The organism is Sutcliffiella sp. NPDC057660, from assembly GCF_042800035.1.
Lineage (GTDB): Bacteria > Bacillota > Bacilli > Bacillales > Bacillaceae_I > Sutcliffiella_A.
Window position 1 is genome coordinate 101,023 of record NZ_JBHVHV010000001.1, and the last position, 115,343, is coordinate 216,365.

The window sequence follows — 115,343 nt, forward strand, 5'->3', positions numbered from 1 at the left end:
TTCCCGCCTATCGTGGTCTCATCCACGCCTTTTGAAACCACCATTCCTCTTTTTCCCGCCTATCGTGGTCTCATCCACGCCTTTTGAAACCACCATTTCTCGTTTTCTAACCTATCGTGGTCTCATCCATGCCTTTTGAAACCACCATTTCTCGTTTTCTAACCTATCGTGGTCTCATCCATGCCTTTTGAAGCCACCATTCCTCTTTTCCCCGCCTATCGTGGTCTCATCCACGGCTTTTGAAACCACCATTCCTCTTTTTCCCGCCTATCGTGGTCTCTTCCACGCCTTTTGTAACCACCATTTCTCGTTTTCTAACCTATCGTGGTCTCATCCACGCCTTTTGAAACCACCATTCCTCTTTTCCCCGCCTATCATGGTCTCATCCACGCCTTTTGAAACCACCATTCCTCTTTTTCCCGCCTATCGTGGTCTCATCCACGCCTTTTGAAACCACCATTCCTCTTTTTCCCGCCTATCGTGGTCTCATCCACGCCTTTTGAAACCACCATTCCTCTTTTCCCCACCTATCGTGGTCTCATCCACTGCTTTTGTAACCACCATTCCTCTTTTCCCCGCATATCGTGGTCTCATCCACGCCTTTTGAAACCACCATTCCTCTTTTCCACACCTATCGTGGTCTCATCCACGCCTTTTGAAACCACCATTCCTCTTTTTCCCGCCTATCGTGGTCTCATCCACTGCTTTTGAAACCACCATTCCTCTTTTTCCCACCTATCGTGGTCTCATCCACGGCTTTTGAGACCACCATTCCTCTTTTCCACGCCTATCGTGGTCCCATCCACGGCTTTTGAAACCACCATTCTTTCCCTTTCCCACTATCATGTTCTCATTCTTATTTTTCGCCCAGCCTCACTAACTCCATATCAACCACCGCTACCCGACTCCGTGGAAATTTACCTTCCCACAATAAGTACAACCTCGATGACAAATCCCCCACCAACCTAAATAATTCCATCCCAACCAACACATACTAACAACAACTCAAATTGAACTACAGGAGGACCCAAAATGAGCACAAAAGAAACTGCTCTTTCCATATTCGCTCTTGGCGGAATCAATGAAATCGGTAAGAACATGTATGTTGTTCAATACGAGGACGACATGATCGTCATCGACTGCGGAGGAAAATTCCCGGACGAGACCCTGCTCGGCATTGATCTGATCATCCCCGACATTACATATCTGGAAGAGAACAGGGACAAAATCAGGGGAATGATCGTCACCCATGGCCATGAAGATCATATCGGCGGCATCCCCCACATTCTAAATAAACTCAATATGCCCATCTACGCTACTCATTTCACCCTGGGATTGATTGAGCTGAAGCTGGAGGAGCATCGGCTTCTGCGGGATACGGAGCTGACAAAGATCGACGCCGGCACTACGCTCGAATTGGGGAGCATCCAGGCTTCCTTTTTCAGGGTGAGCCATAGCATCCCGGACTGCCTTGGCATCGTTTTCAAGACTCCTGAAGGGAATGTCGTTCATACAGGGGATTTCAAATTTGACCTTACACCGCACAATAACGAATATGCGGATATTCACCGAATGGCCGAGATTGGGAAGGAGGGTGTCCTTGTACTTATTTCAGAAAGCACCAATGCGGAGCGAAAAGGCTTATCCCCTTCTGAAAAAATGGTGGCCAGCCATATGGATGAGGCCTTCCTAAGAGCACCAGGTAAAATAATCGTTTCCACCTTTGCTTCCAATGTCAGCCGTGTGCAGCAAGTCGTGGACGCTGCAAAAAAAACAAACAGGAGGCTCGCCTTGCTCGGACGTAGTATGGTCAATGTCGTGTCAGTTGCGATGGAGCGTGGATATTTAAATATTCCTGACTGGATGCTCGTGGAGGCACGGGACGTCGAACAGCTTCCACCGGAAAAGGTTGCGATCCTATGTACAGGAAGTCAGGGTGAGCCCAATGCGGCACTTGCCCGCCTATCCACCGGCAACTATCGCGATGTCAGCCTCTACCCGGATGATACCGTCATTTTCGCCGCATCTCCCATTCCCGGAAACGAGAGGGATGTCTCCAAAATCATAGACAACCTGTATCAATTGGGCACCCAGGTCATCTATGGTTCAGGCAGTTCGACCGGCATGCACGTTTCCGGACATGGCTATCAGGAAGATCTGAAGTTCATGCTGACCCTGATGAAGCCAACGTACTTCATCCCGATACATGGAGAATACAGAATGCTCCATCATCACGGATTATTGGCAGAGTCTGTCGGCGTAAAAAGAGATAATATTTTCATCATCAAAAATGGTCATGTGGTAGATGTGAATGACTCCATTGCCCGTCAGACCCGTTCCATTCCTTCGGGTGATATATTCGTGGACGGGATGGGAACTGGCGATGTCGGCTCCGTCATGCTACGGGACCGGAAGCTGCTTTCCGAGGAAGGGATGCTCGTGATTGTCGTTACCTTAAGCAAGTCTGAGCGTGGAATCATTTCAGGTCCTGATACTATCACTCGAGGATTTACTTTCGACCAGAATTCCGATCAGCTTATCAGACAGGTAAACAAGCTTGTATCGAAAACGGTCACTGAGCTTCAGGACGAAAATGTCCGCAAATGGAATGTCATGAAACAGAATATCAAAAGATCAGTCGGCCAATATATCTTCTCACAGACAAGAAGAAAACCGATGATTTTGCCGATAATCATTGAAATCTAAAAAAGGAGGCTGGTACATGTGGGTACCGGCCTCCTTCATATATTTATTCCGCTTCCGTACGCTTCCACTTCTTCCCGTACTGAACAAAAAGCAGTCCTAATTCATGATGATCGCCTTCATAAATCGCACATTGTGCAAAGCGGTCCTCTCCATTCGTGTCCACGACCTGCAGCTTGCAGAATGCTCTGTTTTGCTGAAGCGCTTCGTAAAAGCCCTCTACCGTAGAAACGGGGATTCCGTTTACTTTTACAATGATTTCCCCGATTTGAAGATTCATTTTTTCCGCAGGACTTTGAGGAATCACACCCAAAATGATCAGCCCCTTATCTCGTTGAACAAAGATCGGCTGGCTTTCCTCATCATGGGCTCGCACTCTGTAGTGGATAAATTCCCTTCCGAACACCGCCAGGACAGCTGCAAGGATTGCTGCCGTCTTCCACCAGACTGCTGCAATGGCTAGAGCGAAGATCAATGCTCCCAGTGCCGACATCTGCCGCCCTGTAATAGGGACGGTTTCTTTTGGAAGGCTTGCCTTCAATCGTTGATAAAAGCCCATCGCAAATGGGACGAGCCAGATGGAAAACGACTGCTCTCCTATTTGAAGAACTGGCCACCATTCAAAACTGGTTTGAAGGGCATCCCCGGGAACCAACAGGAACAAAGGCAGTACCCATACACGTTGGGAAACATGGGATCCGACCGGAAGTCCACGCTTACTTTTCTCCAATTGAGGCGACGTTTGCATGGATGCCTGCCTAATGACCAGCATTCCCTCTGCAATCATGAGAATACCCATCAGGACTGCCATGCTTGGCAAATGCGTCTCCGCTATAGAAGAAAATAAACGATCCACACTTGCTATACCGGTTGTCCATTTCGGAAGCAGGACAACCAGCAAAAGGGAGAAACCGAATATGTAGCCTGTTGAAAGAAGGCGAGGCTTAATAAACAGGGTAAAAACCACTGTGACAATACTGATTAAAAAGATGGTTCCAAATGGAAGGATGATTCCTGCTCCAAGTGTAAGTATGGATAAAGCCAGTCCCAAAACAAGCGTCTTCAACGCTTTTTGCAACTCAGTGAGACCATATTCCACCCGGATGTGAAAATCATGACGCTCCCGCTTGACGCGAAAATAACCTAATACCACTGCAACGGCCATGGTTACATAAAAAACAGGATGGATGAACAAACGACCTACACCCTTCAGTAACTCCAATAACCATGATTCTATCATCGAATCACCGCCTAACATCATCTGAAATATCTGTTGTTCCTATTATTTTAACACAAAAAAGCCGACCCTCACCATAGGAGAAGCCGGCGTTGAAAATTTATTTGAATAGGTTTTTCATTGCTTCCTGAAGCTGTACATCATTCTTTTCGGAACGGACCGCTTCAAGGAGCTTGGACTGGATTAGCTCTGCAGTATTGCTATCAACCTTCCCTGTTGCGGAAAGTTCATTTTCCGATTGGAAGCTCTTGACGGCAGTTTCTGTTTCCTTGCTGAAATAACCATCCTCGCGTCCTGGATCAAAGCCCAGACCTTTTAGCATAAGCTGAACATTTTTCACCTTTTCACTATTTGTATCATAGCTGAGCTGTTCATCTTTTTCCAGGTTGATCGGATTCGCATAGAAGAAATCCGGCTGCTTCACAGGAATCGTCGGCTCTACGCCTTTTTCATGAATCCAGTTTCCATCTGGAGTCAGCCACTTGTAAAGCGTCAGCTTCAGGTTGCTGCCATCGCCCATCGGTACTGCCTGCTGGACGGTTCCTTTACCAAATGAAGCATCTCCGACGATTTCATAATTCCCAGCCTCTTTTAAGGCACCTGCCAATATTTCAGAGGCGGAAGCACTTCCTTTATCAATCAATGTGATAATCGGATATGGCTTTTGTTCTGTAATCGAGGAGAAGAAGCGCTGCTTTTCTCCATTACGCTGTTCAATCTGTACGTAAGGCTTATCCTTGGTCACCAATTCGGAAGCGATGACCTGTACCTGCTCGAGCAGGCCTCCAGGGTTTCCACGAACATCGACCACAAGACCCTGGATGTTTTTTTCCTCCAATGCGGCAAGCTGCTTTTTGAAGTCCTCGCCCGTATTTTGGGAGAAGGATGTAATCTGAATGTATCCGACCTTTTTGCCTTCATGGTCATAGGTCTCCGAGTAGACGGTTTCAATTGGAATCGTATCACGTATCACTTCGACCACGAACGGATCCTGTACTCCTGGACGCTGAACCTGAAGCTTTACCACGCTTCCCTTCTCACCGCGGATTTTAAGTACCGCCTGATAAAGGTCAAGCCCCTCGATATCCTCTTCGTCCACTTTCAGTATCTGGTCATTAGGCTGTAGCCCTGCCTTCTCTGCTGGGGAGCCCTTGAACGGAGAAACGATGGTCACCTTTCCATTCTGCATGCCAACCTCTGCTCCGATTCCCTCAAAAGAAGATTCAAGGGACTGGTTGAATTGATCGGCCGTTTCTTTATCCATATAGACGGAATAAGGGTCCTCCAATGTATCGACCATACCTTGGATTGCACCTTGAATGAGCTTTTCGGATTCCACTTCCTCCACATATCTCGAGGAAATCAATTCATATGCCTGTTGGATCTTCGCCATCTGGGAATCAAGATCCTTGGCTGTTTCCTTGGATGGTTCTTCAAGAGTGATGTCAAAATCCTTAGACTGCTGAGAAGGAACAGCGGAAGCCGGGTTCGACCCTAGCCATGTAAGAGCGGCATATGTGCCTCCTGCCCCAACTAAAACGGATAGTACCATTAATAATGTGACGATTTTGCGATTCATGAAAGCTCCTCCTCATCCCTATACCCAATACCGAACGACATATATGAGCAATTGTATCACAGCCCTGCATGGTTGGAAATTATAAACGCTTATGTAAACGGCCTGCTGTATCGTTTTAAAAATCACTCGCTAATAGGTAGGCTTCTGTTGCAGTAAAAGGCATTACACGTTGAAAGTGTAATGCCTTTTGTCAGAACTAGTATATGTGGTGCTTGTACATAATATGTGTATTTTTTAGAAATTAATGTAGCTTGCCGGATTTACTGCATTGGACTTCGAACCGTTCCAACCACCTTTGTGCAGTTCAAAGTGTAAATGCGCCCCGAATGAATAGCCAGTGTTGCCCATTACACCGATTTGCTGTCCTTTGGAAACCGATGTCCCAGCTGGCACACCTGGACGCTCAAGGTGGGCATAAACACTAGTAAATGTTTGTCCATCAATGTAGTGCGTGATGAATACTACATTCCCATATGAACTCGAATAGTAGGATTGGAATACGGTACCGCTGGCTGCTGCCACGACTGGTACGTCACCAGATCTACCATTTTTCCCGATATCTACACCAAAGTGATTTCCGCCCCAACGTCCGCCATAACCGGACGTTACAGAACCTGTAGCTGGACGTGTCCAGCTTCCTGAAGAAACTGGCGGTGGGGAAGATACATGTGTAGGTGGTGCTGGTTTACCGGCAGCTGCAGCAGCTTCTGCAGCCTTTCTTGCCTCTTCCGCTTTTCTTGCATTTTCAGCTTCTATTCTTGCGCGCTCTTCTGCTTCTTTTCTAGCGCGTTCTTCTGCAGCTTGAATTTCTGCTCGAATCGCTTTTTCTTGTGCCGCTAAGATCTGTGCTTCATTTTCAAGCTCGTGAATCTCATGCATCGTTTCTTCTTCTTTTTTCTTAAGCTGCGCCATTAGTGCATCTTTTTCTTTAATTTGGTTCTTCAGCTGAACTTCCATCGCTTCCAATTCTGTCAGCTGCTGCTCTAGGGAAGCCAGTTTTTCACGTAGTTCCAGCTCTTTATCCTCTAAAAGCTGTAAGTCCTCTTGATGAGCTTTTAAAATATCACGGTCTGCTTGTACAATCGTAGCCACCGCACCAACGCGGTCTAAGAAATCTCCAAAGCTTTGTGCTCCCAGTAATACATCCAGGTAGTTCACGGCTCCTCCACCCTGTTGGAAAGAGCGAGCGCGATCTTTTAGAAGCTCATTTCTTTTTTCAATACGTTCTTTTAAAACAACAATCTCTTCTTGAAGCTTTGTAATATCTTTTCTTGTTCCATCAATTTCTTCTTTTTTCGCACTGATTTTTGCTTTTGTTTCGCCTACTGCTATATCTAATTGCTTTACTTCTTCCGCTAAAGTCTTTTGTTCGGACTGAAGCTGATTCACTTCATCCTGCTTACCGGACCTTGTTGATTCATTATTGGATTGTTCACTTTGAACGTCATTCAGCTTTTCTTTTAAATTTGCAGAAGCCTTATCTGAATAGCCTGTAGAGAAAAATCCTGAAAATCCAATAACGGCAGCAATAGCGACTGTACCAATCTTTCTTCTCATTCCTTGTTTCCCCCTAAAATCTTATGTACTGATAGGGAAAAATTAGCAATCCCTATCAGGTTTTTGTTTTTTTATTATGGGTAGACCATTAATATGGAATCTTTTAAACTCGCAAAAACTTTCGGACGGACATCATGCTTCCCCAAACACCGATGAATGCACCAATTGCAATCAGGATTCCAATGACTTGGAAGGCGAAAGGGTAGAACGGAAGCAATTGAATGAATGTGCCTTGGATTCTCGGTTCCACCAAATCTATCAGATAATAGTAGGATGTGAGAATGATTCCGATAGGCACGATGGAACCTAACACTCCGAGCCAAAGTCCTTCAAGGAAGAATGGCCAGCGGATAAAGCCGTTGGTTGCACCAACCAGCTTCATGATTTCGATTTCTTTTCTTCTTGCAAAAATGGTGATTTTGATTGTATTGGAGATGAGGAACATTGCAGTAAAGACAAGACCCAGTATTAAGGCAATCCCCACGTTTCTAGCAATCTCGAATACTTTAAATAATCTTTCCACCGTTTCTGCCCCGTAAATTACTTTATGTGTAAAATTCAGTTCATCAATTTTTTTAGCTGCCGCAATTGTTTCCTGCGGATTTGCTGTTTTTACAATGAATACATCGTAAAGCGGATTGTTCTGTTCGAATAGTTCGAATGCACCGCCATCGTCACCAAAGCTGTCCACTAACCCTTTTAGTTCCTCTTCCTTTGATGAATAATCGACCGTTTCGACTTCCGGTATATTCTGTATCTGGTCACGAAGCGCGTTCTGATCTTCCTCTGTTGCTGTAAGTTCTACGTGCACTCGGATCTCTACGTCTTTTTCAATTTCATTTGCAACGTTGTTCAGGTTCATCATGAGTACAAGGAATACTCCGACCAGAAGCAGCGTTACCGTTACGGCACTGACAGAGGCAAATGTCATCCAGCCGTTTCTTGCCAAGCTTTTGAGGCTTTCCCTGAAATGTCGCAGAAGAGTTCTAGGCTTCATATCCATAGTCCCCCTCTGCTTGGTCACGCGCGATTCTTCCGTTCTCAATTGCAATAACACGCTTCTTGATCGTGTTTACAATTTCGCGGTTGTGCGTCGCCATAACTATTGTAGTGCCCTTTTCGTTGATTTCTTCAAAGATGTTCATGATTTCCCATGAAGTATCAGGATCAAGGTTTCCTGTCGGTTCATCGGCAATCATTACCTTAGGGCTGTTTACAATCGATCGTGCAATGGAAATACGCTGCTGCTCTCCACCGGAAAGTTCATTCGGCAAATGTCTAGCTTTGTGCTTCAGCTTTACGAGATCTAAAACTTCCATCACACGCTTCTTTATATTCTTCGGACTTTCTTCAATAACTTCAAGCGCAAAAGCTACATTTTCATATACAGTTAATTGCGGGAGGAGTTTAAAATCCTGGAAAACCACCCCGATATTTCTTCTTAAGAGTGGAACCTTACTTTCCTTCAACTTGGATAGGTTCACACCGTCGATGATGATGGAACCGCTTGTCGGTTTTTCCTCGCGGTACATCATCTTGATGAAGGTGGACTTCCCTGCACCACTTGGACCTACTACATAGACAAACTCTCCAGCTTTTATATTTACATTTATTCCATCAACAGCTTGAACGCCGTTAGGATATTTTTTAAAGACGTCTTGCATTTGTATCATTTAATCACCTATTGGGTTAGAATATTTGAATTGATTACTTGATGAATTTTTAATAAATACTGTATGGCTACTTCTGCGGGTCAGTAACTCCACAAATGGATATGTATATTTATCGCAAATTTCAGCATAAATTCACTTCTTCATTATAACATCTATTTCGACAAAATCAGAGTTTTAATTATTACAGTTTCTTTTCAAATCAGAGTCAAGGCTGGAAATATGGGGTATTTTCCCCAAAATGAGGTAATTTCGTGGATTTTGTCGATGAATAAAGATAGAAATCTATCTTTTCCTGGGGAAATTTGTAGATTGAGAAAAAACAAAGCCGGAGTTCACAGAACCCCGGCTTTGTTTGTTAGTTGCTAAATCTATTCAATATTCAATACATCTGCGCCAAGGATAGCTCGATCAAGTTCACCCTTCTTTGCATATACCGCTACTCGATATTGTCCGGTTGGCAGCACTGTACCATCTACTAGAGTTCCGTTCCAGTCATGATAGTTGTAGCCTTTGCCAAGATCCCCTGCATATAGAGCATCCCCCACATAGGATCCAAGTCCCCCTGTAGCAGTTGCCGTGTAAACCCAAACCTGCAATTCTTCCGCTCCGCCAGGCAGGTAGGAGTAGAATTCAAAGTTGTTATCTCCCATTGGAGTGAATCCAAAGTGAGTTACACGAGGGTAGTCAGGCTCTCCAACAAATAGGATAGTAGGAACCTCGATTACTGTGTCTCCCTCGGAAACTATTAAATGTCCTTCATAGTAACCAGCCGCTAATTTAGAAGCGTCTACTTGTACATTCACATTGACCTTTTGAGTTTTGCCAGGATTTACTTTCAGATTTTTACTTGTAGTCACTTTCACATGCTTGCCTACTTCATTTTTGAAAGTAAACTCCATGGAGTATTTTTTAGCTTTGCTTGATAGGTTTTGAATCTCAAACTGTTGTCTTTCCACTTGCTTTCCTTTCGGCTTTTCAAATGTACCAAAAGAATAGCTTCCAGGGTTGACAAGTGTTTCGGCTTTAAGAGCATCTACAATGCGAATGCTTCCTGCCCCTTGAGTATTGTGAGGGTATTCTTCCCCAGTTGCTGGATTCACCATTTTCTCCGCTGTATTCATCAATGCGGACTTGACTTCATATACTCCCCACGAAGGGTTTGCTTCGAGAATAACTGCCGCCGCACCAGCTACATGTGGAGATGCCATACTAGTACCCTGTTTGGCACCATAGCCATGAGGGGCATCCGGATTGAATGTCGGTACAGTACTCACGATATTAACACCAGGAGCAGAAACATCTGGCTTGATCATCCACGTATCGATTACAGGACCGCGGGAAGAGAAATCTGCCATCGTTTCTCCGACTGCTTTATCAAATACTACATTAAAACTGACCGTTACTGTTGCTGCTTTTGCTTTTAGAGCTTCTCCATCAGCTTGGTTTAACATAATGGTAGGAACTGCCATTCCAGGAATCAAAGGCATTGTACCGGCTACGTTGTTGTAAAGTACCGCTCCTTCAGCCCCCGCTTTAGCTGCTTCTGTTGCTTTATCAACGAATGCAATTCCTGCACCTCGGCTGATTAGAGCTATTTTACCTGTCAGATCTTTGCCTGCAAAATCAGCAGGTGCTCCGAATCCCACATCAACAAGTTCAAATGCTTGTCCATTCAGTGATAAAAGCTCTTCTTCTGATGGGAAACCTTGAACAGCAGATGATGCATAAGAAACCCCGTCAGATGAAATAGTTTCTGCTGTAAAAACATTATAAGGCAATTGAGTTGCTCCTACTGAAATCGCCTCACGGGAAGTACCTGGAGAACCTACTGTCCAGTTATTCGGACCGGAGTTTCCATTGGACGTCACCGCTACTACTCCTTCTGCCATTGCTTGGTCAAGCGCAATGGAGGTTGCCCAGTCAGGAGCATTCAAGGAATTACCTAAAGAAAGGTTCATGACGTCTGCACCGTCTTGTACTGCACGTTCAATTGCCGCTACTACGTTTTCCGTAGATCCCGATCCGCCAGGACCAAGTACTCGGTAAGCGAGTAAAGTAGCATCAGGAGCTACCCCCTTGATTTGACCATTTGCTGCAATGGTACCCGCAACGTGGGATCCATGAGTAGTTTCTGCGCCACGCGGATCTCCACGAGGTGTTTCTTGCGGGTCATTGTCATTGTCAACAAAGTCCCATCCAAGGTATTCGCCAAAGTTTGGAGCCAAATCAGGGTGTGTATAATCAACTCCTGTATCAATTACTGCTACTTTTACGCCTTTACCTGTAAAGCCTAAATCCCACGCTTCGTTTGCTCCAATAAATGGAGCTGAATCAAACATAGCTGGGCTATATTCTTCTTTTGATACAAGCTCCTCGGTAGTTGTATATTCCACGTTTGGATATACCGCTTTAACACCAGGAGTCGCTAGTAGACTAGGAATCTCATTTGCTGGAATCTCAAGAGAGAAACCGGAGAATACATAGTCATACTCACGTTCCACTTTACTTTTTGAAGTGCGCTTTGCCACTTCCTTTTTCACTTTATCTCGAGCACTTTTCAGATTCTGCTTGGACTGCTTCTTCCCATTGTGCTTCGCTTCAACAATAGATTGCTCTTGTAATTCGACAATTACCTTAACTGCTTTGGAGGATGATAAATCAAAATCCCCTTGTAATGTAGCCAACTCAAGGTTTTCTTTACCTGTGTTAGCTGATACACCATTTGCTGCAAAAGTACTGAAAACAAGCACTAAAACCAGCAAAGGCATGAATGCTGCGATTAATTTCCGCTTCAAATCATCCCACTCCCCTTTTGTTGTATCTTACGACTTATGTAAAAAATTCTAGACATATACTTAAGTACCAATTACTTACGTTTGTCCAAAATCCTTACAATCCACATTATATTTTTAAGAGTCTTAATTTTCAATATACTTTAGTATGTTGGATATACAATTTAGACAATTCAGTTAATTAGAGCTATTTTTCTACAATATTCTTCCAAATAATAACCCACCCAAACTCCTAGGAGTTGGGTGAGTGGTGATTCTAACGGCTTATTATCTTATTTGTACAATTTCTTCAGCTAAATAAGCAGCTGTTCTTCCATTTTTGCTAGCGTAAATTGCTACTCGGTAATAACCAGGAGCAAGTTTTTGTCCAGTAGTTATATTCGTTCCATCCCAATTACGATAAACTACACCCTTCTCAGTAACATTGTTTTCTAAAATACCATCTCCAACGTATGCTCCAACTTCACCTGCAGGACTTGACTTGAACAACCACATTTGAAATTCATCTGCACCGCCTGGAAGATATGCATAAACTTCAAATTCATTTGGACCTAGTTCAGTAACTCCTAAGTCTGAAAGAGGTGGATAATCCGGCTCATCTACAAACAAGATAGTAGGGACATTTGTAACTTCTCCGCTATCAGAGGTGATGACTAAGTTTCCTTCATAATAACCAGCAGCCATATTGTTTGTATTGATAGACACACTTACATTGACTGCTTGAGTAGATCCAGGATTTACTTTTACACTAGAACTTGTTACTACTCGAAGATCACTTGATACCTCTTTATTCAACTCAAATTTCACGGAGTATTTCTGAGCTTTTTTTGTAATATTCTTGATAGAAAACTGTTGGCGCTCTACTTGCATTCCAGCTTTCTTTTCAAAATAGCCAAATGAATAGCTACCAGGTGTTACAAGGGATTTGGCTTCCAACGCATCTACCACTCTGATGCTTCCTGCACCCTGTGTATTATGCGGATACACTTTACCTGTTGCAGGGTCGATAAGTTTCTCGGAAGTGTTCATCAATGCTGCTTTCACGTCATATACATCCCAACCAGGGTTAGCCTGCAACAATACCGCTGCCGCTCCAGCCACGTGTGGAGATGCCATACTTGTTCCTTGGTATGCTCCATACCCATGAGGGTCCTCTGGGTTATGTGTAGGAATTGTACTCGTAATGTTCACACCTGGCGCAGACACATCAGGCTTGATCATCCAAGTATCGACAACTGGACCGCGTGAAGAGAAGTCAGCAATCGTTTCTCCTACTACTCCCGCAAACTCAATGTTAAAACTCACTGTCACATCTTCCGCTTTTGCTAAAAGCGCTTGACCATCCGCTTGCGTTAGCATGATAGTCGGAACAGCCATTCCAGGAATTAAAGGCATAACCCCAGCTACGTTGTTGTAGAGAATAGCTCCTTCCGCGCCAGCTTTAGCAGCTTCTGTCGCTTTGTCAACGAAAGGTATCCCTGCTCCACGGCTGATTAATGCAATCTTACCAGTCAAATCTTTACCTGCAAAATCAGCTGGAGCACCAAAACCAACGTCAACTAGTTCATAGTCATTTCCGTTTAAAGCCAATAAAGTTTCATCGGAAGGGAAACCTTGAACTTGTGAAGAGCTGTAAGAAACACCGTCGGAAGACGTAGTTTCCGCTGTGTATACATTGTAAGGCAGCATAGTAGCCCCTACGGAAATCGCTTCACGGGAAGTTCCCGGTGAACCTACCGTCCAGTTGTCTGGACCCGCATTTCCGTTAGAAGTAACTGCAACCACGCCATCGGCCATTGCATGATCCAATGCGATGGAAGTAGCCCAATCCGCATTATTTAAAGAGTTTCCTAGTGATAGATTCATTACATCTGCTCCATCTAGAACAGCGCGCTCAATTGCAGCAACTACGTTCTCTGTCGAACCGCTTCCACCAGGACCTAATACACGATAAGCAAGTAGTGTCGCATCAGGTGCAACACCCTTAATTAAACCGTTCGCTGCAACCGTTCCAGCTACGTGCGTACCATGGGCCGTGGACTCACCACGCGGGTCACCTTCAGGAGTTTCTTGTGGATCATTGTCGTTATCGACAAAGTCCCATCCTTTGTAGTCTCCAAATGCATGCGTAAGATCCGGGTGAGTATAGTCTACACCAGTATCAATAATTGCAACTGTTACACCTTCACCAGTGTAACCCATCTCCCATGCAGTATCAGAACCGATAAACGGTGCAGAGTGCATCATCTGTGGAGAATATGCATCTTTTTCAATAATGATTTCTTCTAATGTCGTAGCAGTATATTCCACATTTGGATATATAGCTTTAATTCCCGGGATCGTCAATAGGTTAGGAATCTCTGAACCTTTGACATCCAAGGAGAAACCAGAAAAGACATGATCATATTCTTGGTTTACCTTACCAGATTTCGCTTTTTTCCCTACTTCTGCTTTAACAGCATTTCGAGCTTTCTTTAATTTGTTTTTTGTTTGCATTTTCCCTTTTTCTTTCGCTTCAATCATGGAAGGCTCATCAAGCTCAACGATGACTGTCGTAACCTTATTCGATTTAATTTCTTGAATATCTCCAAAATATTTAGCAAATGCTTGTACTTCATTAGAAGGCTGATTTCCATTCGCCTGAGCACTAAAAGAAAAAGTACTCAGAATTAATATTACTGCTGCGAAAAACATACTTAACGAACGCCATTTTCTAATCAAAATAAAATCTCTCCCCTAAGTTTTATTTTAAGAAATTTCAGTTATTTTTACTTATCCCCCTCCCCACAGCTTGACCCTTTACACACTACACATTTTTATTATAGGGCTTTATTTTCAGTGTTTCAATATAAAGAACAATTTTTTTCTTAATAAGAAACGAATGTGCAAAAAAAGAAACCTCCCATTTAGCGGAAAGTTTCCTCTTTTACTTTTATTATTTCTGCTCCGCCAACCAGGCTGCAACCGTAGTCGCTTCTTCACCTTTGACGATGCCACCCTTCATTTGGCCTTGGCCGTTTGCAATGATCTCTTCAATTTCTGCCTGGCTGTACTTGCTTCCTACTTTTTGCAGGTTTGGACCGAAGCCGCCCTCAAGGTTACCGCCATGACAGCTTGAACAGCTTTGCTGGAAGATTTTTTCCGCTTCCGCAGTATCAACGGAACCGCCGCCCTCTTCTGCAGGTGCATCAGTGGCTGTATTGTTCTCTTCTCCGCCACCACACGCAGCCAACGTGAGCAGTGACGTTCCAAATACGAATGCTAAAAAGTACTTTTTCATCAGGTTGTCCTCCTAAGGTTAGAAGTAAAATATACCAACATGACATTATTATATCCTATCCATTCCCTTCTATTCCCTTTTAAAACCTTCCCCAAGTACCTCGGACGCATTCATAACGACCACAAACGCAGATGCATCAATGCTCCGCACCACTTGTTTCAATTTTGTGAATTCAGTCTGATCGACCACACACATTAGGACAGGACGCTCATCCTCCGTATAGCCGCCAGTTGCTGAAAGCTTCGTCACACCACGATCTATCTTCGTCAGAATCGCCTGCTTTACCTCTTCTTCCTTCTGCGTAATGACAATCGCCATCTTCGAGTACCCGAGTCCGACCTGAACAAAATCAATTGTTTTGCTTGTTACGAAAAGACCGATGAGTGCATACATTCCTAGCTCCAGATCGAATACGATCGCTGCTGAAATTACGATAAGTCCATCAATGGCTGCCACGCATGTACCTAATGAGAGGCCAGTGTATTTATGGATGATTTGTGCCGCAAGATCGGTACCTCCTGTCGAAGCACGCCCACGGAAAACAAGGCCTAGACCTAGACCTACCCCAATCCCGCCGAAAAGACTTCCAAGCAGCGGATCTGTTGTCGCAGGCTCAAGCCCAGCTGTCCAAAGAACAATCAACGGCAGGGTAATCGTCCCTACCAATGTCTTTAAACCAAATTGTTTCCCCAGGAGCACTACTCCCGAGAGGAACAACGGAATATTGAAGCAAAGCTGCACAATTCCCGGCTCCCATCCCAATGTGGAATCGAGAATCGTACTAATCCCGCTTACGCCTCCAGACGCCACCCGATTCGGAAGCAAAAACAAGTTAAAGGCAAGCGCCACAATGGCCGAACCCAAAATAACATATGTATATTCTTTTACCCGTTGAATGACAGGATTCACTTGATAACCATTTCTATTGCGATGTTTCAATTTGCTGTCCCTCCAAAGTTGTCCTATTAAAAAAATTCACACAACGAGCAAGAGTATAGCACGCGGATGTAGCGGTGTAAATGGCATTGGTATAACGTGGTAAAGCGTTAAATAGATGGATGTTTGGTGGTAGTGTTTGTTAGTTTGGTGGGTTTTATGAGGTGGGGTGGTGGATGGGGCGTGCGCGGAAATGCGGGGGACGCCTCACGGCAGCGGCGAAATTTGTCTGCGAATGTCGAAAGGAGCGAAAATTGTATTTATCGGGCGAAAAAATCAAAAAGCGGGCGGAAAAACCCCCTTATCGGGCGCAATTTTAAAATAGCGGGCGAAACAAACCTGTTATCGGGCGAATCCGAACATGATACCCGTACCCCTATAAGTATTATCCGGGTCTTCTGCCAAATAATAAAGAAACCTCCAGCCAACCGGCCGGAGGGTACCTACATTTTATAGCTTCGATCTCAAGTAAGCATCAATAAACGGATCCAAATCGCCATCCATCACGGCCTGAGTGTTCCCCACTTCCGTATTGGTACGGTGATCCTTCACCATGGAGTATGGGTGGAACACGTAGGAACGAATTTGGCTTCCCCATCCGATGTCCTTTTGCTCGCCGCGGATTTCATCCAATTCTGCCTGCTGTTCATCCAGCTTCTTTTGATAAAGCTTGGCTTGCAGCATCTTCATTGCGCGCTCACGGTTCTTGATCTGGGAACGCTCTGTCTGACACGTTACCACGACATTGGTCGGGATATGGGTGATACGGACAGCGGAATCGGTGGTATTGATATGCTGACCACCGGCGCCACTTGCACGGTACGTATCAACTTTCAGATCTTCCGTACGGATGTCGATTTCAATGTTGTCGTCGAACTCCGGCATTACTTCACACGATACGAACGATGTGTGACGGCGCCCCGAGGAGTCGAACGGTGAAATACGCACAAGACGGTGTACGCCCTTTTCCGCTTTCAAATATCCATAGGCATTGTGGCCTTTAATCAAAAGTGTAACACTCTTGATTCCCGCTTCATCGCCAGGAAGATAATCCAAGGTTTCCACTTTGAAGCCTTTGCGCTCGGCCCAGCGAGTATACATTCGAAGTAGAAGGGAACCCCAGTCCTGTGATTCCGTTCCGCCTGCACCAGGATGCAATTCAAGAATGGCGTTGTTTTTGTCATGCTCCCCGCTTAGTAAAAGCTGAAGCTCAAATTTATTGAAGTCTTCAGTGACAGTTTTCACCTCAGAGGAAAGCTCCGCTTGCAGCTCCTCATCCGGCTCCTCTTTTAGAAGATCGTAAGTCAGTTGAAGGTTTTCGTAGTTTTCACTAAGTTCATTAAATTGGCTGACCGGCTCTTTCAGTGCGTTCGCTTCGTTGATGACAACCTGCGCTGCGTTCTGGTCATTCCAGAATTCCGGGTTTGACATTTCATTGTCCAGTTCGGCAATGCGTCGTTCTTTGACCTCTAAGTCAAAGAGACCCCCTAAACTCGACTAATCGCTTAGCCATTTTTTCTAACTCATGTCTGATTTCTACCAATTCCATATCATTCACCTCATATTTATTTCGCACAGATAGTTTATTGCTCACTAATAGTCTATTCTAACGTATTTTATGAAAATAAAAAAGCGGGGGAAGCTAGTTCCTTACAATCGCACGAAAAAAGCGGGGCCGATATGCAGCCCCACCTTTTCAAAAATCACTGTCCGCAGCAATTTTTATATTTCTTGCCGCTTCCGCAAATGCATGCGTCATTTCGGCCGATTTCCATCACTTTTTTCACTGGCTTTTTCTTAGGGGGCTCGCCGCCGCTCTCTTTCGGAACAACCGCCTGGCCTTTTGCCACCTCTTGACGCTGAAGATTGTTGCGGATCTGTGCCTTCATGACATACTTCGCAACGTCATCCTCGATAGCCGCAATCATGTTCTCAAACATGGAGAAGCCTTCAAACTGGTATTCACGAAGCGGATCGATCTGGCCATATGCACGTAAGTGGATACCCTGGCGCAGCTGATCCATTGCATCGATGTGATCCATCCATTTGCTGTCCACTGCACGAAGCACGACAACCTTTTCGAACTCACGCATCTGTTCAGCGGATAGCTCCTGCTCTTTTTCATCATAACGGGCCTTCACTTTTTCAAGGATAACCTCTGAGATTTCCTCCGGCTCTTTTCCACGGAAGTCGTTGACCGTCACAGCACCCTCTTCAAGAAGGTTCGCTTCCACATAATCCACGATGCCTTGAAGGTTCCACTCCTCAGGAAGGTCCTCTTTAGGGGTGTATAGCCCAACATTCCGCTCCACAGAGGAAGTGATCATTCTCTCTACCACTGCACGCAGATTCTCGGAATCGAGCACTTCAAAACGCTGCGTGTAGATAACTTCACGTTGTTGACGAAGAACATCATCATATTGAAGAAGCTGCTTACGCGCATCAAAGTTGTTCCCCTCGACACGTTTCTGCGCAGATTCCACTGCACGGGAAACCATCTTGCTTTGGATAGGCTGGCTGTCATCCATGCCCAGACGCTCCATCATCGCTTTCATATTGTCGGAGCCGAAGCGGCGCATCAATTCATCTTCCATGGATAGGTAGAATTGCGTTACCCCCGGGTCTCCCTGACGTCCGGAACGACCACGAAGCTGATTATCGATACGACGGGATTCATGGCGCTCTGTACCGATAACCGCAAGTCCGCCAACCTCTTTCACACCTTCGCCAAGCTTGATGTCCGTACCACGACCGGCCATGTTCGTCGCGATCGTTACCGCACCCATCTGCCCTGCATCAAGGATGATCTGCGCTTCACGTCCATGGTTTTTCGCATTCAGGACATTATGCTTAATGCCGCGCTTTGTTAAAAGACGGGAAATCACTTCAGACGTTTCAATCGCAACCGTACCTACCAGCACAGGCTGGCCATTTTTATGGCGCTCTGCAATATCATCCGCCACAGCGTTAAACTTGCCTTCAATACTTTTATAAATAAGATCCGCACGGTCATCACGCACGATATCTTGATTCGTCGGAATCGCAATAACGCTCATGTTATAGATGTTGCGGAATTCCTCTTCCTCCGTTTTCGCCGTACCAGTCATCCCGGCAAGCTTTTCATACATACGGAAGTAGTTCTGGAATGTAATCGTCGCAAGCGTCATGCTCTCATTCTGGATATCCAGGCCTTCCTTCGCTTCAATCGCTTGGTGAAGTCCATCGGAATAGCGTCGGCCTTTCATCAGACGGCCGGTAAATTGGTCAACGATGACCACTTCGCCTTCCTGTACCACATAATCCACGTCATTGTGCATCGTTACATGCGCTTTTAACGCCTGGTTGATATGGTGGTTCAGGGCAACATGGGAGATATCGAACAGGTTCTCGATGCCAAAAGCCTTCTCCGCTTTCGTAATCCCATCCTCCGTCAATTGAACACCCTTCGTTTTCACATCATACGTGTAGTCCGTGTCACGGATCAATGTACGTGCAAATGCATTCGCCTGGATGTAAAGTGCCGCTGACTTTTGCGCACTTCCGGAAATGATCAGCGGTGTACGCGCTTCATCAATCAAAATGGAGTCAACTTCATCGATTACGGCATAGTGAAGAGGACGCTGAGTCATCTGTTCCTTGTACAGCACCATGTTGTCACGCAGGTAATCAAAGCCGAATTCATTATTTGTTCCATATGTAATGTCCGCTTTGTACGCTTCAATTTTTTCCTCACGGGAAAGTCCGTTCAGATTCAATCCGACTGTCAGGCCAAGGAATTGATATAGCTCACCCATTTCCGTCGCGTCACGGCTTGCCAAATATTCATTGACAGTAACAACGTGAACACCCTTACCGGTAATCGCATTCAAATAAACAGGCATGGTCGCAGTAAGCGTTTTACCTTCCCCTGTTTTCATCTCGGAAATATTCCCTTCATGCAAGGAAATACCACCCATCAGCTGAACCTTGTAAGGATAAAGACCCAATACACGCTTTGCCGCTTCACGGACAACCGCAAAAGCTTCAACCAGCATGTCCTCCAAGCTTTCACCCTTCTGGTAACGCGCCTGGAACTCAGCCGTCTTCTCACGCAGCTGCTCGTCCGTCAGCTTTGCAACATCCGCGCTAAGTGAATCTATCTGATCCGCCATTTTGTCCAGACGTTTTAATTGACGCTTATTCATATCAAACACTTTATTCAATAAACCAAGCATATATGAACGCTCCTCTGTACCTATAGTCTAATAGCCTACAATAATATTTAAATTTTAACACTTCTTGGATGAAGGTACAACTCAAAGCGGTGAGGCTTGGGGTAAGTAAAACCCATCCCTCCAGCGAAAATTGTCGAACCGTCCTCTTCACAAACCTAAAAAAGGGACCCGATTTGGGCCCCTTTATAATTAATAGGATTCAATCAAGCCGTATTTCCCATCGTTACGCTTATACACGACATTCGTTTCGTTTGTCGCTGCGTTCAGGAATACGAAGAAATTGTGTCCGAGCAAATTCATTTGTAAAATTGCCTCTTCACTGTCCATCGGCTTCAGATTGTAGCGCTTCGTTCTCACCAAGTCCGCTTCATCCTCCTCATCTTCCACTGCTACATGGGATGGGGCCCCGTTATCGATCACTTCATTGAATAAGTATTTAGGTGAACCAGTATCGCGAAGCTTACGGTTCACTTTCGTTTTATGTTTTCGGATTTGACGTTCCAATTTATCCACGACCAGATCAATCGCAGCATATAGGTCATCATGACTTTCCTCTGCACGCAACACCAATCCTGTCATAGGAATCGTCACTTCAATTTTTTGTTGGTTGTTGTAGACTTTCAGGTTGACTTTGCTTTCTGCATTATCAGTTGAGTCGAAATAGCGCTCAATCTTTCCGATCTTATTCTCTACATAATCTCGGATTGCTGGAGTTACCTCAATGTTTTCACCGCGAACGTTGTACTTCATAAACGAACTCCTCCTTTTGTTACTGCTTGGAATACTTACCTCCAAACAATGCGTCTACACCTTTCCAATTTCAGGAAAGTTAAGCTTTTATTAAAGCTATGTAAACATATTTCTACAATACCCAACAGCTTTCCTGCCTAAACGTAAAATTAATGTGAAGAATTTGTGAATCTCTTTATTCCAATGGCTCTGGCGGGTGAAACAAGTATATGCAGGACAAAGGTAAAACTTGCCTTAAAATAAGAAAAACTCTCCGGGATTTCTCCAGAGAGTCAATGTGTAAGAAAAGGAAGAAGCTGTTTCTGCATATCCACCTTCCATTCCTCAAAAGCTGGAATGAGATACGTGGAAAAAACCTCTTTTTCTTTTATAGGATGTGCACTGAAATGACCTAAAGACTCCAGTTCATCAATGAACCCTTCGAACTCAGTTATTACCTTCAAGGCGTCTTCCTGTTCAGAAAACCAATCCACCATAAAAACATGTGTCTCCACGATCTTGGTGATGGCCAAGTAGCTATCCTCTTTCACCTGTTTGGTTGTATTTGATGCAGGCTGATCTGCATTATCACAAAGATAAAGAAAAGCCTCTTCCAATGACTCCAACAGCCCATTATACTGCTGCAGCACCAAAAACACCTCTTCGTTCAAACGCATCATCCGTGCCACCTAATTCCGCTTGTCATAATACATCCCATCAATCGAAATACCCGCATAGGCCTGACCATACGCCTTTGCCGTTTTCTTTGATTGCTGGATTTGACCCCACTCCTGCTTTAGCTGCTTTTGGAAAGCTTCAAGTTTTGGAGTAATCTGCTGGCTCTTATCGGCCACCATCCGTCCGAGTGCAAGTTCACTTTCGGAAAAAGGGGGAGACAGCTTCTGCAGTAGAGCATCGCGTATCTCAAGAGCCTTGTCGATTTCTGCAATATACGTGTCACGCTGTTCCTCTGCAGGAAGGTCGTTTTCCAATAAAGCAAGGAGGTGTGTGGTCACCTTATCCAGGTTCTCTATTACCTTCATTACGCCTGTCCACCCTGTGCGAAAGCCTGCTGGCGGTTGGTCTGGATGACCTGCTTCCAGGTATCACGGAATTCGGTCATGAGTGTTTCGACTTCTTCGATGATCTCGGTGTCGTTTTTGATATTTGCCTCGATCAGGCGGCGGTTCATGTAGTCGTACATGGATAACATGGACTTGGATACTTCAAGATCCGTGTTTAGCGTTACCATGAGCTCCTGAACGATTTTCTGTGCTTTTATTAAGTTAGTATTTTTGAGTTCGAGGTTCTTCTCTTCTATCCCTTTTTTCGCAAGTCTCATAAACTTTAAGCACCCGTTATAAAGCATGAGGGTAAGTTCACCCGGGGAGGCAGTCGAGACTGAATTTTGTTGATATGCCTGGTATGGGTTATTGATTGCCATTATTGAACACTCCTTTTACGGTCACCCATTGTTGTAGAATTGACTCATTAGTTGCATGGATTGTTGGTTGGAAACGTTGATTGCTTTTTCCATGGCGGTGAATTGGCGCCAGTAGCGATCTTCTTTTTGCTGGAGGCGCATTTCGAATATGGAGATTCGCTGGTCGACGTTTGTTAGTTCACGTCCAATAGTGAATTGTTGATTTGTTCGAGCAGTATTTCCTGCTCGTGCTTCGATTTGTTGAATAGTAGTACCAACAGATTCTCGAAGTCTTCTTGCCAACCCTTGTGAAGAATTATCGGAACCAGTAGCAGTGAATAGTTCCATAACTGAGGACGGGTCCTTTTCAATAGCTTGACGGAGCTTTTCTTCATTAATGTTTAACTTCCCACCATCTTTATAATTTACACTTGTTGTAATGCCAATCTGTGCCAGCTGATTAAATACTCCGCTTGCACCAGCTAATGGTTCATAGAAGTTAGACCGCATTTGCCCTAGACCTGATGTCAGGATGGAATCATTTTTCAATAGTCCGCTTTTAGCCTTCTCTTCCCACTGCTCTATTTGCTTTTCTGATAGTGATTCCCGCTCTTCGTCTGTTAAAGGTTTGAAATCACGATAGACGGCTTGGGAAGTCTTTTCACTTATTTTCGTAATTAGCTCATTATATTTTTCTATATAGTTTTTAATTGCACCGAACGTTTTGTCGGTATCGTTGTTGACTGTAATGGTTGCCGTCTCTGACATATCTTCTTTTAAAGTAATCGTTACTCCGTTAATTGAGAATGTATTGGACTTCCTCGTTGTACTTATTCCATTAATGTCTAATGTTGCACTCTGACCGGTCTGCTCGGTATCATCCAACTTGAGGTAGTCTTTAAAAAATCCGTCAGAAATAGCAAAAGATTTACCATCCACTCCCACTAGTGCTCCTGCGTCTTTTCGGGTCAATTTCAATTCCCCTGAATAATTATCATAAAAAGCTGTTACACCAATAGGTGAAGAGCTTATCTCCGACATTAGCTGATTCATTGTTTTACTACCTGTCAGGATAAATTCTCCCTTCAATTCCTTTCCAGTTTCATCATAGGTTGTTATAGAAAGGGATGATTGATAATTCTCGTATGTAAACCCTTGAATAGTGCTACCAGCTTCTAATGGTTCTTTAAAGACAAGTCTTCCTGATTTCTCATCTAAGGTTACGTCTTCACCAAGATTATAGGTAAAACTTGTAAGACTGCCGTCAACCATACGCTGTCCAGTGATAGTGTTGGGCATTTTATTAGCAGCCACTAACCCATCCAGTTGGATAAAACCGGTTTTACTTTCCAATTCTCCACCTGCATAAGTTGAGGAAGTATTGGTGGTCCAATTATCTAACAGATCCCTTTGTTCCCAAATGCTTTTATCTGAATCAAAGGACGCCTGGTCAGTTATTATCCCGGAGGAAGACTTTGAACTTTCAGTCGCCAATTTCACATTAGAAATAGTGTAACTACCATTTCCAGCTGTGGAGGAAGCCACTGCAGAAACCTTTGTATTACTGGTAGAAACCTGTTTCTGTGAATAAGTTCTCTGTAGCGTCATATCAAAAGAAAGATTGCGAAAATCGGTCAAAAGCTTATTCAGGTCCCGATAATCATCTCGTTTCCATTCGAGCAGTTGCTTTTGTTGTGTCAATTTATTCATAGGCATACGCTCTGCCTTCATTAAATCCTTCACAATTGTATCGATGTCCATTCCACTTGCAAAACCGCTAATTCGCATTTGAGTCACCACCTATATTTTTTTATCAACAAATAATCCCATATATTCCGTCATTGCTGCATACATGTCCAAAAATTTCTTTGAGGGAATTTCTCTGAGTACCTCATCTGTTGCAGTATCAACAACTTTTACATAATACTCCTTTAACTTATCATGGAGTTCAAAACGGATGGAAACGTTGACAGGGGTTATGAACTCATTCATTCCCTCGACAATCTTTTCCATCTGCATCCTACTCAGTTCAGGATGCTTCTTCTTTGTTTCTTGAATTGAATTTCCTACCTTATTTGAAATCGTATTTTGACCTTGTATTCTTGATGTGTTGTCTATGATGGGCCCTGTTTTAATAACATTCATGGGTGTTCCCTCCGACAAATTATATACTCTATAATAGTTATCGGTTATTATTCAGGTAATTAAAGAAAAAGATTAAAAGAAAAAGAGACCCAAATAGAGTCCCTTTCAATAAATGTTAATTTGTAATTACCTTTATACTTATTCGAATATTTTTCCCTTTATAAAAAACATCAATATTACTCGTACCTATGGTGTTCGCTTTTAATAGTCCCGTCTCCGTAATGTAGATTCGGTCCATTCTGCTACTAAAATAAGTTATATCACTACTATTAATAATCGTTTGTGAGCTATCAGACCATTTTGCTATTATTCTCCCTAAAGGTAACTCTTCTCCCAATTTCATGGTAGCTGGAGGTGTATCCTCAAGTGCAATGCTCAGTAAGCTTGGACCTGCAACACCTTTTACGCTTACACCAAATAATTTTCCTTGATAATTAATATCTATATAAGCAGCCCCGCTAGATAATGAAGTTAACTTCCCATCGACACTTACAGAAATACGATCGGGTCTTGTACTTGAAAATACTAAATCAGTAGTATTTAATAGAGTAGTTTCACCATTTGTCAATACTGCATAAACATTTCCTATATCAAAACTTTCACCTATTTTTAGTTCACTTGGTATAGTGCCTTCTAGGTAGATACTTGAAACAGTAGGACCAGCTTCAACCTTCACTGAGAAGCTGAGAATCTTCGTACCATATTTTATGTCTATAGTACTACTACCACTTGAAATAGCTTTTAGCACACCACTTTCTAAAATTGCAATCCGATCTGGTCTTGAACTACTAATCGTTACATCATTATAATCTATCTTAGAAATTGTACCGTTTGACCACTCTGCATAAATATTTGGAATTGGGCACTCTTCGCCAATTTTCATAGTTTGAGAAATTGTTTCTTCTAAAAATATCCTCGAAACAGTTGGCGGAGGTAAAACCTTTACTGAAGTGTAAAATGTCTTTCCCTCAAAAAGAACAAATATGTTGGAAGAACCAGAACTATGTGCTTCTAATAATCCATCTTTTGAGATAGTAACTCTATCTTCACGTGAACTTTTAATCTGAACTTCTGTTAAATCCACTTCTCTGATACTGCCATCTGACCACTCTGAAGTTAAAGTAATCATTTTACTTTCATTGATATCCAGTTCACTTGGAATTGAATCTAGGTTTAGTCCCACTAAATCTGGATTTCCTGTTACATTTAATACTGATTCAACGACTATACCTTTATGATTCACGGCGATTTTTACTGTACCAGACTTAGCATTTTCAGGAATAGTCACTAATCCATCTGGAGTAACTTGAGCAATGTTAGTATTTGATGAGGAATAGATGGTCCCATCTATTCCTAAAGTAACATCTCTTGATGTACCATCGGTCATTAAACCTTTTACTACTATTTGAACACTATTATTTACTAATGATAAATTTTCTTCCGTGGGTGAAATTAATAATGTTTTTACGGTTGGTTCCGTAATCTTAACTGATACCTCTTTAGATATCCCTTGATAATCGATTAAGATCTTTAAATTACCACTTTTTATTCCTTCTGCTATTTTTATTAAACCATTATTTGATACAGAGCCTAAAGTTGGATCACTTATAGAGTATGTTATTCCACTATTTGAATCTGTTACATCTATTGTCCTGCTACCATCTACTTTTAAAACTTTTATTTGCTCGCTCTGTCCCGCAGATAAGGAGGTAGTTTGCGGACTAATCTTTAAATAAGTTTCATCGTTTCCTCCGTTTACTTTTACAGTAATGTTTTTTGTTATATTTCCGTAGGACACTTCAACAACTGCATAACCAGATTTTGCATTTTCAGGAACAGTAATAAAGCCTTTATTGTTTGCCAAAACTAATTGAGGATTGGAACTTGTGTAAACAGTTAATGGATTTCCAGTGATGTCTTCCTTTGTTTTATCCGTATAATTCAAATGAGAAACTAATTGAAAACTTTCTCCGGAATTTAATGCAAGTGTATTGGTATTGGTATCTATCCCAATACTATAAGGAATTCCTGGAGAAATAGTAATCTTCTTATTTACGTTAATATCAAAAACATCAAAAATCCTTTCGGTATTGTTATCATATACCGTTTTTGAATTATCCATTTTATCAATCAAAGAGATTTGTTTAAGTTCCCATTTTCCTAATTCATCGTATTTATCTATTAGCAAGTTTGCTACGAATACATCATTTGATTTAGTGAAGTAAATGCTGGCTGTTCTACCACTTGGCTTTCTATAACTACCACTAAAATGATGAATACCTGAAAGCTCATCACTAACTTTGGCAGTTAAAATAATTTCTGCTGAATTATTTGATAACTGTTGCACTTCAATTGCTAGATCATCCAATTCAGGGGGTTGCAAATCTGGGGTGGTACCAGAAACAAGCACAGTACAATGATCAAAATTTATTGTTTTTCCACTTTCATTTAAATAATTATAGATATTACTGTTGTTTGATACATGATCAGTTAAAGAAATACGTGTGATTTTCCATTCTCCAATTTCTTCAAATTGACTTATAGTTATCTTCCCTTCAAATAAACCAGTGGTACTATTCTTCGATAAATAAACGTAAACACTCTTCCCACTTGGCTTCTGATAAGTAACAGATACACTTTTCACTCCAGATTCATTATCAGTTACTTCTGCATTAATTTTTATATCTTCATTTAATCCAACTGCATTGGATACTACGTTAATACTCCTAAGTACTGGAGCTTCCTTATCTGATGATTCCATTACACCACTTACATCCAATTCCATTTTGGAAAAATCAAAGTTATTCTTTTGATAAGAACGGCTATTTTCCTTTTTATCGTATAAATAAACTGCATTTACCTGCCACACGCCTGGTTCATCAACTTCATTTATAGTTACTGTTGTCTCAAATAATTGATTTTGAGAATTATACGTAAAGTAATAGGAGCTTAATTTACCACTGGGTTTGATGTAGTAAATAACAGCATAACTTACCCCAGATAAATCATCTGTAATATCGGCTGTTATTTTAACAGGCGTGGTAGGTGATAAACTTTCACTGGAAACATTGATATTTTTTAAAATGGGAGCAGTTAAATCAGGAGTAGGATCTTCTATTTCTACATCTACTGCATACACAACCGATTGTGAAAATACTAAGAAGAGGATAAATAAAAATATTGCGAATTTCTTGTAATGCTTGAAGTACATTTTGACACCCCTTTTATAAAAATAGACTCCGGGAAATCCCGGAGTCTAAAAATCCCCAAATTAGGGAGTTCGTTTTTATTAACGTAGTAACTGAAGTACTCCCTGAGGTTGCTGATTAGCTTGAGCTAGCATAGCTTGAGCTGCTTGAGAAAGGATGGAGTTCTTTGTTTGAGTCATCATCTCTTTTGCCATATCAACGTCTCTTACACGTGACTCAGCAGCAGTTAAGTTTTCAGAAGCGTTGTTAAGGTTGTTGATTGTATGCTCTAAACGGTTTTGAAGAGCTCCAAGGTATGAACGACCAGAAGAAATAGTTTCAATTTCAGTTTGAACTGCCGTTATAGCAGCATCGGCTCCAGCTTGTGTAGAAATATCTAATGCTGCAACTGCAGTGTGAGTTGCAGTAACATCAACACCAGCAGTAGTGAAATCAATAACAATCGTTTGACCAGCATCCGCACCTACATGGATATTACCATCTGCATCTGAGCCATCTAATAATTGCTTAGTATTAAAAGTCGTATTGTCTTTAATACGCTCTATTTCAGAAGATAGTTGATCAAATTCATCTTTTAATGCTGTACGATCTTCAGCAACGTTTGTATCATTAGAAGCCTGTACAGCTAACTCACGTTGACGTTGAAGGATTGAATGCACTTCATTAAGTCCGCCCTCAGCAGTCTGGATTAATGATATTCCATCTTGAGCATTACGAGAAGCTTGATCTAATCCACGAACTTGTCCACGCATTTTTTCAGAGATTGCTAGACCAGCAGCGTCGTCCCCAGCACGGTTAATACGAAGACCTGAAGATAATTTTTCCATAGATTTAGCTTGTGCATTTGTAGCGCTTGCCAATTGACGGTGCGTATTCAACGCCGCAATATTGTGATTAATTCTCATTATTATTTTCCTCCTTGAGTTGTCGCCGATTTCACGTCCTTGTGTAATCGGTACTATATTTGCAGATAGGTCAAAAGTCGGCCGCCTTTTGATTCTATTTGCTTACATGTTTTATATCGACCTGTCTCGACAACGTTTAATAGGGTTTGGAGAAAAATTTACATTATTTTTTTATTTGTTGTGACAGGGCCTGAAGCAGGTCAAACGAGGAGTGAGACGCTGCGTTGTTTTCTTCCTGGATCGATAGATAGATTTCTTTACGGTGTATTTCCACATGCTTTGGCGCTTCAATTCCGATTTTAACTTGATCGCCACTAATGCCGATCACTTTAATTTCTATATCATCGCCAATTTTGATTGCTTCATCTTTTTTACGTGTTAGTACTAACATATCGTCTCCTCCTTTCTATTTCACTTCAGCTTCTTGGAATACTTTGTGTTTTGTTAAATAGGATGAACCGGTCAGGATGACTTGCTTTCCTATCTTTTTCTTTCTATTAATGACAACCGGTGCCTGCAGATTTGCCGTTGTTCTTGTAAATGGTTCTTGAACAGTTAGCACGGTAAACACATCGACATCCTCAGGGGCATTAAGTTCAAGTGCCTCGACAGTTTGTTCCTCCAACTTAAAATCATAATCCGGGAAGAAAGCAAATGGATTAGCTATGACAAAGCCTAACTCCGGAGTGCTTACACTCTGTAAGATTTGAAACACCCCATCCTCAGAGAAAGGGATTACCGTAAACTGCTTTTCTTCATTGAACCCTGGTATCCCGTTAGGAAAAGTCACGACATCCTGCTCTGATACTTCTATAACTCCATGATATTTCGTTTCTATTTTCATCTTTTCACAACCTTATATTTTTTGTTCGTAGCCGCCTGTACCGACATGGCGCAGGTTCTCGAAATCTATTTTTAAAGACTGGTATTTTGCAAGATTCACTTCAGTTGAACCTGGAGTGTATTCATGAACCGGTTTATTGGTCTGCACTTGGATATTCGGCTTGTTTTCCTTGAAGCTGATTTCCACTTTCCCTGGATCATAGTCAATCTTCACACTAAAGTGGGAAGGAATCCAGCCGATATTGAACTGATCTTGTGGGCCTTCACTGTTGCGTTTCGCCTGACGTGCAATGGCACCTCCGCCATGCTCTATCCGCATCATCTCATTTCCGTCCTGAGCCACACGAGCCAGCCCCTCCAGCCAATCCTGATAGCCTTGCTGGGCCGCTTCTTCAATCCGCCTTCCTACACTTTTTAAGTCCATATCTTCCCGTGCCTTGGTCTGGTCGATACTTAAGCGGGAAGGGGTCCGGTCAATCATCAATTCCGCTTTTGGCTGCTCTATTGTCATTTCGGCCATTGGCTGCTGGATTTCCTGAACCGGCTTTCTTATAGCCAATTCGGTCTGCGCAAATGTTGACTCCAATCTAATTTGAGGAAAAAGCATGGTTTAACTCCTCCTATTCGTAAAAAAACTGCCTTAAAGCTCTGTCAGATAGACAGCCCTAAGACAGTTTCTTTTAACGTAAAAAGTCCAATAATGATGGCTGAAGGATACGTGCCCCGACTCCAAGTGAAGCTCGATGGACACTTTCCTGACTCGTCAGATCCATGATCACGCGTTCGATGTCTGCATCTTCATTGTCGGAAAGGATGCGCGTTGCAACAACCTCCTGGTAGCCGATGCGATTGTCGACCATTTCCAGTCGGTTATAGCGTGCCCCGAGCTCGGAACGTTCGGCTGAAATCAGATCGGTCTGCTGGTCAAAGCGACCCATAAAACCCTTTAGGCTATCCATATCGCTTGTTTCAAGGGCTGTTTGAATCCCATTCCAAACTTCCATCATCTCTTTATTGAATACATTATCCACATTGATATTGGCCTGAAGCTTGATACCTCTGGAAACTTCAATCGTGAAAGGTGAATTTTCTGTACTGACAGAGGAAGGATCATTTGCATCCGTGATTCTTGGTTTATCGATTGCCGTACCATTAAAGATATATCTTCCTGCGACCTGTGTATTCGAAACCTGGACAAAATCCTCTTTCAACTGCTCAATCTCAACTGCGATTGCTTTGCGGTCTTCAGGAGAAAGTGTATCCGTACCGCCCTGCACCATCAACTCCCGAGCACGATGCATCACACTCTGCACATGATCAAGCGCCGCTTCAGAGTTCTCCATCCACGCATACGATTCACTAAGGTTGCGCTTATACTGCTCAAGCTCTGTCAGGTTTGTACGGTAGTACATCCCTTTCATCGCTACAACCGGATCATCCGATGGTCTTGAGATTTTTTTTCCTGTGGAAAGCTGTTCTTGCAATTTACCCAGCTTGCCATAACTTGTACTTAATTGTCGCAATGAGTTTTGACTTAACATGCTTTGTGTTACTCGCATTTAACTCTCCTACCTTCCGCCGATGCCCATGCCATTGATGATTTTGTCCAACAGCTCGTCGGTCAGAGTGATCATCCGGGCTGAGGCATTATAGGCATGCTGGAATTGGATCATATTTGACATTTCTTCATCCAGGGATACACCGCTGACTGATTGTCTGCGCTGGTCCACAGATAATTTTAATGTTTCACTGTTATAGGAAAGGCGATTGGCTTCCTGCGCATCTACTGCCAATCCACCGATGACACTTTCATAGTAATCCTGAAAAGTTGTGGACACCCCGTTAATTTTCAACGAACGTGATTTCACTTCCGCAAGTGCAATAGCGTTGCTTCCGTCCCCTATTCGTCCAGCCACTTCGCCTTTTTGAGGGATATCAATGGTGATGAAATTGCCGTTCGACACATCTTCCAGACGAACAAGCTCCATATCGAAGGCAACGGATGGATCGCCGTTTTCATCCACGAACTCCTCAGACAGGCTTGCCGCAAGCTCAGTAAGACTTGCAAAACTGCCGGACGTCTGCATCTCCTGCTTAGGAGATTTAGTCATATCATAGATTGTATAAGTAAACTGCTGTACTCCGGCTGCATCCACCGTCGACTGCAGAGTGATGGATACGGCGTCCTTCCCGTTATATCCATGAAAGCTTCCCGTAGGAATGACACCCTGGTTATATCCGGAAGCTGCGATATTATCAAGTGAACGCATGATATCCTGCGAAACGGTAAACAATTTAGCTGCATTCTTTTTGTTATCGGATGTAACATCGGTATTCGTGAAGGAGAAAAATTCGTACGCAGTATGTTTTCCTTCATTCATACTGCTGATACTCCATCCTGATTCGTGTACTCTATTAATCTCCTGGGCAAAATCATAAGCGATTGTGTCCAAGTGGTTGAGCATATCTGGATAGAGTCCCATTTCCTTCTGTCCGTTCATAAAGCCGAAGGAGTCGATCAGCCCTCTTAATTTACCGGATGCCTGCATGGAGTCAATTCCAAAGCTGTGATCCCCTACCTTAAATCCGTCGACAAGACCGGTGCTTTGGTGATATTCCAGGGCCATATCATTGGATCTCAAGCTCGTTGCATCCACCAGTGACCCAAGCTTTCTCCCGGTGTGATCCACAAGATCGATATTCACTTTTCCATCCGCGATCGACAGTGCATTCCCGCCGCTTCCGACAGGTGTTGTTTTGATATTGACGATCTGGGACAATTCATCTATCAGTCTATCACGCTCGTCATACAAGTCATTTGGAAGATAGCCATGGGGCTCGATTTCCCCGATCTGTTTGTTCAGGTTGTTGATCTGCTGTGCTAATGAATTGACCTGCTTTACCGTCACATCCATCTCATTTTTGACATCCTGCTGTACAGAGGTCAAAGAGTTTGAAAGATATCTGAATGTCTCCGCCACCGCCATGCCACGCTCCCTCACAACCGAACGGGCACCGGCATTGGTCGGATTCACCGCCAGATCCTGGAATGCCTGCCAGAAGCGGTCTAGCGTCGTGGAAAGTCCGGTGTCCGATGGTTCGTTCATGATTTCTTCCATCTTTTGCAGGGCATCGGCACGAGAACTCCAATAGCCAAGCTTGTTGTTCTCACCGCGATATTGGATATCGAGGAAACTCTCCCTAACGCGCTGGATGCTTCCCGCTTCCACACCCGTTCCCATCTGTCCAGGTATTTGAGGGCGATTCATTGATGCAGGAGGATAAGGCTCCGTTTGGTTAAAATTGACGCGCTGTCTTGTGTAACCGGGCGTATTTGCATTGGCGATATTGTGCCCGACTGTCTGCAGGGCAGTTTGCTGTGTGACTAAACCACGTCTCGCAACCTCGAGACTATGAAATGTTGATCGCATGGGGTCTTCCTCCTAAGCTTTTGAATCGAACATGGAGCGTGTCGGGGTAGTGGTGTTCTTCTTTATGTTCGCACCTTTTTCATAGGTAACGGCACTCGGCTCCTGTGTCAGGGTGTTCAGTGTTACAGTAATGAATTGCAGGGATTGGTTCAACAGCTGCTGATTCAGTTCATTCTGCTGCTGGATGCTTTGAATCGTGCTTGTCAGGCGGTCTTTTAGATGAAGCAAGGATTCCCGCTCCGTCTCATTCGCTTCTTCTGCAAGCTCCGATACTGTCTTCCCACCTGATTGCGCCGCTCTTTGCTGCTCGAGCTGATAGATCCCTTTTGTGAACTTCTTTTCCTCTTTGGTGAGCTCCTGCAAGTCTTCCAGGCTATTACTCTTCACAACGTCTGCTTTCCGTACCGTCAATTCATACAGATAGTCGTGGAGTGTGGCCAGTTTTTCAAGGGTATTGATAATAGTTGAAATGGACATAAGCGCTCCTTATTTCTTATAGAAATCAATCATATTTTTCGCTACAGTTTTAGGATCTACCTGATAGGTTCCGTTCTCGACAGCAATCTTCAAAGACGCCACCTTCTCTTGACGGGCTTCAGCAAACTTGGAACGCTCCTGCAGCTCCAACGCTTTATTGGAGATTTCTATCTGATCAGCTTTTGCATTCATCGAAGCCTTTATCGTCTGCTTCGCCTGATTTTTATATGGATTGATTCCAGAAGGACCAACATTATTTATTTTCATAAGCATATCCCTTCTTTCTCGTTCAATTTTCTACTTATTATATCGGCAACATCATCTAAAAGTTTATCTCTTAATTTTATTTACAGCATGGTAGGTTTTACCTAAGTTTTTCAGCTCCAGCTGACGTTCTTCTTCCCTGACCACTTGAGTAAGCTGTGTCTGGATATCCTTTTTACAGGATACACAAAGCTTTTCTTCTCTTATTAATGTACCACAACGGTCGCACGGGTACCCTAAATGGGGGAACTGAGACAAGTGTATTCTTCCTTTTCGGATGAATTTTACAATAAGCACCTCTGATACGCCTGTTCCGTTCACTACCTGTTCCATGGTCGCAGTCCTGTTTTGACGCTGACGGATAAATTTATATACCTTCTGGTAATCGTCTTCCTCCTGCTTATAGCAATCCATGCACACTTCGCGAAAAGAATTTTTAATGTAAATCTGCCCACAATTAGGACAATTATCTAGTTGAGACATTGTGAAACTCCCCTTCATCCAAAATCTTCTATCCTTTATATCGTATGGATTCCGGAATTATTAACTTCGAACGAGCGTAAGGGAAGAGATTTCTTTGGCACCAGCATCCTTCAGGCGAATGGCGGCCATTCGGGAAGTTGTTCCGGTTGTGTAGATATCGTCGAGGAGTACAATATTTTTATCTCTAATGACATCAGGCTGTGCAACGTAAAAGTGATTTTCTCCGGCCATCCGATCTGAGCGCCCTTTCTTGGATTGTTTTCCTGTCTCGTGTTTGGCTAATCCCTCCACAATTTCAACGTCCAGTTGTTGTGCCAAAAGTAAGGATTGATTGAAACCACGCTCATATAACCTCTTTTCACTCAAAGGGATCGGTACAACAAGCAGGTTTTGAAAATGTGCGCTGTAGATTTTTTTCAACTCATCCTTGAAAATGTTTGCAAGCACCGCATCCCCACGAAACTTGTAAAGCGCCAGCACTTCCTTCATAAAAGAATTATAGTGAAAAATAGACCGGTTGTACTTCAATACCCCTTTATATTCTGTGTTCTCCCATCTCTTGCAGTCAGGGCACACACTATCCGGACATTCCCGTCCACAACCATTGCACCGTGCTCCCACGATTTTTTCGAACTTAGCTTCACACTCGGCACAAATCAGCTTCACCTTGCCCAACCCCAAAAATTCGGTCCATCCAAAATGCGCTACGACCAGCTCCTTACATATCAGACATTTACTCATTTAAGAACCCTCCCTGTTTTGCCCGGTAATTCATCCTTCTGATACTATCCCTTGCCCGGTTCATCTCCCCTGTTTTGCCATAGTGGAAAAAGCGAACATCGCCTGAGGGGAACTTGGCATTCCGTCCAGCCCTTCCCGCAATCTGCACCAGTGCACTTTCCGTAAAAATGCCATCCTCCGCTCCAAGCACCCCTACCTGCACATTCGGCACGGTCACACCACGCTCCAGAATGGTCGTTGTCACTAGGATTTTGACTTTGCATTCCCGAAAGCGAGCCACTTTTTCTTTTCGCTCCTTGTCCTTGGAATGCACGCCCGCAACCTCCTCCCCGTAGCTTTCTTGTAAAATCCCCACGACCTTTTCCAAGAGATCAATATCTGGTACAAAAAGAAAAATGGGTTTTCCTTCATTAAAATATTGTTTTATCCATAGCTTTACATTGATTGGAACTCTACCTTTTCCAAGCTTCGCACGCCATTTCCCGCACCATTCAAATTGGGGCACCGGAAGAGGCTTGCCATGATACCTCGCCGGGATGACCACACTATCCAGTTTTTTCAGCCTTACATCACGCCGCATCTCTTTGGAGGGAGTGGCAGAGAGATAAACAATCGCACCATCCTCCGTCCTTGCTGCATTCGCCGCATACTGCAGCATCGGTTCCATCGAATAGGGGAAAGCGTCCACCTCGTCAATGATAATTGTGTCGAACGCCCGGTAATAACGGAGCAGCTGATGCGTGGTTGCAATAGTGAGCGGGGTGTTTTTCGTGCGGTCCTCGCTGCCGCCGAAAAGCACTGCGATATCCGTTTGAGGGAAAACCTGCTGAAGGCGTGGTGCCAGTTCGAGCACTACGTCGGTTCGCGGGGTGGCGATGCAGACCCTTTGCCCTTTCAAGAGGGCGGCTTCGATTCCTTTGAAAAGCACCTCAGTTTTTCCGGCTCCGCAAACCGCCCATATCAGAAGTGATGTCCTTTCTTGCACAGCTTTTTCCACCCGGTCGGAGGCAAGCTGCTGTCCTTTTGACAACGAACCGTTCCACTTGAGTGGATGATTTGTGATACTTATCAGCTTTGTTCCGTTCCAGCTGATCAACGGTGTACATTCGCTCACTCGTCCCATCTGAATGCACTTTCTGCAATACGCGCACTCCTTCTGACAACGGGCACAATGGAAGCTTGCGAACAGCTCCCGATCCTTATTGCCGCAACGGTTGCAGTTGAAGTCTTTAACACCGTGGTGGAAATGTAGATAGCCGTTTTGATGGTGAAGTAGGATCAGGTCGTTTGTAAAGGGAAGTTCATCCGGGAGGAGGCGTTTGCCGGTGAGGAATTGGTGGAGGTCTTTAGAATAGGGATTCTTCATGATTTCATTAGCCTATCAAGATAATACTCCCTGTTCCTTCCTTGCCCTTTGTATGGTAATTCCAAGGATTGCAAAACTCTAAGTGTTGATGATTTGCTGGGTATCAGCAGAAGATCTCTTGCCTTTTTGTTAGTAATCGTGTTTCCGATTAATAGCAAATAATCCTTCAATGCCTCCACATGCGCTGTTCTGGATTTGCATCCGCATTCAATACAGAGCCAATATCCCTTTTTCCTTTTCATTGGGGAGTGCATGCAATCAGTGCATATTACCCCGTTTTTGAATTCACTCACGGGGATATCGTAGTAGTCAAATAATGCGAAGTTGTCTGGTATATGCTTTTTAATTAAAGTGCGGACTAATTTACGAAGTTCTTTCCCATCTAATATAGAGTTTGGGAAATTTCCATGAATAGTGGTCATTCTATTTGGGAGATTGGTAAGGAAGGTCACTTTCTTCATGAGTGATGTTGTGCTGCACAACAAAGTAGCATTCTTATTGGTTAATACCACTTGCGCTATTATTGGGGTGCTTTTACCAAGGTGGTTTTCCATCCACTTTTCAAGCTGATGTTTTTGCCGTCCCACCTGCGATATCGGATCGCCTAATGCCTCGTAGCCATTCAAGGTTTTTCTCTTTAGTTGGTGGCCCTTTTCATCAAACTCCAGTTCTCCGGTTACATTCTTTGAATCAAGCAATAAGCAGTGAGATGGACTCAGTAACACGCTATCCATCTGAAAATGCCTGCACTTATGGTCTTCAAGCCGGAGTCCATGAAGGATTTGATAATTTTCATCCGGAAGAAAGGTTAAGTAGAAGTCCATTGCTTGCTCACCCCGGTAACCTGCCTGAAGCCTTCCTAATTCTGCTTCAATGAGTGGGTATTTCAGGTGATCGGACCGCACTCTTCTACTCCCGGCTTCAACCGTCAGCAATCTAACAGACTTTTCTCTTGGTTTTTTAATCATTTCATCACTCCTTAAGGGTTCTAGGGCACACTTTCTTCAGAGAAACTATAATATCCTGCTTAATTTTTAAAATGGAAAATTGGTTTGGTTACGAAAAAACAGTTTTCGCCCGAAAATTCAAAAATACTCCCGATTTCCATGTGTTTTCGCCCGAAAATGAATATTTGCGCCCGGTAACAAGCAGCTTTCGCCCGAAAAATTTATTTTTCGCCCGAACGCAAATTTGAACAGAAACGACAACTCTCTCCAGCCCGCTCCGGACCGACATAGCCCGGACGCACATACTCCACCGCCTGCCCGATCCGGAACAGCCCGACTGGACTCCAACGAATAGACTCCGCCTCCGTACCCAACCCCAAAAACAAAAAACACCACACTCCCAAGTGTGGTGTCCCCATTCCGCCCTACATAAACTCACTACATAAACTCAACAACCGCCTACCGATTATACCACCCAAGCCCCATCGCACCCTCACCCAAATGAGTACCTATAACCGGGCCAAAATAACTCAAGTAAAACTCCACATGCGGATACTTTTCCTCAAGCTCCTTCTTCATCTCTTCCGCTTCCGCATCACGATTCGCATGAATCACAACCGCCCGCATCGGAACTCCTAATGAAGCATCTTCATCGAACAGATCGTATATGCGTTTCAAAGCTTTCTTCCGCGTACGGATCTTCTCAAAAGGAACAATCTTCGTATCCACGAAATGCAGCAAAGGCTTCACCTGCAGCAAGCTCCCGACAAGGGCCTGGGCACTGCTCAAACGGCCGCCGCGCTGTAGATGGGAAAGATCATCCACCATAAAATAGGCGCGATCCGACTTCTTCATCTCACTCAACCGAGCAATGATTTCTTCCGGCCCCTTGCCCTCAGCAGCCATTTCTGCCGCTTCCAAAACATAGAAGCCCTGGATCATGCAGCTGATTTCGGAGTCGAATGCGTGAACTTCAATATTATCCACCATGTCCCCTGCAGCCACCGCTCCCTGGAATGTCCCACTGATGCCGCTTGATAAATGGATACTCACCACCGCATCATACTCCACAGAAAGCTTTTCAAAAAGCTTCACGAATTCCCCGATCGCCGGCTGGGAGGTGGAAGGAAGCTCCTTCTTGCTCTTTACTTCATCATAAAACTGGTCGACCTTGATCTCGACCTCCTCCTGATAGGATTCGTTGCCGAAAATCACGTTAAGAGGAATCATATGTATGTGATGCTTTGCGCGTATTTCCGCTGGAATGTAGGCTGTACTATCCGTAACTATAGCCGTTTTCATAATAAGTAACCTTCCTTAATCCATATTTCTTATATATAGATTGTACATGAAACCCCTATAAGTTTCACCAACTCTTTGCTTTTAATTTCCATTAAAAAAGAAAAGCCCTGGAGCTTCTTACTCTCCAAGACTAACGAACCTCTACCCAGCCGTTTTTGATTGCTACTACTACGGCTTGCGTCCGGTCATTTACATTCATTTTTTGAAGGATGTTACTTACGTGGTTTTTCACAGTTTTTTCACTGATGAACAATGCTTCCCCGATCGCTTTGTTGCTTTTCCCGTCTGCCAATAGCTGAAGCACTTCGCATTCGCGTCGTGTCAACAGATGCAATGGACGACGAATTTCGACTTGCTTATACGCTAATGTTGCAGCACCGCCGCCGTTGGATGCGCCGTTTTCGGAAAGGCGTCGATATTCCCTTACCAGATTATGTGTCACCTTCGGATGCAGGTATGACCCGCCATCAGCGACCACCTTCACAGCGTCGACCAATGCATCTGCATCCATTTCCTTCAACAGATAGCCACGTGCTCCTGTTTGCAGGGCATGTGTCACATAGTTTTCATCATCATGGATGGAAAGTACGATAACCTTTGCTTCCGGGTTTGCCTCCACAAGCTGCTTGGTTGCGTCGACCCCATTCATCTTCGGCATGTTGATATCCATGATAATGACATCCGGATTATGCTTTTCCATCAGATCCAATGCTTCAATTCCATCATCGCCTTCTGCCACTACTTGAAAATCGGCTTCAAAATCCAGAATGCGCTTTACACCTTCACGGAAAAGCTGATGATCATCAATAATTACGATTTTTGTTGTATCCATTTTTCTCTCATCCTCCCAAATCTTTCATTAGCTTAATGGAATCTGGATAAATACCGTGGTTCCCGATCCCGGCTTGGATTGTATCTTTAATTCGCCACTGATCAGTTCTACCCGTTCCCTCATTCCGAGTAAGCCAAACGACTTTTCTTTTTTTTCTGTCGTGTCGAACCCTACTCCGTCATCCTTGACGATAACTGTTATAAGAGTGGGTTTTAATTCGAGTTTTACATGGATATGGTTTGCCTGTGCATGCTTGATTGCATTTTGCAGAGATTCCTGAACTAAACGGAATACTGCCACCTCTAGGTTTGCCGATAATCTTGATTCGGAACCCATGTGTACGAATTCCACTCTTGGATGTCCATTATGATATTCTTCTGTTGTTGAAATGTATTTCTTTAAAGTCGGTATCAACCCAAGATCATCCAGCGCCATCGGGCGAAGATCGTAGATGATTCGCCTCACCTCATAAAGGGCGGAACGGACCATCACCTTCAAGGAGCGGATCTCACTTAGCGCCTCAGAGGCTCCCCGTTCACGGAAGGTCCGGTCGATCAGATCCGAACGCATCATGACGTTGGCAAGCATCTGCGCCGGTCCATCATGGATTTCCCTTGACAGCCTTCTGCGCTCTTCTTCTTGTGCTTCCATAATTTTAAAACCAAACTCACGCTTTTCAGATGCATCTGCTATCATCTGTCCAACCTGCTGCAGATCACTTGTTACATAATTCAGTACAACCGACACCTGACTGACAAGACGATCGGCTTTGGATATCGTCTCTTCGATGTTGACCAGCCTGCGTTCAATCTCATTGCGGCGATTGCGCAGTTGCACTTCCAATTGCGAAGTAGTATGAAGCTCCAGCTGTAACTCATGCGCATGGTCATAGGCATGCCTGATTTGCTCTTCTGTAAATTTTTTAAATTGCCTGCTCACTTCTGATAGTCGGTTTCTAGCCAATCGAACCTGCATCTCAAGTTTATCCTGCTTATGGATCAATTGTGCAACTTCAAGCTTAACCGAATTTAATTCCTTGGCCAGTGTCTCGAATTCTTTTCTGGAGTTTTCCCCGATTTCGAAAATCTCATCTTTACTCACTTCAACCGTTTTTACCATTTGTTCAATAATCATGTCTAATTGTTTAGAGTTTATAACTTTCCGAGACATAGGACATCCTCCAAAAGACCCTGTATTCTTAAAAGAATATCAGCATTCCTTCTTATTCTATATAGTACATTATACCCAATAGACCAAAAGACACTACACGGTATACTATTCTTAATATTTTTGCACTTTCTGGGGGTAATGTCGAAAATTGTCCATTACTAATTATATCGGACAAAAGTTTTACTTGTATAACATTATCATTACAATTTGGTTAAACAGGGGTTATTTTGTCGATATTAAGGGATTTGGAACTATATTTCATTTGATGTACGACCTCTCAAGATTTATAATGGAGTGAGTATGGCAAAATTGGCAGCCATACTAAATGTCCTGAACGCATGAAGGAGAGTTGTTCGATTGTTATCTCAATACTACACGGTAAAAGGACCAGGAATAAATGAAATAGTCATCCAAAAGTCGAGATTTATCGCACACATTGATAGAGCTACGACTGAAGAGGAAGCACAAGCATTCATTTTGGATGTCAAAAAGCAGCATCGTGATGCAAATCATAATTGCTCTGCCTATATGATCGGCGATAACAATCAGATACAAAAAGCCAATGACGATGGTGAGCCAAGTGGCACTGCCGGAGTTCCAATCCTGGAAGTGCTAAAGAAAAAAGATCTTAAGGACACTGTTGTAGTCATTACCCGATATTTTGGAGGAATAAAACTTGGAGCCGGGGGATTAATCCGTGCATACGGGAAAGCTACCTCCGAAGGCCTTGCCGCTACTGGTTTAGTGGAACGGAATTTAATGCGAGTCATGCACACAAAAATTGATTATACCTTGTTGGGGAAAGTGGAAAATGAACTGAGATCATCCCCCTACGAAATAAAGGATATGCTCTATTTGGAAGATGTCGAGATCCTTGCATTCGTTGTGGAAGATGAAAAGCAGGAATATGTAGATTGGATGGTCGACCTGACAAACGGAAAAAGCACGACAATCGAAGGCGAAGTAACTTATCTGGAAACATTGATCAATAATTAGATTTCGCTTTACTTTAAGTATAAGGGAGAAAAAAGCATGACTTATAAAGGACGTATGGAGAAACGCACCAAAAAGCGTAAAAAGCGTTTCATCATCATTTTTCCGCTATTATTAATTTTATTAAGTGGATTAGTATATGGAAGCTATTTAACATACAAAGCAATGGCAGCAGCTGAGGAAGCACGAGTAGAACTGGACCGTGGTGATAAATCAAAACTAAGGGAAGAAGTTGTGGATCCCGGTAAAAACAACATTACAATCCTTTTCCTTGGCATAGATGACAGTGAGAGCCGTGGTTTTGGGGACAAAGCAAGAACAGACGCAATTATGCTTGCAACATTTAACAGAAAAGATAAGTCTGTAAAGATGTTAAGTATCCCACGTGACTCTTATGTATATCAACCAGATCGAGATGAATATGATAAGATAAACCATGCTCACGCCTATCATGGCATTGATGGCGCAGTTAATACTGTAGAAGATCTGTTGGAAATACCTGTTGATTATTATGTTCGTATGAATTTCAGAGCATTTATTGAGGTTGTAGAGGCGCTTGGCGGAATTGAAGTAGATGTGCCTGTCGATTTGAATGAAATGGACAGCAAGGATAATGAGGGAGCAATCAGATTAAGAAAAGGTTATCAGCGGATAGACGGAGAAGAAGCACTTGCATTAGCCCGCACAAGAAAACTAGACAATGACATTGAACGTGGTAAACGACAGCAGTTGATTGTTCAAGGGATAATCAATGAAGCAGCATCAGTTTCATCCATAACAAAGTACGGAGATGTTATAGATGCACTTGGAAATAACCTGACAACAAACCTGACAGTTGGCGAAATGTTAGCTTTACACAAATATGCAACTAGTGGCGGAAAACTTAATATCGAGTCCCTAAATATCGAAGGCTATGACGATTCATCAAGCGGGACCTATTATTATGAATTGGATGAAGCATCACTTGAAGAAACATCACAAACATTAAAAGAACATCTGGAACTTGATTGATTACTTTTATGCCCTTCACTTAAACAGTGGAGGGCTTTTTTATATACAAAAAAAATAGAGTTGCACAATTATCTGTGCACCTCTATTTTAATGTCTTCCAAACACCTTCCTATAAAATCTCATGAAAGGTTTGAAACGGACGTGAACCGCTCCTACGAGCTCTGCAATCAAGTGTAACGATACAATAAGAAGTACCATTATTAGAATAGTCCCCAGCAAAGTAGCAGAAGTTAAAAACACTGCACAAATACTAAAGAAAATTCCGAAGCCATAAATCACTAAAACCGTATTCCTATGCGAAAAACCTAGTGCAAGTAAACGATGGTGCAGATGACTTTTATCTGGAGCAGATATAGGTTGTTTATTGATAAGTCTGCGCACAATTGCAAATGCTGTATCGAATACCGGAACCCCCAAGATGATTACCGGTATAATCAAACTGAATAACGTAACACTTTTGTATAGTCCTAAAAGCGACAAAACTGCAATACAGTATCCCAGGAAAAGGGCACCTGTATCACCCATGAATATCTTGGCAGGGTGAAAATTAAAGAACAGAAATCCGAGTGTACTTCCAAGCACTATTATGCTCAGTACGAGAATTAGTTCCTTTCCTGCAAAACCTGCAAGTATAGCTAAGCTTGCGATGGCGATCGAGGATATACCAGCTGCGAGCCCATCCAATCCATCAATAAGGTTAATGGCATTTGTGATGCCAATAATCCAAAAAATGGTCATCGGAATGGCTAACCATCCAATATCAAATGACTCTACAACAAACGGAATGGAGATATATTGTATTTTAAGACCGGTACTGACAATGACTCCGGCTGCAATCAATTGACCCAGAAGTTTCCATTTGGCACTTAACTCATACATATCATCCAAGACACCTAATCCGATGATAATGATTCCACCCAATAGAATTCCTGTTAACCGTTCTTCATAAAGACCTGCAACAAAATATCCCGCCACTACTCCAATGAATATTGCTAATCCACCGAGTCTTGGCATTACCTTTTGATGGACTTTACGATGGTTGGGTTTATCGGTTGCACCTATTTTATGTGCTAATTTAATTACAAATGGCGTGATAATCAGGACTGTAACAAATGACGAAAGAAAAATAAGAAGTAATTTAATGTCCATTCTTTAACCACCTATTTAGTATTTCAATACTATTTTCGACTATTTTTCTAGAAGCATGTCTAGATTATTTTAACATTTAAGTTAAACTGTCTTTTACATAATTCGGATTTTTTTGACATAATACCAAAAACTTCGCTAAGCAATTAATCTACCATGTGAATTATAACATATCCAATTAATCTCAGAAACTATAATTTATAAAAATAAATATTACCAACCATGTTTAGTGCTAAATAAAATAAAAAAAGAAACGTCAACTCGTTTGGAGATCCCACAATCTTATTGACGTAAAATCTTACGATAGGTTTCATAAACACTTGAACAAAATTTTTCAACAGAATAATTCTCGCTTGCAATATGGTAAAGCTTTTCGCCTTTTGACTTTAGTTCGTTGGTACGCTTCAAGTTATAAGCTTCAAGTATTGCCCGTTCTAAACATTGAATATCTTTGATAGGGATTATCCATCCGTAAGAAGAATCTTTAATAAGTTTTTCCACACCGCCTACATCTGTTGTAATGACAGGCACTTTCGCTCTTGCAGCTTCTAATATGACAAGCGGGAAGCTTTCACTATAGGAGGTGAGTATTTTTATGTCTGAAATGGATAATAGAGAATGCACGTCCTCCCTGTGGCCAAGAAGTTTAACATTTTCTTCTAAATTCAAATATGCTATTTTTTCCTGCAACTCTTCTTTTAAAGGTCCATCACCCACTAATAAAAGACGTATATTAGGATAAGTCGTTATTAAATTACTTATTGCTTGAAATGCTTCTTTATGTCCTTTGACAGGATGTAATCTTGCTACCATCAGCAAAATAAAGTCATTATTACTATACCCCATCCTTTGTCTTGTAACAGTTATAGGGATATCTAAATTAAAATCTATACCATTGTAAATTGTGGTAATTCTTTTTTCATTAATTTTAAATTGGATCAGCATTTCTTTAAATCGATCGGAAATTGCAAAATAGTGGTCAACATTTCTTAATGTTAACATATTGATTTTTGTGAATATTTTCCCCTTAATTCCACTTCCTAAGAAATCGTCACGTGGGTCACTATGAACAGTAACTATCCATTTAACCTTACTGATTTTTTTAATTATATACCCCATTAAGTTTGCTCTTGGTCCGTGTGTATGAAGTATATCGATATTTTCCTTAACAATATAATCTGCAATTTGTTTTATTATTGAAAGATCATAACGAGAGGCTTGAGAGAAATGTTTCACATTTATACCTTTTTTCTTTGCCTCTTCATACATTTTCCCTTTTTCCATAACCCCTAATATGAATTCATCCTTATTTAATCCATTTAAAAGCGCAAGAATATGAACCATCCCTCCGCCTGTTTCCGCTCCAGCATTTAAATGTAATATCTTCAAAGTAAATTCTCCTTTAACTGATAATTATTAACAAGAAAGACAATTATATAATAAAAAGAAATTAATTATTTCCTTATATGGAGGTGCTTCAATAATAATAGACCAACCAACGTCATACAATCAACTACTTGTAAAACGATAAAGTTTTATCACTAATGATAAATTTTGATTTGCATTAAAATGTATCAAGCCATATACTAAACACAGTAAATTTACTAACATATGTAGGTGAAAACGATGAAAAAAATAATGATAGCCATGTCTGCAGGAGATTGGAACGGTGTTCAGCATCGTCCTCATCATTTCATGAAGAGGGCTTCAAAGGCAGGTTGGGAAGTTTTATACTTAGAGCCTCCAGCAACCCTATTATCTCCTTTAAAAGATAAAAACATGTTACAAAGATGGAAAAATTGGGCTAATGGACCCAGAAAAATAGAAGATAATTTAACAGTTATTTCTTCTCCTCCCGTCCTGCCGTTCGGAAATAAATACAGAGCAATCAATAAAATTAACCAAAGAATTATTTCACAGGAACTGAAAAAGCAACTTAAGAATTATACATACTCTAAAGTTGATTTGTATTCTTTTTTACCAAATTCTGTGGATACATTAGAATATATTGATTTCGATAAGATCATTTATGATTGCGTCGATGACCATGCAGCTTTTACAGGCTTGATAAATGAAGATGTTGTTTTAAAAATGGAGGAAGAACTATCCAAGTCTTCCCATGCATTAGTTGCCACTGCCAAACAACTTGTGGAAGACAGAAAAAATTGGGGGGAGTTCCACTTAGTCCCAAACGGTACAGAATATGAACATTTTCAACCTGCAGAAAAGAAAGGAAATTTATTATGTCCACATGATCTACCAGATACAAATAAACCTATATTAGGATTCGTAGGTGGAATCAGTGACTGGATCGATCTAAAATCCATTGAAGAAGTTGCTAAAAGAATGCCTGAGATACAAGTAATTATGATCGGGCCAGTTGATACAGATGTAGAAAATCTAAAAAAACTACCTAACGTTACTTTCCTTGGTCCAAAGCAATATACAGAATTACCACGGTATATCCAATACTTTGATGTATGCCTTATTCCTTTTAAAATCAACAAGCTAACAGCAAGTGTTAATCCGATTAAGCTGTATGAGTATTTATCTACTGGGAAACCAGTTGTTTCCACTCCCTTGCCGGAAGTGGTCGTTTACAATGATGTGGTCCATATAGGAAATAACGTTGAAGAACTGGTACAAGCAATAAGAATTTCCCTGACACCAGAAGAAAACACTGAAGAAAAACGTAACCAGCGACAGCAAGTCGCCCAAGAAAACTCCTGGGACAGCCGTTGGGAAAAAGTGATGAAGCTAATAAATGGATAAATCCACTAGAACCAATAAAACCCAGCTCCATATGCTGGGTTTTATTGGTTCTATTATGTCCGCTTTAAAATTTTATTAATAAAATATTGGAACTCATTGATTCTTAATAATATACCCAGTCCGATAAATGTCAGATATGTCACTATTGTTACAAGGATTATTTGAATCAGATCTTGTGTGATGGAAGCAATATCCACTAGAATCGACGGCACTATAAAAGTCAAAGAAGTTAACACGACTACTTTCAACAATTCTTTTACTGCCAGCTTATTCTCCTTTTTCAGATCTTTATTAAGCCAGACATATAGGATGACCGCTTGAAGAAAGAAGGATATAGAAGAAGCTAAAGCTATACCTCCAAGTGCAAGATATTTAGAGAGTATAATACTTAAAATGATATTTATCAGTACTGCTATTATACTCGTATACATAGTGACCTTCGTTTTCTTTAATGCAAAAAAACACCGAATGAAGTACTCCCTAAGTGCAATAAATACCATTCCTATTGTATAAAAAACAAATGCATTAACTGTTTTGTTTAAGGAATCTTCCTGAAACTCTCCTCTTTGAAAGGCTATTGCCACTAGTTCCTCTCTTGATATCAACATTACGATCAAAATTGGTACACTGAAATAAAAAATTGTTTTCATTCCAGACCTTACTGTGTTAAGAAATGCATCACCTTTTTTTGCATTATCCACTAGGGTCGGGTAAAAAATATCAATTAATGCAGCAATGATGATACTTAGTGGCAAATACATCAATTTGTTTGCATAATTCAGGGCTGAGATACTACCTTCGTCCAACCCTGAAGCCACCATTCTATCTACAACTGCATTTAGTTGCACGGCTAATGAGGCTATGATAATCGGCATGAAGGCATAAAAAGTTCTTTTAATTTCATCGCCTTGTTCGTTGAAAGCAAAATTCAACCTAATACCATGCTGACTGAACTGTGGTAATTGGATGATAAATTGGCTGATAATCCCTAATAAAGAAGCAACCGTTAATCCTACCACTCCGTATGTTTGTCCAAATAATATCATGGCAAAAATTACGATGACAGAATTCGGTATGGATACCATTGCAGGAGCTAAAAATTGCTTATTAGTATGCAATACGCCTGTAGCAATAGCACTCATAATCATAAAACTGAAAGCAGGTATCATTATCCGTGTCAGCTCTGTGGCTAATTCCAATTGCTCTTTATTAAATCCAGGAGCCATCAACTTTGCTATCTGCGGAGCAAAAATCATTCCTAAAATCACTACCAATATGGAGAAGAGTAACAGGATACTTGTTACCGCACTTACAAATTTCTTTGCACCAGCTTCTGATTTTTCTTTCTGTTCCGCATATAAAGGTATTATTCCAGAAGCTATCGCAAGCCCCAGGGCAGTAAATAAGATATTTGGTACAATATTTGCTACAAAAAAAGCATCCGTAGCACTTGATGTCCCAAAATAAGCGGCAACAAAAGCCTCTCTCACAAACCCAAGGACCTTCGCAACAACTGTTACGATAGCTACAATGCCAATTGTTTTAATAAAATTATTAGACACTTTTTTGACTCCTTTAATTAACAAACTGGCTTATCAACGGTTACTTTTTTTTAGTCTTAACATAATAATTTTAATAAGAAAGTATGGTAATGCAAGCATGCGTTTCCACCTTGATGGTTGTTGAATCAGACGATACAACCACTCGATATTTAACTTCTGCCACATAATCGGAGCTCTTTTTACTTCTCCTGCCAAAACATCAAAACTTCCTCCCACACCAATGAACAACCCTTTTTTCACATTTTGGACATTTCGGCTAATCCATGTTTCTTGTCTTGGAAAACCCAAAGCAACAAGAATTAAATCCGGCTCTTTATCCTTGATATCAGTTATTATTGCTGTATCATTCAGCTCAAAAAAACCATGGTTCTTTCCGACAATTTCTACATTGGGATATAAATTTGAAACCTTCTTAACAGCTTTCTCTAACACTTCTTCTTTTGCTCCTACCATATAAAGCTTCCTTTGTCCTAACTCCATTTTCGCTAATAGATTATGCATTAAGTCATAGCCAGGAACCCGTTCAGGCAGTGGTTTTTTAAGGATTTTGGAAGCAATGACCACTCCAATTCCATCAGGAAGGATATAATCCGCACTTAAAAGCGTTTGTTTGTATTCGTAATTTTTATCAGCATACAGAACTATTTCTGGATTTGCTGTAACAATAAAACTTTTATCATTATTTTTAATTTTATCTTCCAATTCATCAACTATGCCCTTCATCGTAACTTTATGAAATGGGATTCCTAATATCTTTATTTTTTCCATAATACTATATACCTCACTTACTGAAAGGATAAATACTTATATTAAAATAACGCAAACTACTCTTTATAGCAATAAAATTCAAAAAAGAACATCCGCTAGGAATGTTCTTTTTTGAATTTTATTTAAAAACTGGCACATCAAAAATTAATGTATAGGTATCTACTAGATCATAATACCTTTTAATAGAATTCACCTGCTTGATAGCCCAATCCTTATCCGTTGCATATTGATGTGTCGCTGGTGTTGCTGGGTTCCACCTCATCTTGTATAAAGTATCCTGTTTGTAAGTCGGATGGTTAATATAATATTCACTAATGATTTTCGCACCACCCAGAATTGCTGCTTCAGGAGTAAACCATTTTTCTTTATATGCACGCTCAGCGCCACAGCCTTCTGCACATCCATCAAAAGCACCAAAGCCATACATATTATATACAGTTTGACCATTATATTGGATACCTTTAGATAGTGACGAGGTGCCATGTCCAGTTTCCAACAATGCATGTGATAACAAGTAGATCTCATTGATTTTATATTTGTTTGCTGCTTCAACAAATAAAGCGCCTAGGCCTGTTAAACTTCCTTTATTGACTAGGATTTTCTCGTTTATTTCTTTTGCATTTAGACCAGCCGGTTCCGATAGAACTAGAAATTGGAAATAATCCGCACTATTTCTACTAAAGCTTTCCGGATTTGCTGAAGGTACTACATCTTCTCTTGTTGCATTCACCCACGTTCTTCTCACCTTGTACCATATATAACCATCATCACCTAATACTCTTTCCACAATGGTTTGTCTATTATCAACCGGGAGATTAATGTTAAGTGTGGCAATGATCCGAGAATTTGTAACGCTAGGCTGTGTTCTAATTCTAAAGCCATTCTCTTTAAGAATTGCTACATTCGGATTTATTGGATCGATTGTATACCCGTCTTCTCTAGTATAATAGAAATCTTGGTATCTCTTGTCCGTCTGAGGTGCTACAGCCATTTGTCTATCGATAAATTGCTGGAATGTAATATCGTAATTGGAATACCGGTAAATCGGACCTTCCTGTGTAGCAGGCTTATAAATATATCCTATCCTTCCAGCGAAATCTACCTTGTACCAATCGCTTCCATAGTCACTGATAATCGGATAGGAAGTTCCTTGCTTGATTGTCGCAAAAGGAACTAATGCACCAGATGAGTTATCATAGACCATCGTATTCTGTAAAGCTAGGAAATTTCTGTCAGAAGGAAGAATGTTTGAAACATTTTCATTCTTAATCATGCTACTTGACGATGGGTTGGTTGCCGCTTTCCATACATAGGCTGTGGTTCGGCCAAACTTTATTTCATGCCAATCCCCATAGTTTCTAAGAATTGGGTAAACCTGACCTTTTGTTAAATAACCCGCAGGTTGTAATACACCACCAGAGTTATCCATAACGGAAACATTATCTTCTAAAACTTCAAAATATCGATCTGTTGCTTGAAAGTCTATTCTAGTTGCTGGTTTATAAACATAACCAATTCTTCCTAAGATATCTATTTTAAGCCATCCGCCTATATCTGAAATGATAGGATAACTTATTCCTTTTTGCAGACTTGCAAATGGGACGAGCGCTCCGGAACTATTATCATATACACTTAAAACAGATTGTGCCTTAAATGATCTATTGGAATTTACTTGATTAATGTTCAAGTTCTTGATGGTTGATGCATTGGAAGGTCTTGTAGCATCTTTCCATACATATCCAAAACTATTGCCATATTTAACTTGATGCCAATCGGCGCCATAATCCTTTATTCTTGGATAAACTTGTCCTTTAGTAAGATAACCTACGTGGACTAATTTTCCTGTACTGTTATCATAAATGCTTACATTATTTTCAAGGACTTCGAAGTACTGATCCTGTGAGGTGAAGCTTGTTTTAGTTGCAGGTTTGTATACATAGCCGATACGACCGCTGACATCCACCCTGTACCAATCAGCACCATATTCTCCTATAACAGGATATTTTACCCCTTTAAATAATGCAGCAAATGGGACAAGTGACCCGGAACTATTATCATATACACTGATAGTGTCTATAGCAGTTATAGATTTACTGCTATTTTGAAAGGACGTGTTTAGATTTTTAATTCTGGCAATTTCTTCTTTGGTAGCAGGTTTAGTTGCCGGTTTCCAAATGAATCCATAACCATTCCCGTATTTAACTCTATGCCAATCTCCATAATCACTTACTCTCGGAAAAACTTCCCCCAGATTTAAATAACCAACATGAACTAAGCTTCCTGTAGAATTATCATATACCGATACTCTTGATTCGCTTACTCTAAAATACTTATCCTCCGCTGTGAAGGAAGGAGTCGGCTCTTGGACTGGAGCAGCAAAAGAAGTAATTGACATACGAGCAGCAGAAGTAGTATTATTTTGTACTATTTCTTCTGTTACTTTGTCAGCAGATTCTTCAGTTACGCCTGTATCGGTTGTTACCTTATCATTTACATCATCTGCAATATTTTCTGTTGCACCTTCTTTATCTTTCTCTTGTCCTTCGCTCGATTCTTCATTCAGTTCTGACTCTATCGGAGAATCTGGTAAAAAGAAGTATCCCAGTTTCTCTCCTATTTCTATAAGTCCAACTTCAATCGTTTCTTCATCCAATATAATGGACCCCTCTATATAATGGAGAATAATCTCTTTCTCTGAAACTACCATTTTTTCATGGGTATCGTAGTCATAGATGATGGTCGATTCTTGGGTTACTAGCTCCTTATATACGGTGTCTTCATTAAATTCAATTAAGGATTCAGACTGTTTCACTCCATCTTCCATTATACTAAGTGATGTCAAATCCTTTATCTGAGCAATGCCCTTTCCCCATCCAAGGAGAAATACATTTTCATCGAAAAATCCAGATATAGTAGCTCCCTTTTCGATAATTGCTATTTGGACCTCTTTATCCGAATATATTGCAACATCCTCCATAATCTCCACAAAAGAAACTGTTGTTCCAATTTCTAGCTCTTCTTTGTTTTCTGCATAAACAAAAAACGATGAAAGAGAAGAAAGTGAAAAAACAACTGCTACCAAACAACTAAAAATAACCTTCAAAAACAAATCCCCCTCTTTTTTTACAACAATCGATTTAATTATACATTTTTCTTACAAATATTTTAATAGTCTTACAGAATTATTTCTTAAACTTTTTTGGAGGATGATTATTACATTTATTATTTTCCCTTAGCAATTTGCAAATAGAAACATTTTAGTTTATATATGAAAACTAAAACGATAAGCATTTACCATGTAAACAAAATAATGTATTCTAATATAAGTTCAAGGAATTCTATACTAAAATAGGAGGAAATTATGTTATCGCCACAGAAGAAAGTTATAAACAAGTTTGAATTAATTATGATTATTCTAATTGCTTTTCAACCAATTATTGATTTACTTACAACCTTCAGTATTGTCGTACTTGAAATAGATTTCACTTTCGGAGTATTATTTCGCTTTATAATTTTAGTACTAAGTGGAATATACATTTTAATAAAATGTACATCACACCCTCCATATAGAAAATACCTGTATTATCTGGTTGCTTTGTTCGCGGTTGTAACCATTAACCTTGTAGTGAATTTAAATGTTAAACCGAACTTCTCCATATCTGAAGAAGTGAAATTTGCATTTAAAGCTGTTTACCTTTTCATCATGTTCATTGCTTATATATTCGTGTTTAAATCCTTGAATAATGCCTCCTTAGACAACCAATCAAACCTTATCAAGAAGATTGTTTATTCTGCTTTAATTATCGATATCGTAATGCTCTTTTCAATCCTCACCTCTACAAGCAGAACAAGCTATGATTACACAAAAATCGGGTTTACAGGCTGGTTTTTTGCCGGAAATGAAATAGGTGCAATTTTAGCTATGTCGTTTCCTCTGGTTGTATTATATGGTGTAAGGAAAACAACGAATGTAAAGAACATTTATTTTTGGTTGCCAGCAATCCTTACTATATTTTCTCTTATTATGGTTGGTACTAAAGTTGGATACGGTGCAATAATTATTACCATACTGATTACCTTGACTATGTGCGCTTGGGAGTATATAAAAACAAAAGAAAAAAGTTATAGATTAAATTCCGTCGTTTCCGCTTTATTATTGTTATTATTAATAATCATTACGCCATTAACACCTATATTCCAAAACACTTATTCTCATTTGGATTTAGTAGGTTATTCAGATAAAGAAAATAATGTTGAACAACACGATGGTAAAAAAGAAGATACGGTAGAGGATGAACAAGAAAATAATGGTCTTACTAAAGAACAAGTGGGAAGCCTTGTCTTTAGTAGCAGAGATCAATACCTTTATCAGCACCAGGAATTTTTTGAAGAAGCCCCTTTGATTCAGAAATTATTCGGAATGGGATATGCCGGAAATTATAAACAATCGCCTAAACTCATTGAAATGGATTTTTATGATTTGTTTTACTCATACGGAATAATCGGTTTTATTGTAATATTCTCCATTTTGATTTTCTTTGTCGCTAAATTATTTCTTTATGTAATAAAGAACATTAAAACTTTTTTTACTATTGATAAGATTTTAATTAGTTCAAGTCTTGCTCTCGGAACAGGTATTGCTTTTACCGCTGGCCATGTCCTTATAGCACCAGCAGTAAGTATATATCTAGCAGCAATACTTGCCCTGCTGCTTAACCAACTGAATCTATCCAGATAAAAAAAGAAACAAGACGGAAGAATTTTATCCGTCTTGTTTCTTTTTTTATTTACATTTCTATTCTTTTTAGGTAAAATAATACTTTTGTGTTTTCTTTACACTATACATTTTTTATATTATATTTAATCATGCGTTTATAGTTAATTTTTTGTAAATAATATTACATAACAAATGCTCGGAAGGAGTAATTTTCACATGAAAAGGAAAATCCGTTTACCAAGAGTTCCAACTTACAATGCATCGTCCTTACCCATCCTATTAATCATTAATTTAATTTTCTGCTCTTTCTATATACTCTTTGTTGAAGCGATATACCGCAACAGCTTTCCTAGGGCAATGGATTGGATTTTAAATTATTCCACAGAATATACATATGCAGTAGTTTTTATTTTTCCACTCTTTTTGGCACTGTTCTTTTTAAAGCCGATATTAAGAGCTATTTCATTTGCAATAATATCTCTCATAGTTTTAATACTGGCTTATGGAAGTTATGTAAAACAATTATTTCGTGGTGATCCCCTCTTACCATTGGATTTTATGTTAGCTTCTGAAGCAACTGCAATGAGTGAATTTTTCCCATCTGTACAGATAGTACCAATTACAATTGCTCTTATTTTCATAATAATATTCACTGTAGTCAGTTATTGTGTTCGCTTTACAGGTAAAAAGAAAGTTAAATATCCTATTTTCGCTTTTAGCATGATAAGCATCATATTATTTACATATTTTGAAATCCAGAATCCCATCTTCTTTCAAACGATAAAGACCAAAGTCAATATTACAACAAACGAACAGGACCAGAAATTGAATTATACAGAAAATGGTTTACTATTAAGTTTTGTTAGAAACGTTAAAGGGGTCCTAAACGAAGAACCAGAGAATTACAACAAAACGGAAATTGCAAAAATAATTAACCAATTTGATAAGAATAAAAATTCGTATCCCGAGTCCCTGCCAAACATCGTTATCATTATGAGTGAAGCTTTTTGGGATCCAACCAAACTAAACGTGGAATATGATAAAGATCCTTATCCTTATATAAGGAGTTTAATGGAGGAAAATATCTCTGGGGAAGTTTTAACACCGGTGTTCGGGGGCACAACTGCTAATACCGAGTTTGAAGTACTTACGGGAATGTCCACTCATTTTCTTCCATCTGGGACAATACCATACCAAACACATATAAATCAGCCAATTTCGGCACTTCCTAACATTTTAAGGAGTCATGGATACGAAAGTACAGCTATTCATACGTATCATAACTGGTTTTACCAACGAGATAAGGTATATCGATATATGGGTTTCGATAAATTCTTAAGTATTGAATTTATGCAGGACCCTGAAGTGGATATGATGTATTTCCGAGATACCACTATAAACAATTCCATTTTATATCAACTAGAGTCTAGTGATGAGCCAAATTTCATTTATGCTGTGACGATGCAAAATCATGGACCATATAGGTCAGACGCTAAAAAGTATTACGGTTCCATGGAAATACTGGAGGAAGCCGGCTCTCAGAATAAAATTTCCAAGGAGACCAAAAACCTTTTGGAGTTTTATGCAGATAACCTTTATGATATCGACCAAGACTTTCAGAGGCTAATCCAGGAAATAGAAAGCTTTGAAGAAGATACAATCGTAGTGTTATTCGGGGATCATTTGCCCCTTCTAGGTGATGACTATCAAGCATACCGGGAAACCGGTTACTATAATGGGGGGAAAAGTTTTGAAGAGCACAAGAAAATGTACTCTACTCCCCTTTTAATTTGGGATAATTTCACTGACAGAAATGAAGAGGTGGAATTGAGCACGAATTACTTGGGTGCATATATTTTGGAGTTAGCTGGAGTCTCGGGTAACTATCTTACAGATTTCTTAAATAAGGAACGGAATAACGGTAACTCCATAACACCTAGATTTGACTTTTTAACTGAGGAAGAGAGAGATAGTGCTTTTCTGAAGGAGTACGAATTATTACAATATGATTTGTTATCAGGTGATAGGTTTGGAAGAAAAGATCTACCTGACACATCAATAAGCACCAAATACAGATTAGGGAATATTGACCCGCATCTGGAAAAGATTGAATACTCAAAGGAAGACGGGGAAAACATTGTTCTTCTTACGGGTCTATATTTTACAAACAGTTCTGTTGTCTATGTTAACAACAAGCCTGTTGAAACCACGTATATAGATAGGAATACGCTAAAGATTTCACAAAAGGGCATTAAAAAAGGCAGCAAATTTAATGTCAAAATAGTGGATTCTGTAGAAACCATTCTAGCAGAAAGCAATACAATCGAGAAATAAGAATAAACCCACCTGGCATTATTTTACTAGGTGGGTTTTTATTTATGCATTTTCTTATCATCTATTGTCTTTATTTTGATATGCTTCCAATGCAAGCATCAGTCCGATAGAATCATTTTGGTTCCATATACGGTCAAAATGGTGTATCGGTACTGGCTGTTCATAAACATAAGGTGCGATTTCAGGAGTAAATCCCGGTCGTTTGTACTGTAATGTAAACCAATCCGAAAAGGCACCATCACCCGGTGTCAATTCAGGTGCAACAGCTCGATAACCAGTTTTACTGGCCATTCTTAATGCCAATTGATAGTCTCTGTCATATTGGGCTCCTGCCTGTTCATAAAACCAATAGATTAATTCTCCAGAGGAATGAAAGTCCATTAATGTTTTAAAATCTTTACCATTTACAAAGTTATAAACCGCAAGTGCTTCTGGTTCACTAAGCGGGTAAGAGCCCTTATAATCTTTATGGGATGGTTTGGCGGGACTGTTGATCCTCAGCCAGTTCGCAGGATACTGACGGTTCAAGTCAACTCCTCTTATATTTGCTTTCCATGCTGAAAAATCAGGATTATAATTATTTATTCTCAGTACCTGTTCCGGATTTTTCGCACTTGTATGACCTTCTTGAACTAATGTAACTCCATCTGGATTTATCATAGGAATGAACCAAATACTAGTGTTATTTAAAATATTTCGTGTATTATGGTAATCTATGAGTGTCCAATTTCTGTAGGAGGAAGCATAAGTTTCTAACATTTCCATGAGAAGGTTGGTTGTCATATGCTCTCTTGCATGCTGAGATCCCGAAAATAATATCTCGGTGTCCCCTTTTCCTAACTTAACCGCAAATATATTTCTTCCTTCTACTGATTTTCCTATTGAATGATAAGAGATTAGATCAGGATACATTAATTTCAATGCAGGAAGATCACTCATTAAATCATGATAGGAATAATTTTTTCTTGGATTAATTATTTTTGAATAGACTATTTCTGCGCCGCTTTTATAAATATATCCAATCCTACCTGAAAAATCGACTTCATACCAATCTCCATAGCTTGAAATAACTCCTATATGCATTCCTTTTTGAAGTACGCCAAATGGGGTTAAGGAATCATTCGTGTTATCATATATGGTAATGACATCGGTTAAGAGAATCTCCGTTTTTGTTGTTTGTTTATTATGATAATTCTTGGCCTGACTTCCATTGGACGGAACTGTAGCTTCTTTCCATACATATCCATTCTTGTTCCCTATTTTTATTCGATGCCAATCTCCATAATTACTAACCCTTTGATATTCTTGTCCCTCAGTTAAGGTACCCACGTGAACAAGCTTTCCATCCTTTTGTTCATATACGGAAACATTATCTTGTATAGCAGTAAAAAATTTATCGTGGTCAGAAAAACTTCTCCTAACGCCATCCTTGTAAATGTAACCTAGTCTATTACCTATATTCACGGCATACCAATCACCCATTATATAGAGTGAATGAAGCCTCTGTCCTCCGCTAAGTATAGCAAATGGGATTAGCTGTCCACTTGTATTATCGTAAACTGTTATCCTACCATTTATTGTAATAGGCAATTGAGCCGACATACTAGCATTCCCATTCTTAATGGAAAGTCCATCTGTAGGTTCGGTAGCATCTTTCCATACATATCCATATTCATTGGATATGACAATCTGATGCCAATCCCCATAATTTCGGATGCGCTTATATTCCTGGCCCATTTCTAAATAACCGCTGTGAATAAGTTGACCATTAACACTTTTATAAATACTTACACTTTTTTCTGTCGGAGAAAAATACATGTCATTGGTATCAAAGTCTCTTTTCAAACCGGTTTTGTATATATATCCAAATCTGCCGGCAACGTTTACCTCATACCAATCCCCCAATTTCCTGACGATTTGTACACGCTCATTTTCCTTTATGTACACATATGGATTTAAAGTTCCCGTTGAGTTATCGAAAACTGGCACTCTTTCTTTTGTAGTCATGGTTGTATTGCTATTTATAAGCAAAGATTTATTAGAATACGATACCTTATCAATCGGCTTTGTAGCGCCTTTCCATATGTAAGCAGTTCTATCGGCGAATGCTATTTCATGCCAATCCCCGAAATTTCTTATCCGTTCGTATTGTTGTCCCTCTATTAAGTTGCCTATCAATTTCAAACTACCATTTATACTCTGGTATATTGAAACATTTTCCTCAGTGGGAGTGAAAAAACTGTCATCATTCTTAAAATCTCTATCCACTGCTGTATAATAGATATACCCTAACCTGCCGCTAAAATGAACTGCATACCAATCGCCCATTACATGTTCGACAGGGGTTTGCATGCCTTCCAACATTGTAGCTATCGGTTTTAACACTCCATTTACGCTTTCATATAAGGTGGCATTCTGATTCAATTTAATCTGAATATCAGAAGGGTTTGAAGTATACATAACTACCGTTTCCCCACTATCTTCCACAGTACCTTCTACAGGTACGTAACCCAGACCTTCTCCAAATGCGATGACATGCCAATTGTCTTCTTGGTGCAGCCTTAAATATACTTCATTTTGTTTTAGGATTGCTTTTTGGTCACTTTCCAGGTCTTTGTCACTATAAACTATTGCCTGATCTTGCACCTTAAAATAATCGGTATTAAATATGCCTGATTGAAGATTGTCTTGATTGCCATCTACATCAGTTTGTCTATCAAGTTCAGTGTCTGTTGTAACATCCTCTGAAGGAATTATTTCTTTGTTTGAATCTTTTTGTTGTTCTACAACTGGAACTTCTTTCGTTTCTTCGTTTTCTTCGACTTCTTCAGTTTCAGCAGTTTCTAATTCAAGGTCCTTAATTTCCAGTGTTCCAATAATCCCTGCTACAGCAGCAATAATACGATCATCTTTTTTCATAATTGGAATCTCAAAACCGGAATAAAGTTCCCCTTTTAGCCCAGTCTCTTCATCTAACAGTATTGAATCTTTAATTATTTCCGTTGTATCTGTTGGAATAAAGGATTCAACAACCGTTTGATTAATTTCCGTTGTTTCTATGTATCCATCTGCCTCTGAATCGATAATTCCCATGGAACTTCCCCATTGGATTTCAATTGAACCCGTTGAGATTTTCAAAGGCTTAATAATGGAGCCCTCAAACAATTTCCCCATTAATTTTCCGCTAGAATCATATACTTCTACATCTGTTAATAGCTCTACGTACCCTGTACTCTTATTTGTATTGGCTTCAGCAGAGACCCCTATTGCTGTTATAAAGGGTGTCACAACCAATAGAAAACAGAGAATTCCATGTAAGTACTTATTAATTAAAATCCCCTCCTTTTTTGACTATCTTATTTTAGTATAAAAAACCTCAAAATAAAACACTTTCCAGTTAATCTAAAAAAATCAAAAACTCCAACCTATTATATAACCTAAGTTGGAGTTTTTATTTTATGGTACAAATCTCTTAATGACAGGTATCTTACTGAAAACATAAGTAATGATGACACTAACAATTAATACAAAAATAGTTATTAAGGGCACAGAGACCGCTGAATGAAAAGTATTTCTCAAAAAAGGGATAACACTATCTGCAAATACCATAATCACTAACATATGTACCAAATATATGCCGAAACTGAACGTACTGATTAGATTTAATCCCAATGGTAATGTTTGCTTTTTTAAAGTAGAGGCAATCCCTTTAATAAGCCAGAAGCTTCCCACTGCTGACAGAAGCACATTTGGCGATAAATACTCATACCAAAACTCTTGAAGTTGTCCATTATTATTTACAGTCGAGAAATAAGTAAGGAGGAAAGTAGCACTCATTCCTATAAACATGATAATAAATGCTTCTTTGATGTAAGCTTTTTTCAATTGCAGAGTAGAGAGATAATAACCCAATATGAAATAGCCAATATAATTAGTTACATGGAAAAGCTCCAGGTTCAGACTGTATCCGAAATAAAATTTTGTGAACTTCACTAGGACAGAAGCGTATAACCATAACAACAAAAAATATTGAAGATCCTTTTTTTCAGCTCCTCTTATGTAAATCTTTATTACCGGCACTGTCAAATACAACCCTAATATCATATACATAAACCAGAAATGAACACTAATGTTATTAGCTAAGAACAGTTGGAAAAATTCTTTAACAGAAAAATTGGCGTACCAATTTGCCACATATACTTGATACATATAATAAATAATTGACCAACCCAATAATGGAATGAAAATTTTACTCAATGTTTTATTTAAAAATGAACGATATTTTATTTCTCTTTGGTTATTCAGTAGTAAAGCACCGCTAATCATCACAAAAAGAGGTACAGACATTCTTGAGATGGCCTCATAGAAGTTCGTTGCCAACCAACTGGAGCGTCCATCAAAATAATTAATCGAGATCATTCCTGCAGAAATATGGATTACTACAACCATGACTGTTGCAATTACCCTTAGCCAATCAAGATAAACAATCCTTTTTGCCATTGTAATTTCTCCTGTACATAATTTATTTATGTAGAATCACTATGAAAAAGCTACTCGTTGCAGCTAAAGAGCTTTTCAATAAGTAGCTTTCCATCCAAGAATATTATCTAAATGAGTCTGGCTTATCTTCTTTTAAACCAAAGTGGAATTTTATCGCTTCCACAATTCTTCTAGATGCCTCTCCATCGCCATAAGGATTAGAAGCCTTTGACATTTTATCATATTCTTCTTTATTGTTAAGTAACTCATTAGATAGCTTGTAGATGGTTTCTTCATCAGTTCCAGCAAGTTTGAGTGTTCCTGCTTCAATACCCTCAGGGCGTTCCGTTGTATCCCTTAACACCAATACAGGTACTCCCAATGAAGGGGCTTCTTCCTGGACTCCGCCTGAATCCGTTAAGATGATGTGTGCTCTTGATGCAAAATTATGAAAATCGTAGACACCTAAAGGCTCAATCAGGTGGATTTTAGGATCATTGCCTATAATTTCATCCGCTACCTCACGAACTGCTGGATTTAAATGAACCGGATAAACAACTTGAACATCCTCATGTTCATTAACAAGCCTCTTTATAGCTCTAAACATATTTCTCATTGGATCACCAAGGTTTTCTCTTCTATGGGCAGTCAATAAGATTAATCTGTCATCTCCCAGACGATCTAATACCTCATGCTGGTAGTTATCTGATACGGTTGTTTTTAATGCATCTATGGCAGTATTACCAGTGATGAAAATATTTTCTGCATTTTTATTCTCTTTCACGAGATTTTCTAATGATTTTTCTGTAGGAGAAAAATGCAAATCTGCTATGATCCCGGTTATTTGTCGATTAACCTCTTCCGGGAATGGTGAATATTTATTCCATGTTCTCAAACCAGCTTCCACATGGCCAACTGATACTTGGTTATAAAAAGCAGCTAAACTGGCAACAAATGTGGTGGTTGTATCTCCATGGACTAACACTAAATCCGGTTTCACGTCTTTGATAATGGATTCCAAACCTTCCAAGGCTCTTACCGTAACACCTGTAAGAGTTTGTCTGTCTTTCATAATATTCAAATCATAATCTGGAGTAACATGGAATAATTCCAGTACCTGATCCAGCATTTCACGATGTTGCGCAGTTACGGTCACTATGGAATCAATTTGATCAGGGTGTTTTTCCAATTCAAGCACTAAAGGTGCCATCTTGATTGCTTCTGGACGAGTGCCAAATATAGTCATTACTTTAATTTTTTTTGTCATAACAATCACCTTCAATCGCATTATTATGTATTACCTTGAGTTCTTTTCTTTACATACAATAGCATATTGTTTCCTAATTAACAATTAACCACACAGCACCTGTTTACTTATAAAATGCTAAAGACTATTAAAGCGATTATTCTGTTTATAAAAAGGGTATAAAGCCTAGTAGATAAAAAATCATAATATTTCACGAGAGAACATAATATGTAATACAAAATTAAATAAGTGGGGCGATTGGGATGACAATAACAACCGTTACTGAAAAGATAAGGCCTTTTATGAAGGAATGCCTTTTTAATCTCCAACAGAACATTCGAAAATTAAATAAATCAAGCGACTGGGAAGAAACTAGTTTTTTATTGGATGCGTATTGGCTACGTCTTATTATCCTTTCCTGCTTAAGTCCCATATTCATGATTGTTCCTGCTATAGCTTTTAAACTCTCATCTGAAAGCTTCTCAATACTGGGATACATTCTATCTACCATTTTATTAATTCCATGGTTACTGATACCCGCACTCTTTATACAACATATTACCGCCCGATCAAAAACGGGGAAGATTCTTTCTTTCTCATATATTGGCATTCTATTAATTATCTTCATCCTGTGGATTTCAATAATCGACTTTTAAAAAGCCCAAAAAAACCTGCAAGGTAGAAGCAATGGTCACTTCTACCTTGCAGGCTATTCTTTTTAATGTCACTCTTCATTAATGAAAAGATTTGTAACATATTCTGCCCATATTTCGTGCCCTTTATCATTCGGTCCGGCATTTTCCGCCATTAGGAGGGCTTCTAATTCCGCTGATTTATGATCTTCAGGCCATACTTGCCAATGATTAATATATGTATATTCACTCTGTTCCACAAACTCACGAAACTTTTCTACGTCACGAGGATAATATTGACCTCCATGTAATGGATGCGCTGGTTGCAGGAACACGTGCAATTCAGGGTTTAGAGATTTAAAATCCTTAATGATCATTTCAATATGTTCTATAGATTGTTCTATTTTTATTCCAACAGAATTGTCCTTAATTAGAAATGGTTCCAATATTAGCAGATCTGGAGTCACTTCCAAATTTTCTGAGTGTAACCCTTCATTTAACACGGTATATGAAGAAGTATCCCTGATCTCCTTAACGGTAATATGAAATAAATTCCCATATGTATCTTCCATCTTTTCTTGAAACAACTTCGTCCAAGACTTGGAACCCATTGTATTAGCCTCAGAACCTAATATTAAAAGCTCTACTGTTTGTTGATTGGATGCCGCCTCTTCAATAAAGGAAGAAGTCCCAAATGGCAGGAATGCTAATCTTTCTTTCAATAACGGAACGATGTCACTTCCTGTCGTAACGGCTATATCACTCCCCTCTTCTACGGCAGATGCTTTTTCGTTTACAGCCGCCCCAACCGCTGAGGAGTTTTCTAGTTTCTCTTTCCAATGTAAATTTCCTAATACTAAAGTAATACTGCAAATAATAAAAATAATGAATGCTAGAATCCTCATTTATACCACCCCATTCCAAATATACTATTTTTATGTATTTTTTCAATAAATATTACGAAATTTGTCAAAATACAGAAGATTTTTTCACCATGAATTGTATTTTTGAACATTAGTGCCTTATAATAGGTTGATATATAACTAATTTTTTCACTTAAAGGAAGAGGATCATATGTTTAAAAAGAAATGGTTCATTGTTCTAATCAGTATTATTGGAATCAGTACAATAGGCGTAGGAATATTCGCTTTTACTGTTTATAAATCTTTGGAAAATGCTGCAGGCTCCATGCATACCCCGTTAGATCGGACATCTTCGGAAAAGCGTCCGGTAGAGGTGGATTTCAAAAAGAAGGATCCACTATCCTTTCTTATATTAGGGGTCGATGAAAGGGAAGATGATAAAGGACGCTCCGATTCGATGATTGTACTCACTGTCAATCCGAACGACAAGTCCATGCAAATGGTGAGTATCCCCCGTGATACGAGAACAGAAATTATCGGGAAAGGTTTCGAGGACAAAATCAATCATGCATATGCCTTTGGCGGCCCAGACATGTCTGTTGCCACAGTGGAAAATTTCCTTGATATCCCTATCGATTATTATGTGCAACTGAATATGCAAAGCTTCAAGGAAATAGTGGACGCTGTCGGGGGAATCAATGTGAACAACGAATTTGCCTTCAGCTATGGGGGTAACGATTTTCCAGAAGGACAAATAGAACTGGATGGGAATTCAGCTTTAAATTACTCAAGAATGCGATATGAAGATCCGAATGGAGACTTTGGAAGACAGAAAAGACAGCGAAATGTTATTCAAGGTGTGATTGATAAAGGAGCTTCTGTTTCCTCCATCACAAAATTCGATGACATTTTAGATATTCTTGGGAAAAATGTTCGAACCAATTTAACCTTCAATGAAATGGTAGATATCCAAGCAAATTACAAGGATGCACGACTCAACTTGGATCAGCATCAAATCACTGGTCAAGGCCAATATATCAGCAACGGTAGCCAAGAAATCTATTATCTGATAGTTTCTGAGGAGGATAGATCGGAACTATCAGGAAAGCTGAGAAATCACTTGGAGATCGAAGCAAATGAAGTTGCCAAGAATAACTAATAAATAGAGGTAGCCATTTTCAAATGGCTACCTCTTTTATATTTCTATTTCAATAATCCAAAGAGCTTCTTCTTTTTGATTCTTTCCGGAATCTCCTTCATGATAGTCTGTCCTTCTATTAGCAATTCAGCATTTTCCATCAGCATATACATGACATCCTGGCCGAATTCCTTGCGGATAACATCATACGCTTCCTTCATCATAAAGGTACGGTTCTTGATATTGTGGGCATCAGAGGCGATGAAGTGGACAAGGTTAGCTTCTATTAAATCCAAAGAAAACTTCTTGATTTTTTTCCCGAACTTTCCAGCTACACTAGCAGCAGTAACCTGGGTACAAGCACCTTTTTTTACAAGTTGATATAGTTTATCGGGAGACTCAATAAGCTCTGCATTACGTTCCGGATGAACAATAATCGGAATAAGACCCTTCATTTGAAGATCGTACACTAGCTTCTCTGTATACAATGGCACTTGGCTGGAAGGCAATTCTATAAAAATATATTTACTTGTGTTATTTAAAGTAAGCACTTCTCCGTTTTCATAATGCTCGATTATCTCACCGGAAATTCTGCATTCCTGTCCGGGTAAAATAGTTAAATCAATCTCTTCTTTTTTCAGGCGGCTGTTTAACTCTTCCACCTTCTCGAGAATCTCTTCTTTTTTATTCATATATTTACCATCATTATGATGTGGAGTTGCGACAATGGTAGTAATCCCCTGCTGAACAGCAGCTCTTGCCATCTCAATACTTTCCGTCATATGTTTAGCTCCATCGTCTACTGACGGAAGTATATGACAATGTATATCTATCATTAAAAATCCCCCAATTCAGAAATAGTTCTATTCTCCTATCCCTCGCATCTAGTCTAGTTTAAATACTATCACAGAATAAAGGATTGAGAAACGGGTGTAATTTGTCGAAATACGGTTTTATTATTATTTTAATCCTAATTTTACAATGTTTATTAGATAATAACGTTTTCTCAGAATAACAATATTGGATGGGATATCCCATTTTCCCTTAAAATTAACCTGTAACAAGAACAAGAAAAATATTTTCAGAATAGGTTCAATATAACTATTAAATAATTTAGATTTTTGCCGAATTGAACCAGTTACAAAAAAATGCCTGTGCCAATCCGCATATATGGATAAAGGCACAGGCTTTTACTAGCTATTATAAAACCGGCTTCGCATACACGATATATCTCTCAGGCGCCCGGCCAGTCAAGGTGAATGGATAGCAGGTTGTCAGGATCAGTTCTTCTTTTTCCTTCTGCAAGGTGATGATGCTTGTATCGTCCTTGTCGACAATTTTTGTTTCATAAATTTCATACATATAATCCCCATAAGGAAGGGAAACCACAAATTTATCACCAAGCTCCAGTTCTCCCAGACGCAGGAAAACGGTGTCTCGATGACCGGAGAAGACGATTTGGCCAAGCTCCCCTGGATAGGATGCACCGCGGTAGTGCCCCACTCCTTTTTCCAATTCATCAGGGTCCGTTCCTTCTACAATGGGCAGCTGCGCTTCAAACTTCGGAATCTGCAGGATGCCTACTACATCCCCGACAGCCGGGTCCCAATCTTCGGGCTTGGTCGGCCACTTTCTTTCCTTTTCCGAACTTGGGGCTGTTTCCTTCTCCTGATCTCTGGAAGTCAGAGCCACCGCATCCTGAAGGGCCGCTTCCGTTTTACGATCCAATGACCACTTCTCATACAAACCATACCCGATAAACGAAACCCCTCCTATAATAAACAAGAGGGCCAGAATCATCCCTTTTCTCACTATCCACTCTTCTCCTTTGCATGTCGGACCAACACCCCGGAAAGTGCATGCAACATAGTTTCTATCTTCATTATATAAGCATGAATGATTGTTTTCCATATTTATTACATTAATTTAAAGCGGTTTGCTGATAATGGATATTGACATAGAAAAATCGCCTGCACCGTATAGTATGTAAATGGCTACTAGTGCAAACGATTTCACATGTACTATTTTACACAAAAATCAGAAATCTTCAATATTTATTTATAATACCCCATTAAAAATCCCCGACATCCTCTGCATAAGCATTGGTAAAAACGCCGCTAAAAGATGTGTGGCAATCAGTGTATAGTGGTAAAATTTCTGCTTTGCCATCCGGAACACCAACGGAATGACGACAAGAAAGATTCCTATTACGCTGATCAATGAGTAGATCAGCGTCCCTTTCTCTTCCCCATATGTAACCAGCAAATAGAAGAATCCTACAATACTGATATTATAAATTAATAATAGCAAAGACAATGCAAAGCAAATGAAATTGATAACAGTCTTTGTTTTTGGTCCGATTCGGATATTCCCCATGAGTGCTGCCCCCTTTCTCTCTTTCCAACTAATTATCTATTTATTTCGATAAATGAGGACAAATTTCCTGTTTTTATAACAAGAGAAATTATTTTATACGAAAATTTTAGTAGAAGGATCATTACGGACAGGATTTTCACGAAAGGGTGGAGCGCTGTTCCCAGCCACCACCCTATATCCTATGCACTTATAAACGTCGAATAGCCCTGCTTGCGCAATTTCACGGCCAAACGGTCCGCATTTTCCTTCTGAGAAAATGCGCCAACCTGGACCTTATACAATCCTTGCTCCAGAAATACAAAGGTGCTGTAGCCTCTACGATCCAATTCCTTTGCGAGATTATCCGCATTTTCCTTTGCCTTGAAAGCTCCGACCTGAACCTTATAGACAGCCTTAGCTGGTGGCGGTGTCGGCTTGAGCTTCAGATTGAAATATTCTACTATCCCTTCTGCAATGGCCCGTGCGCACGTTTTTCGATAGCTATCTGTCTTTAATAGCTGCGCTTCTGGATAATAGGTCATAAATCCGCATTCAACCAGGATTGAAGCCATTTTTGTTTCTCTTAAAACATGAAAGTTTGCGGTTTTGATTCCTCTATCTCTTCTTCCGGTTGCCAGGATCAATCTAGGGTGAACGAGTCTGGCAAGCCGATCTGAATTTGGGGATTCGACAATTGGCGTATATGTTTCAATGCCTTGAGCCGTGTTCCACCCTCCTGTTCCATAAGCATTAGCATGAATGGAGACAAAGGCATCAGCTTCCCAGTTATTAGCACGATCTGTGCGTTCCTGCAATGGCACATCCCTTTCATCGGAATGGGTAAACAGAACCTCCACATCCTGGTGTTTTAACAGTTCCTCTTTGGCATATTGCGCTACTGCGCGATTAAATTCATATTCTCTCAATCCATCAGGTGTCCGTTTTCCTGCAGTGCTATATCCATGACCAGCATCCAATACAATTTTCATTTTTCCACCTCATTTTTCAAGTTTAATACTTTGTACTAGTAGAATATGCAGAATATGACATTTATTGACAAAAAGAGGCTATTCCCTTGTCCATCCCTCTGTAACCTTTTATATTATTTTGCGTCTAACCTTACAAAGAGACGTATGGGTCATTACATGGTCTGATAGAGTGGGAAACAAGGTATATCTCAGAATGAAATAGCGCAGATGGAGGAATGATGATGAAGAGAATCGCACTTTTACTCACAATGTCGCTTCTTTTGGCCGCATGTGGAACAGCACAGGAGAACAACAAGGCTACTGAGGAACCAGATGAAACGACTGAAATTCCAAATGGAAATAACGAGGAAAATACGACAGGCAGTCCAGGAGGGGAAAGTGGTTTGAAGAAACCGGAAATGCCAAAAGGACAGAAGAAATTTACCGGCGAAGACCCGAACAAACAAAAACTCTCCAGTACGTTGGAACAAAAGGACAATTCTTTTGTATTCACAGTTGAAAATGATACCGGCAAAGATGCGGAGATAACCTTTTCCTCTGGCCAGGAATATGATTATATCGTGTACGATTCAGAAGGTAAGCTAGTGAAGAGGTTATCGGAAGGAATGATGTACACGCAAGCGATTAAGGAAGAGGTCATTGCCCCCGGAGAAACGGTTTCCTATTCTGCATCCTATGAAGAAGTATCCTCCGGTCTGGCTAAAGGAGAGTACTCCATCGAGTTCGTCTTTACAGAACAAAATTTCCAAGCGTCCGCCAAAGAAGCCTTTAATGTGCAATAAGAAGGGAAGTTTTCCCCAAGGTTGTAACTCCTTGTTAAAAAACCTATAATGGAATAAGAAGATTTTACCGTAAAAGAAAGGTCTACATTTGATAAGTAGGCCTTTTATTCGTTTTGGATGGTGACAAAAATGGAGCAGTTTGCAACTTGGTTAATCAATACTTATCCGCTGTCAGAGGAAAAAAACCGTGTTCTTTTGAAAGGCGCCCTGCAGCTTTTCCGGCAAGGAAACGTAATAAATTCCTTTGAAGAGGCTGCAAATATTACGGGGAAGGTGCAGGATAATGGCCATCTCCATGTTCTTCTTGACATGGACATCCATGAATTGAGCCGATGCTCATGTGGTTCGGATTCCCTGTGCATCCATCAGCTCGCAACCTTTCTGTCCTTTTGGTCGCAGACGAGAACCATCGCATCGCTCATTGAAAAATGGAAGGAAGCCACTCCACATACCAGATCAGAACCGCTCCCCCTTTTCCAAAAGAAGAAAGTGGATAGCTATTCTGATACATCCCTTGCAAGCTGGCTGGAATTTGTGGAGCATCATCATGATCAATACAAGCGTTCCATCCCATCAACAAGGACGTATTTGACCGGTCTGACACATGCATTCTTTCCAAAGCTCCGTTTATTGGCACCCAAAAAGGCTGAGATTCGCCCGCTCTTCCTCTTGCACGCCTCTCTCTATTGCATGCAAGAGGTAATGAAAAGCTATGATTCCTCTCAGCCATACCAGTATATAGTAGATATCCTGCATCGTTTCGTCGATGTAGTCGAGGAGGAAGCGAAAGGATTGTTTCATAGTGCGATCGCATTCCAGCTCGATTCCTTGCTGACGGAAAGCAGGGAGTTGATCCGACACATGCTCCTGCAGCAGAAAGAGCCTTTTATCCGTGAGGTTTTCTATTCCTTTCAGTTCATGTGGAATGACGTGTTTCAACGCAGGAACTGGATGTCCTCCGAATTGAAAGAGCTGGAAGGCGACCAGACCCTGCAAGCTGAATTAGCTAAAACACATCTCCTTTTTCTTCAAAAGAAGGACGATGAAGCACTGGACATAGTAAAGAAGCATTCCAGTCAGTACGCTCCTTTTGTATTCAATTGGCTTCAGGCACTTGCCGGCTCCAAGGCAAAGGACCGATTGGACGTTTGGCTGCAAACCGCGCTTCCAATCGTGACAGACTATATTCATGATGAGCCGACCTATGACCGCAAACGTCAGCTCACAAAGCACCTTTTGAAGCTTTTGACGGACTATGCACTGGAAACGAAGCATGATGCCATGTATATCGAAGCGATGAAGAGCTTAATGCCCTACAGCTATGGCGAATATGAGTGGTACCTTTTCGAAACGAAGAAATTCCGGAAGTGGGTGGAGCTCCAGCTTTGGATGGGATTTGAACTGAGCGGTCTGGAGTCATACAAAATCAAGACTATCAAGAAAGCCGATCCGTATGCCCTCTTTCCCCTCTATCATACTGCCATTCATCAGGCAATCGGCCAGCGGAACAAGAGCTCCTACAAGGAAGCCACAAGCCTTTTGAAGGCTCTGCACGCTTTATATAAGAAAGAAAAACTCGAAGACGTCTGGGTGGAGTATATTTCTCAGATAAAAGAAGGAACCAAACGACTCCGCTCCTTCCAAGAAGAACTGAAAAAAGGAAGATTCACATATGATTAATGGATCATTATCCGTCAACACGATATACGATGAAAAAACGAACAGATTTTTCCTATATGTGCAGCTGAAGTCATCCGTACTGCCGCCTTCCCGTTTCATCCCGCTGTTATTCACCTGGCATGAAGGCTCTTTTTTCGGTTCCTTTTTTCAGGAGTCCAATTTCCAAGGCAAAACCGGCATCTTCCTTTCTCCAGCTGATGCATTGGAGCTTTTTGCAAACAATACAGAGAATTCTTTTTTGCAGTTGGAATGGTGCGACCACTCTGAGCTGTATCGTCTACTGGCACCTACCGTCTCTTCCATTTTCAATCAGAAAGCCTTTAAGCCTGATTTTTCAGAGTGGCAGAACGGCAGGCTATCCTTCTCTTTGACGGATGAAGGAAACAAACTGGTCCAGGAAAATCCGCTTCTTCCCTCCTACACAGAAAAAATAGAAGAATGGATCGGATCGATCATGATGGACTGGATAAAAAATGAAAAGACCGAGACATTGCGCTCCTATTGGGCAGAATACTCCAATTCAGCCTCTCTTCATTCCCATGAGAGCCCCTTGGTCTATCTGGATGAAGAGGATTGGCTTAAGGATATTGGATGGTTGAAGGACATCACGCCATTCTCCGTCGGCTTGCGATTATTGGAGCCGGAGGAAGCCTATTCGGACTGGAGACTGGAAACGCTCTTAAAGGATAAGAAGACCGAGGAAGTGTACGTGTGGGAGCAGGATAAACTTCCATCATCTTATAAAAAGTTTAAAAAAGAAGTCGAGCGCAGCTTTAAGAAGTGGCAGCGCGTCACTCCTTCCCTTTTTTCCAATGGCAGGATACGTGAGGCCTTAACCGAAGAGGATGCATGGCGATTCCTGGTGGACGGCAGCGAAAGATTGCTCGAAATCGGCAGCTTCATCCTGCTTCCATCATGGTGGCAGGCTGTAAAGGATTCCCGACTGAAAATCAAAGCCCGGGTAAATAGCTCCAAAAAGGGATCTTCCCATTCAACCTCCTTTGTCGGCCTTCAATCACTTGTCAATTTCGAGTGGCGTTTCTCCACCAGGAACACGGAGCTGACAGAAGAGGAGTTCCTGGCATTGGTGGAGCAGAACCGACGCCTTGTCCAAATCAAAGGGGAATGGGTCGTATTGGATCCGCAATTCATTGAAGAGATAAAACTCATGATGAAGCAGGCGGAAGAAACGGGCATCCGGATTGAGGATCTGCTGAAAAGCCATGCCATCAACAGTTTCGGGGAGATGCCAGAAGAAACAGGCAGCTACGCCATGAATGAAATAACCTATGAAATGACTGGTCCCCTTCAGAATCTGGTCGAGCAGCTCTATCAAGGAAGAGCCCTCCCTGACTTTAAGGCACCCACTACCTTCAAGGGAGAACTCCGGCCTTATCAGGAACAAGGTGCCGCCTGGCTGTTATTTTTGCGAAAACATGGCTTTGGAGCATGCCTTGCGGATGATATGGGACTCGGGAAGACCATCCAGCTTATTGCCTACTTCCTGACGTGCAAGGAGCAAGAGCAGGATCAAGAGCGTGAACCGGTTCTCATCATCTGCCCGACCTCTGTGCTTGGGAACTGGCAGAAAGAATTGGAACGCTTTGCACCAAGCCTTGAGGTGATGCTGCATTACGGGACCAATCGAAATAAGAGCGACAGCTTTTTGGATTCGATAAAAGGAGCAGATGTTGTTCTCACCTCCTATGCAATCTCGCATCTGGATGAAGAGGAATTATCCAATGTTCGTTGGAGCACCGTTTGCCTCGACGAAGCACAAAATATCAAGAATGCCGACACGAAGCAATCTCAGGCTGTCAGGAATCTGCAAGGACATCACCATATCGCCCTGACAGGTACACCAATGGAAAACCGTTTGTCCGAGCTTTGGGCAATCTTTGATTTTATCAATCCCGGATACCTCGGAACATTGGGAGCCTTTCATAAGCAATTTGTCCTTCCTATTGAAAAAGATCAGGATAAACGCAAGATCCAGCAGCTGCAGATGCTCATCCAGCCTTTCCTGTTGCGCCGTACCAAGCAGGATGAGCAGGTGGCACTCAACCTGCCTGAGAAGCAGGAACAGAAGGAATACTGCCCATTGACCATCGAGCAGGCATCCATCTACGAACAGCTTGTGAAGGAAACCTTGGAAAAGGTGGAATCAGTCGGAGGCATCCAGCGAAGAGGCCTTGTACTGAAGATGCTCGGGCAGCTGAAGCAGGTTTGCGACCACCCATCCCTTTATTTAAAAGAAGAAGAGCCGACCAACCTCATGATGCGGTCCACGAAAATGGAGAAGCTGGTGGAACTCGTGGAACAGATTCGTCTGCGCAACGAAAGCTGCCTTATTTTTACCCAGTACATCGCAATGGGTAATATGATCATTGAAGCCATCGAGAAAGCACTTGGGGAAAGAGGAAGATTTTTAAATGGAAGTGTCGTGAAGAAGGACCGTGATAATCTGATCACCTCCTTCCAGAACGGGGAGTTCCATGTGCTGGTCCTCTCATTAAAAGCAGGCGGAACAGGACTGAATCTGACAGCTGCCAATCATGTCATCCACTATGATCGCTGGTGGAACCCGGCAGTGGAAAACCAGGCAACAGACCGTGCGTACCGGATCGGTCAGAACCGCTTCGTCCATGTCCATAAGTTCATTGCAACCGGGACACTGGAGGAAAAGATAGATGCCATGATCGAATCCAAACAAGCACTGAACAACCAGATCATTACGAGCGAAGGCTGGATTACCGAGCTTAGCAACGAAGATTTAAAGGAACTTCTGACATTACGCTAAAAAGCGCGAATCATTCACATCGAATGATTCGCGCTTTTTCTTATGGATGAGGCCCTGGAAGTTATATAGCCAACTACTATCCCGACCAGCCCACCGGTACAATCAAGCCATACATCCGCCCATCGGCCGCTCCTGTCAGGATGAAGGTGCTGTAGATACTCGTCCAGCATGGAAATGAAGAGCACCATGCTGCAGCTCAACAGGAACACCCGCCATCTACGATTATGTAGGAAACTTTGGAAGTAGCGGACGATGACAAACCCTAACATAAAATAAAAGAACAGGTGCGCAGCCTTCCGGAATAGAAATTCCATAAAAGCATAGCCTCCACTCGATTCCACACTGATAACACGCCCATCATAGTTCACCTCAAATCCTTTTAACCACGCCGAGAGGCTTTCCTCTGGCACTAGCAACCTCAGATATGGCCTGATATCCTGTGCCGTATAGGACATGGAGGATAGATGAAACAAAAGTACTGTCCAACCGATTGCAAGGAAGAGATAATAGTATTTTCTTTTTTTTAATAGCATAGGATCACCACTATTCGATTCAAATAGCTCTGTTAATGACTTGGGTAGATTAGCAGTTGATTGTAGCAATAGGCGAAGACTCCTGCGGGAGGTAGCGGTAGGCTGGAGACCCCGCAAGGCAAAGCCTGAGGAGGCTCCAGCACCGCCCCTTGGGTCGCTGCGCCTAGTGCGGAAATCAACAGCGGCGTTTAACAGATCATTAGTAACGGTGTGTCCTATTTTTCAACTATCTATACGCTACTGATGCATACTTCTCACCCTCGGAAGGGAAAGATAACTGCTTTTTCCTTTGTGCTTGATGGAAATTCTCTTGAGAAGGCTGATAACAAGTGGTTCATCAAGGTCCTGGGGATCGTCAAATCGGATGAATGCTCTGCGGTGTTCTTGCCAGACATAGGAGGAAATTTCTATGGAGCTTGTTTCCAAATATACTTTTATAGATATGATCCGCTTATCTTTCGTTGAACGAAATTGTATTTCTACTGCCTGATGGTTGTTGGTGACAATGCTTCTGACATCGCTATCATCACATTCATGGCTCTCCCTATCACAGAGCTGCAAGGCATCATAGAAAGAAAAACCATGACTTGCGTAAGAATAGGTAGGCTCCTTTACATAAATAAAATAATTCTCCTGATTATGAATCGGATTTTTTACCCTTTGAAGAAATGCAATACTGTATAAATGGAACTCTAACATTTTCTCACTCCCCTATTCCTACAAAATTGGTTCACTTCTATCATTTCATTTTTTTCCAAATATGGAAACCCATTTAAAAGCTTGTGGTTTTACTGGGTATTCTTACCTATACTTAAAATCCCTCTATTTCTTTCCATATTCCAAATCGTTCTATTTCGTATCAAATCCATAATTGAACGGATTAAGAACCGAAGATCCCTCCGTCTTCCTATACGGTAAAGGAAAAACTATCAGGCAGGAGGGGCTTGGATGAAAGAAACTTCCGTTTCCCGCAATATCAAGAACTTCCGGGACCAAAAAGGCTGGAGCCAGCAACAGCTTGCTGACGAACTGAATCGTTCCCGTGGCACCATCAGTAAATGGGAAACCGATAAAGAAACTCCTAATATGGAGGCACTGATTCAACTGAGCAGCATTTTTGACGTATCCATCGACTATTTAGTCGGCCATCACCATCAGCAGGAAGCATACGTCAAAGAATTCAATCGTCTTTATCAATTACAGAAAACCGATGACGAACTACTAGAGGTAGTCGATTATTTAAAACAGAATCCAAAATTTAAAAAATCTTTACATATGTATACAAAACTTAATGTCAAATACCAAAAAACCATAGAAAAGAACTTTCGATCCCTGGTAGAGGATCTATCGTGAAAAGAGAGCCAACCCGAGATAGGTTGGCACAAGTAATGGAGAGCAGGGAGGATATTTTCTCTGTGAAGATTCTAAGAGGGCTTATCCAGTATAATAAGCAATAGAAAAAGGCAGCTTGTTTCGAAAAGTTGCCTTTTTTTTGAAAGGCTAAAGCATCCTGGGAGGGGTTCCCTATGCTTTACAGGTTATCAATTCAATATTTGTGAAAGACATGGTTAAAATGGCAGCTCCACTTTTTCCAATTCTTTTTGCACTGTTTTTTCCACCTTTACTGCAGGTTGCATACGTTCTAAAAATCGCACATTATCTGCGACCACATCCGTTACAAACACGGTCGTACCGTTCTGTCCTTCGTATTTCCTCGTCTGGATCCTTCCGGTAATTCCTATCAAAGCACCTTTTCTGCAATAGTTGGCCGTTGTCTCTGCCAGCTTTCTCCACACGGTGCAGGAAACAAAATCCGCCTCCACCACACCATCCTGGTTTTTGAAATTTCGGTTTACCGCGAGATGAAAGCTTGCCAATGCCGTTCCGTCACTTGTATACCTCAGCTCCGGATCCTTCGTCAATCGCCCAACGAGTATAACTTGATTAATCACGTTCCTTCCCTCCTTTTTCGTGTTCTTGCCTGTTGCTTTGTAATCATAACCGGGGGAGGGGAGGCTGGTAAAATGGAGGTTATTCATTTTTCTTTAAGGTTTTGCGTCCAAAATGGCAGTTTCCCGTAAACAAAATCTCATTTCGAATAGAACTCTCTTCCTAATAGATGAAATTACATGTTGAGCAAATTTTTTACGGAAGACACTCAGATGACAGTTTGTTGCTCTTTGAAAACTTTAGAAACGTCAGTGGATTGTAGCGGAAGGCGCTTGACTCCTGCGGGAGGTAGCGTTTAGATGGAGACCCACAGGCGAAGCTGAGGAGGCTCCACAAGCGCCCCGCGGAAATCCACGGGCAAAATTTTCACAACAAATCAAATTAATGGGAACAGTATCTTTCCCAACCATTATGATATAATAAAACCAAATATGTACAGGCACGACAATAACACCCGCTGGAGGGAAAGTATGAAAACGTTCAAACTTGTTGCATTGTCCATCGTACACGGGGAAAACGTTGAGAAGTTAGACCTACAAGACGGATTGATCATCAATAGAGAATACGGCAAGGAAAACTGGCTCATTGAAGCCCTTCTTCCAAAGAAAAATCCAGAAATATATCAATCCATATTAGAAAATAAAGAAACAGTTCATGTACAGGCTACCATATCCAAACCATCCAATGATCCCGCTTCGTTCGAGGCTGTCATCAGGAATGTGGCTGTGATGGACGAGCGCATGAGCATCCTCTTTGAAGGAGAACTGTTCCGCCGCAACAACAACTATCCGGAGAAGCTTTTGGAATCCTTGGTTGAGAGCGGCTACAACGGGAATGATCTATTGCAGGCCTTTAAAGAGAAAATCAATGAGAAGCCTGTACTGCAGAAGTCAAAATAAAAGAGTCAACCATTGGTGGTTGGCTTTTTTATTTTGCGGCAAAGTTTCTGTTGGCGGTTAGATAGTTACTTACTGCGCGGAATTTGTCGTTTTTTGACCACGCAAATGATTCGTTTTTGTGCACAAATCAGGATTTTTCATCGTAAACCACGATTTTTGTGCGCAAATTTAATTTTTTGTGCAGAAAACATGAATTTTTGTGCATAAGGTAATTTTATCTTTACTTGATAGCGATAACTACAATAAGGGATATCCCTCATACAATATTCTATTATAGTAATACTTAAACAAACGTTTGATTAAAATGCTGTATGAACGAGCAATAACAACACTTAATAACGCCATATATAGATTTGTCTTTCACAATAACTATAGGAAAATAACTTGGTTACCCAATTGTGTAAGCTAGTAAATCCGGACCGCCTCCAAAACATATCGTTCAGGAGCACTTCCGATAAAGCGAAACGGATAACAAGTCGTCACCGTCAGGGTTTCTTTCGGTTTTGGCACAAGGACAGTCGTATCATCCGCCTTCACAATGCGAATCCGCTTAATTTTATAATGATATCTCTGCCCACCATTCTCCACATGAAGCGAATCCCCGACCTCCAGCTCACCCAACCGGCGGAAGACCGTATCACGATGGCCTGAAAGCACGATATTTCCACCTTCTCCTGGCAGCATGCTGTTAGCAACATGACCGATTCCCTTTTTCAACTCTTCCTCGGAAGCTCCGTGATAGATGGGGATACTAGCTTCAAGTTCAGGAATGGCGAGGTTACCAATCAAATCTCCGACGTCCATCTTTCTCCAAGAACTCTCGACATCCTCCTTATCATGAAGATCACGCTCATCCAAGTCGTCCACAGCCGAATACCCTTCCCAAAAGGAAAGACCGCTTCCCACGAACAAAGCGGTCCCAATGATAAAAATCACGATAGATGCAATTCGAAGCTTAATCATGAACTATCCCCTGCTTACAGCCAATGACCGTAGGAATAGGATTCCTGCTGCGGCTACAAGCAAGAGTCCAAGCGCCATACCCAATCCATATGAAGAGGCAGTATCAGGCATTCTGTTATGGTAGAGTTCCTCGCTCAAATTCACGCCAAGTTGGCCCAGATGAATCAGTTCTTTCCCTGTTTGTTGCACATAGCTGGGAGAAATAATCTGGTCATTCATTTGGGCATTTGCCAAAAGCTCTCCCTCCTGGTTAAAAAGCTCCAAATGCACTGTTTTCCCTTCAAGCCATCCAGGCTGCAAAAGCTGTTCCTGCGTGATCGCCTCTTTACTTTCTCGATTTTCCATATGAAGATTTGCGGTTACATCAAATGCATTCATGAAATCGGACCAGAGTGAAAATATCTTTTCCACGGAGTTAGGTTCTTCTGCGACCTTTTGCTTCAGCAGATCCAGCTCCGCCTGCAGGTCTTCATTCGGCAAACCAAGGATATGCTGGAAAATCAACCGTGCTTCCTCCGCCTGAAAGCCGACGGAAACGAGAAAATCCTCCGCTCTCGCCACCTCCTCTTCATGCGTCAGGTAAAAATCCACCGCAATTTCAAGGTCCTCCAAGAAGGTATAGTCCTGCACCTTTTCCCCAAACCTCGAGAGCAGGATTTCCAGCTCCTCCTCCGTCAGATTGTAAGAGTCAAGCATTCCATGGAGATTATCCTTATTGATTGGAGTTCCAAGCTCCGCCTGCAGATGCTCTATATCACGGAAATCATCCAGGTTTACCTCATAAAATTTTAAATAAGTATCCAGATCATGTCTGGTCCATCCAATTTCCTTCAGATAGTTATCGACTTCATTCTCTGTTGGCGCAGCAAGTACAGACCCGGGAGTCCCCGCTATGGAAATGACCAAAACCAGCATAGAAATCATGGCAACAAAACGCTTCATCAAAACGTCCTCCTCTTAATCGTCGCATTCTTTCCCCTAGTTTGACCAAAATATGGTGGAAATATGTAGCAGCACAAAGAAAAAAGCTCTGAATCTACCTTATGGTAAAATCAGAGCTTCTTCACATTTTTTAATTCAATGCTTCTTCGATATCATGTTGAAAAGTCTGGATGACAGGCTGTAGAACCTCATCCAGCTTGCGGTATGTAGAGGAAACACTTCCAGGGGAAATGCCGAATTCCTCGGATAGCGACTTTTGCGTTTCGACCTGCTCCTGCATAAATTGCACATCCAGGAAGTAGATCAAGGCCGCTGCATAGTTCGGTTCATTACGGATAGCAGGACTCTCCTTCATACAATAGACGGACCAGAGCATATGGGCGAATTCCTGAAATCTTTTCGGGTATCCTCGCTTTTCAGCCGCCTCCACAAAAAGCTCCAACACCTTCTCCTGTGCCGCGTTTTGTACAGGCAGCTCCTGTACATCCTCTTCCGACAATTCAAATTCAATGACATGACCGGCAAGTGTCGGGAACATGGAACAGACTTGTTCTTTGGACAAGCTTTCCTTTTCAAGAAGAATCTGCAGCTTTTCCTCAATTCGGATAGCCTCCAACGTCCCTCTTTCAAACGTGGACATGAAGACGACATGTGCATCCTGAAATGGTACAAACATCCCCACAACCAGCTCGTTCTTGCTTAGTCCTTCTTCTCGCTCAATAAATTTGACTTTGACTTTCTCGTTTGTGAAACAGTCCTCCATCGTATATTGGGCACCACGAACATTGGATACCTTATATACAGAAGGCTGGGCTGTCTGCCAGCTCTCCGCCCATTCCTGCACTTGAGGACGAGAAAACTTATTCCCGTTTCCTTTTACAAATTCCTGCACAATGGTCTTTCCGCTCTCACGTACGACTGTGAACATATACCAAAGGTGGACTATTTCCTGGAAGGCTTCTCTCTTTTCATGATCCAGTTCGAATTTATGTACATACTTGTTCGCTGCCGCTTCCAACTCACCTGCATATTTATCGTAAGCATAACGCATGATATCAATCTGAAGCGCCACCAGTTCCGACTCCAGCACCTTCTCAAAGCTTGCATCCTGCTCTTTCTCACAACACTTCTTATACTTTCGTCCGCTTCCGCAAGGACACGGGTCGTTTCTTCCAATCATCCAATCACCTTACACTTTTAGTAGATTCTAAGTTGCATAGGCATCTGCCATGAAACACAACGTTTCTCATTTTATCATAGATTGAAGATCGGTGTAGGTCTCAGACATTTGTAAAAAACGGAAAAACACCGCAATCTTATGCGGTGTTCTTCCAAATTACGAATCTATTTATTTGATAAGCATTTGCAGCTTTTCTCTCATTTCGTTAACAAGCTCAATCATGGAGATGTTCTCACGTTCCGTCCCTTGTTGGTAGGCATATTGTAGAACCTTAATGATTTCATTCTGGCTTTCGATATTTTTAAAATGATCGTTCATTTGTTTTTCACTCACCGCCTAATATATTACAATTTATAAAACAATTCTACTAGATTTCTACAAAATGGCAAGACAAATTTTTCATATTTTACAATTTTAATAGAATATAGGAGAAAAAAGGTTAAATAGTAACAATTTTCGTTAATTTACTTATTCCTCTTTGCGTACATTTAAAACCTATTCGACAATTTCCATTTAATATTCGGTACTTTTGGCCGATAACAATAAGAGGACCTTTGAGCAAAAAAGAATTAGAACCCAATAAATCTTCCCTTCTATTCTATCTTTTTCCAAATAAACCTTGAAATTCTTGAATATTTTTGTTAATTATTAGTTAATGAAGATTTCATTTTTCAACAATTTTCTACATAAATACTTCTTTTTGGAGGACCAGCATGGTATATGACGGAATTATTATCGCTCTAATAGTGGGCCTGTTTCGAGGCGGAAATTTTAAAGGATTGGCAGATATGAAATTGAAGCACGCGTGGGTCTTTCCCGTGCTATTGCTGATTCAGCTTATCGTCTACCTTACACAAAACAAAATTGCAATCATCGGATCGTCGAGTAATATCGTATTCATGCTGGTCTATATCGCAGGTTTGTATTTCTTATGGGAAAATAGACACCATTCAGGTTTCTTCATCATTTTCATCGGGGTCCTGCTGAACTTTATCGTCATGACTGCTAACGGCGGAAGGATGCCTGTCTCCCTTGAGGCAAGCACCGTGCTGGATCCATATTTTATTGAAGCGCTTAAAACCGATCTATATGGCAAGCATGCCGCTATTACAGAAGCTACCCGACTGGCTTTCCTGGGTGACATCATCCCGCTGTCCGCTCCGTATCCACGTGAACAAGTAATCAGCATCGGCGATGTCATCATGAATATCGGCGTATTCTTTTTCATCCAGTACTTGATGCTCGGGAATAAAGGAAAGAATCCAACACCACAGGTAACCGCATCAAACTAAATTCCCAGAGAGCTATTTGAAGGGAGGTGACAAAAATGAACGCACGTACTAAAAATGCTATCATTAATTTATTGGTGATTGGTTCCGTAATTGTAGCTTTAACTTCTGGTTACAAAGTTGTATAATTTATCATAGGGAAATAAATTTATTTATTTCCCTAAAATGAAAACTAACGAGAGTGATAACATGGAACTTCAAATGAAAAGTAACAAAGGCTTTATTCTATATGTGACAACTATTTCACTTATCGGTGTTATATCATTTTTGTCTTTTATAAGTTTTTCCCCTATTTCACTTACAAAATGGGTAATAATTTATTCCCTTGTTGGAGCGCTCCTTCTAGTACTTCACTTCATTATCTACCTACCTCCAAAAGGAAATTCTATTTCAATGGATTCTGCTATATATCTAGCCTCTCTATTTGTTTATGGCATAGAGACAACTTTAATACTATTGTTAATTGGTAATATCATTTTCGCTTTAATCAACCATAAAATAGTATGGTGGAAACATCTTTTCAACTTTTCCCTTTATTCAATTATGATTATTAGTGCTTATTATTCTTTTATCTCTTTTAATGGCCCTATCGGAACGGTATCATTAAATACTATTTCACTGTACATACTTTCTCTAACTGTATATTTTTCACTAAACGTCCTTTTAATATGGCCTTATTTCTTTCTAGCTGACCCTAAATCTGTCAAAAATATAGTTAATGGTTTGATTAAAAAAGGAATATTATTAGAGTCAATCATTAGTTATGCGAGCATATTAACTCTCTCTCTAGTACTAACAATATTATTAAAAGAAGAGCATTTTTTTGGTTTATTTCTATTCACTATTTTATCCGTACTTCTTGCCTTGGCCTTTTCTAAATTTTTTGACCTGTATAGAGAATCAGAGGAACGTGCAAACAAGGACTTTTTGACCAACCTTTATAACCATGGCTACTTCAAACTCAAATTGGATGAAACCTTCAAGACCCTTGAAAAGAACCAAGTTTTCACTGTGGCTCTTCTGGATATTGACGATTTCAAAAAATACAATGATCAGAACGGCCATCTGCAAGGTGACGAGCTGTTACGGTTCATAGGGCAATTTTTAATCAATAAAACCAAGCTGACCCCTTATACGCCAGCAAGATACGGCGGAGAAGAGTTCGCCATATTATTCCCTGCTGTTACAAAGGATGAAGCCAGCATATTTCTTAATAAAATCCGAAAAGATTTCAATGATACTCCCTTTGATGGTGCGGACGATCTGCCTTTAAAATGCTTATCCTTCTCGGCCGGGATTACAGAGTATGAGCCTGGAACCTATAATTCAGCAGAGCTATTAAACAAAGCGGATAAGGCGCTCTACTATGCGAAGGCCCAAGGAAAAAATAATGTACAGATCTATTATGAAGAAGCTGACGTTTATCAAAATGACCTGTATCTGGTAAAGGAAATCGAGAATCTCGAGCAGCAATTGCAGATTTTCCTTCCAAAAGATGTGTACACCTATCAGCACAGTAAACGAGTATTTAAATATGCCATGGACTTCAGCAAAAAGCTTGAGCTGAGCGATCATGAAAAACAGACGCTTATCCTTGGTGCATTGATTCACGATATTGGAAAAGTGGAAATCCCACGAGATATCATTAATAAAAAAGGGAAACTCGACCCTCATGAATGGGAGATTATGAAAAAGCACGTGCTATGGGGAAAAGAGATTGTTTCCACAACGAAGAAGTATGAAGAGCTGCTCCCATTGGTCGAGCTGCATCACGAACGCTTTGATGGAAAAGGATATCCTTCTGGCCTTCGGGGCAATAACATTCCAAAGCTTGCCCGCATCCTCTGTCTCATTGATTCGTTTGATGCCATGACCACCGAGCGCCCTTATCAGCCTACTAAAACCTTTACTGAGGCTTTTGCAGAGCTTAGACGATGTGCCGGCACTCAATTTGATCCACAATATGTGGAACCGTTCATCGAAGTTATACAGGAAAAATTCCCTGCACTTTCGAAAAAAGAAAGGCTGGAGGAAGAATCAAAACGAGCAGCGCAATGATAAATTTGCGCTGCTTTCTATTATTTTATATAGTAATTGGGAGAGAAGGTGATTAGATGAAGCTACTGAAAGTCTTGCTTATTACTGTCATAATATTGGGTGCCTTAGGGGCCGCGGGCTACTACTTCATCAATAAGTTTATCGAAGATCGAGCTGTTGAATATGTGGAGCAAGATTTAGATGATGGCAATATTGCTATGGCGCGGGAATATGTAGACAACTCCCCATCCTTGAAAGCTTATATTTCAGAAGGTGCGGACGCCAACCTCGAGGAATTGCCGTTTCAGACGAGAGAGGAAGCGACAAGGGCTGTGATGAAAAAGCTAAGCCTCCAGGAACTCCAGTCCATCCAGTCGAAAGCCGCTGACGGTATGACAGAGGCGGAAGCGATGGAGCTTGCGGATACCTTTGAGGAAAAATTGACGGATGAAGAGCTTTTGGCATTGAAGGCTATTATTTATAAAGAGCTGTATGAGTGAGGAAAGAGGAATCAACGTTATATAACGTTGATTCCTCTTTTATTACACTCTCTCTGAGAAGCTCAGGTGCAATCTATTGGATGGCAGAGATTCTTCTGTCGGAGGGGTACAAAAGAACAAGCAATATATATTGAGTCACATATATTAACTCTAGATTTCAATAAACAAGGAGGTTAATATGTGTCCTTATATTTCGAATGGAGTAAAGAAGGAAAGAATAGTGGTAACGACCAGAGATATTATTTTGTCCAAGCAAAAGAAATGATGGATGTCACACTCGATTCCATAGTGGAAATTTTAAAGTTAGATGTAAAAATCACCTCAACCATGCAAAAAGTATTGCTGGATTCCAAGGTCAATCTGAAGATAGAAACTGGAAACCCTTCCGAATACAGCGTTCATACCGAGTTTTTTTTATGGAGGAACAACAAATTACTCACTACGGAGAACATTGCTCTCACCAATCAGCTTGGGCAGGATGGCAAGATAAAAACTCTCATGAATACCATAAGCCTCTCATGGACGGACGTCCTGCTGACTCCTGGAAACTACACTTATACACTAAAGGCAAGACGCGTTGAAACAGTTGAGGAGAATATTTCCACCATCCAACTAAAAGATAGAGCATTAAACGCTGTTGTGTTCCTGCATTGAATATAGCCTCTATCAGGTTTAGAATTTCACCAGATATGGGGTTTTTTGCTCTTTTAGAGGCGATCTAACACCAAGAATTTCACACCTGTTAACAAGGCAATCGCTAGAATCATATTTCTCCATTTTATCCGGATCCGACCTTCTTTAGGCTGTACCACTCCCATCGCTATGATGTTCCAGAACCATGTGCTGTCAGTCCACCGCTTCTTAACAGGGATGATTCCCGCCTCTTCCGCTTCCCGCTTTTTATTTTCGTTTCTTGCCCAGAGCAGGATGATAACGATGTCTAATATAGAAGCCAATATCATGGCAGTTGCTGCAATATGATTGGGAATATCCCACAACGGTTTTCGGGTAGCCGCTTTCTCTTTTTGTATCTTTTTGGTTTCTTCTATGTTCACTTGAAAGGTATCAGTGAATTTTTCTGTGTTTCCTTCTATCGTGATGTTTGTCGTACTGGCGAAGTAAATGACTGCGAGAATAATGAGGGCATAACCGCCAAAGAAAAGAAGTGGTAGATGCTTTGAAGATAGTTTCAAATTACTTTGTTCCATAAAAATTCCCCCTTTTGTTTCCATACCTTTATTTTACAAGGGAAAAATATCCTTTAACTAATTTAGTTGTTACAATATTCCAACGATACTTCGTGATTGGTTTAACCTTATGAAGCTGCTGGGTATGTAATCATTATTAAAGCAAGCTTGAGGAGGAAGAAAAGATGGCTGGACATCGTAAAGAAATGATTGGTTCTTATTTAACAGAGCAGGAAGCGATGGATAAAATCAATTGGTTGAAGGAGGAAGGCTATCTCTCCGAGGAAATCTTCCTAATCAGGGATCTGAGTGGTGTGGTGGAGCCCTTACAGGCGCAAAACGATTTGACTTCTCCAGAGGAACATCATAACGGAAGGATGACCCTCTCTAATATGGATCCTGTGCATGCTTCACATTCTATCGAAAGAACATTCTTTAGAGGGTCCCGAGAAGATGGTGTCGCATCCACCTTGATGGAGATGGGCATTGAGCGGGAGGAAGCATATCGTTATGAGTATGATGTGAAGGTCGGGAAAGTCCTCATTTTGACGGAAAAGGTGAACAGAACGGTTTCACAGGACCATAGCCGTCTAGACCGTTATCGAACGGAGGAGGAGCTTGGCCTGCAGTTTGATACGATGCACGAAGAGCCTAACGAATCTGCGGAAAAGCCTACGGAAGAAAACACCCGCTCCTGGAGTGTGAACAGGCCTTTGACAGATGATAATATTGATATTAATAGACCACTAGATGAAATGATGGTGACTTCTTGGAATGAAGGGCTGCATAAGGAAGCTGGTGCGTTGGAACAGCTTGATGAAGGGTACCGTGCGGCAGAGACATCTGAGCCGATGATGCATGGCGAAGGGCACCATCCATCTACTACCGTCGATTCTATCCAAGAGGAAAATCACGAAAAGCCCCTCTTTACCGCAATTGGACATTCTCATACTCCTAAAAACGCGACTGATAGCAGCTCGATTGAGGTAACAGAGGATTATGACAAACTCTTGTATGAGCATGGGCAGCCATTCCCTATGGAAAAGAGTGCTGTGGAAGAGGATAGCTATGATACCAGTGTTATAAATAAGCATTCTTCTGAAATGAGGCACTTGGAGAAGGATTTGAATCTTGAGCGGGATCTTTTTGAAGAGCAAGGGAGTACGACTAACCCACCTCTTCATGATCAGCAGAATAGTGGACATTTCACTTCTGAGCACGATGTCACTCCTGATACGGAATATCCACAGGACAATGTGCTGGGGTATGAAACGGACCATATGCAGGAGGAGCCTGTCTCCCATCAGAATGAATTCAATCATGACGACCGAATGCTTGAGGAGGAAGGCCCGCTTATTTCAGATAGAGTCGAATCCGAGTATACACCTGATTTGATGGATTATGATCAGCAGCATGAGCCGATGCCTTCCGGACAGCTCGTGCCTGGCGATGATTATGTCAGTGATGATCCTACGTACATGGAAGAGGCGCTAATGTTCGGAGACGAGGCAGCGCTCGCACATGGTGAAACCCAGCAATCTTCGCTTTTTGAGGAAGAGGTGGAGGAGCACTATTCTTCTGAAAGAAAGCCTAGTACCATGAACAGGAAGAAAGGTCTATTTAACGATAAAGGGAACGATCCCTTTAATCCGTATCGCAGATAAATGGAATAGGTAGTGGCAAGCAGTCTTCTGGCGTGGTGTCAGGAGGCTGTTTTTCTTTGTGTGGGTATAGGTTGTTTTCTGGGGAGACACGCGGTTGTGTAATTTCTAATTTTTGTAAAGTGGACAGATAATGTGGTGGTTTGGATCGATTCTGGTGGATTTCCGATCGATTCCAGCGGGAAGTGGACAGATTACTGCTCGTTTTGGACCGATTATCATTGTTTTTCGCTAGATTAATGTTTTCCCGCCCTACTTCCATAGGTAAACAGAGCAGCCGAAAACCTCATTAGAACAGAAAAATGCCCCCACCACCCAAAAACTCCAATAAGGTGCGGAGGCATGCACAAAAACCTAAGCAAAATTACCTATTTTTAATAAAAACCGGTTTTCCCCTCACAATTCGCTAGTCGACATAACAACAGGGGCCAGACCCCCATAGTTATGTCAACCCCCTCTCCCCATACACAATCAAACCAACTTAATGCTGGTCCCCGTCTCGCTGCTGCGGTAGATGGCGTCGATGATTTGGGATGTTTGCATGGCTTGCTGTGGTTTGACGACGAGTTCTTCGAGGCCAAGGCAGCTGTTGATGAAGTTGAGTGCCTGCGGGATGCTTGGGTCGTCTTCGCCCGGCACCCAATTTGCTTCTGTGTTCAGGAGCATTCCGTGCTTCATCTGGTTCAGGTGGAATGGGAACAGGTCGATGCCTCCGTCCATTCCTGAGATGCTGACACTCTCCTCATCGTCTTTCACGTTTGCCGACCAGGAGGTTTCAAAGAGCATCGATGCCCCGCCCTCGAATTTTATGTAGGCTGTAACATGGTCATCCACTTCAAATGTTTCGTGGTTGAAGCTTCCCCACTGGTTTACTTGACCAGGGATCTTGCTTAGCTCATTATAAGCGGTACCAAGCACTTCCACCGGCTTAGGATTGCCTAGCAGCCATAGGGATAGATCCAGCAGGTGGCAGCCGTAGTCGATCAGGCTTCCGCCGCCCTGCAGTTCTTTATTCGTAAAAACACCCCACCCAGGAACTTTACGGCGGCGCATGCCTCTAGCACGAGCAACTATCGGCTTTCCGATTTCCTTTTCGTCGACTAAGCGCTTTGCAGCAATGGATTCCTTCATAAAACGGTAATGATAGGCAACCGCCAGCTGCTTCCCCGACTTTTCGGCAGCTTGGATCATGCTTTCGCATTCATCCGGCGTCATCGCCATCGGCTTCTCGCAAAATACATGAAGCCCTGCTTCCAACGCTGCAATCGTGATTTCCGCGTGGAACTTATTTGGCGTACAAATCGTTACCGCGTCCACTTCCGAAAACATGTCTGCATAATGAGGAAACACTTTCTCGATGCCGAACTTCTCAGCAACAAGCTTTGCCGTTGCTTCATTCACATCACTGATCGCTTCGATCACCACTTTATCCGCCAATTTCAAGAAAGTAGGAATATGACGCCCCTGCGCAATTCCACCCACTCCGATAATTCCCATTCGTAGCTTTTCCATATCCTAGCACCCCATCTTTATTTTTTTCTATTTACCGACTGTACTCCTGTATTCATTGGGAGTCATTCTCGTAAACTTCTTAAACACCTTACTGAAGTATTTCTCATTCTGATAGCCCACATGGTAGGCAACCTCATAGATTTTTACATGCGGCTTTGCCAAGAATTCCTTTGCTTTTTCCATCCGGATTCTTGTCACATAATCGGTGATGGTTTCATTGTACTCCTGCTTAAATTTGCGTGAAATATGCTCCCTGCTCAGAAAAAAGCGGTCCGCAATCTCCTGTAGCGTGACATCCTGCTGGTAATTGGCACGCAAGTATTCTTCTATTTGTACCATGCTTTTCGTTTCGGATGAAACAGCAAGGAACTCCCTGTTGCCGGATGACCTCCTGGCCAATGCCTCCTCCTTCCACTTTTTCACCGCCCGCTCCAGCGTTTCATTTAAAATATCCGGATCGATCGGCTTCAAGATATAATCAAAGCTTTTATACGTAATCGCATTCCGCATAAACTCATAGTCATCATAGCCGCTCACCACGATTGTCATACAGTTCAGGTCTGTGGAAGCAAGCCATTTCAGCAGGCTGATTCCATCCCTTTTAGGCATCCGCATATCGGTGAAGATAATCTCCGGCCGGTGCTGGGTAATCAGCTCGGTCGCCTCCTCCCCATCCTGGGCCTCGAGGATGGTATCTATTCCGTGTTCCTTCCAATCCGCCAGGAGAAGCAGCCCTTCCCGGACATGCTTCTCATCGTCAATGATGATCGCCTTCATCCTTTACACCTTCCATTTCCAAAGGAAGTCTCAGGCATACGACCAAGCCCCCCTCATGATGGTTGACAAGCTGCAGGCTCGCCGCCCCGTCATAATACAGTTGCAGACGGGCATAGATATTTTTCAAGCCGATATTCGTTACTTCTTCCCTTGCCTCTCTATTTCCTGCTTGAAAATGACGATAAATCTCCTGCAGTCTTTCATTTGTCACGCCGATTCCGTTGTCCACAACATCCAAGAGAAGCATACCTTCCACCACTTTTCCTTCGACCGTTATTCTCCCTACCCCTTCCCGGATATCAAAGCCATGCTTAAAATAGTTTTCAATAATCGGCTGAAGGATCATCTTCGGAACTTGAACCTGCAGGGCATCTTCCTCTACGTCGATCCGGTAATCGAGATGGTCGCCAAATCGCTCTTTCTGCAATAAAAGAAATGCCTTGATATAGTTGATCTCTTTTTTCAGCGGTACCATATCCTCCTCCATATTCATCCCATAGCGCATGATCTTAGATAGATGCGTCACCAGTGTATAGATCTGCGGCACTTTATTTTTCAGGGCGACCGTACCGATTGACTGAAGGGCATTATAGAGAAAATGGGGATTCAATTGCGACTGAAGCACCTTCAACTGATTATTTTTATTCTCGATTTCGAGCTTGTACTCCCGGTTGATGAGGTGATTGATTTTCTCCATCATCTGCTTGAACCTGCTGCCAAGCATCCCAATTTCATCGTGCCCCAATGACTCGAACTGCACCTTCATATTCCCTTCCTTCACCTGCTGGATGTTCTGAAGCAGCACCCGTATCGGCGAAGTAATTTTAAAGGAAACGAACAAGGTGGCGAGAATGACAAGACTTAATCCCAGGACCCCGAACAGGATATTGATTTTCGTTACAGTGAAGGCATTTTCATAAAGGGTGGTGTACGGGACGCGCTTGACCAGGATCCAGCCGCCAACCGCTGCCGGGGTCTGTTCATACATCATCATCCCGTGGAAGGAGTCATTCTGCCATTCCATCGTCCCCCGTTCCTTGTTGGACTCCATCACCTCGCTGATCCACTTCTGCTCCGCTTGCTTGGCAAACACTTCTTCATTCGAGCTATAGATCAGTTCCCCGGTCCTTGCTAAAATAAAGAATTCCTCGGTCTCCTTGTTGTAAAGGTTCTCGCTTAGCTCCAGTACCCGCTCCGTCGACACCTCTACCGTAATAAAGGCCAGCACCTCATCGGATGGCACATTCCGCAGTGCACGGTGCAGATACAGCACATTTCTCCCCTGCTGCGCTTCTGTGGTATCAATAAACATATTGTATGGATTCAGTTGGGCGTTTTTATAGGCATCCTCATACATTCTGCTGTTGAGCCTGGTGGAAAATACGACCGTTGAGCGCTTGGACGCAGTGATGCTCCGCTCCTCCTCGGCAAAGGAAATATGTACCCTCCTGATATTATCCTCCGCATACAGGATCGTCTGCAGGACATTCTTTACAATACCGAGTGTCATATAGTTATCTTCCTTATCAGGAGACCTCATGTAGTTGATGAAATCAGGATTATTATACAAGGAAAGTGTTAAACTATTAAGCTCCTCCAAATAGGTTTCCAGATTGATCTTCCCCTGATAAAGGAGATTACTATTTTCCTGGACGACAAGATCCTTGAACGCTTCTTTTGTATGGAAATACGTGATGATAATCGATGTACCGAAAGGCAGAATCGTTATCAATAGCAGCAGTACGATAAGCTTATTGCGGATACTTTTTCTGATCATGGCCTACCCCCGGTGAAAAAGCATTTCTTTTAAGTATAAACAGAAAGCATGCCTATGAATAGACATGCCCTCGTTCTAATTTATTTGCTCTGTTAAACACCGCTGTTGATTTCCGCACTAGGCTGCGCTTTCCGCGGGTCGTTGATGGAGCCTCCTCGGCTTCGCCTGTGGGGTCTCCACTGAACACCATCTCCCGCAGGAGTCTTCGCCTATTGCTCCAATCAACAGCTGAATATTCTATATCTACACCTTTTTAATTTAACAAATATTATTTTAAATTATCCCAAGAGCTTTGGAAGCGCTCAAGGAGGGTGTCATAATCGATTTTGCCGGCAGCGTATTCCTGGATGCTTGCAGCAAATTCCTTGTTTGCCCCATCCGGCCACATGAACCAAGTCCAAGGGATCGTCTGCTCGTTTTTGGAGTACTCAAGGATGTTTTGCCCAAGGTCGCCAAGTCCAGCAGGTTCGATGTTATCAAATGCCGGGATGAACGCAAACTCTTTAGTGATATATTTCTTGCCCGTTTCAGAGGAAACCATCCAGTTCAAGAATGTTTTCGCTTCTTCCAGGTGCTTGGAGTTTTTATTCAATACCCAGTTGTTCGGTACGCCAACAGGAAGACGGTTGGCATCCGCATCGTCGCTCATGCTGATTGGAAGGAAGCCCATGTTCATGTCAGGGTTCACTTCATAGATCATGTTTTCCGTCCAGTTTCCTTGCTGCAGCATCGCAGTCTGGCCGGATGCGAATTGTGTTACCTGTGTATTGTAATCCGTTGTTAATGGATTGCTGTTTCCGAACTTGATTTCTGTATCCAATATTTCTTTGAAATTTTTGAACTCTTCGTTGCTAACAATTTTTTCAGAACCATCATACAAGCCTGCAATGAATGCTTCCGGATCGTCCTGCTGTGCAAATGGGATGTTCAATAGATGCTGACCGATTACCCACCACTCGCCATAACCGGCTGAGAATGGTGTGATGCCTTTTGCTTTCAGCTTTTCAGAAGCATCCTTCAATTCGGAAATCGTTGTTGGAGGCTCTGTAATTCCCGCTTCTTCAAAAAGGTCTTTGTTGTAGATGAATCCATAGCCTTCAAGGTTTACAGGCATACCATAAAGCTTGCCATCTTCCGGATCAGTCATCGGTACTTTTCCGATAGGAAGAACATGCTCTGCCCAAGGCTCTTCAGATAAATCTGCCAGCTTTTCTTTCCAAAGCTCCAGCTCCTTGAAACCACCATTGTTGAAAATATCCGGCTCTTCACCAGATGCAAATTTCGCTTTTAATGCAGCACCATAATCTGCACCGCCACCGACTGTTTCAAGCTTGATTTTGATGTTCGGATGCTCTGCTTCGAATTCCTTGATCATTTCCGCCAATTGATCGGCAATCTCCACCTTGAACTGGAAGAAGTTCAACGTTACCTGGTCACCGTTTTTTTCCTTGTCGTCCCCTGAGGAATTATTGCTCGAGCATCCTGCAAAAATCCCCGCTACCAATGTTAATGATAGTAAAAGCATGAAAAAGCGTTTCATTTTATTGCCCCCCTTGAAAGTTAGATTAATTTTTATATAAATCTTGGAATCTGTAAAGCCAGACTCTTCGATTTACTTAACAGATCCAGCGGCAATCCCCTTGATGATATGCCTTTGTAAAAATAAGAAGAAAACAATGATCGGCGCGATACCAAGCACAAGTGCCGCCAATCCCATATCCCATTGCTTTGTATACTGCGCAAAGAACGTGCTGGTTGCGAGTGGAATCGTACGCAGATCCCCGTCCTGCAGCACAAGCAGCGGCAGCAGGTAATCATTCCAGATCCAGAGTGTATTCAGGATGATGACTGTCACCGTAATCGGCTTCAACAGTGGAAAAACGATTCTCCAGAACACGCCGAACTGACTGCAGCCATCGATCCTTGCCGCCTCCTCGATCTCAAGCGGCACCGTTTTGACAAAGCCGTGATAGAGAAAGAGGGAAAGCGGTACACCGAATCCGAAGTACATCATAATGATCCCTGGCAGGCTGTTGATCATGCCAAGCGTCCCGCCAAGCTTCATCAGCGGTATCATTACCGTCTGGAACGGAATGACCATGGCCGATACAATCAGGACGAACAGTATTTTACTGAACTTACCTGGTGTCCGGACCATTTTCCAGGCAGCCATCGAGCTTAGCAGTACAATTCCGATATTACTGAACACCGTGATGATAAGGGAGTTCCAGAATGCTTTCGGAAACTTGATGATCTCCCACACCCTCGCATAGTTGGAGAATAGGATCTCCTGCGGCAGTGCAGCTGCATCTATCAGAATTTCACTAAAACTCTTTACCGAATTAATTAAAACAAAGTAGAAAGGAATGAGGAAAATGAGACCGAGCGCAATCCCGATGATCTCCAAAAGGAAAGTCCTTTTCGTATACTTTCGATCCATTATGCCTCCACCTCCCTTTTCTTCGTTGCCATTACCTGTACCGTCGTAAAGATTGCGACGACTACAAAGAAGATAATGGACTTCGCTGTTCCCAGCCCGTATCTGTTATATTGGAATGCCTCCTGATAGATGTTGATGGCAACCGACTGGGTCGAGTTGAATGGCCCGCCGCCTGTCAGAGAGAGATTCAGGTCGAAAATCTTGAACGCCATCGAGATCGTAAGGAAGAAACAGATCGTAAACGCCGGTAATATTAATGGAATAATGATTTTTGTAACCAAGGTAAAGTTGGAAGCGCCATCAATTCTGGCCGCTTCAAGCAAGGAATTGTCCACTCCCTGTAACGCCGCCACATAGATGACCATCATATAGCCGCTTATCTGCCATGCGAACACAATGACAATCCCCCAGAACGCTGTCTTTTCATCCCCTAGCCATGGAAGCTGGAAAAAGGAGATGCCGGTCATTGCCCCGACAGACGCGAAGCCTTTGACAAAAATGAACTGCCAGATGAAACCGAGTAGCAAGCCCCCGATCACATTCGGGAGGAAAAAGACCGTTCTTAATATATTGCGTGTTTTCAGTGCTGCATTAAGTAAAAGTGCGAAACCGAAACCGATAAGATTGCTGATGATCACAGCCGCAAACATGAACTTGGTCGTGAACATGAATGAGTTGAAGAATGCATCATCGTTCGTAAAAATCTTTTTATAGTTCGCAAGCCCGACCCATTCTACGACTGAGCTGACACCATTCCAGGAAGTGAAAGAGTAGTAGACTCCCATCAGGAATGGAATGATCTGAATGACAAGGAAGAATAGCAATGCCGGCCCGACAAAGGCAGCGTAGGTTAATATATTTTTCCACTTCACTTTCCGCTTTGGCACTCCTTCTACTATTCTCGCTTTCGTTCTAGGACTTTGCGACGTCGCCGTATTCACGTTCGTCTCCATCCTTCACCACCCCCGTATGTGTAACCGCTTTCTTTTATTATATGCGGACACCCTCTACTTTTTGGGGTACCTATATTGACCGGTTAGGTGCACAATATTGACTAAATTTTTTGGAGAATCACTAGTCAATCATCACTTTACATCAGGATGAATTTCAAGTTATCCCGGAAAACCTTTTTTAAAAGTTAATCTTTAATTTTTTCTTCAAACCGTTGGGGCGCAAGGATTCTATTTTTTCTTAATCAAACGTTTGTTTAAAAATTGCTATTTTGCTAAAAGTATTTGATAGGCTATTGGTTCATATAGCTTCGATTTTGGCTGTTTTGACATGTTTTCTTACAAAACCTTTTTTAAAAGTGAATTTGTTATATTTTTTTCAATCCCTTGGCGCACAAGGAGTTTCCGTTTGTTTAATCAAACGTTTGTTTAAAAAAAGCTATACAGGTATACTCTTTCATTTTCCCATAAAAAAAACCCAATGAGAGCTCCGTCAAGCAAAGCTCTCATTGGTTGGTTTTACATATTACTCTTCGACCCCGCTTGCACGCGGGCCGTCCACATTCTGCTTTCTGCGTCTGATCGCATAGGCTGCTGCACTTGCTGCGCCTATCAGTCCAGCGGCAATTCCTCCGAAGAATAGTGGTTTGTTTTCGTATACTTTTACTAGCACGCTCTTGTCCGCTATTTCAAATGGCAGGACAAAGCGCTCTATGTTTCCTGCTTCATCTACCGCTTCCACGATAATCTCGTATGGCTTGATGTCAGTGAAGGTGGAACGGATTACTTTGTTTCCGTCTACCTCTAATACATCACCCTCGAAAAGCTCTCCGTTGATCATGACGGTTAGAATCTTATCGTTTGGATTTTCCAGCTGCAGGCTTACTGTTACAGGATCATAATAGATTCCTTTTTCTTTTACTCCATCCACAAGCACTTTTGGTGGAGTTTTATCAATCATGAATTCCACACTGAGCTGTTTGATGTTGCCAGCCTTGTCCTTGATCTCGAAATAGAGCACGTGCTTGCCTTCTTCTTTGATTGGATCTCCGATTTCATATGGATTTCCGTTCAGGGTCAAGGCAATGATGTCATATGGACTTAAGCTGTCGATCAGGAATTCAGGGATGACATCCTCAGTGAAATATTTATCCGAGATGGGATCCAGGAATGAGATTGATGGTGCTGTTTTATCGATAGTGAAATGGATGGTCCGCTTCGTCACGTTATTGGCCAAGTCGGTTACAACCACTTCCAGCACATAATCCTTCTCTTCCGTCAGTGCAGTACCGCTTTTGAACGGCTTACCATCCAACCTGATATAGCTTCTGGATTCATCCATGTGGATATCTGCATACTTGATGACCGGTACCATGTTTTCGTTGAAGAAGCCCTCTATGATTCCTGTAATCTCAAGCAACGGCTTCGTTGTATCCAATGTAAAGCTGATTTCAAGGACTGTTTCATTTCCTGCCTTATCCCTTGCAACCACCCGGTAGTTGTATTTCGTATCCTTGGATGCGATAGGGGCACGGTTGCTTGCAATGCTCTGGTTATTCAGCGTCATGGAGACAATGCTGTCTGCCGCCACATCCAGCGCAAACTCCGGTGTAAAGATTGTATTGATAAATTCCCCATTTTTAAGCGTTCTGCCATCACCCTTCACTTTAGGCGTAATGACTGGAGCCGTTTTATCAATGGTGAATGCCAATTCCTTGCTCATGCTGTTACCGGCTTTATCGGTTGCGTTTACCTGAATGCGGTAGTCGCCTTCCTGACTGAAGGTGTGTACAAGGGATGCGATATTCCCATTCACGGCAAATCCTCCAACAGAATAGCCTCTGCCGTTTTTCGTGACGGCAATGCTGTTGATGTCCAGGTTCAGATCGTTGATGGAAACCTGAATTCTCTTATCAACATTATAGTGTGCTTCGTTATCTGCCCCTTCGATTGAAATAACAGGATTGACCTTGTCGACTGTGAAGGTGAGTTTTTGGGTCACAGGTCCGTTACCCGCTTTATCGGTTGCTGATACAGAGATGGTGTACAGGCCATCCTGGGTGAAATTATGGCTCAATTTGGACAGATTTCCTGTATTTTCCCAAGTACCCATGTTATAGCCACGGCCATCTTTAGTCACGATTAACTCCACGTCATTGGTGCTGTAGTTCAATTCGTCGATGGACAGGGTCACTGTCTTGTTTCCTGGGTTGAAGCTATTGTCCGCTGCACCATCAAGTTTCACGACCGGACGGGTTTTATCAATAATAAAGGATATATCCTCATGGACGGTTTTGTTTTTTGCCTTATCTGTCGCAGAGAAGGCGATTTTGTATTTCCCTTCCTCTTTGAAAATATGATTGAGAGTTGCCACCCCGCCCGCAGCGTTGAAACTGCCGGCGTTGTACGCTTTGCCGTTTTTCGTGATGACTAGATTCGTCGTGGAAAGATCCAGGTTCGTATCCCTGAGCTTCACTTCCACCGGCTTGTCCCTGTTGTAATCCTCTCCATCCTTGACGCCTGTCACACTCAGGATTGGTGCTGTTTTATCGATGGTGAAGGAGGTCACTTTCGGATCCGCTTTGTTTCCGGCAGCATCTTCTGAGGCCATGGAGATGACATAGTCACCGTCCTCCTTGAATTCATGTGTCAGAGAGGAGAGTACATCATCGTTTTCCCATGCTCCCAAATAGTACGGAGCATCATTTTTCGTTACATCCAATTTCACCTGGTTGTTATAGTAGTGGAACTCCTCCACGCTTAAGGTTACAGTCTTGTCCGAAGCATAATACTCCTTATCGGACACACCTGATATGCCAAATACAGGTTTGATATTATCCACTGTAAAACGTCGAACAGCATCTTCTGCACGGTTTCCTGCTTTATCGATTGCGGAAACCTTGATGGTATAGTATCCGTCCTCGGTAAAGGTATGGGACAGGCTGGATGTCTGCTCAATGACTTCCAACTTTCCGATATCATACGCCTCCGTTTTGCCATCCGCTCTAGTAATGGTGGCATCCACTGTCAAGTTGCTGTCAGCGAAATGCAGTTCTTTTGCTGTGATAGTCAGCTTTTGTCCGCCTTTTACGTAGGCATCCATGTCAATCCCGGCAACATCCAATACAGGGGCTGTGCGGTCGATGACAAACTTCAGCTTCTTTACTGCCTCGTTTTCCAACGTATCCTTGGAACGGACAGTGATCTCATAGATTCCTTCTTTATCAAAGTATTGCTCATACACCGCTTCCTTGCCTATTACCTTTGTAGGATCCAGCTTGATAGGAGAAGCATCCTTATCACTTTTGACAGTTACTTCTGTATTTTCCAGGTTCAGCGTCAGATCGCGAAGTGTAATAGTTACAAGCTTGTCTGTCGGATAGTGGCCATTGTTTTCCACCCCATCTATGGTTATGGCCGGTTCACTTTGATCCACTGTAAATTCGATCTTTTCATGCTTAGCTGTGTTGCCAGCCTTATCGATAGATTCGAATTGGAGTACATAATCTCCGTCCTCCTTGAATTCCACATCCAACAGGCTTGCTTCCGTGTCGCTCGTGTATTTCAGCTTTTTCGGAAGCGCGTATTGCTCCCCGTCCTTAGAGACGGTCAACATGGTGGTATCAAGACTCAGGTTTTGATCACTTACTTTGAAATCCACCTTTTGCGGCTTTTTGTATTTCTTGTTTTCAACACCTGTGATGCTTACTACCGGTTTCACTTTATCAATGACGATATTCTTTGTTACTGTATCCGTCTGGTTAAAGTAGTCTACTGCAGTTATTTTAATATCATAGCTGCCATCCTCCGAAAAGGAATGCTGGGCTTCTGCATTGTAGAAGAAGAAAAAGTCCTTCTTGAATTGCTTTACAATGGGTTCGCCGCCATCCTTGACGATTTCCAGCTTCGTTTTTTCCAGGTCAATGGAATAATCCATTACATGGAACGTTACATCCAAAGATTCATTATAGTATTTCTTGTCTTCACTCATACCTTCATAGGTGATGTTCGGCTTGGAAGTATCTACCGTAAAGGCCAATTCCTCATGAGTTTTCGTATTCCCTGCACGGTCCACTGCTGTAAAAGTAACAGCATATAGTCCGTCCCCAAAAAATTCATGAGTATAACTAGCTCCTTCTTCATCCCCATGCAAGTGCTGATTAGTCATCCATTCCTTGCCATCCTTTGTGATGGTGATAAAGGATTTGGAAAGATCAATATTGGCATCCTTCACACGGAACTCCACTTTCTTTTCCGTTTCATAACGGCCATTGTTTTCAACGCCAGAAATGGAAAGAGTCGGAGCCGACTTATCTACAATAAAAATAAAGGTCGGAAGTGTATGCTCTTTTCCGTTTTTATGCTTCTCCTTTACTGTTACATGAACAGTGTAGATACCCTCTGTCAGGCCGCTAAGGGTTCCTGTCGCTTCTCTGTTCTGTATAGTAGGAACTACAGGGAACTCTTCATCTGTTCCTTGCTTTTTCACTACCATCGTTGCAGACTCCAGAGAAATACCATTTGTCGCCTTTAAATGAATGCTGTCTAGGTTATAGACATTATCTCCATTCAATTCATTTCCTTTATCATCGGTTACGCTTAAGTAAGCTCCCTTATTATTAATAGAGAAAGAGACGCTCTCTTCTGTTACGTTTCCGGCATAGTCCGTTGCCTGGATGGTCACCTGATATTCGCCATCTTTATCGAAGGCTACAAGTCCGATGTAATCCTGCCAGACGATCTCCGCATCCTTTGCTTCTCCATTAAACGAATAGGAGACCTTCGTTTTATCCTTGGCAAAGTTCTTCTCATTTATATGAAAGGCCATTTCCACTTTATCCTTATAAAGAGCTCCATCTTCTACACCGGAAATGCTGATGTCAGGGGAAATGGTATCTTTCTCAACACGGAAGGTTTTCGGCGCTCCCGTATCAAGACCCCAGGAGTTTCCTTCAGTGATATGAGCTGTAAAGGCATAGTTGTTGTCACCAGCAACAGGTACACTCACTTCAAAAATCCCTTGTTTGAGTCCCTCGCCATTTAAGACGTCCTTATAGGAAATACTGGATGGCTCCACCCCATCACTTACGATGGAGAAAGGACGATCATCCTTGAATTCCTCCTGAAAATGTTCACTCAGATCCACCGTGAACGTGACGTGATCCTTATCCTTAGAGAACCAATAGCGATTGAAATCCTCCCTATGCGTCTCCCAAGTATCGCCGTTGAACGTGATATCCATTTTCACGTCAATGGTGGAAAATACCTTTACATTAAATGCAAGAACAGAAACAAGAAGGACAGCAATCAGCGGCAGCAAGAGGAACGACTTCTTATTCTTGTAAACAGTCAGTATCGTACTTATCATTTTTCTTTCCACCTCATAGTTTCGTAGTGGAATGGGTGACCACTACATCTAATTCTTTTCTAAAATAAAACGCTGGCTTATCGGTCAATAACGTTGTTTCGTCCATGCCTTCTCCAAGGAGGGTTGTTTCGTCCTCCTGGTCAACTCCTGACGACAGCAGGGTGGTTTCCTCTACATTGCTTTCGTCAAGCAATGCGGTGGCAGCCACCTCGTCCTCCATCAGCTCGGTGATCTCTTCACCCTCGAGGTCCTGCTTTTTCAACCGGATTTCATTGGTAGTCCGTTTTTCCTCCACTTCCGCTTGTGTGGAGGATCTCTTGGCAAAAGGACTTTTCCATTTGATTCCTGTCAGGTCGGAAATGACACGTCGGATATTCATTTTTACATAGACATAGATGGTGATGATCAGGGTAAGGAGTGCTGCTGCCAGACCTCCGTAAAACATTATCTGGTATGTCATCGTCAAATACTCCCCCCTATAATAGATTGAGATTGCTCAATCTTCTTTCTAATCGTTGGTACGATGATGCTTCTTTGGCTTGATCAAGTGTGCTTACGTGCTTGAATAGGTTGAGGGCATCCTGATAATTTCTTTCTCCCTCGTTCTTGCCCTGCTCGATATCCAATAGAAGGTTGATCAGGCTCACATGTGCATCCACGCTTTTCGGGAACTCTTTTACTGTGAGCTGGAACTGTTCCTTTGCTTTCAGAGACTCGCCCATTTCCTGATAGATGGTACCGATTTTCAGCATCGATTGTTCTTTTTGCTGCATATCAAGAGTAATGATGTTGTGGTAATGCTCGACAGCAAGCTGAAGATCATCTTTTGCAGCATTCAGATCCTTCGAATTAACGCCTCTGCTATGATAGGCCTGTGCCAGCTTCTGCTCAAAGTCCACCTCGAACTTGTAAAGGAGCTGTTCATTATCCAGTTGGGTCAGGATTTCACCAGCCTTTTGGACGATTTCGATCGTTCTTGTATTGGCATCCGCTATCTGACCTTTATAGGATATATAAATATTGGCAAGTGAAGAATAGTTATCTAGCTTTCGGCTGTCATTTGGCAATTTGTCATTATATACTTCAAAGTCCAGCAGGTTCTTCGCAAATTCCGAGTAATCGATGTTCAAGTTGCCCATCGTACTTGCAAGCGTCCGGTAATACTTGGCATCCGGTATCTCTTCCGTATCCACCCGCTGGAAGAATCTTAGTGCGGACACATAATTACTCTTTTCATCAAAGTAGGTCATCCCGACTTTGAAAAGGACGCGGTCATTTTCATGAACATTCCCGTATTCATCCTGGATATAGGTTTCGATCTTGGCGAGCCCTGCATCCGTTTCATCACGACTTATATACAAGTCCAATAGATTGATATAGGCCTCTGATTTAGACGGGTCCACTACGATGGCACGCTCTAGCTGCTCGATCGCCTCGACATCCTCTCCCTGGATCAGATATCTGCTTGATTCATTTACAAGTCTCATATAATCCTGATACTGCTCATCCTTCATTCCGCTATAGCCAAAGGCCGAGACCGTTGTGAAGATAAGAAAAAGTGCGAACGGAATCAGAAAAAGATAAAGCTGCTTTAACAGCATTTTCTTATAGCCTGTTGTTAGCCTATTGATGTTCTCGAGATCGTACGCAAGCTCCTCGCAGCTTTGGTAGCGTTCATTCGGCTCGCTCTGGGTGCATTTCAGTATAATGTGCTCAAGCCCCTCTGATAGGGACGGGTTCCAATAACGGATCGGCTTCATTTCAAAGGGTGGTTCAGTAAGACTTTTACCTGTCACCAAGTGATACAAGGTAACCCCAAGGCTATAGATATCTGTCCTTGCATCCGTCTGCTTGCCTGAAATCTGCTCCGGGGCCGCGTATGCTTTTGTCCCGAGGTTCGTCGTATCCGTGGAATTTTCCGTCTTATATTCCCTTGCAATCCCGAAGTCGATCAGCTTGATTTTCCCTTCAGGTGTCAGCATCACGTTATCAGGCTTCATGTCGCGGTAAATAATCGCGTGCGGCTTCCTCGTATGCAGATAGCCGAGCACATTGGCAAGCTGCTTCGCCCAATCGATGACATCCTTCTGAGGAATGACGTTATCCCGCTTAAGGCGTTCCTTCAGCGACTCCCCCTCGATATAGTCCATGACGACATAGATGTCCCCGGAGGATTCAATAATGTCATAGATTTTCGGGAGCGCCCCGTGATCCAGCTTCTTCAGCATGTTTGCTTCCACGATCAAGCTGTTGATCAGCAGTTCATTATTGCTATGCTGGCGCTTGCGGATATCCTTGACGACAAGCGATTTATTTAAACGATTATCCATAGCGAGGTAGACGACACTCATTCCACCCCGTCCAATTTCCTTTAAAACCTCATATCGATCATCGATTATAGTCCCAATTTGCAGCAAGAGAATTCCCCCATAAACTTATGTAACATGCGTAAAGATGACGGAGATATTGTCCTTTTCCTTTCGCGTCTTTACCTTCTCCACCAGATCCTTCACGGTGTTCTGCATAGCATCCTCACTCGTGATGATCTCAGGGTTTAGACTTGCGACAATTTCCCCGTCTGTCATCTCATGGTAAAAACCATCGGAACATAGCAGGAATCCGCTTCCTGATTCTACTGCCCCCGTTGAAATGACAGGCTTTAACTCCTTTGTTGCTCCCACACATTGCAAGAGGACGTTCCTTCTTGGATCGACCCTCGCCTGATCCTCTGTGATATTTCCTTTTTCAAATTCCCTTTGCACTAATGTTTGGTCCTTCGTCAATCTGGTTATGGTATCAGCATGAAGCCTATAGGCTCTGCTGTCCCCGATCTGCACGAGAATATAGCTTGAATAGACCACTAACAGAGCGGTCAGCGTCGTACCAAGCTGGACGTTGGAGCCTTCGCCATATGTCAGGATTTTTTGGTTAATTTCACCGATTGCTCTCTCCAACCTGGCAGTCAGCTCCGTCTCAGGCGTCTCCTGCTCAAGGAGCCCGGGCAGCTCGTGGTCAAACCACTTGGACAGATGCCCTACCACAGTTGCACTCGCCAATTCACCTTGTGTTAGCCCGCCCATTCCATCACAGATGATGAAAAGTCCTACCTGCCCTTTTGGCGTGCTGGCTGATTTAAGCAGGAGCGCATCCTGATTTGTCTGCTTTTTGATTCCTTTATCGGTGTGATAAGCAGTAAGAAATGCCATTGTTTTTCCCCTCTCTCTAAAAGAGTTTAAAGATAAACTCCTCGTTGGCGAGCCTGATGCGGTCTCCGTGCCTGATTTTCACTTTTTCCTTCGGATGCAGCTTTCGATCGTTGAGATAGCTGCCATTTCTGGAGTCGTTGTCCTCGAGGAAGTACTCCCCGTTTTCGTGTAAAATATGGGCATGCACTCGGCCTACCACCTTATTATTGCAGGTATGATCCGTTCCTTTTGGGTCTCTTCCAATTTTGAAAACACGCTTAGTGATTGCGATTTTCGGGTTGCCGACACCATTCAACAGGTATGGCGGGGAGGTCGAGAAGTTTTCCACACCAAGCATCGTCGTACCTTCATACTCTTCTTCAAGTGAAACAGCTGATGAACCAAGAACGGTTGTGCCTTCCTCTTCGGGTTCCTCTTGGAGAAGGTCTACGCCAGCTTTTGGCAGCATGTTCAGGGCAGAATCCCTTAATGTATTATCCTCTTTGAGATCCTTCGCCTGATCGAGATCTGTCCGGGTAATCCGCTTATATTGCAGTTCTTCCTCTATCTCTAGCTTGCTGCCTACCCTTTTGTCCGTTTTCCGGGAACTGTACTCGGACGTGTGAACACCGTTTTCTACAGAACTGGACGCTTTCACATCCACCTGGCCAGGTCGATAAAAGTTGTAAGGCTTTTCGGCAACTTCCACTTTTTCACGGATAGCAAGGATACTCGAAGGATTGTATGCACCAAGCTCTTTCAAGTCTTCGACCATTTCCGGAAGCCCGACATCCTTGAAATCGATCAGATAGTTATGTAGTCGAACAAAGAATGCCGGATCATCCGCCTCATCAAACGGAGCTGTATAGAGGAGTTCTCTTAAGAAGTCCTTCAGTGATACCTTTTCAAACGAATTATTTTTTATAGGGATATATAGGAAAAGTAATCTATTTGAAAAACTATCAATAAAGATGGATTGCTTGTCAAAAAGAAAGTGCTGAAGATCAAGCCCTGATTCCTCTACTCCAAGCAAGGTTTCCAATAGATTGGAGATGCAGGCAATAAGTTTATCCTTTGAAAGCTTTTGAGAGAGGAAATCTTCCAATGACATTTCCGTGTCCAATTCATAACGGATATAGTGCTGCTCTTTTTTGGAAAGTGCTGCAAGCGGGAGCAAGCCCGTATAGCTTGTAGTTTTCAGCTTATCCAGTGCCGCTTCGTCCAGCTCCTCTTGATTCGGAATCTCTAAATACAAAAAACTGGATAGACCATAGTTTTCGATATATAAATCAACATGTTTTATCATATTTTCTCGTCTCCAGACTATTAATCTGACATTCTATTTTTGTATAACTCGGGCAATTAGCATGCACTAACTGCCCTAGCTGACTACTAATTATCTGAACGCACTTGCGTTGTTGTTGATTTGAGTCTCTGCAGAGTTGTAGTTTGTTACGGTAGAATCCAAGAACTTGGAGTAGGCGTCCACTACTGTACGGTATTCTTCAAAACGTGGCGCCAAAGCATTGAAGTTGGTACGGATCGTGTTGGAAGCATCAGAATTCCAAGTTTGAGATAGGCCGTTCATCTCTTTTTTGATCTCTTCCAGCTTCGCAGCCAATTGAGCGTTTAGCGTTCTGATTTGACCCGCTGTTTTGGAAACCTCACCAAGGGAAATTTTAATTCCATCCACTGACATTTCATTCACCTGCCCTTTATGATTTTCAAGATAGATTAGTTGCTAAGTCTTTTCGCAGCATTAACCACTTCATTTTGTGTTTCACGATAGGTTTTTGCACTGATTTTTAGGAATTCAGAGTGTTGTCTCATCAAAGCGGACATCTTTTGGAAATCGTCCATGAAGCCTTTGATTTGCGTAACGAATGCTACATTATCAGTTCCCTGCCATGCAGCACCCATTCCGTCCACTTCACTGAAAAGTTGCTTGTAGATTCTTTCATAATCGCCAGCCTGCTGGTCGATTCTTGTTGCTGCTGTTTCTAATTTCGCTGGATCAACTTGGATAGAACGCGCCATTCTTTCTCACCTCCTTTAAATGAGCTGTATTAGTGGCCATGCATGTTAGTTTGTGATGGTCGAGGTGCGAAATCTTCCTCCGCATGGGATAAAACTGTGAAATCTCTGTGTTCATAGCTGGATTTCTGCGTTTGTGCTTTCGTCTTTGACCTTCATTTATCGCTTTCGCTCAAAAAAACGGATTTGCGCTCAAAAATTAATCCTTTTCGCGCAAAAATCAAAATTTGCGCGAAAAAAAGGGCCACTTACGCACAAAATTTTCATTTTATGCACAAATTACAATTTTTGCGATTGGAACGACACTTACTGCACCGATAACCAGATAACCCCACCTCGACACCTCGCCATCGCCATATCAGATCTTCCTCAGCTCATTACTGATATTCCGGTAATTCTGCGCAGTCTCCCTCAGGCTTGCGGAGCTGTAGTTGCTGCCGATCCCTTTGAATTCATGGTTGATGCCGTTTGAAATATCCTCTAGCTCCCTGGTGATGACACTGATTTCCTGAATGATGCTACTGATTTTACCCTTCACTTTCGGATCCATGGGTAGCTACCTCCTGTTTAACGTATTGAATTTGCCTTGGACACGAGGTAGGATTCCTTCTTCTGCAAAAATTCCCTCGCCTGATTCAGGTAAGCGATATTTTGATTGATGTTATTGTTCATCGCAGAAAGAATATCCGCTTTGATCAGATTATCCAATCCGAAGATGCCGACCTCTCCATATAGGCTATTGATCAAGGAATTAACATGATTGGTCCTGCTTTTAATGGACTGCAGTCTGGAAGAATAATAGGCAAGTCGGTGCAAGTCCACCTTAACGTAAGGCTCCTGCGGCAGGCTTGTGCCACCGAAGAAGCCGCTTACTCCACTGACAACCTTTCCGAAGAGGTCTGATGCTTTTTTACCTACGTCCTCAAAGAACCCTCGCACTTTGTTCTCCAGACTCTTGGACATCGTCTCAATTTTGTTGATCAGACTGATTGTCTGCTCCTTGATAAAGTTCGCTGCATCAGTCAGCCCTTTGTTGATAGCTGCGATGACATATTTGGCACCATCACTGATGGCTGTCATGATCTGCTCCGCCTTAGATGTGACAAACCCTTTGACTGCGGATTCAATATTTTCATAGAAAAGATGAAAATCCTGAATATCTGAGATAAAAGAGCCACCTTGCTTCACATTGACCAGGTTTCCATTCTCATCGAATGCAACACTTGTTTCCGCATGCGGGTAAAATGGATCGGTGTACTCCCCTGTTTTTTTATCAAGCCCCACCCTCAAGGTGACATATGGGGCATAGCCGAGTTGAGAGACTATGTCTCCGTCATACACGATAAAGGAGAATGCTTCAGCATTTTTCAGGCCTTCCTTCTGCGTATCATTCAGCCCCCACCACCAAAGGGGGGCACCATTTATGACATAACCCTTGTTGTTATCATCGAGATTGTTGACATACACATAGGAAGCCAGATTTCCACCTTTGGAGTGACCAAGAACATTCTTTTCACCATCGTGAAGCGCTACATGATTCGCATAGAATTCATTCGCTTCTCTTTGCTGTACCGTTTCCATTCCGAAAAAGGCCTGACCGTTCTCGGACCAATCCGTTTTCAGGTTGTCGAGATCTCCCGGGTTTTCACTTCCACGGAACACCGCTGTGGCATTTCCGTTATCGTCCTTATAGGCATAACCGACAAAACCCGAGTGGGATTCCCCGTTTGTGTTATTGCCATCGTTTGGATTGTGGTTTTGGTAGCCTACGAGTTTAACATCTTTCAAGTTTGAAGATTGGTAGGCGTCACTTTGAATGAATGCTTGAATAGTTTTCATTCTGTCGTTGTCTTCCAGCTTATTTCCTGTTGTCAGTTCTATCTTTGCAATGAGTTCATCAAGGGTATAGCTATATTTATCCGATACCTTTATATTTGGCGGGACATCTATATACGATAACTGCAGCAGGATGTTTTTTTCCTCTGGAGTAAGATTGGAAAGTGACACTGTCTCACTCCCCTAACTTTTCGTAATGATGAATGACAGATTCCGGACTCGTCACAATTAATTCTTCACTGATGCTGGAACTCGGATTTTCCGGGTTGGATCTTTCATCAAAACTGATATCCCCATATACCTTTGCATCCAAGTTTGACCATGCGATGTTATTGATATTGGCTGTTCGGATATAATCAGTAATATCTTCGGATTCATCCACGAATCCTACGGATATTGCATATGAATCGGTGCCATATTCCTTCAATTTTTGATACATGTTGTATATACCTTGACTGTACTCTTCCAGTTTGGGCTCCCCAGAGGTATAAACACCAACAGTTAACATAATCATGACATTTTTGTTTTCCTCTACATATTCTGAAAAAGGTTTTTCCAACATGGTGGCATCATAGGTATCATCAGCAGCCATAATTGAAACCTTGTATGGGCTGTTTGGCAATTCACTTTCCATGTCTTCTTTTAAGTCAGCCTTTAGCTCCTCGCCCCATTTCGCCAAAACATAATTGTCATATATCTCCTCTGTTTTGCGGTACTCACCCGCTAAAAATACTAACTCTTCATTCCCTTTCGGATGAACAAGCGCTTTATCTTTTCCATACATTTCGGAAAAAATGATACTGCCTTCCTTTACATTTTCCACTTCAAAATCTTCGTTGTACTTTTCTTCCAAGTGGGACAAAAACTTATTCTCTGCGTCCATACAACCCGTCACTCCAATCAATGAGATCATGAACAAAAACAGAACAATGGCTTTAATATTCATGCTGTTGTTACCTGCCTTCCTTTACAGGTTATCTATTATCCTTGCGATACTTTAATCTTAGAACAGCATCAGCTTCGCACCGTTTTGCAGATTCAGTTCCTCTACCGTTTGGTTGATATTCAATATCTCCCCCGTTGACTTTTTGCAAAGCACTGTATCGGGAGTCGCCTTGAAGTACCCATGGGATAGTTCACTTACCGTACTCGATAAAAGATAGACCACTTCGTACAGCTTGCTTGAGATCGGGATGAATACATCATGTTTATCGTTGGATGCCGGAACATACACTTCTACTAAAATCTTATCCAAAGACTGCAACCTCCTCTTTTTCCGTTTCAGAGGCTAATAGCTTCACCAGGCTGACCTTACCGTTTTTGATTACATAGCCGAATTCGTTCGGAATTTCCTGATACATCTCGGTCGTGATTTTGGCTATCTTGAACAGATACTGGTCGCTGATTCCGCTGCCGATCCAGATCGCATTTTTCACGGAAGCGTGCTTTTTGAACCACTCCTCGAAGGAAACGCTGCTGAACTTATCTGCACTATCGGACATGATGATATGAACGTTCAGATTAGCTCCCCGCTCCAGGAACACCTTGAGCTTATCAAGTGCATCCTCTGAAAGGCTCAAGCTAAGGTCGCTGAAGCTATCGACCACACAATAGATGTGATGGAAATCAGGTACTTCATGCCCCTGTTCCTCAGCATCCTTTTTCGTATTGTTGCGGTGTACAAGGGTTTCAAAAAGATGAACGATGGTTGTTTCAAGCTCTGATTTGGCAGACGCATGACGATATTCTGGATCAGATTCCAACCGGAATGCACCATTTGCATCAAGTACGATTACTTCATCCCCCGCTTTTGCAGCCAACAACTCGGAAATTCCTTGCATAAATGCAGTCGCTGCATCATTTTGGGTTGCTGAAACCAGGTTCACGAAGCACTCCTGGAAATCAAAGAATGATAGCTTCAGAGACTGTCGATCCACTCCCACCGGAATGAACGGATGGGAAGAACCAAACACCATCTGATTCTGGATATAGTCTGCAGTCACCTTTTCAGGAAGCGTCGGAATACCAGGTGCAGGCTCCCTGTCCCATGTCTCGCGCGCTGTTTTGCTATAACCTTCAATGAAGCTGAACAGATCCTCTGTATCTTTCACCGGCTTGGCGATCTGGAATTCATATACATTGTCGCTTTTGAAAATACCGCGTCCTTTATGCTTGGATGGATACACGCCATCTACATTTCCAAGTACGCCGGAATACTCTGTCTGGTCATTCAACTGAAGTACAAACAGCTGCTTGAAGTTCTGCAGCAGGCGATAACGGATCGAACCCGTATTTGTTGCTGTCACGATGAAGTAGATGCCATATTTCGTACCTTCGCGTGTCAGGTAGGCGATTGTCTCCCCATGCTCCTCATACGTCTCGGAGAACGCGGAATAGTTATGGATGGCCACCACGATTGACGGCACCTTATCCGTTGACACACGGTTGTAGACGTTAATATCTCCTCCGTAATTGGCGAATAGCTTTTTACGGTTTACAATCTCCGCTTGAAGAAGCTTCATCAGATTTTGGATTTTTTCCGCTTCATGGGAGACGACGACATCCCCAACATGAGGAGCGGAGCGGAACCAGTTCAAGGTTTCGGTACTGAAATCCAGGAGGTAAAAGTTCACTTCCTCCGGTGTATGCTCTTCCATCAAGGAGATTAGCATCGCTTGCAGGAAGGACGTCTTTCCGCTTCCTGTCACGCCGTACACCACCGTATTTCCTTCTTGTGTAATCGGAAGTCTGAGTGGCATCTGACGCTGGTTGGACGGATCATCATACTCCCCGATGACCGGGTTCAGCACATATGCTTCATTCGTCTGATCACTGTATTTTTCTTTAATGTCCTCTATATAAATCTGAGGCGGAATCGGCTCAAGCCACAGTTGCTTCACCTTGATGTTTTCCTGTTTGGCAAGGCTTGCCAGATAGTCCGTAATTTCGTCCAACTGCTTCGACGGGTTCTTGATGCCTTTGTTACGGTCGATTTTAGCGGACTTGATGACGCGTCCCAGGCTGTCGATGATGCTGATGCTTTCGTCCTTCTTTTTCTCGAGCTTATCAGTTGGATAGTATGGTGCACCTGCCCATGCGGATTGACCAAGCTCAAAGATCTCGTTATAGCCGACCTGGAGGAAGAATCGTCCGACATTCGTCAATTCCGCGGCATCCGGCCGTTTGATGACCTCCATGCTGTCGGCCTTTTCCTGCACCTTGAGACTGATCCGGAATTTACTGTTACTCCAGATCTGATCGTCCACTACCCCTGAAGGCTTCTGCGTTGCCAGGATCAAGTGGACACCAAGGCTACGTCCGATGCGCGCCGCACTAACAAGCTGCTCCATGAATTCAGGCTGCTGGGTTTTCAGCTCGGCAAACTCATCCGAAATCATGAACAAATGTTGAAGAGGCTCTGTCACGATGCCTTCCCTGTATAGTTTCTGGTATTTATAGATATCAATATTGCTTTCATCCACTCTTCTGCTCGTCTCGCTGAAAATGGCCTGGCGGCGCTTCAGTTCACTCTGGATCGATATGAGCGAGCGCTTTACCGCTGCCCCGTCCAGGTTCGTGATCGTACCGGCAAGATGCGGCAAATCGAGGAAGGCATTCGCCATTCCCCCACCCTTATAGTCGATAAGGATGAATGCCACTTCGTCAGGATGATAATTGACTGCAAGGGACAGAATGAAGGTCATGATGAATTCACTTTTCCCGGAGCCTGTCATACCAGCGATCAATCCGTGTGGACCATGATACTTTTCGTGAAGATCGAGGTTGAAAATCTCACCGGTAGTATCCACCCCGATTGGCGTCTGGATTGTTAAGGTCGGATTGTTTTCCTTCCATCTTGTCGGAACGTTCAAGTGCTCTATTTTGCTGACGCCGAACATTTCAAGGAAGGTCAGCATATCTGGCAAGGTATAATCCGACACTTCTGTTGCAAGCTGCGTATTGGCAAGCTTGATGGCGTACATTTCCTCCGATTCCTTCAGATAGATATCCGCCTGAAATGCCGTATAGGTTCCGGAAATGTCATCCTTATCGTAGATTTTCGACCTTTCCTCCCCAAGCTCCACTACCTTCGAACATTCCTTCGGGAGGTTTTGCAGCTCATCGTAAAGGGTAACTAAACTGAACCCGATGTCTTTTTTCTCTTTTAAAATAAGATTGGTCATTTCCGCTTTGGAAGCCAGCTTCTTATTCATGGAAAAGACAACATAATGCTGATTCAATTCCTTTAGGTCCTCATCCGAAAGCATGGATTGACGGGTGATTTCCTTTTCAAAATAAGCGGAAAGCTCTTTCAGCTCATTCGGGTTGGTTGCAATGAAACGGATCTGCTTTCCATCATCCCAAACATGCGGAAGCCATTTTACAAATTCCCAGGATTCCTTTTCGTTCTCGTCATAAATAAAAATAAGTTTTAATTCGTCATAGCTATGTAGTGCCGTAATTTGGAAAATTAATCCTTTGACAAAGTCCATTACCCGTTTTCTGTCACCAATAAACCCACTAATTTGTTCCTCTAAAAGAGAGATGGTAACAGGGACGTTTTCCAGGATCTGCGGACCGCCAACCAGTTCATAAAGCTCATCCTGCAGATTGTCATCCTCAATGCTGAACTTCTTTTCCGGGAACTTGATATCTGCGTCCAAAGGTACATTTCCAAGTCCTAGGCGGAGCTTTAAAAAGTCATTATGGACAAGCGATCGTTCCCAGAGATTCCGCTCGCGGTTCTTTATTCTCGCCAGGCATTGCGTAAGCGTGATGTGGTTTTCATGGAGAATTTCGCTCTGATGCACGGACTCGTCTTCTATGACCTGCTTCATTTCCACGAGATATGCTTTATATTTCTCCTGACGGATTCCTTCATTCTTGATTCGCTGCTTCTTCTCATGCCTTTTCGTTAAAATCGGCCAAAGAACGGTTCCTAGCAGCATAGAGATGGACATCATCAACATCGGCAGGGCATTAATGATATTTCCGTTGTTCATCATTGCATTCTGGACGGCGAAAATCCCCATAAACAAGGAAGCCATCCCCATTGTGATCGATGGACCCAAAAGGAGCATCAACGGCGTTTCATCCATATTTGGCATTTGTGGTGGCGGATCGATCTTAATTACGGCTTCTTTTATATCTTTTTTAAAACGTGGAGATCGATAGAATAAGTGATCCTTAGGCTCTTCAATCGAAAAGTCGTCGAGCTCCTCCTCGTCCAGAATGACCGGCTGCTCCACCTGGAACGGCTGGAACGCATGTCTGTCCAGAAGAATGGAAGCTTGAGGGTTGTTCAGTGACAGTAAGGTGCCATTATAAATGATTTTCAGACCCATGATGGAAATGACATCGCCAATTGCCAGGCGCTTTTCCTCCACTCGCTTCCCATTCACATAGGTACCATTGGAACTATTGTAATCTCTCAAGGTCGCTTGATTGTTTTCATCATACTGAATCACGCAATGCAGAGAGGATACAAGTTTATTGGAAAAGCAGATATGGTTGTCTTCCGTTCTGCCAATCTTAAGTGTCTTGGTGACGGCAATGTGCTTGGTGAATTCGTTTCTGTCTTCTGTTGGGGGTTCTACATAAAGGAGTGCAGAAGCTTCGTTTTCACGTGAGATGGTATAGGTTTTAAAGGGCTCTAAAAGGAGCTTCCTCACCTTTTCCCCGTTGTTTCCTATTAAATAGGCATAGTTATTTGATTTTAAGTACCACTTTCCATCCTCGGCTTCCACCGCCATCAAATCGGCTTCTTTTCCCGAGGGAAGAGTGGTCGTAAGTATGTATTTTCCTGTTACCTTATCAGGCAGCACAAGGTCACGTGCCTTGCCTTGATCAAAAAGGGTTAATATCATGCCCGGATCCTCCAATCAACTAAAAACAATCCTGTTAGTTGATGATTTTTTAGATATGCATATAGGATGTAGCGTTTATGTTATGTATGTCGGGGCGTTGGGGTTTAAGTCCCAGTTTATAGTAAAAAACCCCCTTTTTCTGGCAATCAATATTATAAAGCATGTTTCGCTTTTTTTCGATAAAGCGCGCCAAGAATCATTCCATATACCTATAATATTAAAAATCCAAGAGATATTTTATAGGAAAAGAGTCTCGAAACAATGTAAGTCTTAGTCGATTCATGCCGCTGGATGACCGGGTTTGTGGCAATTAGCGAATCTTGTCGGTTCCTGTCGTACTATGGTTGGAGTATGCTCCAATAGTTTAGAAAATAAGTAACTTTTACCAAATCTTAATCAAATATCTATACCCATGAAACAGTTAAAAATAACCACATTTTTGTAAACTATTTATAAAAATTAGATAATTTTATCTTATTTTTATATAAAAAGACTCGCAAATTGGTGAAAACCCAATTTACGAGCCTTTTTTCGCAAGAAGTGCCGCCGCTTTCGCAGCTTCCCTCTCTTCTTCCTCCCGCTTTAGTTGGGAAGCCGTCGAGCTGATATCCGCACTCAAGGATTGCAGTGCATCCACAATCGTGCCGATTTCTCTTTCCATTTCGCTGATTGCGTTATTGAGATAATTCATCTCCGTCGCTTGCCAGCCCTGCGCCAGCGTCCCTTTTACATTCATCAGGTTCCGTTTAACATTCAACAGGCTTGCCGCTTCCTCCTGGAGCCGTCGCGCTTGGGCATTCGCTGCGTAGATATCGATTGTCATGGATTATCACCTTTCCATTTTAATTTTATATTTATAAAAAGGAGAAGCACATCACATGACTTCTCCCACAATGGCCATTATCTGCTTTCAGCTTTTGATTCCTTTGATATACGCCACTTCGTCTGACCCTCCGACGTAATATACGGTACTACAAAGGTGTCAAGAAATTCCTCGATGGCGTTATCGGAAACGATGTTGTAGTAGGTGAAAAAGAGTGTCTCATTCTCTGTTGTGTCCACCACTACACTCGTAAACACACGGCCGCTCGGCTTACGATTGTGCCAGCCGTATTCGAGTGCCTTGATTTTTCCAAGCTCTACACTTTGGTTCCGGTTAATTAGTTTACCGTCCTTCACCTTCATCAGCGTTTTACCCTGCATCATGGTCATCACAATGCGAAGAAGCGCAATTCCGAAGAACAGCGTTCCCACACCGCCGATGAGATAGGCAAGCAATGTTCTGGAAAATCCGGAGCCTGGGATGAAAAGGACAACACCCAAGGATACAAGCGCCATAAATGCGATACCAAACACCGTGCAGCCTGCGCTATAACGGGTATAGGTGACACGCACCTCATCCTGCTCCACTTTTATTATATGGTCATGCTTTAGGTTCAAAGGATTGTTATGTGTCATAGTACGCTTTCCTTTTCTTCTGTCGTTTTAGGAGAATTGCTTTCCATCATGAATGCTTCCAACTTGGAGCTGCTGCCTTTGGTCAGGTTATAGTCCGGTCCGTTCTGCAATAGCATCCAATTTCCATCTACATCGTTTGTCAGCAGGACAAGGTCTTTGATAGTCGGTTCCTTCTTTTCATCAAATTCAAATAATAGAAGGGTATTCAACCTCCCATTTGTCTTTTCCAGTACCCGATAGAACGGATCCAGCTCCGCTCTTACCTGAAATGAATCGAACTGACGGTTGTTTTCGGTGATATAGGTAAGCATGCCTTCCAGCTCTTCTGAAGAGATAGGCTGATAAGCGTCAGAACCTTCTTTATGTAAATGGAAAAACTCCGTAAGGTCTTTTAGCATGTCATCCTTCTCAACCGAGTCGAAACGGTGCACCTGTTCATCATAAAGAAGCGAGTGCTTAAGAAAGCCGCTTTTCGTAAAATGAAAGGAAACAGACTCTTCTTTGCCGCCTGATTTATGACGGGATGCCTTCAAGGACTTTTCGGAAAAATTCAGAGTGTGTATCACACTTTTCAATTCCGGTTCTAATTCGAATTTGTGATTTTCATAGACTAGCAGATCCTTCGCCAAAAGGGTTCTGCAGGAAATCTGAAGCAACAGATCCATATTTTCATCGGAAATTTCGTTGAAATACACTTGCTTCAAGGAATTCCCCTGCTCGAACAACCCTTCACTATAAAAACTGTAGATTAATTCTTCTATGGAAAGTGAGATAGTTTTCATGTTAGCCTCCAAATGAGAGTTTGCCGAAGAAACTCTTAGAATTTTCTAGTAGATTCGAAGCGTTCTTCTTCACTTCGCTGAAGCCTTCCTTCACCTTGGAGGCACCTTCTGCCACCGCCTCGGTTCCTTTGAAAATGGTGTCCTTGAAGTGAACGGATGTGTCCGTTACCCAGCCCGGCGTGTTTTTCGCAAGCTTCTCACCTACCAAGCTACCAACATATCCACCTACTGCAGCACCGACGACAGTTCCTCCTGGCCCAGCCAAGCTTCCGACCGCACCGAGTGCAACCGCTCCAATAACGGATGAACCACCGACAACGGCCGTTTTATAGACAGCTTCTCCCACCACTTTGGCATTCTCGGTTTTGAGCGTTCCCACATCACCGCTATACTTGGAGTAGTTTTCCGTAATTTTTATCCCTGCACCTACACCTTCCACCACACCTGTGATAGCAAAAGCTGTGAACGCATTTCCCTTTCCGATTTTCAGCGCTGCAGATCCCAGGCTTTTTGCATTGGATTTCACAGCGTTCGCCGCTTCCTTCAGGTTGCGGGCATCCGAAATGGCATGCCTGAAATCACGCACACTGTTTGTCATCTTAGTAATATCATCAGGCAGGTATTTGGTGAATTTCTTATAGACGACTTCGGCCAATGATTTATTCGCGTATTTGATCGCATAATAGGGACTAACCATCATTTTGGCAAGGAAGTTAAGTTTCGAATTGCCGACCTTATTGATAATGTTTCCAATCGGCACGTTAAACCTTCCGTGCTTTACACTATCCAATAATTTATAGGTGTATCTGCCACCTTCATTGACAAAACGCCAACCAAGCAGATGCAATAGACCTGCATTTGCGACATACTGTGCACTATGAAGCAGGTGCTCCAAGCGACCGACAGTCTGATCATACAGCTCATACAGACTGCTGAATGCATGCCTATCCATCAGTGCCTTCACCAGGTCATGTTCCCGGTTTGCAGCTTGACGGTTTAGGTATCTCTCCACTCCCTGATACTTTTCAAGCGTTTCCGAAGTGAAGGATTTGATCCTATTCATTCTCTCCTCCAGTTTATGTAGGGATGCTGTGGCGGACCGGAGTCTGGAATCTATATTATTGCGATTCTTGACCTCATAGGACACACCGAACTGGACCGAGGAGACATTGCTTGTCACACTCCCGAGTTTTCCATGGCTTGAATTCAAGCCGGCAATGGCATTATTCACGATTCCTGGTCTGATTTTTATCGAAGAAGCCAAGGTTGTTTCACTTCCCTTTTCTTGTTATCTTTGCGAGGTTGGTTTCGAGGCTTTCTTTGATGAAGTCTAATTTATAGTAAGTTTAGAAAAATCCCGAACACATGTCCATCCTTTTATAATAGGAAATAAGCCGCAACTTTTGTGCCAGTTTGGCCGTTTTTTCATATGAAATGTAATAAATTTCATATTACTCCTATTTAATACCCACACATTATTCCGAAACAAACTTATTTTTTACACATTTTGTATTTTAATAATATAGCATAATTGAGATCGGAAATAATCAGGTGTGAATTAAAATAGGAAAATAATACTAGCGCTGATTTTTGTTCTGTTCAACTTTTTCCCATAAAAAAGTAGCCCTGGAATAAACCAGGGCCAACTTTCTCTACCACTCTATTCACCTTTTAATCTCTCCAAATAGTCCCACTTATTTTCTTGGATTAT

The 115,343-nt window shown here is 42.0% G+C and carries 95 protein-coding genes (1 of these 95 running past the window's edge); 17 read left to right on the plus strand and 78 right to left on the minus strand.

Annotation, left to right across the window (positions count from 1 at the left end; translation table 11 throughout):
• Positions 1-1,032: 1,032 nt before the first annotated feature.
• Positions 1,033-2,706: a ribonuclease J gene (locus ACFVAD_RS00505; RefSeq protein WP_386634755.1), complete on the plus strand. Its 1,674-nt coding sequence runs from the start codon at positions 1,033-1,035 to the stop codon at positions 2,704-2,706.
• Positions 2,707-2,749: 43 nt separating this feature from the next.
• Here the strand turns inward: ACFVAD_RS00505 and ACFVAD_RS00510 are convergent, their stop codons facing one another.
• From ACFVAD_RS00510 to ACFVAD_RS00670, 33 genes are all read right to left on the minus strand, one after another.
• Entirely contained in the window at positions 2,750-3,943 is a 1,194-nt protein-coding gene (locus tag ACFVAD_RS00510) for a PDZ domain-containing protein (RefSeq protein WP_386634758.1), read from the minus strand.
• A gap of 97 nt (positions 3,944-4,040) precedes the next feature.
• A complete protein-coding gene (locus ACFVAD_RS00515; RefSeq protein ID WP_386634760.1) occupies positions 4,041-5,519 on the minus strand; it encodes a S41 family peptidase in 1,479 nt (492 codons plus the stop codon).
• Positions 5,520-5,753: 234 nt separating this feature from the next.
• Positions 5,754-7,076 carry a murein hydrolase activator EnvC family protein gene (locus ACFVAD_RS00520; protein ID WP_386634763.1) on the minus strand — a complete coding sequence of 441 codons (1,323 nt, stop codon included), beginning with the start codon at positions 7,074-7,076 and terminating at the stop codon, positions 5,754-5,756.
• A 103-nt stretch (positions 7,077-7,179) separates the two neighbouring features.
• Complete coding sequence (gene ftsX / locus ACFVAD_RS00525) at positions 7,180-8,073, minus strand: permease-like cell division protein FtsX (protein WP_386634765.1); 894 nt, start codon at positions 8,071-8,073, stop codon at positions 7,180-7,182.
• Positions 8,063-8,749: a cell division ATP-binding protein FtsE gene (gene ftsE / locus ACFVAD_RS00530; protein WP_386634768.1), complete on the minus strand. Its 687-nt coding sequence runs from the start codon at positions 8,747-8,749 to the stop codon at positions 8,063-8,065. Before ftsE ends, ftsX begins: the two co-directional genes overlap by 11 nt.
• Before the next feature lie 368 nt (positions 8,750-9,117).
• Positions 9,118-11,544: a S8 family serine peptidase gene (locus tag ACFVAD_RS00535; RefSeq protein ID WP_386634771.1), complete on the minus strand. Its 2,427-nt coding sequence runs from the start codon at positions 11,542-11,544 to the stop codon at positions 9,118-9,120.
• A gap of 264 nt (positions 11,545-11,808) precedes the next feature.
• On the minus strand, positions 11,809-14,235 hold the full coding sequence (locus tag ACFVAD_RS00540) for a S8 family serine peptidase (protein ID WP_386635351.1): 2,427 nt from the start codon (positions 14,233-14,235) through the stop codon (positions 11,809-11,811).
• 241 nt (positions 14,236-14,476) lie between these two features.
• Positions 14,477-14,821: a cytochrome c551 gene (cccB, locus tag ACFVAD_RS00545; protein ID WP_386634773.1), complete on the minus strand. Its 345-nt coding sequence runs from the start codon at positions 14,819-14,821 to the stop codon at positions 14,477-14,479.
• A 69-nt stretch (positions 14,822-14,890) separates the two neighbouring features.
• Complete coding sequence (locus ACFVAD_RS00550; protein ID WP_386634776.1) at positions 14,891-15,760, minus strand: YitT family protein; 870 nt, start codon at positions 15,758-15,760, stop codon at positions 14,891-14,893.
• A 447-nt stretch (positions 15,761-16,207) separates the two neighbouring features.
• A protein-coding gene (gene prfB, locus ACFVAD_RS00555; RefSeq protein ID WP_386634779.1) for a peptide chain release factor 2 occupies positions 16,208-17,306 on the minus strand; the annotation gives its coding sequence in 2 pieces (ribosomal slippage) (positions 16,208-17,242 and positions 17,244-17,306; 1,098 coding nt in all).
• Positions 17,307-17,460: 154 nt separating this feature from the next.
• Positions 17,461-19,971: a preprotein translocase subunit SecA gene (secA, locus tag ACFVAD_RS00560; protein ID WP_386634782.1), complete on the minus strand. Its 2,511-nt coding sequence runs from the start codon at positions 19,969-19,971 to the stop codon at positions 17,461-17,463.
• 189 nt (positions 19,972-20,160) lie between these two features.
• The gene (gene hpf / locus ACFVAD_RS00565; RefSeq protein WP_224839949.1) at positions 20,161-20,721 is read right to left on the minus strand and encodes a ribosome hibernation-promoting factor, HPF/YfiA family; all 561 of its coding nucleotides are present in this window, start codon (positions 20,719-20,721) and stop codon (positions 20,161-20,163) included.
• A 272-nt stretch (positions 20,722-20,993) separates the two neighbouring features.
• Positions 20,994-21,380 carry a DUF8042 domain-containing protein gene (locus ACFVAD_RS00570; RefSeq protein WP_386634786.1) on the minus strand — a complete coding sequence of 129 codons (387 nt, stop codon included), beginning with the start codon at positions 21,378-21,380 and terminating at the stop codon, positions 20,994-20,996.
• A 9-nt stretch (positions 21,381-21,389) separates the two neighbouring features.
• Complete coding sequence (gene fliT / locus ACFVAD_RS00575; RefSeq protein ID WP_386634788.1) at positions 21,390-21,743, minus strand: flagellar protein FliT; 354 nt, start codon at positions 21,741-21,743, stop codon at positions 21,390-21,392.
• Entirely contained in the window at positions 21,743-22,144 is a 402-nt protein-coding gene (gene fliS, locus ACFVAD_RS00580; RefSeq protein WP_386634791.1) for a flagellar export chaperone FliS, read from the minus strand. The genes fliT and fliS overlap by 1 nt, the downstream gene beginning before the upstream one ends.
• A gap of 21 nt (positions 22,145-22,165) precedes the next feature.
• Positions 22,166-23,911: a flagellar hook-associated protein 2 gene (locus tag ACFVAD_RS00585; protein WP_386634794.1), complete on the minus strand. Its 1,746-nt coding sequence runs from the start codon at positions 23,909-23,911 to the stop codon at positions 22,166-22,168.
• Positions 23,912-23,923: 12 nt separating this feature from the next.
• Positions 23,924-24,268, minus strand: a complete 345-nt coding sequence (gene flaG / locus ACFVAD_RS00590; RefSeq protein WP_386634797.1) for a flagellar protein FlaG — start codon at positions 24,266-24,268, stop codon at positions 23,924-23,926.
• A 115-nt stretch (positions 24,269-24,383) separates the two neighbouring features.
• A complete protein-coding gene (locus ACFVAD_RS00595) occupies positions 24,384-27,479 on the minus strand; it encodes a hypothetical protein (RefSeq protein ID WP_386634800.1) in 3,096 nt (1,031 codons plus the stop codon).
• A 78-nt stretch (positions 27,480-27,557) separates the two neighbouring features.
• On the minus strand, positions 27,558-28,382 hold the full coding sequence (locus tag ACFVAD_RS00600; protein WP_386634802.1) for a flagellin N-terminal helical domain-containing protein: 825 nt from the start codon (positions 28,380-28,382) through the stop codon (positions 27,558-27,560).
• A 163-nt stretch (positions 28,383-28,545) separates the two neighbouring features.
• Positions 28,546-28,773: a carbon storage regulator CsrA gene (gene csrA / locus ACFVAD_RS00605; RefSeq protein ID WP_386634805.1), complete on the minus strand. Its 228-nt coding sequence runs from the start codon at positions 28,771-28,773 to the stop codon at positions 28,546-28,548.
• A 15-nt stretch (positions 28,774-28,788) separates the two neighbouring features.
• Positions 28,789-29,226, minus strand: coding sequence for a flagellar assembly protein FliW (gene fliW, locus ACFVAD_RS00610; protein WP_386634807.1), 438 nt, complete (start codon positions 29,224-29,226; stop codon positions 28,789-28,791).
• Positions 29,227-29,238: 12 nt separating this feature from the next.
• Positions 29,239-29,832, minus strand: coding sequence for a DUF6470 family protein (locus tag ACFVAD_RS00615; RefSeq protein ID WP_386634809.1), 594 nt, complete (start codon positions 29,830-29,832; stop codon positions 29,239-29,241).
• 73 nt (positions 29,833-29,905) lie between these two features.
• The gene (gene flgL / locus ACFVAD_RS00620; RefSeq protein ID WP_386634811.1) at positions 29,906-30,784 is read right to left on the minus strand and encodes a flagellar hook-associated protein FlgL; all 879 of its coding nucleotides are present in this window, start codon (positions 30,782-30,784) and stop codon (positions 29,906-29,908) included.
• 9 nt (positions 30,785-30,793) lie between these two features.
• Complete coding sequence (flgK, locus tag ACFVAD_RS00625; RefSeq protein ID WP_386634814.1) at positions 30,794-32,656, minus strand: flagellar hook-associated protein FlgK; 1,863 nt, start codon at positions 32,654-32,656, stop codon at positions 30,794-30,796.
• Positions 32,657-32,668: 12 nt separating this feature from the next.
• On the minus strand, positions 32,669-33,133 hold the full coding sequence (gene flgN / locus ACFVAD_RS00630; protein ID WP_386634817.1) for a flagellar export chaperone FlgN: 465 nt from the start codon (positions 33,131-33,133) through the stop codon (positions 32,669-32,671).
• Positions 33,134-33,142: 9 nt separating this feature from the next.
• Positions 33,143-33,400, minus strand: a complete 258-nt coding sequence (flgM, locus tag ACFVAD_RS00635; protein WP_386634820.1) for a flagellar biosynthesis anti-sigma factor FlgM — start codon at positions 33,398-33,400, stop codon at positions 33,143-33,145.
• A 63-nt stretch (positions 33,401-33,463) separates the two neighbouring features.
• Positions 33,464-33,880, minus strand: a complete 417-nt coding sequence (locus tag ACFVAD_RS00640; protein ID WP_386634822.1) for a TIGR03826 family flagellar region protein — start codon at positions 33,878-33,880, stop codon at positions 33,464-33,466.
• A gap of 60 nt (positions 33,881-33,940) precedes the next feature.
• Positions 33,941-34,621: a ComFC family protein gene (locus ACFVAD_RS00645; RefSeq protein WP_386634824.1), complete on the minus strand. Its 681-nt coding sequence runs from the start codon at positions 34,619-34,621 to the stop codon at positions 33,941-33,943.
• The gene (locus ACFVAD_RS00650) at positions 34,614-35,987 is read right to left on the minus strand and encodes an ATP-dependent helicase ComFA (RefSeq protein ID WP_386634827.1); all 1,374 of its coding nucleotides are present in this window, start codon (positions 35,985-35,987) and stop codon (positions 34,614-34,616) included. The genes ACFVAD_RS00645 and ACFVAD_RS00650 overlap by 8 nt, the downstream gene beginning before the upstream one ends.
• A complete protein-coding gene (locus tag ACFVAD_RS00655; protein ID WP_386634830.1) occupies positions 35,984-36,955 on the minus strand; it encodes a nuclease-related domain-containing protein in 972 nt (323 codons plus the stop codon). Before ACFVAD_RS00655 ends, ACFVAD_RS00650 begins: the two co-directional genes overlap by 4 nt.
• Positions 36,956-37,393: 438 nt before the next feature.
• Positions 37,394-38,236 (minus strand): DegV family protein, encoded by an 843-nt coding sequence (locus ACFVAD_RS00660; protein ID WP_386634833.1) that lies wholly within the window; start codon positions 38,234-38,236, stop codon positions 37,394-37,396.
• Between the two features lie 130 nt (positions 38,237-38,366).
• Entirely contained in the window at positions 38,367-39,068 is a 702-nt protein-coding gene (locus ACFVAD_RS00665) for a response regulator (RefSeq protein WP_386634836.1), read from the minus strand.
• A gap of 27 nt (positions 39,069-39,095) precedes the next feature.
• Positions 39,096-40,238 carry a sensor histidine kinase gene (locus tag ACFVAD_RS00670; RefSeq protein ID WP_386634839.1) on the minus strand — a complete coding sequence of 381 codons (1,143 nt, stop codon included), beginning with the start codon at positions 40,236-40,238 and terminating at the stop codon, positions 39,096-39,098.
• A gap of 357 nt (positions 40,239-40,595) precedes the next feature.
• Here ACFVAD_RS00670 and ACFVAD_RS00675 point away from each other — a divergent pair, with 357 nt between their 5' ends.
• Positions 40,596-41,234: a YigZ family protein gene (locus ACFVAD_RS00675; RefSeq protein WP_386634842.1), complete on the plus strand. Its 639-nt coding sequence runs from the start codon at positions 40,596-40,598 to the stop codon at positions 41,232-41,234.
• A 36-nt stretch (positions 41,235-41,270) separates the two neighbouring features.
• Positions 41,271-42,242, plus strand: coding sequence for an LCP family protein (locus ACFVAD_RS00680; RefSeq protein ID WP_386634844.1), 972 nt, complete (start codon positions 41,271-41,273; stop codon positions 42,240-42,242).
• A gap of 87 nt (positions 42,243-42,329) precedes the next feature.
• Here ACFVAD_RS00680 and ACFVAD_RS00685 read toward each other — a convergent pair whose 3' ends face one another.
• Together ACFVAD_RS00685 and ACFVAD_RS00690 are read right to left on the minus strand one after the other, a co-directional pair.
• Positions 42,330-43,391, minus strand: coding sequence for a glycosyltransferase family 4 protein (locus tag ACFVAD_RS00685; RefSeq protein WP_386634846.1), 1,062 nt, complete (start codon positions 43,389-43,391; stop codon positions 42,330-42,332).
• Positions 43,392-43,670: 279 nt separating this feature from the next.
• Positions 43,671-44,777, minus strand: coding sequence for a glycosyltransferase family 4 protein (locus ACFVAD_RS00690; protein ID WP_386634848.1), 1,107 nt, complete (start codon positions 44,775-44,777; stop codon positions 43,671-43,673).
• Positions 44,778-45,014: 237 nt separating this feature from the next.
• Here ACFVAD_RS00690 and ACFVAD_RS00695 point away from each other — a divergent pair, with 237 nt between their 5' ends.
• Positions 45,015-46,160: a glycosyltransferase gene (locus tag ACFVAD_RS00695; protein WP_386634851.1), complete on the plus strand. Its 1,146-nt coding sequence runs from the start codon at positions 45,015-45,017 to the stop codon at positions 46,158-46,160.
• A gap of 53 nt (positions 46,161-46,213) precedes the next feature.
• On the opposite strand, the gene murJ is transcribed toward ACFVAD_RS00695, so the two are convergent.
• The 3 genes from murJ to ACFVAD_RS00710 form a co-directional block, all read right to left on the minus strand.
• A complete protein-coding gene (gene murJ, locus ACFVAD_RS00700) occupies positions 46,214-47,722 on the minus strand; it encodes a murein biosynthesis integral membrane protein MurJ (RefSeq protein WP_386634854.1) in 1,509 nt (502 codons plus the stop codon).
• A gap of 33 nt (positions 47,723-47,755) precedes the next feature.
• Positions 47,756-48,490 carry a WecB/TagA/CpsF family glycosyltransferase gene (locus ACFVAD_RS00705; RefSeq protein ID WP_386634856.1) on the minus strand — a complete coding sequence of 245 codons (735 nt, stop codon included), beginning with the start codon at positions 48,488-48,490 and terminating at the stop codon, positions 47,756-47,758.
• A gap of 118 nt (positions 48,491-48,608) precedes the next feature.
• Entirely contained in the window at positions 48,609-51,593 is a 2,985-nt protein-coding gene (locus ACFVAD_RS00710; RefSeq protein ID WP_386634860.1) for a glucosaminidase domain-containing protein, read from the minus strand.
• Between the two features lie 258 nt (positions 51,594-51,851).
• Here ACFVAD_RS00710 and ACFVAD_RS00715 point away from each other — a divergent pair, with 258 nt between their 5' ends.
• Positions 51,852-53,228: an O-antigen ligase family protein gene (locus ACFVAD_RS00715; RefSeq protein WP_386634862.1), complete on the plus strand. Its 1,377-nt coding sequence runs from the start codon at positions 51,852-51,854 to the stop codon at positions 53,226-53,228.
• 195 nt (positions 53,229-53,423) lie between these two features.
• Positions 53,424-55,541, plus strand: a complete 2,118-nt coding sequence (locus ACFVAD_RS00720) for an LTA synthase family protein (RefSeq protein WP_386634865.1) — start codon at positions 53,424-53,426, stop codon at positions 55,539-55,541.
• 57 nt (positions 55,542-55,598) lie between these two features.
• On the opposite strand, the gene ACFVAD_RS00725 is transcribed toward ACFVAD_RS00720, so the two are convergent.
• The 5 genes from ACFVAD_RS00725 to ACFVAD_RS00745 form a co-directional block, all read right to left on the minus strand.
• A complete protein-coding gene (locus tag ACFVAD_RS00725; RefSeq protein WP_386635354.1) occupies positions 55,599-58,829 on the minus strand; it encodes a M14 family zinc carboxypeptidase in 3,231 nt (1,076 codons plus the stop codon).
• 168 nt (positions 58,830-58,997) lie between these two features.
• Positions 58,998-60,041 carry an acyltransferase gene (locus ACFVAD_RS00730; protein WP_386634868.1) on the minus strand — a complete coding sequence of 348 codons (1,044 nt, stop codon included), beginning with the start codon at positions 60,039-60,041 and terminating at the stop codon, positions 58,998-59,000.
• 103 nt (positions 60,042-60,144) lie between these two features.
• Positions 60,145-61,287, minus strand: a complete 1,143-nt coding sequence (gene wecB, locus ACFVAD_RS00735) for a non-hydrolyzing UDP-N-acetylglucosamine 2-epimerase (protein WP_386634871.1) — start codon at positions 61,285-61,287, stop codon at positions 60,145-60,147.
• 220 nt (positions 61,288-61,507) lie between these two features.
• Entirely contained in the window at positions 61,508-61,777 is a 270-nt protein-coding gene (locus ACFVAD_RS00740) for a hypothetical protein (RefSeq protein ID WP_386634874.1), read from the minus strand.
• A 213-nt stretch (positions 61,778-61,990) separates the two neighbouring features.
• Positions 61,991-62,803: an SGNH/GDSL hydrolase family protein gene (locus ACFVAD_RS00745; protein WP_386634876.1), complete on the minus strand. Its 813-nt coding sequence runs from the start codon at positions 62,801-62,803 to the stop codon at positions 61,991-61,993.
• 169 nt (positions 62,804-62,972) lie between these two features.
• Between ACFVAD_RS00745 and tagU the strand changes: the two genes are divergently transcribed.
• On the plus strand, positions 62,973-63,920 hold the full coding sequence (gene tagU, locus ACFVAD_RS00750; RefSeq protein ID WP_386634879.1) for a polyisoprenyl-teichoic acid--peptidoglycan teichoic acid transferase TagU: 948 nt from the start codon (positions 62,973-62,975) through the stop codon (positions 63,918-63,920).
• 44 nt (positions 63,921-63,964) lie between these two features.
• On the opposite strand, the gene ACFVAD_RS00755 is transcribed toward tagU, so the two are convergent.
• The 4 genes from ACFVAD_RS00755 to ACFVAD_RS00770 form a co-directional block, all read right to left on the minus strand.
• A complete protein-coding gene (locus ACFVAD_RS00755) occupies positions 63,965-64,735 on the minus strand; it encodes a tyrosine-protein phosphatase (protein WP_386634882.1) in 771 nt (256 codons plus the stop codon).
• Between the two features lie 364 nt (positions 64,736-65,099).
• Positions 65,100-65,699 carry a class D sortase gene (locus ACFVAD_RS00760; protein WP_386635358.1) on the minus strand — a complete coding sequence of 200 codons (600 nt, stop codon included), beginning with the start codon at positions 65,697-65,699 and terminating at the stop codon, positions 65,100-65,102.
• A gap of 258 nt (positions 65,700-65,957) precedes the next feature.
• Positions 65,958-66,275, minus strand: a complete 318-nt coding sequence (locus ACFVAD_RS00765; RefSeq protein WP_386634885.1) for a hypothetical protein — start codon at positions 66,273-66,275, stop codon at positions 65,958-65,960.
• 179 nt (positions 66,276-66,454) lie between these two features.
• Complete coding sequence (locus ACFVAD_RS00770) at positions 66,455-67,243, minus strand: N-acetylmuramoyl-L-alanine amidase (protein WP_386634888.1); 789 nt, start codon at positions 67,241-67,243, stop codon at positions 66,455-66,457.
• Between the two features lie 221 nt (positions 67,244-67,464).
• Between ACFVAD_RS00770 and ACFVAD_RS00775 the strand changes: the two genes are divergently transcribed.
• The 3 genes from ACFVAD_RS00775 (at position 67,465) to ACFVAD_RS00785 (ending at position 72,505) form a co-directional block, all read left to right on the plus strand.
• Entirely contained in the window at positions 67,465-68,025 is a 561-nt protein-coding gene (locus ACFVAD_RS00775) for a BsuPI-related putative proteinase inhibitor (protein WP_386634891.1), read from the plus strand.
• Positions 68,026-68,154: 129 nt separating this feature from the next.
• Entirely contained in the window at positions 68,155-69,705 is a 1,551-nt protein-coding gene (locus tag ACFVAD_RS00780; RefSeq protein ID WP_386634893.1) for a hypothetical protein, read from the plus strand.
• Entirely contained in the window at positions 69,698-72,505 is a 2,808-nt protein-coding gene (locus ACFVAD_RS00785) for a DEAD/DEAH box helicase (protein WP_386634896.1), read from the plus strand. The genes ACFVAD_RS00780 and ACFVAD_RS00785 overlap by 8 nt, the downstream gene beginning before the upstream one ends.
• Before the next feature lie 14 nt (positions 72,506-72,519).
• Here ACFVAD_RS00785 and ACFVAD_RS00790 read toward each other — a convergent pair whose 3' ends face one another.
• Positions 72,520-73,107, minus strand: coding sequence for a VanZ family protein (locus tag ACFVAD_RS00790; protein ID WP_386634899.1), 588 nt, complete (start codon positions 73,105-73,107; stop codon positions 72,520-72,522).
• A gap of 168 nt (positions 73,108-73,275) precedes the next feature.
• Positions 73,276-73,737, minus strand: a complete 462-nt coding sequence (locus ACFVAD_RS00795; protein WP_386634902.1) for a hypothetical protein — start codon at positions 73,735-73,737, stop codon at positions 73,276-73,278.
• A gap of 249 nt (positions 73,738-73,986) precedes the next feature.
• Between ACFVAD_RS00795 and ACFVAD_RS00800 the strand changes: the two genes are divergently transcribed.
• A complete protein-coding gene (locus ACFVAD_RS00800) occupies positions 73,987-74,391 on the plus strand; it encodes a helix-turn-helix domain-containing protein (RefSeq protein ID WP_386634904.1) in 405 nt (134 codons plus the stop codon).
• Between the two features lie 215 nt (positions 74,392-74,606).
• On the opposite strand, the gene ssb is transcribed toward ACFVAD_RS00800, so the two are convergent.
• Positions 74,607-74,990 (minus strand): single-stranded DNA-binding protein, encoded by a 384-nt coding sequence (gene ssb / locus ACFVAD_RS00805; RefSeq protein WP_386634907.1) that lies wholly within the window; start codon positions 74,988-74,990, stop codon positions 74,607-74,609.
• Positions 74,991-75,458: 468 nt separating this feature from the next.
• Here ssb and ACFVAD_RS00810 point away from each other — a divergent pair, with 468 nt between their 5' ends.
• The gene (locus ACFVAD_RS00810; RefSeq protein WP_386634909.1) at positions 75,459-75,887 is read left to right on the plus strand and encodes a YwpF family protein; all 429 of its coding nucleotides are present in this window, start codon (positions 75,459-75,461) and stop codon (positions 75,885-75,887) included.
• A gap of 405 nt (positions 75,888-76,292) precedes the next feature.
• On the opposite strand, the gene ACFVAD_RS00815 is transcribed toward ACFVAD_RS00810, so the two are convergent.
• The 4 genes from ACFVAD_RS00815 to ACFVAD_RS00830 form a co-directional block, all read right to left on the minus strand.
• On the minus strand, positions 76,293-76,850 hold the full coding sequence (locus ACFVAD_RS00815) for a class D sortase (RefSeq protein WP_386634912.1): 558 nt from the start codon (positions 76,848-76,850) through the stop codon (positions 76,293-76,295).
• A gap of 3 nt (positions 76,851-76,853) precedes the next feature.
• Complete coding sequence (locus ACFVAD_RS00820; protein WP_386634915.1) at positions 76,854-77,792, minus strand: processed acidic surface protein; 939 nt, start codon at positions 77,790-77,792, stop codon at positions 76,854-76,856.
• A gap of 130 nt (positions 77,793-77,922) precedes the next feature.
• Complete coding sequence (locus ACFVAD_RS00825; RefSeq protein ID WP_386634918.1) at positions 77,923-78,972, minus strand: SEC-C metal-binding domain-containing protein; 1,050 nt, start codon at positions 78,970-78,972, stop codon at positions 77,923-77,925.
• Positions 78,973-79,140: 168 nt separating this feature from the next.
• The gene (locus ACFVAD_RS00830) at positions 79,141-79,290 is read right to left on the minus strand and encodes a YwzD family small protein (protein WP_386634921.1); all 150 of its coding nucleotides are present in this window, start codon (positions 79,288-79,290) and stop codon (positions 79,141-79,143) included.
• Between the two features lie 395 nt (positions 79,291-79,685).
• Here ACFVAD_RS00830 and ACFVAD_RS00835 point away from each other — a divergent pair, with 395 nt between their 5' ends.
• The 4 genes from ACFVAD_RS00835 to ACFVAD_RS00850 all read left to right on the plus strand — a co-directional run bounded on the left by ACFVAD_RS00835 (position 79,686) and on the right by ACFVAD_RS00850 (position 83,452).
• Positions 79,686-80,264, plus strand: a complete 579-nt coding sequence (locus ACFVAD_RS00835) for a DUF5317 domain-containing protein (RefSeq protein WP_386634924.1) — start codon at positions 79,686-79,688, stop codon at positions 80,262-80,264.
• A gap of 540 nt (positions 80,265-80,804) precedes the next feature.
• Complete coding sequence (locus ACFVAD_RS00840) at positions 80,805-82,319, plus strand: bifunctional diguanylate cyclase/phosphohydrolase (protein ID WP_386635361.1); 1,515 nt, start codon at positions 80,805-80,807, stop codon at positions 82,317-82,319.
• A gap of 56 nt (positions 82,320-82,375) precedes the next feature.
• Complete coding sequence (locus ACFVAD_RS00845; protein WP_386634926.1) at positions 82,376-82,798, plus strand: hypothetical protein; 423 nt, start codon at positions 82,376-82,378, stop codon at positions 82,796-82,798.
• Positions 82,799-82,978: 180 nt separating this feature from the next.
• Positions 82,979-83,452, plus strand: coding sequence for a hypothetical protein (locus ACFVAD_RS00850; RefSeq protein ID WP_386634929.1), 474 nt, complete (start codon positions 82,979-82,981; stop codon positions 83,450-83,452).
• A gap of 53 nt (positions 83,453-83,505) precedes the next feature.
• On the opposite strand, the gene ACFVAD_RS00855 is transcribed toward ACFVAD_RS00850, so the two are convergent.
• On the minus strand, positions 83,506-84,006 hold the full coding sequence (locus tag ACFVAD_RS00855; RefSeq protein WP_386634933.1) for a hypothetical protein: 501 nt from the start codon (positions 84,004-84,006) through the stop codon (positions 83,506-83,508).
• A gap of 164 nt (positions 84,007-84,170) precedes the next feature.
• On the opposite strand from ACFVAD_RS00855, the gene ACFVAD_RS00860 reads away from it, so the two are divergent.
• Positions 84,171-85,649, plus strand: coding sequence for a hypothetical protein (locus ACFVAD_RS00860; protein WP_386634936.1), 1,479 nt, complete (start codon positions 84,171-84,173; stop codon positions 85,647-85,649).
• Positions 85,650-86,117: 468 nt separating this feature from the next.
• Here ACFVAD_RS00860 and ACFVAD_RS00865 read toward each other — a convergent pair whose 3' ends face one another.
• The 23 genes from ACFVAD_RS00865 to ACFVAD_RS00975 all read right to left on the minus strand — a co-directional run.
• Positions 86,118-87,158 carry a Gfo/Idh/MocA family protein gene (locus ACFVAD_RS00865; RefSeq protein ID WP_386634939.1) on the minus strand — a complete coding sequence of 347 codons (1,041 nt, stop codon included), beginning with the start codon at positions 87,156-87,158 and terminating at the stop codon, positions 86,118-86,120.
• 27 nt (positions 87,159-87,185) lie between these two features.
• A complete protein-coding gene (locus ACFVAD_RS00870; RefSeq protein ID WP_386634942.1) occupies positions 87,186-87,935 on the minus strand; it encodes a response regulator transcription factor in 750 nt (249 codons plus the stop codon).
• Entirely contained in the window at positions 87,916-89,712 is a 1,797-nt protein-coding gene (locus tag ACFVAD_RS00875; RefSeq protein WP_386634945.1) for a cache domain-containing sensor histidine kinase, read from the minus strand. Before ACFVAD_RS00875 ends, ACFVAD_RS00870 begins: the two co-directional genes overlap by 20 nt.
• Before the next feature lie 268 nt (positions 89,713-89,980).
• Positions 89,981-91,252: an ABC transporter substrate-binding protein gene (locus tag ACFVAD_RS00880; RefSeq protein WP_386634947.1), complete on the minus strand. Its 1,272-nt coding sequence runs from the start codon at positions 91,250-91,252 to the stop codon at positions 89,981-89,983.
• Between the two features lie 72 nt (positions 91,253-91,324).
• Positions 91,325-92,152 (minus strand): carbohydrate ABC transporter permease, encoded by an 828-nt coding sequence (locus ACFVAD_RS00885; RefSeq protein ID WP_386634949.1) that lies wholly within the window; start codon positions 92,150-92,152, stop codon positions 91,325-91,327.
• Positions 92,152-93,105, minus strand: a complete 954-nt coding sequence (locus ACFVAD_RS00890; RefSeq protein WP_386634951.1) for a carbohydrate ABC transporter permease — start codon at positions 93,103-93,105, stop codon at positions 92,152-92,154. The genes ACFVAD_RS00885 and ACFVAD_RS00890 overlap by 1 nt, the downstream gene beginning before the upstream one ends.
• Positions 93,106-93,628: 523 nt before the next feature.
• On the minus strand, positions 93,629-98,470 hold the full coding sequence (locus tag ACFVAD_RS00895; protein WP_386634953.1) for an Ig-like domain-containing protein: 4,842 nt from the start codon (positions 98,468-98,470) through the stop codon (positions 93,629-93,631).
• Between the two features lie 13 nt (positions 98,471-98,483).
• On the minus strand, positions 98,484-98,930 hold the full coding sequence (locus ACFVAD_RS00900; protein ID WP_386634956.1) for a hypothetical protein: 447 nt from the start codon (positions 98,928-98,930) through the stop codon (positions 98,484-98,486).
• A gap of 16 nt (positions 98,931-98,946) precedes the next feature.
• Positions 98,947-100,887: a protein kinase domain-containing protein gene (locus ACFVAD_RS00905; protein ID WP_386634959.1), complete on the minus strand. Its 1,941-nt coding sequence runs from the start codon at positions 100,885-100,887 to the stop codon at positions 98,947-98,949.
• 18 nt (positions 100,888-100,905) lie between these two features.
• Positions 100,906-101,676, minus strand: a complete 771-nt coding sequence (locus tag ACFVAD_RS00910) for a PP2C family protein-serine/threonine phosphatase (protein ID WP_386634961.1) — start codon at positions 101,674-101,676, stop codon at positions 100,906-100,908.
• A gap of 16 nt (positions 101,677-101,692) precedes the next feature.
• Positions 101,693-102,961: a DUF6382 and FHA domain-containing protein gene (locus tag ACFVAD_RS00915; protein WP_386634964.1), complete on the minus strand. Its 1,269-nt coding sequence runs from the start codon at positions 102,959-102,961 to the stop codon at positions 101,693-101,695.
• A gap of 90 nt (positions 102,962-103,051) precedes the next feature.
• Positions 103,052-103,354, minus strand: a complete 303-nt coding sequence (locus ACFVAD_RS00920; protein WP_204412719.1) for a pore-forming ESAT-6 family protein — start codon at positions 103,352-103,354, stop codon at positions 103,052-103,054.
• A 35-nt stretch (positions 103,355-103,389) separates the two neighbouring features.
• The gene (locus ACFVAD_RS00925; RefSeq protein WP_386634967.1) at positions 103,390-103,692 is read right to left on the minus strand and encodes a WXG100 family type VII secretion target; all 303 of its coding nucleotides are present in this window, start codon (positions 103,690-103,692) and stop codon (positions 103,390-103,392) included.
• Positions 103,693-104,047: 355 nt separating this feature from the next.
• Positions 104,048-104,239 carry a hypothetical protein gene (locus ACFVAD_RS00930; RefSeq protein ID WP_386634970.1) on the minus strand — a complete coding sequence of 64 codons (192 nt, stop codon included), beginning with the start codon at positions 104,237-104,239 and terminating at the stop codon, positions 104,048-104,050.
• A gap of 17 nt (positions 104,240-104,256) precedes the next feature.
• Entirely contained in the window at positions 104,257-105,696 is a 1,440-nt protein-coding gene (locus ACFVAD_RS00935; RefSeq protein ID WP_386634972.1) for an Mbeg1-like protein, read from the minus strand.
• A 4-nt stretch (positions 105,697-105,700) separates the two neighbouring features.
• Positions 105,701-106,471 carry a hypothetical protein gene (locus tag ACFVAD_RS00940; protein ID WP_386634975.1) on the minus strand — a complete coding sequence of 257 codons (771 nt, stop codon included), beginning with the start codon at positions 106,469-106,471 and terminating at the stop codon, positions 105,701-105,703.
• Positions 106,472-106,528: 57 nt separating this feature from the next.
• On the minus strand, positions 106,529-106,780 hold the full coding sequence (locus ACFVAD_RS00945; RefSeq protein ID WP_386634977.1) for a methyltransferase: 252 nt from the start codon (positions 106,778-106,780) through the stop codon (positions 106,529-106,531).
• Complete coding sequence (gene essC / locus ACFVAD_RS00950; RefSeq protein WP_386634980.1) at positions 106,773-111,392, minus strand: type VII secretion protein EssC; 4,620 nt, start codon at positions 111,390-111,392, stop codon at positions 106,773-106,775. Before essC ends, ACFVAD_RS00945 begins: the two co-directional genes overlap by 8 nt.
• A gap of 517 nt (positions 111,393-111,909) precedes the next feature.
• Positions 111,910-112,215 (minus strand): hypothetical protein, encoded by a 306-nt coding sequence (locus tag ACFVAD_RS00955; protein WP_386634983.1) that lies wholly within the window; start codon positions 112,213-112,215, stop codon positions 111,910-111,912.
• Between the two features lie 77 nt (positions 112,216-112,292).
• The gene (locus ACFVAD_RS00960; protein ID WP_386634986.1) at positions 112,293-112,850 is read right to left on the minus strand and encodes a DUF5381 family protein; all 558 of its coding nucleotides are present in this window, start codon (positions 112,848-112,850) and stop codon (positions 112,293-112,295) included.
• The gene (locus tag ACFVAD_RS00965; protein WP_386634988.1) at positions 112,847-113,632 is read right to left on the minus strand and encodes a hypothetical protein; all 786 of its coding nucleotides are present in this window, start codon (positions 113,630-113,632) and stop codon (positions 112,847-112,849) included. The genes ACFVAD_RS00960 and ACFVAD_RS00965 overlap by 4 nt, the downstream gene beginning before the upstream one ends.
• 1 nt (position 113,633) lies before the next feature.
• On the minus strand, positions 113,634-114,896 hold the full coding sequence (locus ACFVAD_RS00970) for a hypothetical protein (protein WP_386634991.1): 1,263 nt from the start codon (positions 114,894-114,896) through the stop codon (positions 113,634-113,636).
• A 396-nt stretch (positions 114,897-115,292) separates the two neighbouring features.
• Positions 115,293-115,343, minus strand: the 3' portion of a protein-coding gene (locus ACFVAD_RS00975) for an EAL domain-containing protein (RefSeq protein ID WP_386634994.1). The gene runs 2,916 nt beyond the window's last position; 51 of the gene's 2,967 nt are visible here — the last part of the coding sequence; its start codon lies beyond the right edge, outside the window — the gene reads right to left on this strand; the stop codon is at positions 115,293-115,295.

Bases quoted from the DNA above. Each gene is read 5' to 3' on its own strand.
- ACFVAD_RS00965 (WP_386634988.1), bottom strand. From the start codon at position 113,632: ATGAAAACTATCTCACTTTCCATAGAAGAATTAATCTACAGTTTTTAT.
- ACFVAD_RS00875 (WP_386634945.1), bottom strand. From the start codon at position 89,712: ATGATCAGAAAAAGTATCCGCAATAAGCTTATCGTACTGCTGCTATTG.
- ACFVAD_RS00785 (WP_386634896.1), top strand. From the start codon at position 69,698: ATGATTAATGGATCATTATCCGTCAACACGATATACGATGAAAAAACG.
- ACFVAD_RS00780 (WP_386634893.1), top strand. From the start codon at position 68,155: ATGGAGCAGTTTGCAACTTGGTTAATCAATACTTATCCGCTGTCAGAG.
- ACFVAD_RS00650 (WP_386634827.1), bottom strand. From the start codon at position 35,987: ATGAAGAATCCCTATTCTAAAGACCTCCACCAATTCCTCACCGGCAAA.
- ACFVAD_RS00765 (WP_386634885.1), bottom strand. From the start codon at position 66,275: ATGGGGAATATCCGAATCGGACCAAAAACAAAGACTGTTATCAATTTC.
- ACFVAD_RS00600 (WP_386634802.1), bottom strand. From the start codon at position 28,382: ATGAGAATTAATCACAATATTGCGGCGTTGAATACGCACCGTCAATTG.
- ACFVAD_RS00910 (WP_386634961.1), bottom strand. From the start codon at position 101,676: ATGGCATTTCTTACTGCTTATCACACCGATAAAGGAATCAAAAAGCAG.
- ACFVAD_RS00570 (WP_386634786.1), bottom strand. From the start codon at position 21,380: ATGATGCGTTTGAACGAAGAGGTGTTTTTGGTGCTGCAGCAGTATAAT.
- ACFVAD_RS00775 (WP_386634891.1), top strand. From the start codon at position 67,465: ATGAAGAGAATCGCACTTTTACTCACAATGTCGCTTCTTTTGGCCGCA.
- ACFVAD_RS00520 (WP_386634763.1), bottom strand. From the start codon at position 7,076: ATGAGAAGAAAGATTGGTACAGTCGCTATTGCTGCCGTTATTGGATTT.
- ACFVAD_RS00925 (WP_386634967.1), bottom strand. From the start codon at position 103,692: ATGGCGCGTTCTATCCAAGTTGATCCAGCGAAATTAGAAACAGCAGCA.
- ACFVAD_RS00830 (WP_386634921.1), bottom strand. From the start codon at position 79,290: ATGAACGATCATTTTAAAAATATCGAAAGCCAGAATGAAATCATTAAG.
- ACFVAD_RS00930 (WP_386634970.1), bottom strand. From the start codon at position 104,239: ATGGATCCGAAAGTGAAGGGTAAAATCAGTAGCATCATTCAGGAAATC.
- secA (WP_386634782.1), bottom strand. From the start codon at position 19,971: ATGCTTGGTTTATTGAATAAAGTGTTTGATATGAATAAGCGTCAATTA.
- ACFVAD_RS00720 (WP_386634865.1), top strand. From the start codon at position 53,424: ATGAAAAGGAAAATCCGTTTACCAAGAGTTCCAACTTACAATGCATCG.
- ACFVAD_RS00505 (WP_386634755.1), top strand. From the start codon at position 1,033: ATGAGCACAAAAGAAACTGCTCTTTCCATATTCGCTCTTGGCGGAATC.
- ACFVAD_RS00680 (WP_386634844.1), top strand. From the start codon at position 41,271: ATGACTTATAAAGGACGTATGGAGAAACGCACCAAAAAGCGTAAAAAG.
- ACFVAD_RS00820 (WP_386634915.1), bottom strand. From the start codon at position 77,792: ATGAAGCGTTTTGTTGCCATGATTTCTATGCTGGTTTTGGTCATTTCC.
- ACFVAD_RS00740 (WP_386634874.1), bottom strand. From the start codon at position 61,777: ATGGTAGATAGAATGTATCCCAGTATTGAGAAGCTTTCAGATGAGAGT.
- ACFVAD_RS00940 (WP_386634975.1), bottom strand. From the start codon at position 106,471: ATGAATATTAAAGCCATTGTTCTGTTTTTGTTCATGATCTCATTGATT.
- flgN (WP_386634817.1), bottom strand. From the start codon at position 33,133: ATGTCCATTTCAACTATTATCAATACCCTTGAAAAACTGGCCACACTC.
- essC (WP_386634980.1), bottom strand. From the start codon at position 111,392: ATGATATTAACCCTTTTTGATCAAGGCAAGGCACGTGACCTTGTGCTG.
- ACFVAD_RS00510 (WP_386634758.1), bottom strand. From the start codon at position 3,943: ATGATAGAATCATGGTTATTGGAGTTACTGAAGGGTGTAGGTCGTTTG.
- tagU (WP_386634879.1), top strand. From the start codon at position 62,973: ATGTTTAAAAAGAAATGGTTCATTGTTCTAATCAGTATTATTGGAATC.
- ACFVAD_RS00585 (WP_386634794.1), bottom strand. From the start codon at position 23,911: ATGCGAATTAGCGGTTTTGCAAGTGGAATGGACATCGATACAATTGTG.
- flgL (WP_386634811.1), bottom strand. From the start codon at position 30,784: ATGCGAGTAACACAAAGCATGTTAAGTCAAAACTCATTGCGACAATTA.
- ACFVAD_RS00900 (WP_386634956.1), bottom strand. From the start codon at position 98,930: ATGACATACCAGATAATGTTTTACGGAGGTCTGGCAGCAGCACTCCTT.
- fliW (WP_386634807.1), bottom strand. From the start codon at position 29,226: ATGAAAATAGAAACGAAATATCATGGAGTTATAGAAGTATCAGAGCAG.
- ACFVAD_RS00615 (WP_386634809.1), bottom strand. From the start codon at position 29,832: ATGCTTTTTCCTCAAATTAGATTGGAGTCAACATTTGCGCAGACCGAA.
- ACFVAD_RS00800 (WP_386634904.1), top strand. From the start codon at position 73,987: ATGAAAGAAACTTCCGTTTCCCGCAATATCAAGAACTTCCGGGACCAA.
- ACFVAD_RS00960 (WP_386634986.1), bottom strand. From the start codon at position 112,850: ATGACACATAACAATCCTTTGAACCTAAAGCATGACCATATAATAAAA.
- ACFVAD_RS00835 (WP_386634924.1), top strand. From the start codon at position 79,686: ATGGTATATGACGGAATTATTATCGCTCTAATAGTGGGCCTGTTTCGA.
- cccB (WP_386634773.1), bottom strand. From the start codon at position 14,821: ATGAAAAAGTACTTTTTAGCATTCGTATTTGGAACGTCACTGCTCACG.
- ACFVAD_RS00895 (WP_386634953.1), bottom strand. From the start codon at position 98,470: ATGATAAGTACGATACTGACTGTTTACAAGAATAAGAAGTCGTTCCTC.
- ACFVAD_RS00885 (WP_386634949.1), bottom strand. From the start codon at position 92,152: ATGGATCGAAAGTATACGAAAAGGACTTTCCTTTTGGAGATCATCGGG.
- ACFVAD_RS00865 (WP_386634939.1), bottom strand. From the start codon at position 87,158: ATGGAAAAGCTACGAATGGGAATTATCGGAGTGGGTGGAATTGCGCAG.
- ACFVAD_RS00745 (WP_386634876.1), bottom strand. From the start codon at position 62,803: ATGAGGATTCTAGCATTCATTATTTTTATTATTTGCAGTATTACTTTA.
- flgK (WP_386634814.1), bottom strand. From the start codon at position 32,656: ATGCGATCAACATTTCATAGTCTCGAGGTTGCGAGACGTGGTTTAGTC.
- ACFVAD_RS00870 (WP_386634942.1), bottom strand. From the start codon at position 87,935: ATGAAGGCGATCATCATTGACGATGAGAAGCATGTCCGGGAAGGGCTG.
- ACFVAD_RS00915 (WP_386634964.1), bottom strand. From the start codon at position 102,961: ATGATAAAACATGTTGATTTATATATCGAAAACTATGGTCTATCCAGT.
- fliT (WP_386634788.1), bottom strand. From the start codon at position 21,743: ATGAAGGTAATAGAGAACCTGGATAAGGTGACCACACACCTCCTTGCT.
- ACFVAD_RS00695 (WP_386634851.1), top strand. From the start codon at position 45,015: ATGAAAAAAATAATGATAGCCATGTCTGCAGGAGATTGGAACGGTGTT.
- ACFVAD_RS00715 (WP_386634862.1), top strand. From the start codon at position 51,852: ATGTTATCGCCACAGAAGAAAGTTATAAACAAGTTTGAATTAATTATG.
- wecB (WP_386634871.1), bottom strand. From the start codon at position 61,287: ATGACAAAAAAAATTAAAGTAATGACTATATTTGGCACTCGTCCAGAA.
- ACFVAD_RS00890 (WP_386634951.1), bottom strand. From the start codon at position 93,105: ATGGAGACGAACGTGAATACGGCGACGTCGCAAAGTCCTAGAACGAAA.
- ACFVAD_RS00760 (WP_386635358.1), bottom strand. From the start codon at position 65,699: ATGATTCTGGCCCTCTTGTTTATTATAGGAGGGGTTTCGTTTATCGGG.
- ACFVAD_RS00955 (WP_386634983.1), bottom strand. From the start codon at position 112,215: ATGACAATCGATATCTACGCAGCGAATGCCCAAGCGCGACGGCTCCAG.
- ACFVAD_RS00655 (WP_386634830.1), bottom strand. From the start codon at position 36,955: ATGATTAAAAAACCAAGAGAAAAGTCTGTTAGATTGCTGACGGTTGAA.
- ACFVAD_RS00595 (WP_386634800.1), bottom strand. From the start codon at position 27,479: ATGTACTTCAAGCATTACAAGAAATTCGCAATATTTTTATTTATCCTC.
- ACFVAD_RS00685 (WP_386634846.1), bottom strand. From the start codon at position 43,391: ATGGACATTAAATTACTTCTTATTTTTCTTTCGTCATTTGTTACAGTC.
- csrA (WP_386634805.1), bottom strand. From the start codon at position 28,773: ATGTTAGTACTAACACGTAAAAAAGATGAAGCAATCAAAATTGGCGAT.
- ACFVAD_RS00880 (WP_386634947.1), bottom strand. From the start codon at position 91,252: ATGAAACGCTTTTTCATGCTTTTACTATCATTAACATTGGTAGCGGGG.
- ACFVAD_RS00730 (WP_386634868.1), bottom strand. From the start codon at position 60,041: ATGGCAAAAAGGATTGTTTATCTTGATTGGCTAAGGGTAATTGCAACA.
- ACFVAD_RS00660 (WP_386634833.1), bottom strand. From the start codon at position 38,236: ATGAAAACGGCTATAGTTACGGATAGTACAGCCTACATTCCAGCGGAA.
- ACFVAD_RS00815 (WP_386634912.1), bottom strand. From the start codon at position 76,850: ATGATTAAGCTTCGAATTGCATCTATCGTGATTTTTATCATTGGGACC.
- ACFVAD_RS00755 (WP_386634882.1), bottom strand. From the start codon at position 64,735: ATGATAGATATACATTGTCATATACTTCCGTCAGTAGACGATGGAGCT.
- ACFVAD_RS00640 (WP_386634822.1), bottom strand. From the start codon at position 33,880: ATGTCTCAACTAGATAATTGTCCTAATTGTGGGCAGATTTACATTAAA.
- ACFVAD_RS00795 (WP_386634902.1), bottom strand. From the start codon at position 73,737: ATGTTAGAGTTCCATTTATACAGTATTGCATTTCTTCAAAGGGTAAAA.
- ACFVAD_RS00645 (WP_386634824.1), bottom strand. From the start codon at position 34,621: ATGAGTAAATGTCTGATATGTAAGGAGCTGGTCGTAGCGCATTTTGGA.
- ACFVAD_RS00825 (WP_386634918.1), bottom strand. From the start codon at position 78,972: ATGATTGGAAGAAACGACCCGTGTCCTTGCGGAAGCGGACGAAAGTAT.
- flgM (WP_386634820.1), bottom strand. From the start codon at position 33,400: ATGAAAATAAATAATGTTGGTCCTTCTGGAATCAATCCATATAAAAAT.
- hpf (WP_224839949.1), bottom strand. From the start codon at position 20,721: ATGAAGTACAACGTTCGCGGTGAAAACATTGAGGTAACTCCAGCAATC.
- ACFVAD_RS00855 (WP_386634933.1), bottom strand. From the start codon at position 84,006: ATGGAACAAAGTAATTTGAAACTATCTTCAAAGCATCTACCACTTCTT.
- ACFVAD_RS00845 (WP_386634926.1), top strand. From the start codon at position 82,376: ATGAAGCTACTGAAAGTCTTGCTTATTACTGTCATAATATTGGGTGCC.
- ACFVAD_RS00665 (WP_386634836.1), bottom strand. From the start codon at position 39,068: ATGGATACAACAAAAATCGTAATTATTGATGATCATCAGCTTTTCCGT.
- ACFVAD_RS00860 (WP_386634936.1), top strand. From the start codon at position 84,171: ATGGCTGGACATCGTAAAGAAATGATTGGTTCTTATTTAACAGAGCAG.
- ACFVAD_RS00770 (WP_386634888.1), bottom strand. From the start codon at position 67,243: ATGAAAATTGTATTGGATGCTGGTCATGGATATAGCACTGCAGGAAAA.
- ACFVAD_RS00920 (WP_204412719.1), bottom strand. From the start codon at position 103,354: ATGTCAGTGGATGGAATTAAAATTTCCCTTGGTGAGGTTTCCAAAACA.
- ACFVAD_RS00670 (WP_386634839.1), bottom strand. From the start codon at position 40,238: ATGTCTCGGAAAGTTATAAACTCTAAACAATTAGACATGATTATTGAA.
- ACFVAD_RS00705 (WP_386634856.1), bottom strand. From the start codon at position 48,490: ATGGAAAAAATAAAGATATTAGGAATCCCATTTCATAAAGTTACGATG.
- ACFVAD_RS00840 (WP_386635361.1), top strand. From the start codon at position 80,805: ATGATTATTAGTGCTTATTATTCTTTTATCTCTTTTAATGGCCCTATC.
- ftsE (WP_386634768.1), bottom strand. From the start codon at position 8,749: ATGATACAAATGCAAGACGTCTTTAAAAAATATCCTAACGGCGTTCAA.
- ACFVAD_RS00515 (WP_386634760.1), bottom strand. From the start codon at position 5,519: ATGAATCGCAAAATCGTCACATTATTAATGGTACTATCCGTTTTAGTT.
- fliS (WP_386634791.1), bottom strand. From the start codon at position 22,144: ATGGCAATCAATAACCCATACCAGGCATATCAACAAAATTCAGTCTCG.
- ACFVAD_RS00540 (WP_386635351.1), bottom strand. From the start codon at position 14,235: ATGTTTTTCGCAGCAGTAATATTAATTCTGAGTACTTTTTCTTTTAGT.
- ftsX (WP_386634765.1), bottom strand. From the start codon at position 8,073: ATGAAGCCTAGAACTCTTCTGCGACATTTCAGGGAAAGCCTCAAAAGC.
- flaG (WP_386634797.1), bottom strand. From the start codon at position 24,268: ATGAATGTTATTAAAACAGGGCCCATCATAGACAACACATCAAGAATA.
- ACFVAD_RS00810 (WP_386634909.1), top strand. From the start codon at position 75,459: ATGAAAACGTTCAAACTTGTTGCATTGTCCATCGTACACGGGGAAAAC.